At 57.7% G+C, this 115,343-nt stretch carries 100 protein-coding genes and 1 tRNA gene (2 of these 101 running past the window's edge); 48 read left to right on the plus strand and 53 right to left on the minus strand.

Going from position 1 to position 115,343, the window contains the following annotated elements; genetic code table 11:
• The 4 genes from ACN0WX_RS03890 to ACN0WX_RS03905 all read right to left on the minus strand — a co-directional run.
• Positions 1-581, minus strand: partial view of a PH domain-containing protein gene (locus ACN0WX_RS03890; RefSeq protein WP_417620955.1) — the 5' portion only. Its footprint begins 934 nt before the window's first position; the window shows 581 of its 1,515 coding nt (coding positions 1-581); it begins with the start codon at positions 579-581; its stop codon lies beyond the left edge, outside the window.
• Positions 578-1,123, minus strand: coding sequence for a PH domain-containing protein (locus ACN0WX_RS03895; RefSeq protein WP_417620956.1), 546 nt, complete (start codon positions 1,121-1,123; stop codon positions 578-580). The genes ACN0WX_RS03890 and ACN0WX_RS03895 overlap by 4 nt, the downstream gene beginning before the upstream one ends.
• A 69-nt stretch (positions 1,124-1,192) precedes the next feature.
• The gene (locus ACN0WX_RS03900) at positions 1,193-2,197 is read right to left on the minus strand and encodes an NAD(P)H-dependent flavin oxidoreductase (RefSeq protein ID WP_417620957.1); all 1,005 of its coding nucleotides are present in this window, start codon (positions 2,195-2,197) and stop codon (positions 1,193-1,195) included.
• Positions 2,198-2,252: 55 nt separating this feature from the next.
• Positions 2,253-3,521, minus strand: a complete 1,269-nt coding sequence (locus ACN0WX_RS03905) for an aspartate kinase (RefSeq protein WP_417620958.1) — start codon at positions 3,519-3,521, stop codon at positions 2,253-2,255.
• A 68-nt stretch (positions 3,522-3,589) separates the two neighbouring features.
• On the opposite strand from ACN0WX_RS03905, the gene ubiG reads away from it, so the two are divergent.
• Both ubiG and ACN0WX_RS03915 read left to right on the plus strand, forming a co-directional pair.
• On the plus strand, positions 3,590-4,324 hold the full coding sequence (gene ubiG, locus ACN0WX_RS03910; RefSeq protein WP_417620959.1) for a bifunctional 2-polyprenyl-6-hydroxyphenol methylase/3-demethylubiquinol 3-O-methyltransferase UbiG: 735 nt from the start codon (positions 3,590-3,592) through the stop codon (positions 4,322-4,324).
• Complete coding sequence (locus tag ACN0WX_RS03915) at positions 4,321-4,761, plus strand: GNAT family N-acetyltransferase (RefSeq protein WP_417620960.1); 441 nt, start codon at positions 4,321-4,323, stop codon at positions 4,759-4,761. Before ubiG ends, ACN0WX_RS03915 begins: the two co-directional genes overlap by 4 nt.
• A 72-nt stretch (positions 4,762-4,833) precedes the next feature.
• Here ACN0WX_RS03915 and ACN0WX_RS03920 read toward each other — a convergent pair whose 3' ends face one another.
• The 5 genes from ACN0WX_RS03920 to ACN0WX_RS03940 form a co-directional block, all read right to left on the minus strand.
• The gene (locus ACN0WX_RS03920) at positions 4,834-5,505 is read right to left on the minus strand and encodes a glutathione S-transferase family protein (protein ID WP_417620961.1); all 672 of its coding nucleotides are present in this window, start codon (positions 5,503-5,505) and stop codon (positions 4,834-4,836) included.
• Positions 5,506-5,592: 87 nt separating this feature from the next.
• On the minus strand, positions 5,593-6,030 hold the full coding sequence (locus ACN0WX_RS03925) for a hypothetical protein (protein WP_417620962.1): 438 nt from the start codon (positions 6,028-6,030) through the stop codon (positions 5,593-5,595).
• Between the two features lie 104 nt (positions 6,031-6,134).
• Positions 6,135-10,661 (minus strand): glutamate synthase large subunit, encoded by a 4,527-nt coding sequence (gene gltB, locus ACN0WX_RS03930; protein WP_417620963.1) that lies wholly within the window; start codon positions 10,659-10,661, stop codon positions 6,135-6,137.
• 54 nt (positions 10,662-10,715) lie between these two features.
• A complete protein-coding gene (locus ACN0WX_RS03935; protein ID WP_417620964.1) occupies positions 10,716-11,480 on the minus strand; it encodes a DUF2059 domain-containing protein in 765 nt (254 codons plus the stop codon).
• 5 nt (positions 11,481-11,485) lie between these two features.
• The gene (locus tag ACN0WX_RS03940) at positions 11,486-12,940 is read right to left on the minus strand and encodes an NAD(P)-dependent oxidoreductase (RefSeq protein ID WP_417620965.1); all 1,455 of its coding nucleotides are present in this window, start codon (positions 12,938-12,940) and stop codon (positions 11,486-11,488) included.
• Positions 12,941-13,209: 269 nt separating this feature from the next.
• On the opposite strand from ACN0WX_RS03940, the gene ACN0WX_RS03945 reads away from it, so the two are divergent.
• Positions 13,210-14,004, plus strand: coding sequence for an undecaprenyl-diphosphate phosphatase (locus ACN0WX_RS03945; protein ID WP_417620966.1), 795 nt, complete (start codon positions 13,210-13,212; stop codon positions 14,002-14,004).
• Between the two features lie 7 nt (positions 14,005-14,011).
• Here ACN0WX_RS03945 and ACN0WX_RS03950 read toward each other — a convergent pair whose 3' ends face one another.
• On the minus strand, positions 14,012-14,965 hold the full coding sequence (locus ACN0WX_RS03950; protein WP_417620967.1) for a complex I NDUFA9 subunit family protein: 954 nt from the start codon (positions 14,963-14,965) through the stop codon (positions 14,012-14,014).
• 239 nt (positions 14,966-15,204) lie between these two features.
• Between ACN0WX_RS03950 and ACN0WX_RS03955 the strand changes: the two genes are divergently transcribed.
• From ACN0WX_RS03955 to ACN0WX_RS03990, 8 genes are all read left to right on the plus strand, one after another.
• Positions 15,205-15,291: transfer RNA gene (locus ACN0WX_RS03955), tRNA-Leu, on the plus strand.
• Between the two features lie 166 nt (positions 15,292-15,457).
• Positions 15,458-16,681, plus strand: coding sequence for a tyrosine-type recombinase/integrase (locus ACN0WX_RS03960; RefSeq protein WP_417620968.1), 1,224 nt, complete (start codon positions 15,458-15,460; stop codon positions 16,679-16,681).
• A 41-nt stretch (positions 16,682-16,722) separates the two neighbouring features.
• Entirely contained in the window at positions 16,723-17,445 is a 723-nt protein-coding gene (locus ACN0WX_RS03965; protein ID WP_417620969.1) for a hypothetical protein, read from the plus strand.
• Between the two features lie 106 nt (positions 17,446-17,551).
• On the plus strand, positions 17,552-17,719 hold the full coding sequence (locus tag ACN0WX_RS03970; protein ID WP_417620970.1) for a helix-turn-helix domain-containing protein: 168 nt from the start codon (positions 17,552-17,554) through the stop codon (positions 17,717-17,719).
• Positions 17,720-17,724: 5 nt separating this feature from the next.
• Positions 17,725-18,204 carry a helix-turn-helix domain-containing protein gene (locus ACN0WX_RS03975; RefSeq protein WP_417620971.1) on the plus strand — a complete coding sequence of 160 codons (480 nt, stop codon included), beginning with the start codon at positions 17,725-17,727 and terminating at the stop codon, positions 18,202-18,204.
• A gap of 174 nt (positions 18,205-18,378) precedes the next feature.
• Positions 18,379-19,302, plus strand: a complete 924-nt coding sequence (locus ACN0WX_RS03980; protein WP_417620972.1) for a site-specific integrase — start codon at positions 18,379-18,381, stop codon at positions 19,300-19,302.
• Positions 19,303-19,422: 120 nt separating this feature from the next.
• Positions 19,423-21,552, plus strand: a complete 2,130-nt coding sequence (locus ACN0WX_RS03985; protein WP_417620973.1) for a site-specific DNA-methyltransferase — start codon at positions 19,423-19,425, stop codon at positions 21,550-21,552.
• 3 nt (positions 21,553-21,555) lie between these two features.
• Entirely contained in the window at positions 21,556-24,150 is a 2,595-nt protein-coding gene (locus ACN0WX_RS03990) for a DEAD/DEAH box helicase (protein ID WP_417620974.1), read from the plus strand.
• 386 nt (positions 24,151-24,536) lie between these two features.
• On the opposite strand, the gene ACN0WX_RS03995 is transcribed toward ACN0WX_RS03990, so the two are convergent.
• Genes ACN0WX_RS03995 through ACN0WX_RS04005 form a run of 3 tightly spaced genes read right to left on the minus strand, consistent with a single transcriptional unit; the run spans position 24,537 to position 28,847 of the window.
• Complete coding sequence (locus tag ACN0WX_RS03995) at positions 24,537-25,868, minus strand: DUF1552 domain-containing protein (protein ID WP_417620975.1); 1,332 nt, start codon at positions 25,866-25,868, stop codon at positions 24,537-24,539.
• Complete coding sequence (locus ACN0WX_RS04000; RefSeq protein WP_417620976.1) at positions 25,865-27,619, minus strand: DUF1592 domain-containing protein; 1,755 nt, start codon at positions 27,617-27,619, stop codon at positions 25,865-25,867. The genes ACN0WX_RS03995 and ACN0WX_RS04000 overlap by 4 nt, the downstream gene beginning before the upstream one ends.
• Complete coding sequence (locus ACN0WX_RS04005) at positions 27,612-28,847, minus strand: hypothetical protein (RefSeq protein ID WP_417620977.1); 1,236 nt, start codon at positions 28,845-28,847, stop codon at positions 27,612-27,614. The genes ACN0WX_RS04000 and ACN0WX_RS04005 overlap by 8 nt, the downstream gene beginning before the upstream one ends.
• 186 nt (positions 28,848-29,033) lie before the next feature.
• Here ACN0WX_RS04005 and ACN0WX_RS04010 point away from each other — a divergent pair, with 186 nt between their 5' ends.
• From ACN0WX_RS04010 to ACN0WX_RS04030, 5 genes are all read left to right on the plus strand, one after another.
• Positions 29,034-29,615: a TetR/AcrR family transcriptional regulator gene (locus ACN0WX_RS04010; RefSeq protein WP_417620978.1), complete on the plus strand. Its 582-nt coding sequence runs from the start codon at positions 29,034-29,036 to the stop codon at positions 29,613-29,615.
• A 17-nt stretch (positions 29,616-29,632) separates the two neighbouring features.
• Positions 29,633-30,916, plus strand: coding sequence for a c-type cytochrome (locus ACN0WX_RS04015; protein WP_417620979.1), 1,284 nt, complete (start codon positions 29,633-29,635; stop codon positions 30,914-30,916).
• A gap of 182 nt (positions 30,917-31,098) precedes the next feature.
• Positions 31,099-32,697: a toll/interleukin-1 receptor domain-containing protein gene (locus tag ACN0WX_RS04020; RefSeq protein ID WP_417620980.1), complete on the plus strand. Its 1,599-nt coding sequence runs from the start codon at positions 31,099-31,101 to the stop codon at positions 32,695-32,697.
• Positions 32,694-33,449, plus strand: a complete 756-nt coding sequence (locus tag ACN0WX_RS04025) for a hypothetical protein (protein ID WP_417620981.1) — start codon at positions 32,694-32,696, stop codon at positions 33,447-33,449. Before ACN0WX_RS04020 ends, ACN0WX_RS04025 begins: the two co-directional genes overlap by 4 nt.
• Before the next feature lie 12 nt (positions 33,450-33,461).
• The gene (locus ACN0WX_RS04030) at positions 33,462-34,949 is read left to right on the plus strand and encodes a tetratricopeptide repeat-containing protein (RefSeq protein WP_417620982.1); all 1,488 of its coding nucleotides are present in this window, start codon (positions 33,462-33,464) and stop codon (positions 34,947-34,949) included.
• A 10-nt stretch (positions 34,950-34,959) separates the two neighbouring features.
• On the opposite strand, the gene ACN0WX_RS04035 is transcribed toward ACN0WX_RS04030, so the two are convergent.
• The 4 genes from ACN0WX_RS04035 to ACN0WX_RS04050 all read right to left on the minus strand — a co-directional run bounded on the left by ACN0WX_RS04035 (position 34,960) and on the right by ACN0WX_RS04050 (position 38,726).
• A complete protein-coding gene (locus tag ACN0WX_RS04035; protein ID WP_417620983.1) occupies positions 34,960-35,613 on the minus strand; it encodes a Crp/Fnr family transcriptional regulator in 654 nt (217 codons plus the stop codon).
• 156 nt (positions 35,614-35,769) lie between these two features.
• On the minus strand, positions 35,770-36,615 hold the full coding sequence (locus ACN0WX_RS04040; RefSeq protein ID WP_417620984.1) for an SAM-dependent methyltransferase: 846 nt from the start codon (positions 36,613-36,615) through the stop codon (positions 35,770-35,772).
• 3 nt (positions 36,616-36,618) lie between these two features.
• Positions 36,619-37,929 carry an FAD-dependent oxidoreductase gene (locus ACN0WX_RS04045; RefSeq protein ID WP_417620985.1) on the minus strand — a complete coding sequence of 437 codons (1,311 nt, stop codon included), beginning with the start codon at positions 37,927-37,929 and terminating at the stop codon, positions 36,619-36,621.
• Entirely contained in the window at positions 37,929-38,726 is a 798-nt protein-coding gene (locus ACN0WX_RS04050) for a thioesterase family protein (protein WP_417620986.1), read from the minus strand. Before ACN0WX_RS04050 ends, ACN0WX_RS04045 begins: the two co-directional genes overlap by 1 nt.
• 123 nt (positions 38,727-38,849) lie before the next feature.
• Here ACN0WX_RS04050 and ACN0WX_RS04055 point away from each other — a divergent pair, with 123 nt between their 5' ends.
• The gene (locus ACN0WX_RS04055) at positions 38,850-39,149 is read left to right on the plus strand and encodes an integration host factor subunit alpha (RefSeq protein ID WP_417620987.1); all 300 of its coding nucleotides are present in this window, start codon (positions 38,850-38,852) and stop codon (positions 39,147-39,149) included.
• A 28-nt stretch (positions 39,150-39,177) separates the two neighbouring features.
• Positions 39,178-39,564 (plus strand): MerR family transcriptional regulator, encoded by a 387-nt coding sequence (locus ACN0WX_RS04060; RefSeq protein WP_417620988.1) that lies wholly within the window; start codon positions 39,178-39,180, stop codon positions 39,562-39,564.
• 27 nt (positions 39,565-39,591) lie between these two features.
• On the opposite strand, the gene ACN0WX_RS04065 is transcribed toward ACN0WX_RS04060, so the two are convergent.
• Genes ACN0WX_RS04065 through ACN0WX_RS04075 form a run of 3 tightly spaced genes read right to left on the minus strand, consistent with a single transcriptional unit; the run spans position 39,592 to position 43,436 of the window.
• The gene (locus tag ACN0WX_RS04065) at positions 39,592-40,134 is read right to left on the minus strand and encodes a SixA phosphatase family protein (protein ID WP_417620989.1); all 543 of its coding nucleotides are present in this window, start codon (positions 40,132-40,134) and stop codon (positions 39,592-39,594) included.
• Positions 40,131-42,866: an ATP-dependent DNA helicase gene (locus tag ACN0WX_RS04070; protein ID WP_417620990.1), complete on the minus strand. Its 2,736-nt coding sequence runs from the start codon at positions 42,864-42,866 to the stop codon at positions 40,131-40,133. Before ACN0WX_RS04070 ends, ACN0WX_RS04065 begins: the two co-directional genes overlap by 4 nt.
• The gene (locus ACN0WX_RS04075; RefSeq protein WP_417620991.1) at positions 42,867-43,436 is read right to left on the minus strand and encodes an NnrU family protein; all 570 of its coding nucleotides are present in this window, start codon (positions 43,434-43,436) and stop codon (positions 42,867-42,869) included.
• An 86-nt stretch (positions 43,437-43,522) separates the two neighbouring features.
• Here ACN0WX_RS04075 and ACN0WX_RS04080 point away from each other — a divergent pair, with 86 nt between their 5' ends.
• The 3 genes from ACN0WX_RS04080 to ACN0WX_RS04090 are packed head-to-tail and all read left to right on the plus strand — an operon-like array spanning position 43,523 to position 46,168.
• Entirely contained in the window at positions 43,523-45,106 is a 1,584-nt protein-coding gene (locus tag ACN0WX_RS04080) for a lysine--tRNA ligase (RefSeq protein WP_417620992.1), read from the plus strand.
• A complete protein-coding gene (locus ACN0WX_RS04085; protein WP_417620993.1) occupies positions 45,106-45,585 on the plus strand; it encodes an asparaginase domain-containing protein in 480 nt (159 codons plus the stop codon). The genes ACN0WX_RS04080 and ACN0WX_RS04085 overlap by 1 nt, the downstream gene beginning before the upstream one ends.
• Positions 45,586-45,625: 40 nt before the next feature.
• Entirely contained in the window at positions 45,626-46,168 is a 543-nt protein-coding gene (locus ACN0WX_RS04090) for a DUF1003 domain-containing protein (protein WP_417620994.1), read from the plus strand.
• Between the two features lie 17 nt (positions 46,169-46,185).
• Here the strand turns inward: ACN0WX_RS04090 and ACN0WX_RS04095 are convergent, their stop codons facing one another.
• The 11 genes from ACN0WX_RS04095 to aroQ all read right to left on the minus strand — a co-directional run bounded on the left by ACN0WX_RS04095 (position 46,186) and on the right by aroQ (position 60,169).
• The gene (locus ACN0WX_RS04095) at positions 46,186-47,253 is read right to left on the minus strand and encodes a fatty acid desaturase family protein (RefSeq protein WP_417620995.1); all 1,068 of its coding nucleotides are present in this window, start codon (positions 47,251-47,253) and stop codon (positions 46,186-46,188) included.
• A 65-nt stretch (positions 47,254-47,318) separates the two neighbouring features.
• On the minus strand, positions 47,319-48,479 hold the full coding sequence (argE, locus tag ACN0WX_RS04100) for an acetylornithine deacetylase (RefSeq protein ID WP_417620996.1): 1,161 nt from the start codon (positions 48,477-48,479) through the stop codon (positions 47,319-47,321).
• A 199-nt stretch (positions 48,480-48,678) separates the two neighbouring features.
• Complete coding sequence (locus ACN0WX_RS04105; protein ID WP_417620997.1) at positions 48,679-50,511, minus strand: DUF885 domain-containing protein; 1,833 nt, start codon at positions 50,509-50,511, stop codon at positions 48,679-48,681.
• 133 nt (positions 50,512-50,644) lie between these two features.
• Positions 50,645-51,337 carry a prolyl hydroxylase family protein gene (locus tag ACN0WX_RS04110; protein ID WP_417620998.1) on the minus strand — a complete coding sequence of 231 codons (693 nt, stop codon included), beginning with the start codon at positions 51,335-51,337 and terminating at the stop codon, positions 50,645-50,647.
• A 10-nt stretch (positions 51,338-51,347) separates the two neighbouring features.
• Positions 51,348-52,628 (minus strand): amidohydrolase family protein, encoded by a 1,281-nt coding sequence (locus ACN0WX_RS04115; protein WP_417620999.1) that lies wholly within the window; start codon positions 52,626-52,628, stop codon positions 51,348-51,350.
• 140 nt (positions 52,629-52,768) lie between these two features.
• Entirely contained in the window at positions 52,769-53,692 is a 924-nt protein-coding gene (locus tag ACN0WX_RS04120) for a tyrosine-protein phosphatase (protein WP_417621000.1), read from the minus strand.
• Between the two features lie 11 nt (positions 53,693-53,703).
• Positions 53,704-56,361, minus strand: coding sequence for a TonB-dependent receptor (locus ACN0WX_RS04125; protein WP_417621001.1), 2,658 nt, complete (start codon positions 56,359-56,361; stop codon positions 53,704-53,706).
• Positions 56,362-56,565: 204 nt separating this feature from the next.
• Positions 56,566-57,561 (minus strand): RcnB family protein, encoded by a 996-nt coding sequence (locus ACN0WX_RS04130; RefSeq protein WP_417621002.1) that lies wholly within the window; start codon positions 57,559-57,561, stop codon positions 56,566-56,568.
• A gap of 291 nt (positions 57,562-57,852) precedes the next feature.
• Positions 57,853-59,208, minus strand: coding sequence for an acetyl-CoA carboxylase biotin carboxylase subunit (gene accC, locus ACN0WX_RS04135; RefSeq protein ID WP_417621003.1), 1,356 nt, complete (start codon positions 59,206-59,208; stop codon positions 57,853-57,855).
• A 10-nt stretch (positions 59,209-59,218) separates the two neighbouring features.
• Positions 59,219-59,692, minus strand: coding sequence for an acetyl-CoA carboxylase biotin carboxyl carrier protein (gene accB, locus ACN0WX_RS04140; protein WP_417621004.1), 474 nt, complete (start codon positions 59,690-59,692; stop codon positions 59,219-59,221).
• A gap of 39 nt (positions 59,693-59,731) precedes the next feature.
• Positions 59,732-60,169, minus strand: a complete 438-nt coding sequence (gene aroQ, locus ACN0WX_RS04145) for a type II 3-dehydroquinate dehydratase (RefSeq protein WP_417621005.1) — start codon at positions 60,167-60,169, stop codon at positions 59,732-59,734.
• A 99-nt stretch (positions 60,170-60,268) separates the two neighbouring features.
• Here aroQ and thiS point away from each other — a divergent pair, with 99 nt between their 5' ends.
• The 7 genes from thiS to ACN0WX_RS04180 all read left to right on the plus strand — a co-directional run bounded on the left by thiS (position 60,269) and on the right by ACN0WX_RS04180 (position 66,999).
• On the plus strand, positions 60,269-61,249 hold the full coding sequence (gene thiS / locus ACN0WX_RS04150) for a sulfur carrier protein ThiS (RefSeq protein WP_417621007.1): 981 nt from the start codon (positions 60,269-60,271) through the stop codon (positions 61,247-61,249).
• A 325-nt stretch (positions 61,250-61,574) separates the two neighbouring features.
• Positions 61,575-61,928 carry a UrcA family protein gene (locus ACN0WX_RS04155; RefSeq protein ID WP_417621008.1) on the plus strand — a complete coding sequence of 118 codons (354 nt, stop codon included), beginning with the start codon at positions 61,575-61,577 and terminating at the stop codon, positions 61,926-61,928.
• Positions 61,929-62,297: 369 nt separating this feature from the next.
• Positions 62,298-62,648: a DUF1153 domain-containing protein gene (locus tag ACN0WX_RS04160; protein ID WP_417621009.1), complete on the plus strand. Its 351-nt coding sequence runs from the start codon at positions 62,298-62,300 to the stop codon at positions 62,646-62,648.
• Between the two features lie 15 nt (positions 62,649-62,663).
• Positions 62,664-63,815, plus strand: a complete 1,152-nt coding sequence (locus ACN0WX_RS04165; protein WP_417621010.1) for an EAL domain-containing protein — start codon at positions 62,664-62,666, stop codon at positions 63,813-63,815.
• A gap of 154 nt (positions 63,816-63,969) precedes the next feature.
• Positions 63,970-65,511 carry a WS/DGAT/MGAT family O-acyltransferase gene (locus ACN0WX_RS04170; protein ID WP_417621011.1) on the plus strand — a complete coding sequence of 514 codons (1,542 nt, stop codon included), beginning with the start codon at positions 63,970-63,972 and terminating at the stop codon, positions 65,509-65,511.
• Between the two features lie 89 nt (positions 65,512-65,600).
• Entirely contained in the window at positions 65,601-66,515 is a 915-nt protein-coding gene (locus ACN0WX_RS04175) for an SDR family NAD(P)-dependent oxidoreductase (protein ID WP_417621012.1), read from the plus strand.
• A gap of 25 nt (positions 66,516-66,540) precedes the next feature.
• Positions 66,541-66,999 (plus strand): MaoC family dehydratase, encoded by a 459-nt coding sequence (locus tag ACN0WX_RS04180; protein WP_417621013.1) that lies wholly within the window; start codon positions 66,541-66,543, stop codon positions 66,997-66,999.
• Between the two features lie 77 nt (positions 67,000-67,076).
• On the opposite strand, the gene ACN0WX_RS04185 is transcribed toward ACN0WX_RS04180, so the two are convergent.
• The 3 genes from ACN0WX_RS04185 to ACN0WX_RS04195 all read right to left on the minus strand — a co-directional run bounded on the left by ACN0WX_RS04185 (position 67,077) and on the right by ACN0WX_RS04195 (position 70,892).
• Positions 67,077-68,087, minus strand: a complete 1,011-nt coding sequence (locus ACN0WX_RS04185) for a FecR family protein (protein WP_417621014.1) — start codon at positions 68,085-68,087, stop codon at positions 67,077-67,079.
• A gap of 13 nt (positions 68,088-68,100) precedes the next feature.
• Positions 68,101-68,583, minus strand: a complete 483-nt coding sequence (locus tag ACN0WX_RS04190) for a hypothetical protein (protein ID WP_417621015.1) — start codon at positions 68,581-68,583, stop codon at positions 68,101-68,103.
• 65 nt (positions 68,584-68,648) lie between these two features.
• Positions 68,649-70,892: a CHASE2 domain-containing protein gene (locus ACN0WX_RS04195; RefSeq protein WP_417621016.1), complete on the minus strand. Its 2,244-nt coding sequence runs from the start codon at positions 70,890-70,892 to the stop codon at positions 68,649-68,651.
• A 499-nt stretch (positions 70,893-71,391) separates the two neighbouring features.
• Between ACN0WX_RS04195 and ACN0WX_RS04200 the strand changes: the two genes are divergently transcribed.
• The 5 genes from ACN0WX_RS04200 (at position 71,392) to ACN0WX_RS04220 (ending at position 76,188) form a co-directional block, all read left to right on the plus strand.
• Positions 71,392-72,606 (plus strand): acyl-CoA dehydrogenase family protein, encoded by a 1,215-nt coding sequence (locus tag ACN0WX_RS04200; RefSeq protein ID WP_417621017.1) that lies wholly within the window; start codon positions 71,392-71,394, stop codon positions 72,604-72,606.
• 15 nt (positions 72,607-72,621) lie between these two features.
• A complete protein-coding gene (locus ACN0WX_RS04205; RefSeq protein ID WP_417621018.1) occupies positions 72,622-73,746 on the plus strand; it encodes an acyl-CoA dehydrogenase family protein in 1,125 nt (374 codons plus the stop codon).
• A gap of 71 nt (positions 73,747-73,817) precedes the next feature.
• Positions 73,818-74,576, plus strand: a complete 759-nt coding sequence (locus ACN0WX_RS04210; protein ID WP_417621019.1) for a crotonase/enoyl-CoA hydratase family protein — start codon at positions 73,818-73,820, stop codon at positions 74,574-74,576.
• A gap of 9 nt (positions 74,577-74,585) precedes the next feature.
• Positions 74,586-75,563 (plus strand): alpha/beta fold hydrolase, encoded by a 978-nt coding sequence (locus tag ACN0WX_RS04215; protein WP_417621020.1) that lies wholly within the window; start codon positions 74,586-74,588, stop codon positions 75,561-75,563.
• Positions 75,564-75,738: 175 nt separating this feature from the next.
• A complete protein-coding gene (locus tag ACN0WX_RS04220) occupies positions 75,739-76,188 on the plus strand; it encodes an RcnB family protein (protein WP_417621021.1) in 450 nt (149 codons plus the stop codon).
• Between the two features lie 62 nt (positions 76,189-76,250).
• On the opposite strand, the gene ACN0WX_RS04225 is transcribed toward ACN0WX_RS04220, so the two are convergent.
• The 5 genes from ACN0WX_RS04225 to ACN0WX_RS04245 all read right to left on the minus strand — a co-directional run bounded on the left by ACN0WX_RS04225 (position 76,251) and on the right by ACN0WX_RS04245 (position 82,382).
• Positions 76,251-77,228, minus strand: a complete 978-nt coding sequence (locus ACN0WX_RS04225) for an NAD(P)H-dependent flavin oxidoreductase (protein WP_417621022.1) — start codon at positions 77,226-77,228, stop codon at positions 76,251-76,253.
• 71 nt (positions 77,229-77,299) lie between these two features.
• Positions 77,300-78,343 (minus strand): acyl-CoA dehydrogenase family protein, encoded by a 1,044-nt coding sequence (locus tag ACN0WX_RS04230; RefSeq protein ID WP_417621023.1) that lies wholly within the window; start codon positions 78,341-78,343, stop codon positions 77,300-77,302.
• Complete coding sequence (locus ACN0WX_RS04235) at positions 78,343-79,497, minus strand: acyl-CoA dehydrogenase family protein (protein ID WP_417621024.1); 1,155 nt, start codon at positions 79,495-79,497, stop codon at positions 78,343-78,345. Before ACN0WX_RS04235 ends, ACN0WX_RS04230 begins: the two co-directional genes overlap by 1 nt.
• Before the next feature lie 12 nt (positions 79,498-79,509).
• On the minus strand, positions 79,510-81,471 hold the full coding sequence (locus tag ACN0WX_RS04240) for an alkyl/aryl-sulfatase (RefSeq protein WP_417621025.1): 1,962 nt from the start codon (positions 81,469-81,471) through the stop codon (positions 79,510-79,512).
• A 113-nt stretch (positions 81,472-81,584) separates the two neighbouring features.
• Positions 81,585-82,382, minus strand: a complete 798-nt coding sequence (locus tag ACN0WX_RS04245; RefSeq protein ID WP_417621026.1) for an enoyl-CoA hydratase-related protein — start codon at positions 82,380-82,382, stop codon at positions 81,585-81,587.
• A gap of 102 nt (positions 82,383-82,484) precedes the next feature.
• On the opposite strand from ACN0WX_RS04245, the gene gspH reads away from it, so the two are divergent.
• Positions 82,485-82,964, plus strand: a complete 480-nt coding sequence (gspH, locus tag ACN0WX_RS04250) for a type II secretion system minor pseudopilin GspH (protein WP_417621027.1) — start codon at positions 82,485-82,487, stop codon at positions 82,962-82,964.
• Entirely contained in the window at positions 82,961-83,389 is a 429-nt protein-coding gene (gspI, locus tag ACN0WX_RS04255; protein ID WP_417621028.1) for a type II secretion system minor pseudopilin GspI, read from the plus strand. Before gspH ends, gspI begins: the two co-directional genes overlap by 4 nt.
• On the opposite strand, the gene purU is transcribed toward gspI, so the two are convergent.
• Positions 83,386-84,246 carry a formyltetrahydrofolate deformylase gene (gene purU / locus ACN0WX_RS04260; RefSeq protein ID WP_417621029.1) on the minus strand — a complete coding sequence of 287 codons (861 nt, stop codon included), beginning with the start codon at positions 84,244-84,246 and terminating at the stop codon, positions 83,386-83,388. The genes gspI and purU overlap by 4 nt on opposite strands.
• Before the next feature lie 127 nt (positions 84,247-84,373).
• Here purU and ACN0WX_RS04265 point away from each other — a divergent pair, with 127 nt between their 5' ends.
• From ACN0WX_RS04265 to ACN0WX_RS04300, 8 genes are all read left to right on the plus strand, one after another.
• Complete coding sequence (locus ACN0WX_RS04265; protein WP_417621030.1) at positions 84,374-85,123, plus strand: 6-phosphogluconolactonase; 750 nt, start codon at positions 84,374-84,376, stop codon at positions 85,121-85,123.
• 125 nt (positions 85,124-85,248) lie between these two features.
• Complete coding sequence (locus ACN0WX_RS04270) at positions 85,249-86,784, plus strand: acyl-CoA synthetase (protein ID WP_417621031.1); 1,536 nt, start codon at positions 85,249-85,251, stop codon at positions 86,782-86,784.
• Positions 86,785-86,797: 13 nt separating this feature from the next.
• Entirely contained in the window at positions 86,798-88,096 is a 1,299-nt protein-coding gene (locus tag ACN0WX_RS04275; RefSeq protein ID WP_417621032.1) for a cytochrome P450, read from the plus strand.
• A 75-nt stretch (positions 88,097-88,171) separates the two neighbouring features.
• Entirely contained in the window at positions 88,172-89,602 is a 1,431-nt protein-coding gene (locus ACN0WX_RS04280) for an aldehyde dehydrogenase family protein (RefSeq protein WP_417621033.1), read from the plus strand.
• A gap of 156 nt (positions 89,603-89,758) precedes the next feature.
• Complete coding sequence (locus tag ACN0WX_RS04285; RefSeq protein WP_417621034.1) at positions 89,759-90,931, plus strand: acetyl-CoA C-acetyltransferase; 1,173 nt, start codon at positions 89,759-89,761, stop codon at positions 90,929-90,931.
• A gap of 113 nt (positions 90,932-91,044) precedes the next feature.
• Positions 91,045-91,827: an SDR family NAD(P)-dependent oxidoreductase gene (locus ACN0WX_RS04290; RefSeq protein ID WP_417621035.1), complete on the plus strand. Its 783-nt coding sequence runs from the start codon at positions 91,045-91,047 to the stop codon at positions 91,825-91,827.
• Between the two features lie 61 nt (positions 91,828-91,888).
• Positions 91,889-92,761, plus strand: coding sequence for a crotonase/enoyl-CoA hydratase family protein (locus tag ACN0WX_RS04295; RefSeq protein ID WP_417621036.1), 873 nt, complete (start codon positions 91,889-91,891; stop codon positions 92,759-92,761).
• A 35-nt stretch (positions 92,762-92,796) separates the two neighbouring features.
• Positions 92,797-93,426, plus strand: coding sequence for a TetR family transcriptional regulator (locus ACN0WX_RS04300; RefSeq protein WP_417621037.1), 630 nt, complete (start codon positions 92,797-92,799; stop codon positions 93,424-93,426).
• Between the two features lie 7 nt (positions 93,427-93,433).
• On the opposite strand, the gene yghU is transcribed toward ACN0WX_RS04300, so the two are convergent.
• From yghU to ACN0WX_RS04320, 4 genes are all read right to left on the minus strand, one after another.
• A complete protein-coding gene (gene yghU, locus ACN0WX_RS04305; RefSeq protein ID WP_417621038.1) occupies positions 93,434-94,324 on the minus strand; it encodes a glutathione-dependent disulfide-bond oxidoreductase in 891 nt (296 codons plus the stop codon).
• A 122-nt stretch (positions 94,325-94,446) separates the two neighbouring features.
• The gene (locus tag ACN0WX_RS04310) at positions 94,447-95,664 is read right to left on the minus strand and encodes an acyl-CoA dehydrogenase family protein (protein WP_417621039.1); all 1,218 of its coding nucleotides are present in this window, start codon (positions 95,662-95,664) and stop codon (positions 94,447-94,449) included.
• Positions 95,665-95,676: 12 nt separating this feature from the next.
• The gene (locus tag ACN0WX_RS04315) at positions 95,677-96,789 is read right to left on the minus strand and encodes an acyl-CoA dehydrogenase family protein (RefSeq protein ID WP_417621040.1); all 1,113 of its coding nucleotides are present in this window, start codon (positions 96,787-96,789) and stop codon (positions 95,677-95,679) included.
• A gap of 29 nt (positions 96,790-96,818) precedes the next feature.
• A complete protein-coding gene (locus ACN0WX_RS04320) occupies positions 96,819-98,030 on the minus strand; it encodes a CaiB/BaiF CoA transferase family protein (protein ID WP_417621041.1) in 1,212 nt (403 codons plus the stop codon).
• Positions 98,031-98,122: 92 nt separating this feature from the next.
• Between ACN0WX_RS04320 and ACN0WX_RS04325 the strand changes: the two genes are divergently transcribed.
• The gene (locus ACN0WX_RS04325) at positions 98,123-99,646 is read left to right on the plus strand and encodes a hypothetical protein (RefSeq protein WP_417621042.1); all 1,524 of its coding nucleotides are present in this window, start codon (positions 98,123-98,125) and stop codon (positions 99,644-99,646) included.
• On the opposite strand, the gene ACN0WX_RS04330 is transcribed toward ACN0WX_RS04325, so the two are convergent.
• The gene (locus ACN0WX_RS04330) at positions 99,636-100,670 is read right to left on the minus strand and encodes a PLP-dependent cysteine synthase family protein (protein ID WP_417621043.1); all 1,035 of its coding nucleotides are present in this window, start codon (positions 100,668-100,670) and stop codon (positions 99,636-99,638) included. The genes ACN0WX_RS04325 and ACN0WX_RS04330 overlap by 11 nt on opposite strands.
• Positions 100,671-100,777: 107 nt before the next feature.
• Here ACN0WX_RS04330 and ACN0WX_RS04335 point away from each other — a divergent pair, with 107 nt between their 5' ends.
• Positions 100,778-101,248: an Lrp/AsnC family transcriptional regulator gene (locus tag ACN0WX_RS04335; RefSeq protein WP_417621044.1), complete on the plus strand. Its 471-nt coding sequence runs from the start codon at positions 100,778-100,780 to the stop codon at positions 101,246-101,248.
• A 745-nt stretch (positions 101,249-101,993) separates the two neighbouring features.
• Here ACN0WX_RS04335 and ACN0WX_RS04340 read toward each other — a convergent pair.
• The 3 genes from ACN0WX_RS04340 to hppD all read right to left on the minus strand — a co-directional run bounded on the left by ACN0WX_RS04340 (position 101,994) and on the right by hppD (position 104,781).
• Positions 101,994-103,004 carry a fumarylacetoacetate hydrolase family protein gene (locus ACN0WX_RS04340; RefSeq protein WP_417621045.1) on the minus strand — a complete coding sequence of 337 codons (1,011 nt, stop codon included), beginning with the start codon at positions 103,002-103,004 and terminating at the stop codon, positions 101,994-101,996.
• A 128-nt stretch (positions 103,005-103,132) separates the two neighbouring features.
• Positions 103,133-103,681, minus strand: a complete 549-nt coding sequence (locus ACN0WX_RS04345; RefSeq protein ID WP_417621046.1) for a VOC family protein — start codon at positions 103,679-103,681, stop codon at positions 103,133-103,135.
• Entirely contained in the window at positions 103,681-104,781 is a 1,101-nt protein-coding gene (gene hppD / locus ACN0WX_RS04350; protein WP_417621047.1) for a 4-hydroxyphenylpyruvate dioxygenase, read from the minus strand. The genes ACN0WX_RS04345 and hppD overlap by 1 nt, the downstream gene beginning before the upstream one ends.
• Before the next feature lie 146 nt (positions 104,782-104,927).
• On the opposite strand from hppD, the gene ACN0WX_RS04355 reads away from it, so the two are divergent.
• Entirely contained in the window at positions 104,928-106,190 is a 1,263-nt protein-coding gene (locus ACN0WX_RS04355) for an ACS family MFS transporter (RefSeq protein ID WP_417621048.1), read from the plus strand.
• Between the two features lie 205 nt (positions 106,191-106,395).
• Positions 106,396-107,493, plus strand: coding sequence for an Acg family FMN-binding oxidoreductase (locus ACN0WX_RS04360; RefSeq protein WP_417621049.1), 1,098 nt, complete (start codon positions 106,396-106,398; stop codon positions 107,491-107,493).
• Between the two features lie 126 nt (positions 107,494-107,619).
• Here the strand turns inward: ACN0WX_RS04360 and ACN0WX_RS04365 are convergent, their stop codons facing one another.
• From ACN0WX_RS04365 to ACN0WX_RS04385, 5 genes are all read right to left on the minus strand, one after another.
• Positions 107,620-111,096, minus strand: a complete 3,477-nt coding sequence (locus ACN0WX_RS04365) for an error-prone DNA polymerase (RefSeq protein ID WP_417621050.1) — start codon at positions 111,094-111,096, stop codon at positions 107,620-107,622.
• A 142-nt stretch (positions 111,097-111,238) separates the two neighbouring features.
• On the minus strand, positions 111,239-112,825 hold the full coding sequence (locus ACN0WX_RS04370; RefSeq protein WP_417621203.1) for a Y-family DNA polymerase: 1,587 nt from the start codon (positions 112,823-112,825) through the stop codon (positions 111,239-111,241).
• Positions 112,761-113,693 (minus strand): ImuA family protein, encoded by a 933-nt coding sequence (locus ACN0WX_RS04375; RefSeq protein ID WP_417621051.1) that lies wholly within the window; start codon positions 113,691-113,693, stop codon positions 112,761-112,763. Before ACN0WX_RS04375 ends, ACN0WX_RS04370 begins: the two co-directional genes overlap by 65 nt.
• 227 nt (positions 113,694-113,920) lie before the next feature.
• Entirely contained in the window at positions 113,921-114,043 is a 123-nt protein-coding gene (locus ACN0WX_RS04380; protein WP_417621052.1) for a hypothetical protein, read from the minus strand.
• Positions 114,044-114,083: 40 nt separating this feature from the next.
• Positions 114,084-114,578, minus strand: a complete 495-nt coding sequence (locus ACN0WX_RS04385) for a Dps family protein (protein WP_417621053.1) — start codon at positions 114,576-114,578, stop codon at positions 114,084-114,086.
• 240 nt (positions 114,579-114,818) lie between these two features.
• Between ACN0WX_RS04385 and ACN0WX_RS04390 the strand changes: the two genes are divergently transcribed.
• Positions 114,819-115,343, plus strand: the 5' portion of a protein-coding gene (locus ACN0WX_RS04390) for a type 1 glutamine amidotransferase domain-containing protein (RefSeq protein ID WP_417621054.1). The gene runs 42 nt beyond the window's last position; only the first 525 of its 567 coding nucleotides appear in the window; its start codon is at positions 114,819-114,821; its stop codon lies off the right edge, out of view.

Here is a 115,343-nt window from a genome sequence, read left to right on the forward strand (position 1 = left end):
AAGTTGAACAGTCCTGCGATCAATATCCGGCGGTTGTCCATCGCAAAGAGCGGTGGTGGCTCCGCTATTGTGACGTCGTTATTGTCGCCAGTCCGATCTGCTCGCAATCCGGCTTTATAGTCACGGATCACGTCGCGCAGTTGTTCCGCGTCGGGTCGCGCCAGTGCGTCGAGTTGACCGTCGTCGCCACCGCCGGATCCGGTTTCAAGCTTGACCGTGGCGAGGCCAAGCAGGCGGCTGACCAGCTTTTGTTCGAGGCTGACATCCTGTATTCGGTCGAAGGGAATGGACCGGTTGTTGCGGTTGAGCAGGCCGCTTTTGATGCGGATTTCCTGCGGCGTAATCTGATAGGTGAAGCGCGACCAGATTAGCGCGGTTACGCAGACGACCAGGGTGACCAGAGCCAGAGCGGCGAGGCCGGTGTAGAGGATATTCTGATCGAACAGGCTGAAATGCAGGACAATGATCGCGACGATATTCTGGCCCAGCATCGACACCGATTTCAATATTATGCTGAGCGGGTGCAGCCGCCGGAACGGGGCGGTATCATGCGTTTTCAGGCCTGTCGCTGCGGCCTTCATATCATGTCTTGGCGGATATGACTCTTGATCGTCTCGCGCATATCTTCGGCATCCGCCGTGGCAAGGCCGGGGAGGGTCACGATGCTGTTATGCGTCCCGGCGGTGTGGACGATCAGGGTCGAGAGGCCGAAGATTCGTTGCAGGGGCCCCTGCGCGACATCGATATGCTGAATCCGGTTGAACGGCACGATCGTATCTTTCCGCCAGAGAAAGCCGCGCAGCACCCGCAATTGTTCGTCGCCCATGTCATAGCCCCAGCGGCGATAGATGCGGTCGGGCAGGATGAAAACCAGCGCGACTGCTATCAGCGCGGCCGGCGTCAGGATCATGCCGGGCTGAATACCGACCTGTATCCACAGCAATATCTCCGCGGCCAGTGCCAGTATCAACAGGATCAGCGCGCGCAGAATCAGGTTGATCCGGATCAGGCTTTTTTGCGGTGGATGGAGCGGTGTCAGGCCCTGATTATAGCGCGATAACGCGCCTGTTTCGATCCCGCCAAACCGGTCTGAATTGGAAGGATTGGAAACATGTTCGGTCATGGATCAGCTATGGCGGACCTGTGTTACCAAGGCAAGACAGATCATGCCAGCTCCCTGACCGGATGCGGGCTAGCGGGCTAGCGCCGCTTCGGCTTGCTCGACCAAAGATTTGATAATTTCGGCCACGGATTCCTCCGTCTTGACCATGCCGACCGACTGTCCGGCCATGACACTTCCATATTCGATATCGCCATCTATGACCGCTTTTCGTAACGCTCCAGCCCAAAAATGTTCAATTTGCAGCTGTGCTTCACCCATTTCAATCTCGCCGGCGTCGAGCAGCTTGGCGACCTCGATCTGCTTGCGGGTAAATTCTTCGGTGCCCTTGTTCTTCAGCGCACGGACCGGGATCACCGGCAGGCGGGGATCGACCTGTACAGACGTTATCGCATCACGGGCATTGCCGCGGATGAAGGCTTTCTTGAAATCCGGATGGGCAATGGATTCGTGGGCGCAGACAAAGCGGGTGCCGAGCTGGACGCCGCTGGCCCCCATTTCGAGATAGGCCGCGATCATCTCGCCCGTGCCGATCCCGCCAGCGACGAAGACGGGTAGCTGATCGGCGATTTCGGGCAATATTTCCTGTGCCAGCACCGAGGTGGAAACCGGGCCGATATGACCGCCCGCTTCCATGCCCTCAATGACAATGGCATCGACACCCGAGCGGATGAATTTTTTCGCCAGCGCCATGGCCGGGGCGAAACAGATCACCTTGGCGCCGGTTTCCTTGATCGCCTCGAGGCTGCCCTTGGGCGGCAGTCCGCCGGCGAGCACGACATGGCTGACCTGATGCTTGCCGCAAATCGCGATCAGTTCCATCAGATCGGGATGCATGGTGATCAGATTGACGCCAAACGGCTTGTCGGTGCGCTTCTTGGTCTCGGCAATTTCGGTGTCGAGCAGGTCCGGCGTCATCGCGCCGCAGGCAATCACACCAAAGCCGCCGGCGTTGGAAATCGCGCTGACCAGGTTGCGCTCCGATACCCAGGACATCGCCCCGCACATGATCGCGGTCTCGCAGCCGAGAAAATCGGTGCCGCGTTGCATGAGCTGGTCGAGTTTGGATTGGGTCATTTTGATACTTTCAGTCACGCGTTCAGAGAGGGCAGGGACGGCCAGACGGGACGGTTCAGGCCGCATCCTCTGCGTCCAGGCCATAAGCCGTGTGCAGCACGCGCAGTGCCAGCTCGGTATAATCTTCCTCGATCAGCACGCTGACCTTGATTTCCGAGGTGGTGATCGCCTGGATATTGACACCGCGCTCGGCCAGTGCCCGGAACATGGTCGCGGCAATGCCGGCATGGCTTTTCATGCCGACGCCGACGACCGATATTTTTGCCACATTCGTGTCCGGAATGAGGCGATTATAGCCAATCGCCTCCTGCGCGCCTTCGAGAACCTGCATCGCCCGGTCGAGATCGACGCCGGGCACGGTGAAAGTCACATCGGTTTCGCCTTTTTCGCGACCGACGTTCTGAATGATCATGTCGACATTGATCGCGGCGTCGGCGAGCGGGGCAAAAATATTGGCCACTGCGCCCGGCTTGTCGGGCACGCGAGTCAGGGTGATCTTCGATTCGTTCTTGTCATGGGCGATGCCGGTGATCAGCTGTCCCTCCATATCCTCTTCCTCCATTTCCTCTTCGCCGACAATCATCGTGCCGGGCAGGTCATCTGCGGTCCAGTTGGTATTTTCGTCGGTGAAGGAGGAGAGCACCTGGATGCGCACACCTTCCTTCATCGCCAGCCCGACCGAGCGGGTCTGCAATACTTTCGCACCAACGCTGGCCAGTTCGAGCATTTCCTCGAAGGTCACTTTCTTGAGCTTCCGCGCCCGCGTCACGATGCGTGGGTCGGTGGTGTAGACGCCATCGACATCGGTATAGATATCGCAGCGGTCTGCCTTGACCGCAGCGGCTATGGCAACGGCGCTGGTATCGGACCCGCCGCGGCCCAATGTGGTGATCCGGCCATCCTCGCTGATCCCCTGGAAGCCGGGGATAATCGCGATTTCACCGGCTGCCATGGCGGTGATCAGCTTTTCGGCGTCGATCGTGTCGATCCGCGCCTTGCTGTGGGCTTCCAGCGTACGGACGGGCATTTGCCAGCCGAGCCAGCTGCGCGCCTTGGCACCGAGAGACTGCAGCGCGATCGCCAGCAGACCGGACGTGACCTGCTCGCCAGAGGATACGACCACGTCATATTCCGCGGGATCATAGAGCGAACTGGCTTCACGGCAAAAATTGACCAGCCGATCGGTATCACCGGCCATCGCGGATACGACCACCGCCACTTCATGACCGGCATCGGCCTGCTGCTTGACGATCTGTGCAACCCGGCGGATGCGTTCGATTCCGGCCATGGAGGTGCCGCCAAATTTCATCACTATGCGTGCCATGATGCTGTCGGAAAAACTTTCGATAAAAAGGGCCTGAACAGGATTGAAAAGCCTGATAAAGAGGGGGCATGACAAAGGCAAGTAGCAGCACGATCAAGCCCGAAGAAGCCGCACATTTTGGTGCCCTGGCAGCAGACTGGTGGGACCCCAAGGGCTCATCGGCCATGTTGCATCGCCTGAATCCGGTTCGGCTTGCCTATATCCGTGACGCGATTGATCTGCATTTTCATTGCGATAGCAGCCTGTTGAAGCCGCTTTCGGGCAAAACCGCGCTTGATGTTGGTTGCGGGGCGGGCCTGTTGTGCGAACCGCTGGCCAGGCTGGGCGCCAATGTGACCGGCCTGGACGCGGCAGCGGAGAATATCGCTGTGGCGCAGGCACATGCTGGGCCGCAAGGGCTGCAAATCGATTATCGCAACGAAGCAATCGAGGATTTTGGCGGCAAAGATTTTGATCTGGTGACATCGCTCGAGGTGCTCGAACATGTCGATGATCCGCAGGGCTTCGTCGATGGGCTCGCTGCCAGCATGGCTGACGACGGGCTGATGATCATCTCGACCCCCAATCGCACCGCGCTTTCCAACCTGCTGCTGGTCGAGCTGGCCGAGCGGATCGGGCAAATTCCGCGCGGGACCCATCATCATGACCAGTTCATCACCCCGGACGAGCTGGAGGGACTGCTGAACAACGCCGGTCTCGAAGTCATTGATACCACCGGTCTCTCCCACAGTCCGACAAAGGGTTTTGTGCTGTCCGACAATTTGTCGCTCAACTATCTGATGACGATAGTGAGGACCTCGTGACCATTATCCGGCCCTATGTCGTTGGCGACAAATATGCCTGCCTTGCGCTGTTTGACAGCAATGTCCCGGATTTCTTCGATCCGACAGAGCGGGATTTATTTGTCGAGTTTCTCGACCAGCCGGCTGGTCATTATTTCTGCATCGATCAGGATGGTCAAATTGTCGGTTGCGGCGGCTTTGCCAGAGAGGCGCGCGGGCAGGCGCGCTTTACCTGGGGCATGGTCGATCAGGCGCGTCACGGTGATGGTCTTGGGCGACTGCTGACCGAGCATCGGCTGCAGGAAATTGCCAAAGCCGGCGACTATAGCGAAGCCGACCTGTCCACCACGCCCAGAATCGCTCCCTTTTTCGAAAAATTCGGATTTGTGGAAACTGGTCGGGAAAAAGACGGCTTTGCACCCGGCATGGACAAGGTGCGGATGATCAAGCCGCTCTAACTGTTTTCCCGAGCAGCCCTCGGATCAAGTTCGGAATGGATGCTGCGGAACGCTATCGCATTGCGTGGTGCGTCAAAAATCAACTTTTTCATAATGGGCCGGCGGTGCAATTACTTCCATGCGCTCGGACAGCAATGGCCGGAATGAGGGGCGTGATTTGAACATGCTGTACCAGGCCTTCGTCTGTTCATGCCCGGCCCAGTCAATCGCACCGAGATAATCGGCGACGGAAATCTGGGCCGCCGCTGCAAGGTCGGCGAGACTCATCGTTGCCCCGGCCAGCCAGCTGCGGTGATCGATCAGATAATCAATATAGTCGAGATGCACATTCGCACGGCGCATCGCTTCGCGCAGAATTTTGGCATCCGGCGGTTCGCGCCGGACCAGCCTTTTGTGCATGCGTTCGTGCAGCATCGGACCGGTCACATCGCCGAAAAATTGTTCGTCGAACCATGCCACCAGACGCCGGATTTCCGCCCGGTTCACTGCCGTGCCATTGATCATCGGGGTCTTCTCGACCGTTTCCTCGATATATTCGCAAATGGCGACGCTATCGACCAGATGAAAATTGCGCTCACTATGCTGCATCACCGGTGTCCGGCCGGTCGGGTTCATCGACAGAAATTCGTCGCGCTGGTCCCACGGTGATTCGCGGATCAGCTCATAGCCGACCGATTTCTCGCCCAGCAGCAAGCGGACTTTGCGCGAAAACGGACAAAGAGGAAATTGGTACAACTGCCACATGATGTTGGTGTTAGTCCTGAATATGGTTTTGTGGAAGAGCTTTGATTGAGGATGGCGACAATGTCGTGCAGTGCGAACTACGCATTGCTATTCTGTCTGTTCCATCCGGCGTTTCATCCGTTCGCCAATGGTTCGCAGCTGGGGGAGCAGCGCGCCGAATTCCGACGCCATGATTCCCATCATCGCGGTTCCCTGGCGCATCTTGTCCTCCGCATTGCGATCAAAATCCGGATCGTCGCGCCGCGCCAAATCTCCCAGCGTGGCATTGGGATCAATCGCCGCAAAATCATCATCTCGGCGCAGCTCTGGCGGGATCGCTTTTCCCATAACGCCTGCAAATTGGCCGATGGGAAGGTCCATCATCGTCATCATGAAGCCGGACATCATCGAGACCATATTGTTCTGAAACGTCGGGTCATTGAGTTTCCGGATCACCTCTCCTTCTTCCCCATGGTCCTGTGCGAGCGCTGGGCCAGCGAAACCAAGGGCTAAGGAAGCAAGGGGCAAAACCAAAAAATTGCGCATGATAAACTCCGTCCGTTGTTCATTGCGCTCGGTTTAGATTAACACTGCTGAGCCCGATCTGAACCAGGATGGCATTGATGTAAACAAGTGCAACAAGCGCCAGACTATTCCGCTGCTTCGATCACTTTCTTGTCCGAAAGCGGATGTTCAATCCGGTTCACCATCTCTTTTGGACAGACCTGCCAGAAGCGATCCCGCCAGCGATCCCAGTCGCGCAGGATCGCTTCGGACCATTTACTGTCCGTGGTCTTGTGGTGCCGCTCGATCAAAGCCAGCAGATGCGCTTCCCAATAAGCACTGTCGAGCCGCTGCCAGACGATGTTCTCGCCATTGGCCTGTTTTTCGAAATCGCCTTCGGTGTCGAGAATGAAGGCCATGCCGCCGGTCATGCCGGCGCCGAAATTGCTGCCCACCGAGCCGAGGATGACGGCATTGCCGCCGGTCATATATTCGCAGCCATTGGCGCCGCAGCCCTCGACCACGACATCGGCGCCGCTGTTGCGCACGGCGAACCGCTCGCCCGCCTGTCCGGCTGCGTATAGCTGCCCGGCGGTGGCACCGTAGAGCACGGTATTGCCGATGATGGTATTGGCCTTGCTGTCGAGCGGGGAACTGACCATCGGGCGGATGACGATCTTGCCGCCACACAGGCCCTTGCCGACATAGTCATTGGCATCGCCGAATATTTCCAGCGTGATCCCCTGGCAGAGAAAGGCGCCGAGTGACTGGCCGGCGGACCCGCGCAGACGGATATGGACATGATCCTCATTCAAAGTGCTCATGCCGTATTTCGCCGTGATCTCGGCGGAGAAACGGGTACCAACGGCGCGGTGGGTGTTGCGCACTGTATAGGTCAGTTGCATTTTTTCCCGCCGCTCGAACACCGGCCGGGCATCGTCGATCATCTCCGCGTCGAGACTGTCCGGCACTTCGTTGCGCGGCGTGTCGATATGGAAGCTGCGCTGGTCATCCCGTGCATCGACCTTGGCAAGGATCGGGTTAAGGTCGAGATCATCCAGATGTTCTGCGCCGCGGCTCACCTGTCGCAGAAGCTCGGTGCGTCCGATAATCTCGTTGAGCGAGCGATAGCCCAGGCGTGCCAGTATCTCGCGCACTTCTTCCGCCATATAGGTCATCAGATTGATTACCTTTTCGGGCGTACCGGTAAATTTCTCGCGCAGGCGTTCGTCCTGCACGCAGATACCCACCGGGCAGGTGTTACTGTGGCACTGCCGTACCATGATGCAGCCCATGGCGACGAGACTGAGCGTGCCAATGCCGAATTCCTCGGCACCGAGTATTGCGGCGATGACAATGTCCCGGCCGGTCTTGAGACCGCCATCGGTACGCAATTTAACCCGGTGGCGCAGACCGTTGAGGGTAAGCACCTGATTGGCTTCCGAGAGTCCCATTTCCCAGGGGGTACCGGCAAATTTGATCGAGGTCTGCGGGGCTGCTCCGGTGCCGCCGGTATTGCCGGAGATCAGGATGATATCGGCATGGGCCTTGGCCACGCCCGCTGCAATCGTCCCGATCCCTGCCGACGAAACGAGTTTCACGCAAACCTGCGCGCGCGGATTGATCTGCTTGAGATCATAGATCAGCTGGGCGAGATCCTCGATCGAGTAGATATCGTGATGCGGCGGCGGCGAGATGAGCGTCACGCCGGGCGTCGAATGGCGTAATTTCGCGATAAATTCGGTGACCTTGAAACCCGGGAGCTGACCGCCTTCACCAGGCTTGGCGCCCTGGGCGACCTTGATTTCAATTTCCTCGCAGGCGCCGAGATATTCCGAGTTCACGCCAAAGCGGCCGGAAGCCACCTGCTTGATCGGGCTTGAGGCATTGTCGCCATTTTCATAAGGCTTGTAGCGGCGCTTTTCTTCGCCGCCCTCGCCCGACACGGATTTCGCTCCGATCCGGTTCATTGCAATAGCGAGCGTCTCGTGCGCCTCGGGGCTGAGCGCGCCGAGCGACATGCCCGGCGTGTTGAAACGCTTGCGGACTTCCGTGATCGCCTCGACCTCGTCGATTGGCACCGGCACCGGTGCATAGTTGAACTCCATCAGGTCGCGCAGATAAATTGGTTCCAGCTCGCGCACAGCTTGCGAAAATTGGAGATAGGTGGAATAGCTGTCATGCGCGACCGCCGATTGCAGAAGATGCATCAAATGGGCGCTATAGGCATGGGCTTCGCCGCCATCGCGCTGCTTGTAGAAACCTCCGACCGGCAAGCGCACGACGGCCGGTTCAAAGGCTTCCTCATGCTTTTCCTGCGCGTTGATGAACAGCGAGGCATAGCCCTCGCCGGATATTTTGCTCGGCATGCCGGGGAACAGGTCGTTGCATAATGCCCGTGACAGGCCGACGGCTTCAAAATTATAGCCGCCGCGATAGCTGGAAATAACCGCAATACCCATTTTCGACAGGATCTTGAGCAAGCCATCATCGACTGCTTTTTTGTGCCGTTCGAGACAGGCATCCAGCGTCAGGTCACCAAATAAACCACGGCTGTGGCGGTCGGCGATGGCCGCTTCTGCCAGATAGGCATTGACCGTGGTCGCACCGACGCCGATCAGCACGGCGTAGCAATGGGTGTCGAGACATTCGGCCGCCCGGACATTGATTGAGGCATAGGACCGCAGCCCCTTGCGGACGAGATGCGTGTGCACGGCGGCGGTCGCAATAACCATCGGGATTGCCATCCGGTCTTCGTCAATATCCTCGTCGGTGAGGAATATCTCGGTCTTGCCGGCCCGGACCGCCTGCTCCGCTTCCGCCCGAATCCTGGCCAGCGCGTCGCGCAGCTCGATCGCGGCGCCGGTGGTGCTCATGGTGCAGTCGATCCCGGCGACGGCATCCCCAAAGCCCAGTTTCAGCCGCTCCCACAGAGCGCAGCTGAGCACCGGACTTTCCAGCACCATGACATCCTCATTCTGGCTGTCCTGCTCGAGGATATTGGCCAGATTGGAAAAGCGCGTGCGCAGACTCATCACATGGCGTTCGCGCAGGCTGTCGATCGGCGGATTGGTGACCTGGGAAAAATTCTGGCGGAAAAAATGGCTGACCTGGCGCGACTTCAGGCTGATCACGGCAAGCGGTGTATCATCTCCCATTGAGCCGACCGCTTCCTTGGCGTCCTCGACCATCGGCGCGAGGATCATTTCCATATCCTCCAGCGTATGGCCCGCAGCGGTCTGGCGGCGGATCAATTCTTCCTTGGAAAAGCCCATGCCGGATAGTTCCGGTGCCGGGGGCAGGTCGTCGACGGTCTGGAATCCCTTGACCAGATCGGCATAGGGTTCCTCGGAGGCAATCCGGTCCTTGAGTTCGCGGTCCTTGAACAGGACGCCTTCGTCAAGGTCGACCGCGATCATCTGGCCGGGGCCGAGGCGGCCCTTCTCGACAATCTGGCTTTCCGGCACAACAACCATGCCCGATTCAGAACCGATGATCAGCAAATTATCGGCCGTGCGCGAATAGCGCAGTGGACGCAGGGCGTTGCGATCAACCCCGGCGACGGCCCAGTGGCCGTCGGTCATCGCCAGCGCAGCAGGGCCGTCCCACGGCTCCATCACGCTGGCCATATATTCATACATCGCCTGGTGCGCCGGATCGATATCCGGATCATTCTGCCAGGCTTGCGGGACCAGCATGATTTTGGCGGTCGGCGCATCGCGGCCGGACCGGCAGATGGTTTCGAACACCGCATCGAGCGCCGCCGTGTCAGACGAGCCTGCCGGGATCACCGGCTTGATGTCCTCGCTGTGATCACCGAAGGCAAGGCTCGCCATCTTGATCTCGTGGCTCTTCATCCAGTTCTTGTTGCCGCGAATGGTATTGATTTCGCCATTATGGGCCAGGCAGCGGAATGGCTGCGCCAGCCACCATTGGGGAAAGGTGTTGGTCGAATAGCGCTGGTGGAAAATCGCTACGCGGCTTTCGAACCGGTCGTCGTTCAGGTCAGGATAGAAAACCGACAGGGATTCGGCGAGAAACAGACCCTTGTAGATGATCGAGCGGCAGGACAGGCTACAGATATAGAAATCCTGAATCTGCGCCGCGATCACCTTTTTCTCGATCCGGCGGCGGATGAGGTAGAGATTCTTCTCGAATTCGCGGGCGTCCTGCCGGTCCGGCATTGGTCCGGCGATCATGATCTGCTCGATCTCGGGGCGGGTGTTCTGCGCTTTCGGACCGATCACCGACACATCCACCGGCACCTGACGCCAGCCGTAAATCGTATAGCCGGACTCGATGATTTCGGCCTCGACAATAGTGCGGCAGCTTTCCTGCGCGTTGAGGTCGGTGCGCGGCAGAAAGATCATGCCGACGGCCAGCCGGTTGGGGCGGACCTTGTGGCCGCTGTCGGCAATCGCATCGTCGAAGAATCGCTCGGGCAGATCGACGTGCAGGCCGGCCCCGTCCCCGGTCTTGCCATCGGCATCGACCGCGCCCCGGTGCCAGACCGCTTTCAGCGCATCAATGGCCGAGGACACGACCCGCCGCGACGGCTTTCCGTCGGTTGCGGCAACCAAGCCGACGCCGCAGGCATCGGTTTCATATTCCGGCCGGTACATGCCTTCGCGCGCGAGGCGTTCATGTTCGGGGGTGGGAAATTGCAGGGTCATCGATATTCTCTCTTCAGCCGGTTCTCGGCGCTGACTTGCGCAGGTTCCAGCGTGTTATTCACTCAAGTCCATGCCGGTAAACTCTTCCAGAACCCTGATCGTGAGGTTCTCCAGTTCGGCGTCATGATCCGGGTTGTCTTCGTTGGTCCACTCCGCTTCGATCATCAGTGACTTCGGCTTCAGGGCTTCGATCTTGGCAAATGCCGATGTTGCGGAAAATTGCATCAGGACCGATCGGTCCGCCAACTCCATTGCAGAAACAGATTGCGCCGCACTATTCTGATTCATCGCCTCCAGATCCTTGTCACTCACCTGACTGTCGCTATCGGCGATGGATTTCCGGATGATTTGTGACAGGTCCATATTTGATTCCATTATCGCGTTGATGCGGGAGTAGGCGGGGCTGGAATACCATTCTGTTGCAACGGCTATTTCTTCCGCGGTCATTTTTTCGGCATAGAGCCTCGCAAGGCGCTCGATCAGCGCAGGCATGGTTTCTTCTGTTTGCCGGATTGCAACGGGGACGAATGTATCGACCATTGCGACAGTCACGCCGGGAAATTCCTGTTCGAGTTCCTGAAAGTCTGCATCTTGTGAAAAGCCCTGCAGAATCTGGTCGTGCATCACCTGCTTTGCTGCCGCGCTCAGCTTGACCCCGCCGACCGACAGGCTGGCCATATTATAGGCTGCTTCAAAATGGCTTGATGCAATGGAATGCGTGGCTGAGGCAGCGGCTTCCGCCGTAGTGGTCTGGGCCCAGGCCATTTGTCCCGAAAGGGAAGTGATAGCCAGGAACAGGAATACAAAGGTTGGTTTCACCCGCCTCATGCCGCAACCCTTTCTGCCATCTTTTTCTCCTTCAGAAACCGGTGCATATGCTCGGTCACATCGCGGCCGTCCCTGATGCCCCAGACGACCAGGCTGGCGCCGCGGACAATGTCACCGGCGGCAAACACGCCTTCCAGATTGGTCATCATCGACTTGTGGTCGACGCGTAATGTGCCCCAGCGCGTGACCGACAGGTCGGGCGAATCAAACAGTCGGGGCAGGTCTTCCGCGTCAAAGCCGAGCGCCTTGATCACAAGGTCCGCTTCGACGGTAAAATCGCTGTCCGGTTCCACTTCGGGGGAGCGGCGGCCGCTGGCATCGGGCGCGCCGAGCCGCATTCTGTTCGCCCGGACCGCGGTGACATGATCGGTGCCCTCGACCGCTTTGGGAGCGGACAGCCAGACAAATTCGACACCCTCTTCCTCGGCATTGCGCACTTCATTCTGCGAACCGGGCATATTGGCGCGGTCGCGGCGGTAGAGACATTTTACCGACTTGGCGCCCTGTCGGATCGAGGTGCGGACGCAGTCCATCGCGGTATCGCCGCCGCCGATGACGACGACATTCTTGCCCTTGGCGTTGAATCTCCCATTGTCGAAATCCGGCACATCGTCACCGAAGCTCTTGCGGTTGGAGGCGATCAGGAAATCGAGCGCTTCCTCGACCCCCGGCGCACCAACGCCCGGCATCTGGATTGCGCGCGCCTGATAGACACCGGTCGCGATCAGGATCGCGTCATGCCTGTCGCGCAATTTTTCGAGCGTCGCATCCCGGCCTACCTCGAAATTCTCATGGAACTGGATACCGCCGTCCTTCAGCCGCTGCACCCGCCGCATGATCACATGTTTTTCCAGCTTGAAGCCGGGAATACCATAAGTCAGCAGCCCGCCGGCGCGGTCGTGGCGGTCATAGACATGCACATCATAGCCGGCGACGCGCAGATATTCGGCGGCGGTCAGGCCGGCTGGTCCGGCACCGATGATGCCGACCGACTGGCCCTTGGGGCGACCCGGCTGCAGCGGTTCGACCCAGCCTTCTTCCCAGGCGGTGTCGGTGATATATTTTTCGACCGAGCCGATGGTGACCGCGCCATGGCCGGAAAATTCGATCACGCAATTGCCTTCGCACAAGCGGTCCTGCGGGCAGATGCGGCCACAGATTTCCGGCATGGTCGAGGTCAGGTTCGACATTTCATAGGCTTCGCGCAACCGGCCCTCGGCGGTCAGGCGCAGCCAGTCGGGGATATGATTGTGCAACGGGCAATGGACCGAACAATAAGGCACGCCGCATTGCGAGCAGCGTGCCGCCTGTTCCGCTGCCTTTTCCGGTGCATATTTGTCGGCGATTTCCTGAAAATCTTCGGCGCGCAGTCTCGCTTCACGCTTTTCGGGATAGGCCTGACCGTCCTCGACAAATTTCAGCATTTCCAGTTTCTGCGGGCGTTTTGCCATGCCAGATGCTCGTTTCCTGCAAGTGAAGATTATCAGCTACCGCCCTCCTGTGCGGGGCGGGCAAGAAGAAATAGCCAAAAAGGGGTCGGGAGTCACGCACAAATTCGATTATAGGACAGCTATTATGACCTACTATTGGGTGGCGCCTCATCAAGCGCCATTGATGCCGGGCGGCTGCGGAATTATATGTTCCGTATCGGACCTATATTTCTTCGCGACATCCCCAATCCGAAACGCTATTGCGCGTCAAACCAACATATGGAACGCCCATGACTTTCATTCAAATGCTGCTCCTCGCGATTGTGCAGGGCGTCACCGAATTTCTGCCGATTTCCTCTTCGGGCCATCTGATCCTCTTGCCGGTGTTCACCGGCTATGCCGATCAGGGGCCGATGATTGACATTGCCGTGCATGTCGGTTCGCTGCTCGCGATCATCACCTATTTCTTCAAGGATGTCTGGACGCTGGGTCGCGGCGGACTTGCGTCAATAGGTCTCGGACATGCTCCGGCTGAACGCCGCCTGTTCTGGTGGATCATCATCGGCACAATCCCGGCGGTCATTGTCGGCCTTTTCCTGAAGACTGGCGGCTATCTTGACGGATTCCGCAGCACCACCCTGGTGGGCGTCAACCTGATCGTCTATGGCGTCTTGCTTGGCATAGCGGACCGGTTGGGGCGGCAGGTCAAGACATTCGAGAATTTGACGCTGAAAGACGGTATCATTGTTGGGCTCGCCCAGGCGCTGGCGCTGATCCCGGGCACCAGCCGTTCGGGCGTAACGATGACAGCAGCCCGTTTCCTTGGCTATAGCCGGGTGGAAGCGGCGCGCTTTTCTTTTCTGCTGTCGATACCGGCAGTGGCCGGGGCCGGGGTATTGATCATTCCTGATCTGATGGGGGCCAGCACCGAGCTGCTCCAGGAAGCGCTTATAACCGGCACGATGACCTTTCTTGCGGCGCTGGCGACCATGGCCTTTCTGATGCAATTTTTGCGCAAGGCGTCGATGATGGTTTTTGTTGTCTACCGGGTGGCAATGGGCATTGCACTGCTCGCCTTATTCTAGCTCGTTTTTAGCTGGCTTTGGCGCGCGCACCAAATCGACCGTGCGCGGTATATTTCTCCATCCATCCGCTGGTCACCGCAGCGATCGGGGTCGGTGCGACACCAAAAGCGTTCAGGCCCTTGGCACCTGACGAAACGACATTATCTTTCTGCAGCATCATATATTGATCCGCAGTGATCGGCGCCCCCGGGAGCGGTCCGAGTATAGTGGCCATGATCTTGGCGGCGAAAGCCGGAACCTCGACAAATACCGGATCGCGACCGGTCATCGACGCGATGCGCCGGTTGAGGACGCCCATGCTGACCACCTCAGGCCCGCCCAGTTCGAATGTCTGGCCGGCATAAAGTTCCGGATGGCTCAGCGCTTCGGCGGCTGCATCGGCGACATCTCCGACAAAAATGGGCTGGAATTTGGTGGCGCTACCGATGATCGGAACAATCGGCAGAAACTGGATCATTGCGGCAAAGCGGTTGATGAATTGATCTTCCCGGCCAAAAACAATCGAGGGTCTGAAAATAATCGCGTTCGGGAAAGCCTTTAAAACCGCCTGCTCGCCTTCACCCTTGCTCCGGCCATAGCGTGACTCAGATGCGGTATCCGCGCCAATTGCCGACATGTGCAACAAAGACCGACATCCCGCTGCCGCGGCTGCCTCGGCAATATTCCGCGCGCCGGCGACATGGATGCGCTCGAAATCGCCCTTCAGGATGCCGACCAGATTGACCACCGCATCGCAGCCATGAACCGCGCGGGCAATGCTGTCCGCCTTGGTCACGTCAGCACTGACAAGTTGCGTCTGGCCGAGATTGCCCAATGGTTTGATATGCATGGCATTCTTGATATTGCGCTCGGCGATGCGCAGCCGCGCGCCGCGAGCCAGCAGGGATTGCGCGATATAGCGACCAAGAAAGCCGCCGCCGCCAAATATGCAAATCAATTTTCCGTCGAGATCCATGTCCATTTTCCACCCATGCGTTGGTTTCTGCTTCGCCTCTGCCCCAGCGCGGCGGACGACGCAACAGCGGATTGTCCGTACAGACTAGCATATTTTGGTCAACAGCGCCGCGCTTTTGCGCGAGGTTCACGATGACGGCCAGCGATGACGCGCCATGGCCCATATGAATCATTGACAGCGGAACCACGAACCGGCTAATCGCCCGCCTCTATCAGGCAGCATTGACTTGAACGCTGCTTGCATGGGCCCAGATGGCGGAATTGGTAGACGCGCTAGCTTCAGGTGCTAGTATTCGCAAGGATGTGGAGGTTCGAGTCCTCTTCTGGGCACCAGATATACGTTCGCAAGTGTTCGTCAAAGCTTGCAAAACCCCTGTAAAACTGCTAAAAATTCTCCTTAAATGACCGTTGACGTCCGCCCGTGTTCGTGTGCAATCACGATCTTTTGGGGGCCACGTTGGGGGCCATTGGTATTTGAACCAATAGGAGTGGCCCCCAGATGGCGTTAACGGATACAGCGATTAAAGCAGCTAAACATGGCCCGAAACCCATCAAGCTTTTTGATGAAAGAGGGCTGTTCTTGCTGCTTCAGCCTAGTGGCGGAAAGCTTTGGCGGCTCAAATATCGAATATTGGGTAAGGAAAAGAAGCTTTCGTTGGGCGTCTATCCAGATGTTACATTGAAAGAGGCCCGGAAAAGGCGCGACGAAGCAAGGACGTTGCTGGCAAACGGAGCGGACCCTGCAAGCGTCAAGCTTGAACAGGCAAGGTCAGCCAAACGAAATGCAGCGAACACGTTTAAGGCAATTGCCGACGAATTTATCGACAAATCGGCAAAAGAAGGCCGTGCGGCTGTTACGATCAAGAAAACGCGCTGGCTGTTGTCGCTGCTTGAAAACGATATTGGAAATCGACCGATAATCGACATCACACCAGCCGACTTGCTCGAATGTCTCCAAAAGGTTGAAGCTAAAGGACATTTGGAAACAGCACGCCGTATGAGATCGTTTGCTGGCAGGGTTTTCAGATATGCGGTGGCGACATCACGCGCGACCGCCGATCCTTCCAATCTGCTGAGAGGCGCATTGGTGGCACCCAAAGTGACGCACCATAGCGCGATAATAGAGCGAAAGGCCGTTGGCGAATTGTTGCGCGCCATCGATGGTTATCAAGGCCAGCCTCTGACATGCATCGCGCTAAAATTGACCCCCCATGTGTTTGTGCGTCCGGGTGAATTGCGACGCGCGGAATGGCAAGAATTTGATTTGGAAAAGGCAATCTGGACGATACCGGCCGAAAAAATGAAGATGCGCGACCCGCATGTTGTTCCACTTTCATTGCAGGCATTGGAATTGCTGGAATCCGCGAAAGTCATTAGCGAAGGGCAAAAATATGTTTTTTCCTCGCTCTATCCGGGTAATCGTCCGATGTCAGAAAATACAATCAATGCATCTCTTCGGCGGCTCGGGTATTCGGGCAAAGAAATGACAGCGCATGGATTTCGCTCAATGGCGAGCACATTGTTGAACGAATGCGGGAAATGGAGCGCGGACGCTATCGAGCGGGCCTTGGCCCATAAGGATGGCAATGCAACGCGCGGCGCATACCATCGCGGTAAGCATTGGGATGAGCGTGTTCAAATGGCGCAATGGTGGAGCGACTATCTAAAAACTCTGCGGGACGGCGGCGAGGTTGTACAATTTCCGAGTGTAACTCACAATTGAAACGACTGGCTTTCTAGTCGACAATTTAATATCAATATCTGGTGAACTCTGAACAACGCCAACAGATACGATTAATTCTCGCTGATGCTTTGTTGCGTGCCGAAAAGGATATCCGGGAAAAAGTCCGTCATCTTCACACTGATCATGCGGCGAAAGGCTGTTTGAATAGCGGCGCTACCCTCAAGCGACACGTCGAGATTTTTGATACTGTCGGTCAAAGTTATGTGTCTAGCACGCTGGACGCAATTGCGGATGTATCGATGGAAATCGAAGCTTTTGCTATATACGAAGAAGGCCATATGCAGCTTTCGACTATGATGATGCGAAACCTGAAAGACGACAAGATTTACGGGGTTTGCACAGCGGGAAATCCCAATTCCGCCGTCGCTAGCGCTATCAACCTTCAATTTTTATCGGTCGAGGGCCATTTGAAGCGCTTGAAAGATTTGCGGCGGTTTAGTTTCACTAGACCCGAACCAATTGAGATGGCGCGCTATGGTCTATCTGAAAAACGGTCGGCTTTGATTCCGAAAAACGAAGTGACAAAAAACAAGGGTGGTAGGCCAGCCGCCGAGCACTGGGATGAAATGTGGGCTACGATTGCCACGTTGCTTTACGAAGGCGACCTCAATCCAAAGCGACAAGCCGATATCGAAAAGGCCATGATGGATTGGTTGGAAAGTAACGGACATTCAGCGGCAGATAGTACTGTTCGAAAACGCGCGCGGTTGCTTTGGCAACGGCTGGACGTGGCTGAAAACTAGTTTCCGCTCCTTATCGCCTCTTATCGGCGGTAAACTATTCACGACGTCCGTAGAAACTGACTCCAGAACCCGCTTGAACGTGAGCGGTCAAACTGGAGAAAAGGTTATGGAACCCGTTACAATCTCAATTACCGGCGCGGCGAAAGCTTTGGGCTTGGGCCGCACATCAATTTATGTGCTTATCAAGGAAGGTCGGCTGGAAACGGTCAAATTTGGACGGCGGCATTTGATCAAGACCGCATCCATTCGTCACCTGATCGATAGCCAAGAGTAATTCCTATGCCCGGCAAGCGGATCAATCCGCGCCTTGCCAAGTTGCATCGCTCCTATTCTGTTGAAGAGGCGGCGCAAACGCTTCGTGTGCACAAAGGCTCAGTTCGGAACTGGATTAAGGCAGGATTGCCGACTGTGCACGAAACTCGGCCGATCTTGATACTAGGCAGTGAATTGCGCGACTGGTTGGAAAAGCGGCGCAAGGCTGCAAAGCGCCCATGCCCGCCCGGAACAATTTATTGCTTCAAATGCCGTGAACCACGTCCGCCAGCATTAGGCATGGTGGAATATGTGCCGATGAATGCCAAATCCGGCAATCTGAAGGCCATGTGCGCTGATTGCGAAACCTTCATGCACCGGCGGACTGCGCTGGCTTCAATCGAGGCCGTGATGCCAAATTTAGACGTTCAAATAAGGGAAGCACCGGCAAGCCTAATAGAGCGGACAGAACCTTCCCTAAATTGTGACAAAATGACGGAGCAATAAACCATGGCAAAGCACAACGCAGCAAACACCCGGATCAAGCGGGAATATTTCCAATATTTGAAAGAGGCGATGCGCCGGGATGAAAGCTCAATCGATACGGTTGCCAAGGCGCTTTCGCGCTTTGAAGAAGTCAACGGGCACAAAGACTTTCGCAAATTCCATAAGCAACAGGCGATGGCGTTCAAAAAGAAACTGGACACCCAAAATTCAGTGCAAACAGGTAAGCCTTTAAGCCGCGCTACCGTTCATTCTACGCTTTCGGCACTCAAAGCCTTTTTTATCTGGCTTGCTGGCCAGCCGGGTTACAAATCGAAACTGGCATATGATGATGCGCAATATTTCAATCTCTCGGACAAGGATGTCCGCATTGCCAAGGCCAGCCGTCAAAAGCCTGTTCCGACATTGGAGCAAATCCATCATGTTCTTGCGTCTATGCCAGCCGATAGCGACATCGAACTACGCAACCGCGCCCTGATAGCCTTAGCAATTCTTACCGGTGCGCGCGACGGTGCGCTGTCGTCGTTGCGGTTGAAACATATCGATCTCGCTGAAGGTGTTGTGCACCAAGACGCCCGAGATGTCCGCACAAAGGCATCCAAATCTTTTTCGACCTGGTTCTTCCCGGTTGGCGGCGATGCGCTGGAAATCGTAACCGGCTGGTGCGAGCATTTGCGCGATACGCTGCTTTGGGGGGAAGATGACCCGCTATTCCCCAAAACCGAAATTGGCTTGGGGCCGGAAGGCGGCTTTGTTCCTGTCGGCCTCAGTCGCCAAGGTTGGAAAAGCGCGGGGCCAATCCGAGATATTTTTAAGGCCGCGTTCGAAGCGGCTGGCTTGCCCTATTTCAATCCACACAGTTTTCGCCATACACTCGTTCAGCTTGGCGAACGGATTTGCACCACGGTGGAAGAATTTAAATCATGGTCACAGAATCTTGGCCACGAGCAGGTTTCAACGACATTAACCAGCTATGGCAGCGTGCCACCGCACAAACAGGCGGAATTGATCCGTCAACTTGGCAAACCTAAGGAAACGAGCAAGGACGACGAGCTAGCGAATAAAATTGCCGAACTCATGAGAGCACACAATAAAGACTGACACGAGTTAATGCCGCTTGGAACCCAGCCGAACATGATGCTAGGCACCATTCCTGATAAGGGAGTTTCAAAGCGTGCGGCAATCAAAGGTTAGTTTTGGTTTGAATTATGAAAGTAGCGAATGTCGCGTCTAACTGATCTGATTACCAAGGCGAAGGCCAAGGATGCCGATCTGGGGCGGGAGCTGGAGCGCGAGTTCAAGGCGCTATCTTCGCGCCGGTCGTTTGGGTTGAATTTTGAGCGGCACCGCCCGGAGAATGTTGAGCTTCCCGGTCGCCCGATCCGCAAGGGCGACAAGGTACGCATCCTGCCCGAACGCGGATCGACCAAGAAGGGCGATCAGCGGCTATGGAAGGTAACGAGCTTTGCGGGCAAGGGGGATGAGCGTATGGCCAGCCTGTCTCTGCTTTACACCGATGAGCCTGAGCAAGCCGAAGCGTCAGTTGCCGATCTGGTCGTAGTCGCCGAGTTTCGGGACTACATCTATCCCGGTCTTGTCAGCACCGGGAAGGTCGAGCGGGGCGAAGACAAGCCGTTTCACACGGTAATCAATGGCGAGAATTTTCACGCGCTGGAGGCGTTGACCTTCACCCATCGTGGCAAGGTGGATGTGATATATATCGACCCGCCATACAACAGCGGCGCGAAGGATTGGAAATACAACAACCGCTTTGTTGAAGGCGACGATCAGTATCGCCATTCCAAGTGGTTGGCGATGATGGAGCGTCGCCTCTTCGTAGCGCGGGAACTTCTGAACCGGGAATGTTCGGTGCTTATCGTAACCATAGACGAGAAGGAGTTCCTGCGGTTGGGATTGCTGCTGGAGCAGACTTTTCCTGACGCTAATATTCAGATGGTATCGAGTGTCATTAACCCAAAAGGGGCCACTAGGGCTTCAGAGTTCGGGCGGACTGACGAATATCTTTTCTTTGTAATGTTTGGGTCGGCCTCACCATCACCAACGCAGCTGGGCACTGAGTGGAAAGTCACAAACGACCGCCGCGCATCGAAGCTACGATGGGCAGAACTGTTAAGGTCTGGGTCGAACACCAAACGCGAAGACAGCCCTAATCAATTTTATCCAATTTTCGTTCTGAATGGCGAAGAAGGACCAGAATTTCATTCGGTCGGTGAGGCTAACTTCTCAGACGATTGGCATGAAGTTTCGCCCCCTGAAGGCTGCGAAGCTGTGTGGCCAATTCGGTCGGATCAGAGTGAAGGAAATTGGCAGAATAGCGCGGAGAGTCTTAGGGCCTTGATCAAGAAAGGGTATGCCAAACTGGGGAAATGGCGCGGTTCGTCTACTGCTGTCACTTACTTGAAAAAGGGCGAGCAGAAGAAGGTGGAGGCTGGAGTGTTCCCGATTATTGGCCACAGGCAAGATAATTCGATCATTGTAGATGATGCCGCCTATCAGCCTACGTTTATTCCGGGCACTCAATGGCGGATACCATCCCACAACGCAGAGCAGGGAGGCACGAACCTCCTAAAAAACTTCATTCCATCTCGAAAATTCCCATTCCCCAAGTCGCTGTATGCCGTTGAAGACACGCTACGCTTCTTCGTTTCTAAAAAGCTCAATGCAAAGGTCTTAGACTTTTTCTCAGGCTCCGGAACAACTGCCCACGCGGTCATGCGCTTAAACAAGCAGGATGGCGGAAGGCGACAATGCATCTCGGTGACAAACAATGAAGTTGGTGCAGATGAGCAAGCGAAGCTCCGCAAGGATGGGCTGCGCCCCGGCGATCTCTCTTGGGAGCAATGGGGTATTTGCGATTACATTACCAAGCCCCGCATCAATGCTGCGATCACAGGCCAAACCCCGGACGGCCAGCTTGTCAAAGGCGATTACAAATTTACAGACGAGTTTCCGATGGCCGATGGCTTTGAGGAAAATGCTGAGTTCTTCACGCTGACCTACGAAACGCCGGTTGCAGTCAGCCATAACCGTGCCTTCGAGCGCATCGCCCCGCTGCTGTGGATGCGCGCTGGGAGCGAGGGAAGCCGGATCGACAAACTGCCGACAAACGGCTGGGGCGTAGTCGATTGCTATGGCCTGCTGACCGATCTGGATCAGGCGGCACCCTTTGCCGAAGCGATCCACGGCAAGGACAGCATTCGCATCGCCTATATTGTCACCGATGATGAGCGGCGCTTCCAATCGGTCGTGCGGCAATTGCCCGAAACGGTCGAGCCGGTGCGGCTGTATGAATCCTATCTCACCAATTTTCGCTTTTCGATGGGGCGCTAGACCATGAAGTTCACGCTCAAGGATTATCAGGACGAAGCCGTGGCAGAAGTGCTTGACCGGCTGAAAAAGGCGCGCAAGCGCTGGCACGAAGACAAGGACTCGCACGCCTTTTCACTCACAGCCACGACCGGAGCGGGCAAGACCGTGATGGCAGCGGCTGTGTTCGAGTCGTTGTTCTACGGCAATGACGATCACGAGTTCGAAGCCGATCCGGGTGCGGTCGTGATCTGGTTCAGCGATGATCCGTCATTGAATGAGCAATCCAAGTGGCGGCTTTTTCAGGCGGCCGACAAGCTCACGGTTTCCGATCTGGTGACAGTCGAAAACACCTTCAGCCGGGAACGGTTCGATCCGGGGAAGGTCTATTTCCTCAACACGCAAAAACTGGGCAAGAAAAGTTTGCTGGTGCGCGGGCACGATCCTGATGATGAGGGGCTGGAAAAGACCGATTCGGGTGAGCGGTTGATGCCCGATCTGCGATCCCACACGATCTGGGACACGATCCAGAACACTATAGAAGATCCAGAATTGACGCTCTATCTGGTGCTAGACGAAGCGCATCGTGGGATGCGCGAGGGCGGTAATAGTGGTGTGCAAGGCAAGCCCACCATCGTAAAGCAGCTTATCAATGGCACCGGTGCCGTTCCTGGCATTCCGATTGTCTGGGGCATTTCCGCGACCGTGCAGCGGTTTAATGATGCCATGCAGGGGATGACGGGGCGCAGCACCCTGCCCAATGTTGAGGTAGATTCCAAAAAGGTTCAGGATAGCGGTCTGATTAAGGACACGATCAAGTTAGACGTGCCCGATGAAACGGGCGACTTCACGACCGTGCTATTGCGACGGGGGACCGAGCGGTTGCGTGCCATGTCGAAGGCATGGGCCGATTACGGCGCGGATCAGGGGCAAGGCGAAACGGTCCAGCCGTTGATGGTGCTTCAGGTGCCAAACAATCCCGATCCCAATGATATTGGGCGCTGGCTCGATACGATCTTCGAGACGTGGCCGGACTTGCCGCTAGACTGCGTTGCCAACGTGCTTGGAGAACACCGGACGGAGCTGTTTGGCAGTCACTCGGTGCCTTACATCGAACCGGAGCGGGTGCAGGAACGCGATGACGTGCGCATCCTGATAGCCAAGGACGCGATCAGCACCGGCTGGGACTGCCCGCGCGCCGAAGTGATGGTGTCCTTTAGGGCTGCGAGCGACCGGACGCATATCACTCAGCTGCTGGGCCGGATGGTACGCTCACCGCTGGCGCGGCGCATTCCGGGCAATGACCAGCTTAACGCGGTCGATTGCCTGTTGCCCAAGTTCGACAAGGTTGCGGTCGAAGCTGTTGCCAATGCCATCATGTCTGGCGGCGATGCTGAAGGTGACACTCCGCTGACGCGGGTGCTGATCCAGCCGGTCGACCTGTTGCCCAATCCTGCGATCCCGCAAGTGGTCTGGGACAAGTTCGTTTCCCTGCCTTCCCAATCCTTGCCAAAGAAGACCGCTCGCCCAGTCAAGCGGCTTACTGCTTTGGCCCACGAGCTGGCGCAGGACAGTCTTTTGCCCGATGCGGGCAAAGCCGCTCACAAGGCGTTGCACAAGGTTCTGGACGGGCTGCGCAGCGATTTGGCTGGCGACATTGCCAAGGCACGCAAGGACGTGATCACTGTCGAAGGTAAGACCCTGACAGCCGACATTGCTAGTGGGGGGACAAGTTTTGATGACTTCGTGGAGGCGGCCGACTACGCGGTTATCGAAGACGCGTATCGGCGGGCCGGACGGATCATCAGTCCCGATCTGGCCACAAGCTACAGCGAGCATCTGGCAAAGCAGAATGATAACGCAGAGGACGAAGAAGAGGCATTGATTGATGCCCATACCGACATTGCGGCTCTAGGGCTGATCGATGCGGTGAAAGTGCGGCTGGAGCAGGCGGCGGAAGCCTTGGCCAATGAATGGTTGAGCAAGTATCAGGCTGCTATCGCAAAGCTAAGTGATAAGCGCCAAGAAGCCTATCGGGAGATTAGTGAGCTAAGCGCCATGCCGTTTGATGTGCGGCTGGCGAAACCCGGCTCGCGGCTCCAGCCGTCCAAGGTGCTTGAAGGTGGGCAAGAAACCGATCTGCCCCGGTTCAAGTCACACTTGCTTTGCGATGATGCGAGTTTGTTCCCGGACCTTTTGAACGAGTGGGAAACCAAGGTTCAATCCGTCGAGATGGAGATACAGGGCCGTGTCGGCTGGTATCGAAACCCGCCGCGCACCAGTCAGGACTCGCTTGGCATTGTTTACGACTATGCTGGCAACACCGAGATTATGCGCCCCGACTTCCTCTTCTTTAGCGAACATGGGCCAGAAGGCATTGTGGTCGACATTATTGACCCGCACGGGGAGCATCTGGCTGACAGCCTGCCAAAGTTGCGGGGGCTTGCCGATTACACGGAAAAGCACGGAGCGCACTTTGGCCGCATTGAAGCGGTTGCCAAGGTCGATGGCAGCTACCGAGTGCTTGACCTAAAGACTGCGGATGTGAGGGAGCTGGTGCGCCGCGTGACTAGCGCGAAAGAAGCCTATCTCGATGCGTTGAGTGTCGTCTACGGAGGTTAGATGGGGGCCATATTGGGGGCCAACTTCAAAATCAAATTTAGATAAGTAATGTATATCAATAACTTATTTGATAAAATCGAGTCCTCTTCTGGCACCATTGGATAATGCTCCTGCGGTGTAAGCAGAGTTAATGCATCAATCCAGAATATCTAAATTTAGAAGCTTGCTGCCATTGGAAAATCGGACCCATTGACGATCCGGGGTGCCATCTGAGTCCCCGACTGTCGTGCAGATATCATCGCCGTTGACCATAAGATTGGCCGTTGCGGTTTCCTTGCATGCGAATGGCGGTGGCTGGGGTCTGGCTTTGGCAAAACCGAGTGATTGCAAGAGCAATCTGATGCTGCGCTCCGGTCGCCCCGATTTCAGGCTGACATGCTGCCGGATCAGACCATGAGCTCGCTGATGGTGCGGTTTGTCTCCATGGAAAGCAGTCCCCATTTGTCCACCTGCACGCCCATGGCCTGCTGCATGGTCAGGCCGATGCGGGCGATCGAATCGCCCTTGCCGTCGAGGTGGAAGCCGGTGCGTATCCTGCCACCGGCATTGCCCGCGACCATCGCGGGAATACCCTCGACCGCATGGGCCTTGGCGATCGAACAGTCCGAGTGGGCGAGGATCAGGCAATTGTCGAGCAACGTGCCGTCGCCTTCCGGTATCTTCGAGATTTCATCGAGAAATTCTTTCCAGGCGACCATGCTCTGGGTGGCGAAATAGGCGCATTGCTTCTGATAGCCCAGGGCGGGATCGTCCTTTTCCTCGTGGGTCAGCGTATGGTGGGTGGTGGTTTCGCCCTTGCGGCGCAAATTGGACGCCGTATCGGACAGCAGGACGTTGAACACCCTGGTCTGGTTAGTCTGCAGGGCCTTGGCAAGCAGTTCGGCCATCAGCCGATGATTGGCCATGACCGTTTCCATGTCTTCGCCCTCGACATCGGCACCCGGATTCGCAGGTCTGGCAAAGTCTTTCACCGGAGCGGGGGGCTGCAGCTGCAAGTCCAGCTGCTGCTCGATCTGGCGGATGGAGGTAAAATATTCCTCGAGCCTGTGCCGGTCTTTTGCGCCGACATTGGCCATCAGCTTCTGCCGGTCGTCCTTGATCACCGAAAGCACGCTGCGCCGCGCCATCACCCGTGCATCCGGCTCGAAGCTCATGGCATTGGGATCCTGGAAGGCCTCGCCGAACAGGCGGCGATAGAGAGCGAGCGACGAGGTTTCGCTGGGATTGGGCGAGTTGGCGGCGCGGTAGGAATAGGACCGCTGGACGCCGGAAGCGCTAAGCTCGAGCGAACGAAAGCGGGTGCCCGCGGCAATTTTCTGGCCGATCAGCACATCGAGAGTCGGGGCCTGGACATTTTCATTGGGCACGGGGATGCCGGTGCGCAGGCCGAGACAGCCGGTGATATGCGGCTTATTGGGAACGCCGTCGAGCTTGACATCGAAACCGCTGAGGATGGCGAGCTGGTCGCGATAGGGTTCGAGCGGTGCGAGATCTTCGGGCATCAGATATTCGCTGCCGGTTGCCCCGGGTATCCATTTTTGCGGGATGAAGCCGCATCCCCAGATCCATGTGCCAAAACGGACCGGTATGCGTTCGCCGGTGGCAGCCAGAGCCTCGCCGTTGCTGTCGAGGAACATGTCGAGCAGCGGCAGCCCGACACCGATGCCAGCGCCTGCTATCGTGCCGCGCAAAACCGATCTGCGTGAGAATTTGGTCATGATGCCTCTCCGTTCTGGCCTGTGGGTTTTTTCGTCTTCCCGCTCTTGGTCTTCATCGTCATGTTTTGGGGCTGCGCAGGTGCACGCCGGGCACGGGTGATGGCGAAGAAATTCTCGCTCATCGCAATTTCCCGCATCAGCGCGGGTACGCGATAACCATTGTCCTCGAACGCAGCGATCAGCCAGTCGAGATAATAGCGCTCGTCCCAGGTGATGTCGCGGCCCACCGCATTATTGTACAGCCGCTCGACCACACAGCGCGGTGTTTCGGGATGATCGCGCAACGCCTCGGCGAGGCCGTCTGTTGTATCAAACGCGGTACCGTCCAGCGAACCGGTCGTATCAATTGGGGCGCCATTTTCCGAAGTGCGAAATATACCGATGCCGTCGTAGTTTTCCATGGTCAGCCCCAGCGGATCCATCACCTTGTGACAGCCCGCACAGCTGGGTTCGGTGGAATGCATTTTCAGCCGGTCGCGCGCGGTTACCATCTTGGCATTGGTATTTTCCTCGACCGCCGCAAAATTCACATTGGCTGGCGGGTCGGGCACATTCTGGCAGAGGAACACCTGCCGCACGCCATAACCCCTGAGCGTCGGCGATGATCGGCCCGGATGCGAGTGCAGTGCCAGAAACGAAATATGGGACTGAATGCCGGCACGATTGGCGTCCTTGTCGAAAGTGACCTGCTCCCAATCCCCGCGGGTCGGCACCGGCGCCCGGTAAATGACGCCGAGATTGCGGGTCAGATAGGTTTGCCTTGTGGTGAACAGATCACGATAGTCGCCTTCCTTCTCGAGCAGATGATCGACGATTGTCTTGAGTGTCTGTTCCTGTGCCTCACCAGCAACATCGCTGTTGTAGGCGGGAAAAATGGCGCTATCCTTGGACAATTCCCCGAAACGGTCAAATTGCAGCATGTCGGTAAAAAAGGCGCGCACGGCCCGTTCGAATCCGGGAGAGGCCATAAGCCGGTCAACTTGCCGTCCCAAACCCCGGTCATTGTCCAGATCGCCTTCTCTGGCAGCCCGCAGTAGCTCGGCATCGGGTGAGCTGTTGGTCAGGAAAAAGCTGAGGCGCGTTGCCTTGGAATATGCGTCCAGTTCATCCACAGCACCGTTCTGGCCCGGCTGTATCGTTTCTATACGGAACAGAAAATCGGGTGCGACCAGCATCGTGTACAGGCTGAGCCCGAGCCCTTCGTAAAAATCGCCAAGCCGGTCATAGGATTGCCTGGCCAGGCCGACATATTTTGCCAGTTCCTCCGGTCGGAGTGGACGGCGGAATAGCATCTCGCCCTTGCCGGCAAGAAAGCTGCGGGCGCATTTTTCGTCAAAGTCCGCAGCTTTGGCGGGGCCGCAATCGATAAATTCGGCGCGCCTTTTCTTGCCCAGTACCGCCGCGACAATGCCCTGCGCCGCCGCTTCATATTGTTCGACGGCAAAGGCAGAAATTCCAGCCCTGCCGGTACCGATCGCAATCAGGCCCTGTTCGCGCACGGGCTTTTCGAATCGGGCATTGATCGGAATATCACTCGCAAATATGTCGGCGACGCTCGCTCGATATTGTTCCTCGGTCAGGCGGCGGAGCATGGGGGGACCGCCAACCGGGTCGGGTTCACCCGAATCACCAATCAGCAGAAGCGCAAAGCCGACCAATATTGCCAGCAGGACTGCGGGAACGAGCCATGTTCTCGACGGTCCATCGAAATAGGGAAGGTCAAGGCCAGGGAATTTCTTCAATCTATTCATCACGCACCAGCTTTTCGTTCGCGCTGCTCGTGTCGACATCCACCACAAATGCCGGTCGCGCCTCGAAGCGATATTGGGTAGAAATGGAAGTATATTTGCCGCTCTTTGTGTCGGGATGGCCGTCGGCCAGTCGATGGAGCGCCTGATAGACGCCCTGGCACGTATATCCCAGAACACGGGCCGCGCCGTTGGATGACTGCAGTCTCAATCCGGCAGGGGCGGGATTGCCATTGCCATCCGTTCCGTCGCGAAACCCGAAATGCAGATCATACATGGCGTCGACCGGCGTATATCCCGCCAATATGCCTTTCAGCAGGCCCTCCTTCGAAAGCGTCGCCCTGATTCGCGCATCGCGCAGCGGACGTTTCAGGCGGATGCTGTTGGTGACGTGCCGGAACTGCACGTCAACCGGTTCCGTGGTGAGCACGCCGTCCTTGATCCTGCCCGTGGTTGTCGCCCGATAGGCCGGGTCCTGATCCATCGCATAAGTGGCATATTCCAGCGGCTCGCGCGTCGGACTGAGCTGAATGGGATCGGCGTTGGCGTAAATCCCGACCCTGACCATATCATCATTGCGCAAGTCGTCGACATCTTCCAGCGTCACCACCATGCCCCAGGCACCGGTAAGCATCTCGATCTCAAACTGGTTGGACGGACCGTCCGGTCGATAGGAGGGGCTGCAACCGACGGCGCGGAAAAACTGATTGTCGATGCCCTTGACCCCGTTTTTTCCGTTAAAGTCCAGCAAGCCGGCGGACGCATCCTTTTTCGAACGCGAAACCTTTCCGTCGAGATCAATGCCGGCGACCAGAATGTCGGGATTGTCAAAAGTCCGGAAATGGGAGTCCGGCGGGGCAAGTTCGGGATGGACGCAATAGTTGCGGCCGTCAGGGCTGGCAGAAATGGCTCTGCCGCCGGCTTCCTTGCGCTCGCCATAGGCTTCATCGGTTTCCCCCGGACGGCGCTGTCCTTCGGCCGACAGGGCGAAAATTTCGGCGACATTTTTCGACAGGCCATTGGGACAGGCCTCGCTGTCGCTGGCATCATTGCCATGTGCCCAGCCGAACGATGTGAAGACGAAACCGGCTTTGTCGCCGATCAGAAAACTGCCGGCTGGTGCGGTGGCTGTTTCATTGTCCGAGACGGCAAAAGCGAAGCCCGCGACAATCAGCGCAGCGGTTCCGCCAATCGCCAGGATCTTTTGATATCCCGGAATTTTCCCCAACATCAACCTCTCCCACTTGCCTGGCCGGTTGCACGGCTAAAGGCATGATCGTCCCGGACATTCGATTCGCCCGGTTTAAAACTTTCACCCCTGTTACTAACAGGGTTGCAAGAAACAGCAAGCCGTAATAGTAAAGGTGCGAACAAGGTCTGACAGGGACCTCCCATTGCTATAGTTGCGAGAGTGTCCATGCCGCGTCCCCTTTCTGCCACCGATGATGACATAATGGAGGCCGCGCAGAAGGTTCTGGCGCTGCGCGGGTCAAACGGGTTCAGCGTTTCCGAAGTGGCGCGCGAACTTTCGCTTTCCAGAACTGCAATAACCTTGCGTTTCAAAAGTGCGCAAAATCTGAAGCAGCAGGTGCTTCGTCGCAATGCCGAGCTGTTCAAGGGGAAGCTCGGCAATCTGAAGCTGGAAAAAGGTGCCGCGGGGCTGATCGAAATTGCCGAACTCATTGGCGGCATGACCAACGGGCGACAGAATTTCTCCGACTATATGGCCCGATATGCTTCCAACGTGAATGATCCGGATGCGATGGAAATCGAGCAGCAGCGCGGCCAGATATTGCGGGAAGCCATTCTTGCGGTCATGCCCGAAACGACGCTCCCGCCGGAAGACGCTGCCGATGCATTCATGGCGCATCTCACCGGGTCGCTGATGAACTGGCAGGGGAGATCCACTATCTCCGCGAGCAGCTTTTTGCGGGAACGGACGATAAAATGGCTGCGCCTTGTCGGCATATCCGGTGAGCAAATCGGGATCACAAAATGACAGGCCAGGGAACGGGAATGCAAGAGCCGGCAAAAGGCCGTCGCCGGAATCGCCTAGGCTGGATTGCCCTGCTTCTCCTCCTCGCGGGCGGCGGGGTTGCCGCTTTTCTGTTCCGGCCAACACCCCAGGCCCCTGCGCCCGAACTGGCCAGCCTGGACGCGACGGTGGACAAGGGGCGCTATCTGGCAAAAATCGGCAATTGCGCAGCGTGCCACACGGCAGCCGGCGATGCCCCTTATGCCGGTGGCCACCAGTTCCAGACCCCTTTTGGCAAACTCTATTCCACCAATATCACATCCGATGCACAGCATGGCATTGGTGGCTGGAGCTTCGCGCAATTTTACAATGCCATGAAATATGGTGAAAGGGCCGACGGCGATCATCTCTACCCGGCCTTTCCCTATTCATCCTTCGCCAGGATGAGTGACGCCGATATCGCGTCTATCTATCTTTACATGAAGACGGTGAAAGCCTCTCCCAGACCCAATCAAGACAATGCTCTCGACTTTCCTTTCAACAACCGTTTCCTGCTCTATTTCTGGAAAAAACTGTTCCACGACAGCGCCGTCCATACCGCCGATCCGCAAAAATCACCGGCATGGAACCGGGGGAAATATCTGGTCGAGGGCGTCGCCCACTGCGGCGCCTGTCACACGCCGCGCAATTTCATGGGGGCGACGAAATCACACCGGGCGCTGGAAGGCGGCGCCTATGTCGACAAGGTCGCGAGCGGCGAACACAAGCTCTGGGCCGCACCGGATATCACGCCCGGCCCCCATGGTCTGGCTGCCTGGAACGAGAAGGACATTGTCAACTATCTCACGACCGGCAAAAACAGGCATGCCATTGTCCATGGCCCGATGAATGGCGTTGTTGCATCGACCGCCGGCCTCGAACCGGACGATGCCGCGGCCATTGCAGAATATCTGAAAGGAAAATCGCCCGGTGCTCGCCGGATTGACTGGCCATCCTTCGGCGGTCGCGCTGCCAGGGGCGAGATTGTCTATACCGTTCACTGCGGCACCTGCCATCTGCCCGATGGCGAGGGTGACAAGATACTTGGCGTCTCGCTGGCTGGCAATGCGCTGGTGCAGGCTGCAGAACCCGCATCACTGATCAACGTCATTCTCTATGGACCGGATCTGCCTCCGCCGCCGTTCGATTCAAACCGCACGGTGATGAAGCCCTTTGGCAAGCGCCTGTCGGATGAGGATATCGCGGCGCTGGCCACCTATTTGCGCGGCAGTTTCGGCAATATCGCCAGCGCTGTTTCTCCCGATCAGGTCAGGCAGCAGAGATAGGCATATTGGTCGAAGGCGGGTTCGAAGCTCCGCATCGCCGAAACGGATTGCAGCGGCGGCTGACAATGCTGGATGCTCAGCTTTTATGGCAATGGTCGTTGAGCCTCTTGTGATCGGCCGCGCACAATCAATATTTGATATCAAATACAATCTGTGATTAATCTCACTGTGAAGGGGCGTGGATGAAACTGGGGCCTTCCAGAGTGGACGAAACCGCGGCTGATCGCTTTCGGGCGTTTGTCAGTTACAGCCATGCTGACGCCCGGATCGCCCGCAAATTGCACCGGAAAATCGAAGCCTATCGTCTGCCGGCTCGCGTCAGGTCAGGCGGCGACGGCGCCGCAAATGATCGGACCGACGGACGGCTGGGCAGGATTTTCCGGGATCGCGAGGACTTGTCAGCAGCGCAGGATTTGTCCGAGGCGGTAAAAGCGGCCTTGTCGACATCGCAGGCGCTGATCGTGCTCTGTTCGCCCGACGCCCGGACATCGCCCTGGGTCGGACAGGAAATCTCCCTATTCCGGGCGCTCCATCCCGATCGCCCGATTCTGGCCGCGCTTGTTCGCGGAGAGCCGGAAGAATCCTTTCCCGATCTTCTGTTGCAGGATGGTGCGGAGCCGCTGGCGGCGGACCTGCGCAAGGAGGGTGATGGCTGGCGGCTGGGTTTTCTGAAGATTGTTGCGGGCATTGCCGGTGTCCCGCTCGACGCGCTGGTCCAGCGCGATGCTGCCCGCCGTGTCCGTCGCGTGATGGCGGTCACGGGTGGCGCGCTGGTCGCGCTGCTAGCAATGATCGGGATGACAATATTTGCAATCCAGTCGCGCAACGAAGCGCAGCACCAGCAGGCCGAGGCCGAAGGGCTGGTGGAATATATGCTGACCGATTTGCGCGCAGAGTTAAAGGGTGTCGGTCGGCTCGATGTGATGACTGATGTCAACGAGCGCGCGATGGATTATTATGAAGATCAGGGCGACCTGACCGACATGCCCGCCGAAAGCCTGGAGCGGCGCGCGCGAATATTGCACGCAATGGGCGAGGATGACGAGAAGCGCGGCGATCTGGGCAAGGCGCTCGCGAAATTTACGCAAGCGCATCGGGTGACGGAGGCTTTGCTGGCGCGGGATCCGAATAATCCGGACCGGATTTTTGCTCATGCGCAGAGTGAATATTGGGTCGGCAGAGTCTATGAGCTACGCAGCCAGTGGAAATCGGCATTTCCGAGATATAGTGCTTATGCGAATGCAGCGGAAAAATTGATCGCCATAGATTCTGACAATCCCGATTTCTTGATGGAAAGAGGCTGGAGCTATTTAAATCTTGGCATTCTGGAATTCCAATCCCGATCGGGCAACAATCATGGGCGGCGCAATTTTGAACAAGCGATAGCCTGGATGGCAAGGGCGGCAGATAAAAAACCAAATGATTCCGAAATTTTGAAGGAGATCGGGAATGCCTATGCCTGGCTCGCCGATGGATATTTTCTGAAGGATGATTTGAATCGCTATTTGACCGCTCGACAGAAAGAACTGGAAACGAAAGAGCACTGGTTGGCTGTCGATAGCAAAAGCACTGCGGCTCAGTACGCCGTGGCAAAAGCCAAGTTTGCGATAGCCATAGGCCGCCGAAAACTCGGCAATGAAGGAGAAGCGAGGCAGCTTCTAAATGACGCGAATAATATTCTGTCAAAGCTCGTAGCCGTCGATCCGGCCAACAAGGATTGGGCTGAAATGGCGAGGAAGATTGAATATCATCAAACAAGAAACAGGGAGATTGAGCTGTGACAAGTTTACCATTGAAAGCCGTTTTTTCGTGGGAAGAATATAAAGCCGCAAAAAAGGATAAAAGCGGACAACCCACGTTGCTCAATCCCCCCACAGACGTCATGGATCCAAAACTCGGGCAAGCCGATTTCAAGGAGCGCCCTGCTTATGTATATCTCTACCGGATTGTATTTGGCGGAGATGGTCAATGGGGTGTCGAGCATATGTTGCACTATGAAGGATCGCAGTCAGTAAAGCCTGAAGACCGACCCCGCATAAATCATGGAGATGTCCCCAATATCGTTCAAGGATTGCTTGATCGAACCTTGCCTTCCCGTAATCCGTCAAATGATCTGGGAGCAAATTTTAAGCATGAAGGCAAACATTGGAATCGACTATGCTATCTTGCTTTTGTCATCGATCATCCAAACTGGTCATTTTGTGATTTGGACAGTAGTCCCCAACTCCCGCCCGCTGTTTTTCGCAGATATATCGGGAACAAGCCGACGGGGAAGAATATGAGTTTTTTTGATGGAGCAGTTGTCCCCATTTTGGTTGGCGGCGAGGAACGCAAACTTTTTTACTGCATCAATCATTTTCGAAATAAAGACGGGAAATGGCCACCAATGCCGGACCGCCCTCACTTCAAAGAATCCTTCAAATATGATCTCTACACAAAATTTGATTTCGGCTCCGGCAATCCAGCCATTCTTATCTTCGACCCAGGCGGAGACAATAAAGGGCCGCCAGTTCCACCGCCGGATCTTCCGTAAGCATCATTGGCTTTGACCTCGCTCCCTCAAATCCTCTCTCTCGCCCGTGCCGGCAATCCGGTGCGGGCATGGGCTTTGTTCCGCTCTTCCGGCTGGGATGAACGGACCGATGATCCGAAGGCGCTCACGCTAAAAGGCCGCCTGCTCAAAGATCAGGCAAAGGCATCCGTGGGGGCTGACCGGGCCCGGCTCTATGGAGAGGCGGCAGAGGCCTATGCAGCCGCCGCCGGACTCGAGCGCGCCTCCTATCCGCTTATCAATGCTGCGACATTGGCTTTGCTTGGCGGAAAACGCGATCGCTCGATGCAATTGGCGCGTGATGTAGTGGATATGCTCGAGGCCGATCCGGAAGAAGCGGAGACGGTCTATTGGCGCGCCGCCACGCGGGCGGAGGCCTTGCTGCTGCTCGGCGATGAAACCGGTGCCCGCGCGGCGCTGGCCGAGGGAATATCGAAACTGCCTTATGCCTGGGAAGATCATGCCGCGACCATCGGCCAGTTTGAACTGATCCTTGCAGAGCAGGGCAAGGACGACGCGTGGCTTGATCGGCACCGTCCGCCACCCAGCCTCTATTTCAGCGGCATCATCGGGCTGGATGAAACCGATCCCAACATTGTCCGTGACATTGACGCGATCATCGGGCGGGAAAAGCCGGGTTTTGGCTTTGGCGCGCTGGCGGCCGGAGCGGATATCCTGATTGCCGAGGCGCTGCACAAGGCGGGTGCGGAACTTCATATCACCTTGCCTTATCCGGTGGATCGCTTTCGCGCATTGTCGGTCGCGCCTTTTGGCGATCATTGGCTCGCCCGCTTTGATGCGCTGGTCGAGGCGGCGGTCAGGCTGGATGTGCTGACCGAATTGCCCGATGAGCAAGAGCGGTCGCTTGCGGTCGCCGTGGAGCTGGCCGATCTGGTTGCCATGGGCCAGTGCGTCCGCAATGCCGGAGTGTTGAAGAGCCGGCCCAAGGCGCTCACGATCACCGGCAGGGGCGATGAACCGCGCCACCAGCATCTGGTCTGGGCCGATACCGACCATGATCAACAGGCCATATCCGTTGCCCGCAAGGTGGATCATCGCTCGATCAACGAGCGTACCAGCGCAGAGACCAAGGCGATTGCCGCGATCCTCTGGGTGGACAATCTGGACCAGGATGCGCTGTCGAAGCTTCCTGATGGCGCTCGCGCTTTTCAGCCTGCTGGCGACGCCCATTATAGAATTTCAACCGATCTGGCGGAACTGATATCGACCAGCCAGTCGTTGTTGCAGCATGATGCGGACAGCCGGATCAGCTTGCTCATCGATATCTTGGACCCAAATCAGCCCGCAGCCTCCTTGCTGGAACAGGCCAGCGATATGGCGCGTGCGTCAAACGGGGGAGCGGTGCTGACCGATTGTAAATCCGCCATGGTGCTGATGCTGCAATCCGGCGAGCAGGCGATTGAGGAAATAGGCGAATTGCAAACCGCTTATGGTCCGCTTCCCTTGTGGTCACTTGCCTAAGCGACGCGGTTCAGACGACCAGTTCTTCGAGCAAGCTTTTTGATATGATTTCGAGCTGCTCGTCATCGCGCCGGATAATCCCGCGCCGTTCCAGTGCATTGATTGCCCGCGATCCGGTTTCGCGCGTGGTCTGGGCGGTCAGTGCCAGCGCGGCAATCACCGGCGGTGGCGATATTCTGCCGTCATCCCCCGCTTCGTGGAGCAATTCGGCATAGATGCGACCATTGGCGGTCAGGGTTATGCGCGCCGCCATCCGGTCGAGCACCGCATTATATTGCCGGCCCAATATTTTCGACAGACCGCTACCGATCCGGGCCTCTTCCTGCAGCAGGGCGGTCATTTTCGCGGTCGTTATTTCGAGGACCGACAGCCGGTTCTGCACGACGACATCGGAAATCACGAGCCGCTCGTGCGGGAAAGCGCCGAATAATTCACCGGGGCCGTGCGCGGCGAGCAATTTGGTCTGGCCATCGATGCCGATGATCTGCAGCTGGGCCCGTCCTTCCAGAACGAGCCATAATTTGGCCCCCACATCACCCTGATGGGCCAATATATCTTTGTGATGATAGGTGACGAACGCCATGGCATCGCTGAGCTTTCCGGCTTCGGCCGGGGAACAGGCAAAAAAGGATTCAAGAGCGGCGAGGCGATCAGCAATGTCCATTCCAATCCGTTCCCCCAATATTATTGCCCACCAGCGGACATTAGTATCCGATCCCTGGGATGAACAGATTAGTTTTTAAAGCATGGCGGACGCAAGGCGGAATGGTGATAATTTTCAAGCGGGCTAGCTTTGCTTGTCGGTCAGTCTCGCTTTCGTTCAGCCACGACGGGTCCTCGTGCCGCTAATAACATAATAGCGCAAAATCGATCGGTCATAGGCCCATTTCAGAAACCGGCTGGTGACCGTATATTTGACCAGCGCTGTCCAGCCCAGCTTTGTGCGGCCGCGCTCGGCAGGCTGTTTATGTCGAAGCGCTTGAATATAGGCCGCGAAGGCGGGCATCACCTGTTCGCTGATATCCAGAATATGGATTTCACCAAAGCCGGCTTCCCGCAGCTGCCGTCGATATCGGTCCTGGCGCACGATATTGGCCTCCGCGATATGAGCGCGCTTCAGCATCCAGCGCAGCAGCCGATGGGCAAGGGGCCCCATCTGGGGGTGATCCGATAGCATGAAATCAGTCAGTGCCAACCGACCGGCCGGAACCAGATGCTGTTGGGCCGTTGCGAAAAACGCGGCACGATCCGGAAAATGATAGGCGCAATCCAGCGCAAGAATATGGCTGGGATGGTTGGTGCCCAATGTCGCGGACCAGATATCGGGGTCGTTGATGTCGCCTTCTACGATCGTGGTGGCGGCTCCGGGGAAACCTGCTTCGGTCAATTTTTCCCTGGCATGGGCGGTCTGGCTGCGGGACAGGTTGGCCCCATGAACCTGTGCCACGCGGAAATGCTCCAGCCAGAGCAGCAACTGGTCGCCGCAACCAAAGCCGGCGTCGAAAATCACTGACTGGCGATCCAGCCCGGCCTGTTCGCCGAGCAACAATGCGAGGGCGCGACAAGCGTCCGAATAGTCGATCGCTGTTTTCCAATATCCGAGATTCCCCCAGGACTGGCCTTCCCGATTCAGCGCCAGTTCGGCAAGATTGTGGAATTCGGACATTGCTCAGCGCTCAGCAGCTGCGCCGACTTTCCAGGGGATCGCTGCCCCCAGCTGCTCCGCAACGGCGACCGAAGAATCTACCGCAGCCTCGAGCAGGGGAATTTTTTCCGCCATGTACGAGCCGCAAAGCCATAGTCTGTTGCCAGTCTGATTTTGGCTCTCGCGCAAGGCGATGACCGCCTGACGGCTATTCCGGGTGACCGTCGGCCGAGTGAAATTGACTCTGGCCAGTTCGCGATTGGGGGCAATCCTGCGTAGCGGGTTCCATGTCTGGAAGACGGTTTCCTGTCCCGACAGGCGCGCAATTGTCTTGGACAGGTCAACCGATACTTCGGCCCGCTTGCCGCCCCGAGGGACGTGATAGCTGACCGGCGAAATATCTTTTCCCGCTGCCGGGAGAATAGCCTGATCGGTGTGCACGCTCATGCTCGACGATTCGAAGGGGATGCGGTTGAGCAGCATTTTGCGATCGTCAAAGCCGGATATCATGGCAGCGGCTTGCTGTGCCTGGGCGGCGACCACAACCTGATCAAAGCGCTGCTCCCTGCCCTTGCTCGTTACTATCCGAAGCAGCTCTCCTTCCGGTTCAATAAGGGCAACCGGGCTCCCGGTCTGCAGGTCCACATCGGCCAACATCCGCGGGACAATATCATCCACCCCTTTGGCGGCACTCATGACCCCGATTTCATGGACGCCGCAGGTCAGATATTCCAGCATGAGGTCGGCTGGATAGTCGCGCACCGCCTGATAGTCGCAGGTGCAGGTCACCGACATTATCGGCAACAGAATAGTATCGACAAAGGCCTGGCCTGCATTCGATTGGTTCAGATATTCCCCGAAACTCAATGCAGCAAGGTCCGACCGGACGCTATCCTGCATTGCGCGGGCAAAAAATCGGCGACTCTGCAGGCCAATGATCCACGCTTTGGGACTGAGCATATTGAGTCCCTTTAGGTAGGAGAATTGCCCCGTGCCCCATTTGATGTTGCCATAATGAAGGATGATGCGGCCAGCCTCGTCAGCGAATATGCCGGCATGGTCGCTCGTCAATATCTCGACCCCGAGATGATCATAGAGCGCAAGCAGATTGTCATAATAGCCGTGGCAGAAAATGCGCAGCGGAATATCGATCCGGCGGGTAATGCCATTGCTGACATAATCAATGCTGTGCGCGCCCATTCCGGCGCGCGACTGGCTTTCAAAAACCGTAACCTGATATTTGTCCTTCAGCAAATAGGCCGCAGACAGACCGGCAATTCCAGTGCCGATGACGGCGAGCCTGGGCTTTTCTCGGTTGGTCGCGCCCAGGGCCATCAGGCGTAATAAGCCACGCTTTGCATCGCGGTTGCCATCAATTCGCGGCGGCTGTTCCAGATGCTCATATATTGGCTGCTCGCGCCATGATCGGCATGGTGCGTATGGGAATCGATGAGCCACCAGCCGTCTTCGGTTGCAAGGTCCTCCGCAATGATATTGATCTGCCAGTTCATCGAACTGACCATCGCGTTCTGGTCGAGCAGCCCCATGACCGAAGGCGGCAGACTGTCGCACATACAGAGGATTTCAGCCACGGGATCAAGGCCCGCGCGCTGTTTCAGCCGCATCCAGCGGGTCAGCCGGTTGGTCTTGGTGCTGGTGTCGATTCGTTTGCCGACATATTCCATGTTCGAAGTGAAAAACTGCGGCGGACCGCTGTGCAGATCTTTTGTGCCGGGGAGCGGAGGAAAATCCGGTGCGTCAATGTCGAATGTCTTCACTGCAGTGGCGCGGGGTGCGGCAAAAATGAAATTGCAGTGGAGCCCAAGGCCCTTGTCGCCAAAAATCTCCGACTGGACAAAAGCGGTATTCTTGCCGCGACGCAGCATCGCGGTTTCTGCTGTCAATGTTCCGAACAAGGGGCCGGTAAAGGCAATTTGTGCCGACCGCAGGGGGGGCAGATCATTCTCGATATGGCTCGCTGCATGATAGGCAAGCGCGCCGGACAGGCCTCCGAAAGCGGTGCGGCCCTGGGTCCAGCTTTGCGGCAGGGCAACCGGATGGTCCGGGCCACCGGGTCCACATTGATCAAGGAGTTCGGAAAGAGCGACAGGATGAGGATGTTTATTGGTCATCTCTTCCGCTTATCGGGCTAATCAGCTGAAATCCACTGGTAAGTTCGCGGTCAACATTTACATAAGCCACGATTTGATTTATACCTTTGTTGAGTTTTCAATCTCTTAGTGGAAGATATTGTGATGAGCTATACAAACACCCTGACTCGCGCCGATTTGGCCGATACGATGAACCGTCAGGTGGGCCTGTCACGTGCCGATAGTGCGGTCATGGTGGAGTCGATTCTCGATCATATGATTGCGGCTCTGGTGGATGGTGAAAATGTCAAGATTTCGGGGTTCGGAACCTTCGTGCTGCGCGACAAGGGCGAACGCACCGGACGCAATCCCAAGACCGGTATCGAAGTCCCGATAGCGCCGCGTCGGGTGCTGACATTCCGGGCCAGCCAAACGATGCGTGACAGGATTATTGCCGCAGGTTAATGGACCCGGCGAACCCGGAGAGTAGAGTATGAGCAAGGAACAAGGGGCCTTCCGGACCATAGGAGAGCTGTCGAAAGAGCTTAGCATCAAGCCTCATATATTGCGCTATTGGGAAGATCAGTTTGCGATGCTGACCCCGCTCAAACGCGCCGGGTCCCGACGCCATTATCGTCCCGAAGATGTGGTGATGGTCAAGACGATCAATCGACTGCTCAACGAAGAAGGCTATACGATCAAGGGCGCGCGCAAATTTCTGGCATCGCGTGGCAAGGGTCCGAAAATGGTCGAGGATGTCCCGCAACTGGCTACCGCTGGAGTGCCAATGGAAGCAAATGGTCGGGAAATTAACAATCTGATTCTGGCCGAGTTGAAAACGATCCGTGACCGGCTGTCGCATGCGCTTGATGACGCTTAGTCTTCTGACGGGTTCTCCGCACCAGGCCTAATCATAATTGGGGCCCAGTTCGGGGTCGAGATCACGAGGTCGGGTGAAGCGGTCCAGCGCGCCGCATTTTTCCGTGATGCCAGCCCAGCTATCGATAGCGAGCGTCATTTCGGCCAGTGCGGCTGTTGGATATTTCGTTTCAACTTCGTTACGGGCGGGTGAACTTCCGTCGTCGGGGACGAGATCGAAAATAAGATCTTCCAGCCCTGGATTGTGGCCCACCATCAGGATATGACCCGCATCTGCATTGGCGCCCCGCAATACATCGAGCAAGGTGGCCGAAGAAGCGAGGTAGATTTTGCGGTCCCAGGTCGGCTCCATCGCCAGACCGCTTGCTTCCTCCACATGTTCAAGCGTTTCGATGACCCGCACGGCGGGAGAGGCAAGAATCTGATCGAAGGTCAGGCCATTGCGCCGGATGAAATTCCCCATCACCGCCGCCGCGCGTTTGCCTTTCTTGTTGAGTGGCCGGTCAAAATCGCGATCGACCGGGTCGTCCCAGCTGGATTTGGCGTGACGCAGGAGTGTGAGTTTTTTCATTGCCGATTGTCATGCATCAAACTTGTTTCAGTTGGAAGACTGGATTCCATCATTTCCGATTTGGCCCTGGCGATCTCCGCCAGCGCCTGATCGAGCGGCATGCGTTCGACCGGGGTCCCTTCGGGGAAGGCGGAAAGTAGGCGCGAGGGGAAGGCAGACGAAAGTATCACAAAATGACCATGGTCATCGGCACGGCGGATGATCCGGCCAAAAGCCTGTGCCAGTCGGGCGCGAATGATCCGGTCGTCATAGGCGCTGCCGCCGCCAGCCAGCTTGCGGGCCTTGTGGAGGATATCGGGGCGCGGCCAGGGGACGGATTCCATCACTACGAGACGCAGGCTCTGGCCAGGCACATCGACACCATCGCGCAATGCATCGGTACCGAGCAGGCTGGCCTTGGGATCGTCGCGGAAAATGTCGACCAACGTGCCGGTATCAATGGGATCGACGTGTTGGGCATATATGGGTAGCCCTGCTTGCGCCATCCGGTCGGCGATCCGGGCGTAGACAGTGCGCAGGCGCCTGATGGCGGTGAACAGGCCAAGCGTGCCGCCGCCAGACGCTTCGATCAGCTGGGCATAGGCGCCCGCGAGCCCCGCCATGTCGCCGCGCTTCACATCGGTAACGATGATGACTTTTGCCTGATTGGGATAGTCGAACGGACTGGCGACTTCAAATTCCTGGGGTGCATGTTCGAGATGCACCGCGCCGCTGCGCGCCCGGGCGGTCTCCCAGCCACCGCCGCCTTTCAACGTGGCCGAGGTGATCATCATGCCATGCGCGGGTTTGGTGACGACCTCGGTCACCGGAATGGTCGGATCGAGCCAGTGGCGGCAAATTCCGACGTCATATTCGCGGCCTTCGTAACGGTCGATCATCAGCCAGTCGACGAAATCGGGATCGGCCGGACCGCCGATGCGGGACAGTAGCGAGAGCCAGCCGGACAATGTGTCGCAGCGCCAGCCGAGGCTCGACAATGCGCCTTCCATCCGCGCACGGGCCTGGGCATCCATCCAGTCAGGCCCTTCCTCGATCAGATGTTCGATCCGCTGGCCAAGCCGGACCAGCGGTTTGAGCAGGGCATCCATCGCCTCTGCCGCATTGGCCACCGCGTCGATCATCGGGCCCTCGACATCCGTCAGTTCGGTTTCCAGCCCATAGCCGGCATCGGCGCTCTGGCTCTCGTCACGGGCAAAGACCATGGCGCGGACCTCGTGGAGCAGTGCCTCAATCGGACCAAAAGGTTCCCCTTCGCCGATCCGCTGGAGCCAGCCGTCCCCGGGCATCGCCTCCGCCGCATGACGGGCGCTTTCAATCGCACGGCTGCCTTCCTCGTCATAGGAAGCGACATCGGCGAGGCGCGCGGCGAGGCCACGGCGGCGGCCGCGATTTTTCGACTCCGGTCCGATCACCCAGCGCCGGATTTCAATCGCTTCCTGACCGGACAGGCGTGCGGCAAACATCGAATCGGCAGCATCAAACAGATGGTGGCCTTCGTCAAAGATCAGCCTTGTGGGCCGGTTTTGCTGCTCGCGTCCCCGCGCCGCGTTGACCATGACCAGCGCGTGATTGGCGATGACGATATCGGCCTGCTGGCTCGCGCGCGCCGCTTTCTCGATGAAACATTTGCGATAATGCGGGCAGCCGGCATAGACGCATTCGCCGCGCCGGTCTGTCAGCGCCGTGGCGCCATTGCGGCGGAACAGGGTGGTCAGCCAGCCGGGCAGATCGCCGCCGATCATGTCGCCATCCTTGCTATAGGCGGCCCAGCGTGCAACCAGATGCGCCAATATTGCCGCGCGTCCTGCAAACCCGCCCTGCAGCGCATCCTCCAGATTGAGCAGGCAGAGATAATTTTCCCTTCCCTTTCTCACAACGACTTTCCGGCGAAACGTCGCTTCGTCCGGATAGATACGCCGGGTTTCCCGGTCGAGCTGGCGTTGCAGCGCCTTGGTGAAGGTCGAAATCCAGACCGCGCCGCCGGCCTGGCGGGACCATAAGGAAGCAGGTGCCAGATAGCCCAGCGTCTTGCCAATTCCGGTGCCCGCCTCGGCCAGCAACATATTGGGCGTGCCCTTGATCTTGCGCGGATTGAATATCTGGGCAACAGCGGCGGCATAATTTTTCTGGCCCTGACGTTCCTCGGAGCCTTCACCGGTGAGAGCATCGAGCGTGGCGAGCGTCTCGTCCCGATCCATGGTGATCGACTGGGGAGCCGGACGTGGCACCTCTTCTTCCCATTCTGACAGTTTGGAGAACAGCCAGCGTTCGGTCTCGACGGGTTTTTCCAGCTTGCGCCCCACTTCTGCTGCCCAGGGCCAGCGTAATCGATAGAGTGCTTGCGCGCTGCTCCAGGCACCCTCGCGCTCTTTCCAATAAGGGGCCTCCAGTCCTTCCAACAGCAGGCTCGCCGCTTGCCGGTAGAGAGCCGCGATATCGGCTTCCTGTTCCGGCGGGGTCAGGCCGAGTGTCTTGGCGAGGCCAGCCGGTGTCGGGACGATGAACTGGGCCGGATGGATGAAGGCGAATAGTTCTAGCAGGTCCAGCCCCGAGAGATCGGGATAGCCCAGCCGCTGCCCCAGAAGCGGAGCATTGAGCAGGATATGCGGCGTTTCCGCCACACGACCAATCGCCTCGCCCTTGCCGATCGCACGGGTTTCGCCATCGCTGCTGCAAATCCAGATGCCGCTATGGCTGGCGTGAAGCGCGGGATAGGGGAGCGGCTTGGTCATTTAGCCAGCGACAACCGGCACGCCAGCGATCCACGGATGGATGAACAGCAGAATTATGTAAAGAACAGCCGTGATAGCCACGCTCAACAATTCGCGGCCAATGCTCGCGACCTTGGCGGGTTTCACCCATGCGCCTTCGTTGCGCGATATGGTGAAGATCGAGATCAGCGCCCACAGGCCAAGCCCGCCGAACAATAGCAGCGACTTGTTGTCACCATTGGCGAGCAGATGGCCGACCGCCCAGACCAGAACACCGGTCAGCATCGGATGGCGGATCCACTGCCGGATTCGCGAGGCCCCTTGCGCCGCGCCGAGCAGCAGGATTGCGACGAACATCAGCGCCATATTGGCATGGCGGCCCCATGCGGGCGGGTCATAGACGAATTCTGCGGGAGTCGCGCGCCAGCCGAAGATCATCAGGGCCAGCGAAACCAGCAACAAAAGGGCGACCAGGCCCTTGTGCGGGCCTTCGCCGACAGCGCTCTGAATCGCGGCGCGCAGTGCCGGGGTGACCGACTTCATCAAATGTACCAGGCTCCACAGCAGAACCCCCGTGATCAGCATTGCCATGTTCAATCTCCCGCTTTTGTTGCGTTCTACCTTGCCATATAGGCTAAGGCTACTATTTGCGCAGCATTGACTGAGAAGGACAAATTGTGACCGATTATCGTGAAGCAGCAGAAAATTCCAAAGCGTGGCCGTTCGAGGAAGCCCGCAAGCTGCTCAAACGCTATCGCGGCGAGCGCGGAGCCCCTGCGCCAAAGCCCGGCGGCGAGCCGATGCTGTTTGAAACCGGCTATGGTCCCTCCGGCCTGCCGCATATCGGCACGTTCAACGAAGTCTTGCGGACCACGATGGTGCGCCACGCCTATGAAACGCTGACCGGCAACCCGACCCGGCTGATCGCCTTCAGCGATGACATGGACGGTTTCCGCAAGGTCCCGACCAATGTTCCGCATCAGGACATGCTCGCGGAGCATCTCCACAAGCCGCTCACCCAGGTGCCCGACCCGTTCGAGAAATATGAGAGTTTCGCCGCGCATAACAACGCGATGTTGCGCGAGTTTCTTGACCGTTTCGGTTTTGATTACGAGTTCATGTCGTCGACCGAGCAATATCAGAGCGGCGTCTTCGACCCGACCCTGAAACTGGTGCTGGCACGCTATCAGCAGATCATGGACATCATGCTGCCGACGCTTGGCAAGGAACGACAGGCGACCTATTCGCCGATCCTCCCGATCAGCCCCAAGACCGGGCATGTGCTGCAGGTGCCGGTAGAGGTGCTCGATCCGGAGGCCGGGACCGTGCGCTTCGAGGATGATGGCGAGATGATCGAGCATAATATCCTCTCCGGCGGCGCCAAGCTGCAATGGAAGGTCGACTGGGCGATGCGCTGGACCGCGCTTGGCGTCGACTATGAAATGTATGGCAAGGACCTGACTGACAGTGGCGTCCAGTCGGGCAAGATTGCCAAAGTATTGGGCGCGCGCAAGCCGGAAGGGCTGATCTACGAAATGTTTCTCGACGAAAAGGGCGAGAAGATTTCCAAGTCCAAAGGCAATGGCCTCAGCCTCGAGGAATGGCTGCGCTATGGTTCCGAAAACAGCCTCGCTTTCTACATCTTTCGCGAGCCCAAATCCGCTAAGCAACTGCACCTGGGTGTCATACCCAAGGCGGTCGACGAATATTTCCAGTCGCGCGCCCTCTGGCATGAACAGACCCCGGAAAAGCGGCTCGGTAATGCGGTTCATCATGTCCACAATGGCGATGTGCCGAAAGACACGATTCCGGTGACCTTTGGTTTGCTGCTCAATCTGGTCGGTGTGATGGGCGATGCCGATCGCGAACAGATCTGGGGCTATTTGCGCCAATATGCGCCGGATGCGACGCCGGAACGCTATCCCGATCTGGACGAGCTGATCGGCAATGCCATGGCCTATCACAGGGACTTCATTGCCCCGACGTTGCACCGGCGCAAACCGGAAGGCGTCGAAGTCGCGGCGCTGGAGCGGCTGGATAGTGAACTGGGCGCACTGGCCGAGGATGCCGCAGCAGAGGACATTCAGAATATCGTCTATGCGATCGGCAAGGAAGGCGGTTTCGACAATCTGCGCGACTGGTTCAAGGCGCTGTACGAAACGTTGCTCGGTTCGTCGCAGGGACCGCGCATGGGCAGCTTCATTGCCCTCTATGGCGTGCAGAATACCCGCAAGCTGATCGCCGAAGCGCTGGCGTTGTAATGATCGATATTTTCACGACCGGCGGGACGATCGACAAGGTCTATTTCGATGCCCTGTCGGAATATCAGATCGGCGCGACGGCGCTGCCCGACATGCTGCAGGAGAATAACGTCTTTGTCGCGCACCGGGTGACGCAGTTGATGCGCAAGGACAGTCTCGAACTGACCGACGCCGACCGGGCGGCGATCCATAAGGCGGTTGCTGCCAGCGATGCCGACCAGATCCTTGTGACCCATGGCACCGATACGATGGTCGACACGGCGCGGGTGCTTTCCGACATTAGCGGCAAGACGATCGTGCTGACCGGCGCGATGCAGCCGGCGTCGCTGCGGATCAGCGATGCCCAGTTCAACGTCGGCTTTGCTCTCGCTGCGACCCAGACGCTGCCCCACGGTGTCTATATCGCAATGAATGGCGAAGTCTTCGATCCGGCGAAAACGCACAAGGATCGTGCGGCACATCGATTCATCAGTGACTAGGATCATTTAACGCACATAGTGGCAGCGACGGGGAGTTGAGATGGCAAAGCGTACGGTCGAAGAACTCAGCGAGCAACTGCTCAACAAGCCGCTGGCGGCGCTGTCATCCGAAGAACGGGGCGTGCTGGAAGCGATTGTCTCGCGGGAGATTGTTGCGGATGATGCCGGCATATTGGCGGACGAGCGGACCAGCTTCGGCGAACGCCTGTCTGATCGTGTCGCAGCGGTCGGTGGGTCCTGGGCCTTCATCATCGCCTTTGTGCTCGTCCTGTTCGGCTGGATGCTGCTGAACTCGAGAATCCTGACCCGGTTCGATGCCGCCTTTGATCCCTATCCCTTCATCTTTCTCAATCTGATATTGTCGACGCTCGCCGCGATCCAGGCACCGATCATCATGATGAGCCAGAACCGCGCGGCGAACAAGGACCGGATTGCCGCGGCGCATGATTATGAAGTCAATCTGCGGGCGGAAATCGACATCATCCGCCTGCACGAGAAAATGGACCTGCTGATGCTCGAGAAGATTACCGGCCTTGAAGCCGATCTGGTCGAGATCAAGGCGGCGGTGAAGCCTGCCCGCTGATTCTCATTCTCCTGTCGCTAGACCGGGACCGCGACCGGCCGGGTAACCGTCCGCAAGACTTCGCCATAGCTATCTGCGATCGTCATTCGAGGGCCATAGCCCTTGGCGATGAGCAGGTCATGCGCCGTGGCAAGATTATAGCAGGGTATGCCCATGAACAGATGATGCTCGCTGTGATAATTGACCCAATAAGGGGCGAGGGTCATGCGCATGAGCATATTTGCACGGGTCGTCCGGGCATGGCTGAACGGATCATCGCCGCCGGTCGTGGTGCAGGCATGTTCGGCGATATTGCGGATACGCAGGATCAGCTGGAAGGTGGTTGCCAGCGCGACCGTCCAGATCAGGAACGGAATGATGCCGAGCGTGGCGAGGCTGACCAGCAGCACCGCCAGCTGGATGAGCAGGAACCGCCCGACCGTCCGTGTGGTCTTTTTCGCGCCATCCAGATCAATCACCGGAGCGGCGACACCTGCAGCGCCATTGCGGTTGAGCGGAGTGCCCGCTGAAGTGTCGCGCTTGGCCGGTGCCGCAGTGTCAGTCGCGCCCGACAGCATTGCCTGGAGGCCTTTCCATGCCACGGCAAACTGGCTGCTGCGCTGCTTGAAAAATGTCTGGCCGGTGAGGTCGCGGACAATCTTGCGCCGCATGCTTGCCGGTGTCGTCGGGAAAGCCGCAGACAGGCCGAGATCGGGGTCCTCCGGCTGCTGGGTGAAGCGATGGTGGGTCAGATGATAGGCCCGGTAGCTGTGCAGGTCGCTGCCGGTGGCTGCGCCGGTGATCCACTGGCCGACGAAATTGTTGGTCTTGCGCTTCGGGTGGAGCAAGCCATGTGCGCCTTCGTGCATCAGGATCGACAAGCCCAGTTGCCGCCCACCGACCAGCACCAGCGCCAGCGGGGTCGCGACCATTCCGGCCAGCCAGTGCCATTGCCAGAGCAGCGCCGTTCCGCCAGTGACCAGCGCCACCATCAACCATGCGTGGAGCGATAGCCAGAGGCCGTGCCAGCGCGAAACGCGCGTCAGCGCCTTCCACTCTTCTGGCGTAAAAATTTCATTCGGTTTGGCGGCTTTTACAGCGGGCATGATGTGATCCTTTTCCCACTCTATATAGCCATTTTCTGCGGGTTTTACAAATTTCCCAGCTGACGCTACGGCTTCAAAGCTTCCGCCAGCCGGTCCATGAACCGGGCGCCCTGTTCGAACTGATCGAGCGCCAGATATTCATCCGGCTGGTGCGCCTGTTCGATTGATCCCGGACCACAGATTACAGTGGCAAAACCTGCCTGCTGGAACTGGCCAGCCTCGGCGGCATAAGAGACAACCCCTGCCCGACCATTGTCTCCGGTCAGGCGGCGGACAAAATCTTCTGCTTCCTGTGAACCGGCTGGTGCCATTGGCGGGGCGTTGGACAATTGCGTGATGGTCACGCCGGTTTCGGGGAAGGCTTGCTTCATCTCGCCATCAAGCGTCGCGATTTTTTCCTTGAACGGCGCGAGCACAGCATCCGGGTCGATATCGGGCGGGCAGCGCAGATCAAAGGTGAATGTGGCGCGGCGCGCCAGAATATTGGCCGCGGTGCCCCCTTTCATCCGACCGATGGTCAGCGTCGCATGAGGCGGGATGAAGGGCGATTCCGGATCGCCCTGTTCCCACAGGCGGCGTGCCAGTTCGGCAAGGTCGTGCATCAGCTCGACCGCTACCATATTGGCGGAAATGCCGAGATGGGGCAGGCTGCTATGCGCTTCGTGCCCGAGCACTTCGACTTCGTGGACGGTGATCCCCTTGTGTCCGGTGATCACCTTCATCATCGTCGGCTCGCCGATAATCGCCAGTGCCGGTTTCGGCAGCTTTGCCGCCATTTCCTCGATCATCGCCGGCGCACCGAGGCAGCCGATTTCCTCGTCATAGCTGAACGCGAGATGGACCGGCTTTGCGCCATGTTTGAACAAGGGCACGGCCGCCAGAGCAAGCGCGATAAACCCCTTCATATCGCAGGTCCCGCGCCCGTGGAGCAGGCCATTTTTCTCCGTCACCGTCCACGGATCGCTGTGCCAGTCCTGTCCGTCGACCGGGACGACATCGCTGTGGCCGGACAGGATGATCCCGCCCTCAACCTCGGGGCCGACGGTCGCGTAAAGATTGGCCTTGGAAGCATCATCATTGACGACGCGGGTGGACTGAACACCGTGCTCGGTCAGATAATCCTCTACCCATGCAATCAGTTCGAGATTGCTGTTCCGCGAGGTGGTGTCGAAGCCGATCAGCTTGGCGAGAATATCGCGGGCGGAGGGGACAGGGGCGTTGGTCATGGGGCTCCGAACTTTACAAACTTTACAGTGTTAAAAGAAAGAAAGTGGACCGACCCCAAATTTGCGAAAAATGGCTGGTTTTGAGGGAAAAGAATTTTGGCTTGGTCATAGCGAGCGCTTATCACAATAAGCGCAATGTAGGACAGGGAATTTTGGTTAGCCCCTCCTCTGAGGAGGAGGGGCTAATGGATATGAAATGCTAAACTTGCGAAGCAATCCAGTCGCGGATCTTCGTTTCCAGCACCGTCATCGGTAGCGCGCCAGTGTTGAGCACCTGATTGTGGAATTCGCGCGGGTCGAACTTGTCGCCGAGCCTGTCCTCGGCTTCTTTCTTGAGCCGCTGGATGGTCAATGCACCGATCTTGTAGGCCAGCGCCTGCGACGGGATGGCGATATAGCGTTCGACTTCGGCGGTCGCATCGGTTTTGCCCATGCTGCTGTTGTCGAGCATATACTGGATTGCCTGATCGCGGGTCCAGCCCTTGCTGTGCAGGCCGGTGTCGACGACCAGCCGCATCGCGCGGAGCATTTCATCGTCGAGATGACCGAAGCGCTGATAGGGGTCGTTATAGAGTCCCATCGGAAAGCCGAGCTTCTCGGAATAGAGCGCCCAGCCTTCGACAAAGGCGGTATTGCCACCGAAGCGCATGAAGTTTGGCAGATCGGTATTTTCCTGGGCCAGCGAAATCTGGAAGTGATGGCCCGGGGCACCTTCGTGCAGGTAAAGCGTGGTGATGCCCGAGATGCTGCGCGACGGCAGGTCATAGGCGTTGAAATAGAAGACGCCGGGACGCGAGCCGTCGGGCGTGCCGCTCTGATAGGAGCCGCCGGCCTGGAATTTTTCGACCGATTCGTCATAGGGGCGAATTTCGAGCGGCGATTTTGGCAGGACCTTGAACTGGGTGCCAATCTTCTCGTCGACTTTCTTGCCGATGTCATAATAGGCTTGGGTCAGGCCTTCGCGGGATTCCGGGTGGAATTTGGGATCGGTGCGGAGATATTCGAAAAATTCGGACAATGTTCCGTCATAACCGACCTCGTCCTTGATCTCTTCCATGCCGGTCTTGATCCGGGTCACTTCGCTGAGGCCGAGATTGTGGATATAGTCGGCCTTGAGCGGCAGGGTTGTCGTATTCTCGATCAGATTTTCATATAGAACCGCGCCGCCCTTCATGCCCGACAGGCCGACTTCGTCACGCGCGACTGCGAGATATTCGTCTTTCAGGAAATCATGCATCCGCTGATAGCCGGCAAAAATTTCCGTGGTGGCCGCGGCATATTCCTTGGTCAGGCGGGCCTTGTCGGCATCGCTGAAATCGTCCGGGAAATTTTTGGTCGGCGCCATGAACGGGCTGTTTTCCAGACCGAGGCCGATCTGGGTGGCGAGCTGTTCGATGACATTATTGATCGTCAGCTTGGTTTCGACGACGCCGCTTTCCATGCCTTCGCGGAAACGACCGATCGAACGATCACTGATCACAACGAATTGCTTGTGGCGTTTCAGATTATCTTCGTAATTTTTCACCGTCTTGAACGGCGCCGCGCCTTTGCCGGAGGCAAAATCGGGATAGAAAGTGTGGAAGCCGCTGAAATGATTGACCGGGCGGACGACGGTCAATGCCATGATTTCGTCGGAATAGCCCTTGAGCGCTTGTTCCTTGTCGCGCTTGAAGACGTCATAGGCGATCTTGTCGGTGGCGCTGAGCTTGGTGCGGTCGAGTTTCAGCAGCGCCGCAAGCTCGGCGGTTTCGGCGGCTTTTTCCTTCGCGAAATATTCGTCGCTGATATAGTCGCCGAGCTGGTCGGCATAGCGTTCATCGCCGCGGAACAGGGCGCCGATCGGATTACGCTTGAGATTTTCTTCGTCGCTTTTGGCAAATAGCGCTTTCAGCTTTTTGCCTTCGGTCATCTCCGCTTCTTCGTGATGTTCCATCGCCGCTGCGCTGGTTGCGGCCAGCGGCTGGGCCGTCGCGACGCTGCCGATAGCGAGCAGGCTGGTGCCGATGAGAAGGGCGAGAGATTTCTTGATCATATTCCGTTCCTGTCCAATAACTGTTATGTTTAGCTAACACGGTAAAGTATCACCCGCAACGACTTCGCCGAACCTGAAATGTCGTTTGTCGAAACCGGACGTTGGTTGGTCGTAGAAGCAGGCGTCGTCGGGGTCAGGGCTTTCCCCACTGGTTGAGTCGGAACCATTTGGTGATGATATATTTGGTTCCTTCCTCAACCGGTGTTCCGGCGTGCAGCGTGTCGATATTGGGCGTCCCGTCGGGGCGCATATTATTCCAGATGAGCAGCATGCCCCGGCGCGGCTCGACTTCATATTGCAACTGCGGAAAAGCGGTGGCGCCGCCTTTCTCCGGTTCGTTGAGATAGGCCATCGCCGTCCACGTGCGCTGGCCGCCATTGGGGCCTTCAAACTGCCAATATTTCTCGCTTTCGTGAAAATAGTCGTGATGATCTTTGAATTGCTGCCCCGGCCGATAGCGCTGGCCCTGCAGGATTTCACTATGCGTTTGCGGCAGGCCCATCAGGTCGCAAATCGACTGGTCGATGCGGCGGATATCGGGGTCGGCGGGGTCGACATTGCAGCTGTAGCTGGTGCGATAGCCCTCGCGCTCAGTGCCTTCATAGAGGGTCGAGGGCTGGCTATCATTGTCGATCATCCGGATCAGCAGGTCGCAATCGGCCGCGCTGAGGAAATTCTGATGGACATAAAGCTGTACGAACGGGCTTTCCAGCCACTGCACCCGGGGATGGGCGTTGAGCGTTTCGGTTACCTTGCGACCAAGATCGGCGATCCGCCGCGGACTGGCATAACGTTCGACCTGCTTTTTGGAAAAGACCCGGGCCATGCGCAGCGGCCTAGTCGATGATGCGGCCGCGGACCATCACCCAGTCGATCTTTTCGAGCACCCGCACATCGTCCAGCGGATTGCCGTCAAAGGCGATCAGATCGGCGGAATAGCCAACCGCGATGCGGCCGATTTCATTCTCCATGTCGAGCGTCCTGGCGGCCAATGTGGTTGCGCTGGCGAGTGCTTCGCGCGGGGTCAGGCCGGCATCGACCATGAGCTGGAATTCCTCTGCGTTGCGGCCATGGTCAAAGACGCCGGCATCAGTACCAAAGACAATCGGTACGCCCAGCCGCTTTGCTGAGGTGACGGCCTTGCCGATAGTGTTCAGCGTCATCCGGATCTTCTCCTCGACTACGGGTGTATAGACGCCCTTGCCAAGGCCTTCGCTGACCCCCTTGAAGGCCATCAGGGTCGGGACCATTGCGGTGCCATGGGCTTTCATGACCTTCAGCGCAGCTTCATCCGCGAACGTGCCATGTTCGATAGTATCAATGCCAGCCCGCGCTGCCGCCTCGATCCCGCGCGCGCCGTGCGCATGGGCCATGACCTTCAATCCCAGCGAATGGGCGGTGTCGGCAATGGATTGCATTTCCGCATCGGTAAAATGCGCTTCGAGCCCGCGTCCCTGTTGCGAGAGAACTCCGCCAGTCGCTGTAATCTTGATGACATCGGAGCCAGCGCGCGAGGCCTTGCGCACTTTCTCGGCGCATTCGACGACACCGGTGCAGCTATAGCCGCTGGCGAGCAGGTTGTTGACGGGTTCGGTGAAGCCGGTGGTGTCGCCATGTCCGCCGACGATAGCCAGAGCAGGACCTGCGGCAATGATCCGCGGGCCGGCTATGATGCCTTCCGCCGTACCGCGGCGTAGCGAGAAGGCGCTATATTGCGAGGAGCCGGCTTCGCGCACGGTGGTAAAACCCGCCCTGGCGGTGACCAGCGCATTTTTTGCTCCGACCACAACGCCCCATTCGGCGGGTTCGGTCGCTTCTTTCCAAAAATCACCGCCCGGGTCGCCGGTTAGGTGGACGTGCAGGTCGATCAGCCCCGGCATGACGGTTTTTTCGCTGAGGTCGATGATTATGGCGTCAGCATCGGTCACGGGGCCGGATCCACGCCGGATTTCGGCAATCTTGCCATCCCGCACGATGATGGTTGCGGGGCCGCTGGGCGCGGCGGCGGCATCGGTCAGCAGATTGCCGACGCGAATGATCTGGTCCTGAGCGATGGCGGCTGCCGGCAGCATCCCTGTTGCCAGGGCCGAAAGCATAAGGCCGAGTGCGCGGATCATCTTGTTTCTCCTGTTAACCGGACAACACTTCTGCTTGGTGAAGCGTCAGGTTGCAACAGGAAAGGGCGGTGCGGTGGCCGAAATTTCAGCCTTGAGCAGCCACCGGGCTTTCCCCCGGTAGCTGCCCCGCCTGGCATTTCCTAATTAACGAGCAGATTCGATTGCATGTTTTCGCGCATTGTCGGCGTGACTCCCAATTCCTGTTCGATGAACCGGTCGACCGAGCCATGGCGCAGTTCAATCGCTGCAAATGCGGTTTCAAGATAATAGGGATCAGAAGCCAGGAGCGGCCTGACGATTTCCGGCGGCAATTTGGCAAGAAAAGCATAAGCGCTATTGGATGCCTTTTCCTCGTCCAGTTCTTTCACGAAATCCTGTTTTGTTACCCGTTCGGTGAGAGAATAATCATACAGGATTGTTTCCCTGGGGACGCCGAGCGCCGTCAACAGCAAGGCCGCTCCCAATCCGGCGCGATCCTTACCCGCGGAACAGTTAAAGGCGAGCGGCACTTCATTCCGGGCCAGAAAACCGAACATCGCCTTATAGGAAGCAGCATGTTCAAACGGCAATAGCTTGTAGAAACCGGCCATGGCCTCCCGCACTTTGGCAGGCGTCAGTTGCGGATCACGGAATATCGCGGCAATCTGGCCGGGATTCATCGCATAGTCGCGCGTCCAGTAATTCACGCTCGACAATTCAATCCATCGCGAAGGGGCTTCGGTCCGTTCTTCGTTGGTCCGGAAGTCGCAAACGGTTTCCACGCCCAGCGCGTCCAGCTTTGCCAGATCATTGGGCGTGAGTTTGGATGGATCGCCGGACCGGAACAAGGTCCGCCACCGGACGTGACGGCCATCGGCGGTTTCATAGCCACCAAGATCGCGAAAATTCACGCCGCCTTCGAGATCGAGAACGCGGCGGGGATCAATATATGTTGCCGTGTCGCGAGCAGCATTATCGGAAATGGTGGCGGCTGCCGCCACGGTGCTGGATGGCGTCGTCGCGCCGCTATTGACGGCACAGGATGCCAGCAACAGCGCGGTTGAGGCCAGGAATAGGTTACGCATGATTTGTTCCTTCAGTAAGAAAAGCGGATACCGAACAGATAGCGCGAGCCGATCTGCTCGACCTCGGTCGGGCGGGAACTATCACCATCATAGGCGATGTAGAGAGCATCGGTAAGATTCGCGGCATCGGCAAAAACCGTCAGATTTTCGTTGATCGCATAGCGAAGGGACAGATCGAGATTTTCATAGCCCTTGCGAAATTCGCCACTGCCCAGGCCGCCGAGCGTGTCGAGCCAGTCGGAGCGCCACTGATAGCTGACCCGCGCCGAAAGCCCGTATTTCTCGTAGTAGAGCGAGGCATTGGCGATGGTATCGGACAGGCCCTGAAAGGCGATATCCTTTGTCTGCAGGCCGCCCACCGTCTGGGTGTCAAACTGGCCGTCAAGGAAGGTCACATTGCCCTGAAAACCGAAGCCGTCAAGCGGCGACGGCAGGAAAGTGAACTGCTGCTGGTAATTGAACTCAACCCCATAGAGACGGCCATTTTCACCATTGAAGGTCGAGGTCAGCAGATAGTTGGAACGGTCAACGCCCCCTGAATTATACAAGTCGCTGCCGACCGGCTGCTGGCTCTGGTAAAAGGGATTTTCGACCCAGCGATGGAAAGCGGCGACCGAAAGGATGCCCTTGCCCGGCAGATAATATTCCAGGCTGCCATCGACTCCCCAGGTATATTCTGATTGCAAGCCGGGGTTGCCGCCGGCGATCGTGCCCGGCGATGCGGTATCGTTGATCGACGCGCCCACCCGGATCGCGCCATAAGCGGGTCGGGAGACGCCGCGCTGACCGCTCAGCCGGGCGACAAAATTCTCGCTCAGGTCAAAGCGCGCGTTGATACTCGGAAAAATATCCGTGTCGCTGCGGTTGACGGCAAGCGGCGTTGCCACGCCGCCGCTGACCACCGTACCGGCATTGTCGAGTTCATAATGTTCGACCCGTGCGCCGGCAACAATCAATGCGCTGCCGAGATCGAGCGTTGCCATCGCATAGCCGGTGAGCAGCTTCTCATCCTGCGCATAGCGATCCGTGGCCGGGACGTTCCGCGAAGGATCAAATTGGCCAGCCGCCTGCAACAGGGGCAGCAACGAGTCGATATCCCGCCGCATGGCGACATTGTCGACATAGTTTAGCGCAAAGCCGAGCGGGAACTGGGTGTCCCACGGTTTGTCGGTGACATAGCTGTTGACGTCAAAGGGCTGGCCAACGACGCCGCCCAGAGCACCGGGAAAAGCGACATTGGCAAACGAGAAATTATTGCCCCTGATTTTGCGATCGGCATAGAGACCGCCAGCCGCGAAGGTGACATTGCCCATTTCCTTCGAGAAATCGAGCTTGGCTGTGTAACTGTCGGACACGGTTTCCTGAATGGCCGCGATGAAGATCGTGCCGGGTATGCTCAGCAGCGTCTGCGGCGACCCATCGAGCAGCGCGCCGCGCGACAAATTGGCGGCTGCATCGGCAACCGTCTGGTACAGGGTGACAATCGGAAATTTCGGATCGCTGCGATCATAGGTGATCGAGGGGGAATTCACACCCGAAGTGCTCGACTGGATGAGCGGCAAATAGCTTGAATTTTCGGTGCGGGTATAGTTGAACTTGCCGGCAATTTTCAGGCCGTCATCGCCTTCATATTCACCGCCGAGCAGGTTGACGAAATTGCGATTGCGATATTCGCCGAAGTTGAAGCTGCCGCGAAACGGCACACCGACAAGATCCCCGCTATCGAGATTGCGAGACCCGCTTGCCGCGCGGTCGAGGCGCAGTTCATATTGGTTGCGCTGCTCATTGTCGCTGAATTCGGTGAAGATGGTTGTGCCGAACAGGCGAACACCATCCGAAGGCCGGAATTCTACGCCAGCGAACAGGCCGTTATTCCAGCGTTCAATCTCATATTGGCGAATATCAAATTCGGTTGGTCCGAATGTGGTGTCCGCAGCATCGGACTGTTCGTCATAGCTGCCCACTTCGCGGTTGTCGGTAATCTGTTTGCGGCGATAATGGGAACCACCGGCAACGATGCCGAAGCGATCATCCGACCAGCTGACCCGGAGCGAGCCTTGCCGCTGCTCGCCGCCGCCCTGATCCATGAAACCATAGCCGAGATCGCCGGACACGTGAAAGCCGGATTGATCGAAGGGCGAATAGCTTCTCAGGTCGATATTGGCGACGATGGCTTCTGCCGTGAGATCGGGCGTCAGCGACTTGTTGATCACCAGCGAGGACAGGAGAACTGCGGGTACCGCGTCAAAACGATAAGCACGGGTATCCCCGCCCTCGTCCACGCCGATCATCGGAATTCCGTCAATCGAAACCGAGGTCCAGCGGTTCGGGGCACCGCGGACCTGAATATAGCGTTCCTGACCCTGATCGCGCTGGACCGCAACGGCAGGAAGCCGTGACAGGGCCGCGGCGCTATTTTGATCGGGGAAACGCCCAACGGAATCAGCCGCGGCAACGTCGATCAGATTTGGGGCCCGCCGCTTGGCTTCAACCGACGCTTCCTGAGCCGCGACAATCGAACCGGTGACAATGATGAAATTGTCTTCCCCTGTCTCTTCTTCGCCGGAAACTTGCGCCATTGCCAAGCTGGGCGCAGCCAATGTCAGCAGCAAGCTGGTCGCGCTGACAGAACTTCGGATGATATGTTTAACGCGTTGTTTCGATTTCATTTTTTGGCCCCTGTGACGAAAGAGGCCACTGCTTAGTTTTTATATGTTTCCTTATGACGTGATGCAGATTGCGAATGCATTGCACGAAAGAGACTCATTTAAGAATGGACCGGTTTCGGCGGGCCACGGCGAACGTCCAAAGCCGAGCATTAAAAAACCCGCTGCCTTTGCGGGCAGCGGGTCTTTCTCTTACGCTATTCCGTCTTACCAGAAGAAGTCGTAAATCACGTCAATGACTTCGCCGGTGTACATGTCGACCAGCAGGACGTCGTCATAATAGCGGATCCACCGGGTTCCGGCATAGGCGGTTGGCAAGCGATAGCGCCAGGGGTCGTTGATCCAGTAGCGCGAGCTGTAAAAGGCGGACCCGAGATAGACCCCGATGCTCCAGCGGTTGTAGCTGTGCGACCGATAGGGTGAATAATAGCGGCCCAGCCGGTAATAGCTGCGGTGGGTGTTGCGATAGCGCTGCCAGTCGTAACGCCGGTCGTTGCGCCAGCTGCGGTTCCAGTTGCGGTTGTTGCGGCTGTAATTGCGGTTATCCCGATAGCGCCGGTTATCCCGATAGCTTCGATTGTCCCGATAGCGCCGGTCGATCCGGCCATCGCGGTCGCGGTCTACCCGCCGGTCCACGCGGTTGTTATTGTTCCGATCATAGCGCCGGTCGATTTGCCCGTCACGATTGCGATCGAAACGCCGGTCAACCCGGCCGTCACGGTTGCGGTCACCGCGGCGGATATCCTGACGCCGGTCCGCGCGATTGGGAGCGCGCCGGTCGGCCCGCTGGTTGCGCTGTGTCGCGAGATTGACATTACGATCCGAACGATCCGGACGCGCCGCCGATCGGGTGGCGCGCTCGGCACTATTGTTATTGTTGGTAAAATCGCGATCGACCCTGTCGACCCGGCGATTTTGCCGGGCTTCGGCACGATCTCCTCTGGTTTCGAGGCGGTTTTGCTGGCTCAGCCGTGCCCGTCCGCGGTTGTTGTCATTGTCGGCACGCTGGATCCGCTGGCGATTGCCGCTGCGGTTGGCACGGCGTTCGCTGCGACCATCGCGCTGCAGAGCGGCGTCGCCGGTCAGGTCCATCTGAACCATAGCAGGCGTGCTGTTGAGATCGGGCGCAATCGCTGCGGCGGATGCGGCGGCGGGTGTCAACATCGTGGCCGCCATCAGGCCGGTGACAAAAAATATACGCATGGCTTGCTCCTGTTGCTGGCGACTCCATTTGCCGCATCTGTGCAACAGGTGATAGTTTATTAACCCTGTCGGACTCCTGAACTGACCTGTTATGTTCAGGAAAGGTGGATTGAACCTGAACAAAGCTCCTGTTCATTCCATCCCCACGCAGGCGGGGATCCATCTCGTGCATGTGAAAGCGTGATTGATTTTGACCATTTGGGGCGAGCGAAGCCATCAAACACAACCATGGTGATTTATGAGAGATTGGAAGATGGGCCCCCGCCTTCGCGGGGGAACAGTTCCACCATTCTAATCCTTCAGATTATCCTTCTCCAGCCACTCTTCCAGCCATTTGATCGTATATTCGCCGGACTGGAATTCCTCGTCATAGACCAGTTTCTGGTGAAGCGGGATTGTCGTCTGGACGCCTTCGATGACAAATTCGTCGAGCGCGCGGGCGAGGCGCATCATGCAGCCGTCGCGCGTGCGGCCATAGACGATCAGCTTGGCGATCATGCTGTCATAATAAGGCGGGATCGAATAGCCGGCGTAAAGACCGCTGTCGACGCGGACGTGCATACCGCCGGGCGCGTGATAGCTGGTGACCTTGCCGGGCGAGGGGGCCCAGGTTTTCGGATTCTCGGCATTGATCCGGCATTCGATCGCATGGCCGCTGAACACCAGATCTTCCTGTTTCACCGAAAGATCGCGGCCGTCAGCAATGCGAATCTGTTCGCGCACCAGATCGAAGCCGGTGATCATTTCTGTCACCGGATGTTCGACCTGCAGACGGGTGTTCATCTCGATGAAGTAGAATTCTTCATTCTCGTAGAGAAATTCGATCGTGCCGGCGCCGCGATAGCCCATGCCCTTCATCGCATCGACGCAGACCTTGCCCATGGCTTCGCGCTGTTCCGCGCTGATCACCGGTGAGGGGGCTTCCTCGAGGACTTTCTGGTGGCGACGCTGCAGCGAACAGTCGCGTTCGCCCAGGTGAATCGCATTGCCGCGGCCGTCGCCAAATACCTGAAATTCGATATGGCGCGGATCACCGAGATATTTTTCAATATAGACGGTCGCATCACCGAAGGCCGCCTTGGCTTCGGTTCCGGCCTGTTTCATCTGGGTCTCCAGCTCGGCCTCGCTGTTGACCACTTTCATGCCGCGACCGCCGCCGCCAGAAGCCGCCTTGATGATCACCGGATAGCCGACATCCTTTGCGACCTGTTTGGCCACCTCGATATCGCTGACCGCGCCATCGGAACCGGGGACCAGCGGGATACCGAGATCGCCGGCGGTTTTCTTCGCCGCGACCTTGTCGCCCATGATCTTGATATGCTCGGGCTTGGGGCCAATCCATTTGATGTCATGCGCTTCGACAACTTCGGCAAAATGGGCGTTTTCGGAGAGAAAGCCATAGCCCGGATGAATGGCGTCCGCGCCGCTGATTTCGGCGGCTGAGATGATCGCCGGGATCGAAAGATAGCTGTCGGCGGCCGGTGGCGGGCCAATGCAGACCGCCTGATCGGCGAGCCGGACATGCATGGCATCGGCATCGGCGGTGCTGTGCACGGCGACGGTTTCAATGCCCAGTTCTTTTGCCGCGCGCAAAATCCGCAGCGCGATTTCCCCGCGATTGGCAATCAGGATTTTTTCAATGGTCACGCAGCGAACCTCAAGCGATTACGACCAGGGGCTGGTCAAATTCGACGGGCTGGCCATTTTCAACCAGGATCGCCTTGACCGTGCCAGCGGTTTCGGCGGTGATCGGGTTCATCACCTTCATCGCTTCGACGATCAGCAAGGTATCGCCGACAGCGACCTTGTCGCCGACGCTGATGAAAGCCGCCGCACCGGGTTCGGCAGCGAGATAGGCGGTGCCGACCATCGGTGATTTCTGCGCGCCCGCATGGTCATCGGCCGGGGCCGGTGCGGGTTCGGCTGCTACAGCCGCCGCTGGTGCAGGTGGAGGGGGCGCCGCAACTGGTGCAGAGACGAATGTCCCGCCACCACGTGCGACTTTTATCTTGCGGTCGCCATCTTCCACTTCAATTTCGCTGAGACCGGCCTTGTCGAGTATCGCTGCCAGATCACGGACCAGCTTGATATCCACATTCATGCCTTCGCCCGGTTCTTTTTTAGCAGGCATTGCATTTCCTTCTGATGATAAGATTGAATTGATTGAACATTATAATTTTGTTGCGGCCTGAAGGGCGAGTTCGTAGCCGAGAACACCAAAGCCGCAAATCGTTCCTTTTGCAACCGGTGCTATGAAACTCTTGTGGCGAAATTCTTCGCGCGCCGCAGGGTTGGAGATATGCACTTCGATCACCGGAATGCCGATCGCCTTGATCGCGTCGTGCAGGGCCAGCGAACTATGAGTGAGCGCACCGGCGTTTAATATGACCGCAGCGGCATTGTCGGCGGCCGCTTCGTGCAGCCAGTCGACCAGATGGCCTTCGTGATTGCTTTGCCGGATATCGACATCATAGCCCAGCGCCTGTGCCTGGTCTTCGAGCCGGCCAGCGATATCGTCGAGTGTATCGGATCCGTAAATTTCCGGTTCGCGCATGCCCAGCAGATTCAGATTGGGACCGTTCAGCACAAATATCGTCTTGGCTGCCAATATATTGCTCCTTCCCAAAGGCTTTTGGTTGCGACAGGTGTCACCTCTTTATATGGCTCGAATCTGAAAAGCGAGATCAAAGACATGGAAGTTATCGAAATGGCCGAAATTCAGATCCGGTTAAATGGCGAGGATCACCGGCTCGCATCTGGCAAGTCGATCGCCGATCTGGTCCGCTCGCTTGATCTGGATCCGGCCAAGGTCGCGGTAGAGCGCAATCGTGATATCGTGACGCGGTCGACACTGGAGGACGTCATCGTCGAACAGGGTGATGAGCTGGAAATCGTACATTTCGTGGGCGGTGGGTCGAGCGACGACAGCTGGACGGTCGCCGGACGGACATTCCGGTCACGGCTGATTGTCGGGACTGGCAAATATAAGGATTTTGAACAAAATGCCGCGGCGGTGGAAGCATCCGGCGCCGAGATTGTCACGGTTGCGGTCCGCCGGGTCAATGTCATGGATCGCAATCAGCCGGTGCTGATGGACTATATTGATCCCAAGAAAATCACCTATCTTCCGAACACTGCCGGCTGCTTCAATGCCGATGATGCCATTCGTACCTTGCGGCTGGCGCGCGAAGCCGGCGGCTGGGATCTGGTCAAGCTGGAAGTGCTGGGCGAGGCGAAGACATTATATCCCAATATGCGCGAAACGCTTGAGGCGACCGAAGTGCTGGCTAAGGAAGGTTTTAAGCCAATGGTCTATTGTGTCGACGATCCGATCGCGGCGCAGCAGCTGGAAGATGCCGGCGCGGTGGCGATCATGCCGCTGGGCGCGCCGATCGGATCCGGTCTCGGTATCCAGAACCGGGTGACGATCCGGCTGATTGTCGAAGGCGCCAATGTGCCGGTGCTGGTCGATGCCGGGGTCGGGACCGCGAGCGACGCGGCGGTTGCGATGGAGCTGGGCTGCGACGGTGTGCTGATGAACACGGCAATTGCGGAAGCGAAGGAGCCGGTCCGAATGGCGCGGGCGATGAAGCTTGCGGTCGAGGCAGGGCGCGAGGCCTATCTGTCCGGAAGGATGGGACGCCGGATGTATGCTGATCCGTCCAGTCCGCTCTCCGGGCTGATTTAGTGTCCTAATACAGCATGATTCGGTGTCATCCGTAACTATCTGAATCGTAACAAAAGTTACATGATGATAGATTTGTCGAACAGCGATTGTCGTTGGTCGAAGTGGAGAGCCGTTTGCCGAACATAGTCGCGCTTTATCGAAGTTCGGATGCTCGTCCAGGATCGTTCCCCTATCCAAGATGGTGAGGCGGGAGCATATCCCCCAGTCTCTCCAGAAAGCCTTTCCCCGGCCCGACGGACATTTTGCTCCCGTGCTCATCCTGAGTGGGTAGCGCCGGCCCCTTTTTTTCCGGCATCGCCCCAAGCATATTTGGAGGAGTGAAAAAATGTCGAATTCAGTATTTACCAAAGCCCTTTGTGCCGCTGCCGCTGTTGCAGTCACCGCAACCGGATTTTCGGCCAGTGCCAATGCGCAGAACCGGACGGTTCGGACGGCTGAGGTCAGCTATGCCGATCTCGATCTGAACAGCGAAGATGGTCAATCCACACTGCAGGGTCGCTTGAAAGGCGCCGTCCGCAAGGTTTGTGGCAGCTATGATTCGAAAAGCCTGGTCGACACGAAGGATCACGGCGTCTGCATGGAGCAGGCAAATGCCTCGGCCCAGCGCGCCAAGGTGACGATTATGGCTGCGGCCAATTCGGGCAAGCCTGTTGAAACCGCGCTGGTGATCAGCAACTGAAGCAAATTCCAAGAGCCGCAGTCCCCCAACAAGCGGCCGCACTTTGGCCAAACCAGCCTTGAAAACCCCGGTGTCCCTTACACCGGGGTTTCTTTTTATATAAGCAGCCTCATTATATACAAATAATATCTTCCCTTAATTTCCAATCTATTGTTCAATTTACTTGTTAAATACAAATAATGATAAAATATATAGATATTATACAATAAGATAGCGGGATAATCTAAGTATTTCTATCCTATTAACCAGATATCACAACCGGATGTTAATGTTCATCTGGCCAATGTGTAAAGCGTTGTAACGTAAGTAACGTGTTTTGTTGCCCCTGCGTGATGCATTTGCGGGAAACCGCAGGTTCTGGGAGGTTGTATGGAAACTGGTCGGCATAGAAAACCAATGCGTGTTATTGGTCCCTTCGGCGAAGCGCTGAGCCTCGCCGATTTGCCCAAGAATAATACGACCAGATGGGTAATTCGGCGCAAGGCCGAAGTGGTTGCTGCCGTTAACGGTGGTTTGCTGAGCCTTGAGGAGGCTTGTGCCCGCTATGATCTCTCGGTTGAAGAGTTTTTGTCTTGGCAAGAATCTATTCATAAATCCGGTTTGCCCGGGTTGCGGATTAGCTATCTTTCCAAATATCGGACAGAAGGTCGGGCAATGAGGGACACGCCCGAACAACAAGGGTCGCATTCACTCGAAGATCCGCATGCGGATCCTCGTTAATCGAAAGCCCCTACCATGCAAAAAAAACGGGTCCTCGTCATTGACGAAGAGAGCGCGTTTACGCGTCTGTTGCAAGACGACCTTGAGCAACGTGAAATTTCTGTCGCCTGTGTTTATTCGCCCGGCGATGAAAATGGCGTAACAGCCTTTGCGCCGACCGCGGTGGTCGCCGACAAAAATTTGTTAACCACCAAAACCGACAGCTTTATGCGCACGTTCGACAAGTTCGATCGCAAATTGCCGCTGGTTCTGATGACGGGAACAAATGCCACCACGCCACAACCCATCGATCCTTCGATGAAAGCGGCCAATTCGCAGATTGTTGCCACCATACCCAAGCCGTTCGAACCCAATGCGCTGGCGTCGCTGATTGATCGCTATGCGCAGGTCAGTCAGCAAACCATCCTCGATTCCGAATATATCAAGGCGCTTGTTGCCAGTGACCGTTTGATCGACAATCTTGTGGTCGAATTTCAATCCAAGCATGCACTGGCCGATGGCAGTCTTGTGGGATATGAGGCCCTGTCGCGGCTGAAAACCAGACGGGCGATCAGTCCGGCGACCATTTTTTCGGCCGCGACCGAAATGTCGCTGGAAATAGAGGCGACGCTGAACGTCGTTGATCAGGTGATAAAATTGTCTGACGCGTTGCGCGGTCGGCGTAAAAAAATACCGGTATCGTTCAACTGCAGTGCGATTTTGCTAACCCAGGTTGAATTTGTCGATGCGCTCCGGACTCGCCTGCAATCGTCGCGCAACCTCCGTGGATCAGTCATCATGGAGATTACCGAAGAGAATCGGGTTGCCAATATCAAGGTTGTCGCTGAAATCTGTCAGATGCTGTCCCGTTACGGACTGACCGTTTCGATTGATGACTATGGTACCGGGCATAGCAATCTTGACCGGATCGCCGAGATTCCGTTTGGTGAGCTGAAACTGGACAAGGAAATTTTCTGGGCCTTCTGTAATGATCGCGTGCCGATCACAGTTCTGGGATCGATCATTGATTTTTGCCATTTGCGGGGCGCCAAGACAGTGGTTGAGGGGATTGAAACGCCCTTTCATCTGGAGAAAGCGCGGTTACTTGGCGCCGACCAGGGGCAGGGGTTTTACTGGGGCCACGCCGTTCCGCCGCAATATCTGGTCAAGCAATGGAGCAGTCCGTAACTGCACCATGGCAAGCGCCCTTACTGGTCGCAGCCGACCTGCCCATATTATGCCCTGCACCTGGTCCCGCTGTCGGCGGCTTGTTAAACCGATTCGCTTATTGCGATAATTTCAATTATGTTGAGTGTAATATAAGCAGGTCGAGGGGATTGCCGTGAAACAGCTGAGCGCGCTGGATGCGATGTTTGCCTATACGGAGACGGCGAATACGCCGATGCATATCGGGCAGTTGCTGATTTACGATCCCTCGACGGCACCTGGCGGGAAGGTCGGGTTCAAGGATATCCTGCGCTATATCGAAGGGCGTCTCGACGGCGCGCGGATTTTCCGGCAGAAGCTGGTGCGGGTGCCGCTTGATCTCGATCATCCCTATTGGGTCGATGACGCAAATTTCGATCTCGAGTTTCACGTTCGCCATATCGCTCTGCCAAAGCCCGGCGACTGGCGGCAATTGTGCATCCAGGCGGCGCGTATCTATGCCCGACCATTGGATATGAACAAGCCGCTATGGGAATATACGGTGATCGAGGGCCTCGACAATGTCGAGGGCGTGCCAAAGGGCAGTTTCGCGGTTCTCCACAAGATGCACCACGCCGCGATTGACGGCCAGTCTGGATTGCAGATGACGCTGGCGCTCCACGATCTGGACGCTGAGATGACACCCCGCACCTTCGACATGCAGTTCGAGCCGGAAGCGGATCCCAGTCCGATCGCGCTGCTTGCCAAAGCGCAGTTCAACAATATTGCCAACCCGGTTCGGGGTCTGCAGAATCTGCAGAAGCTTTTGCCGATGCCGAAGCGGCTGCTCGACGTACAGCGCGAATATCGTCAGCGGGATGATGCCAAGGGCAGCATTCCCAAAACGCGATTCAACAAGAAGCTGAGTCCGCACCGGGTGTTTGACGGACGCGAATTTGCCTTGTCCGATATCAAGAAAATCCGCGAGGGCTTCCCCGGTGCGACCGTGAACGACGTGATGATCGCGGTGGTAAGCGGATCGATGCGCGCCTATTTGAAAGCCAAGGATGACCTGCCGGAAAAGACGCTGAAAATTGGTGCGCCGGTGTCCGTACGGACGGACGATGACAAGGATTCTGCCGGCAATCATGTGACGATGATGCAAGTCGGTGTAGGCACTCATCTTGCCGATGCCGGCGAGCGACTGAAATTCATCATGGCGGAGACCAGACGATCCAAGGCAATGACCCAGGCATTGGGGGCGAAGACATTGATGGAATTGTCGGGAGCAATGCCCGCCGGCCTGACCGCAGCGGGTACCAAGATGATGGTCCGCGCAGGACTGGTCGAACGGCTCAATCCGGCAGTGAATACCGTGGTCACCAATGTTCCGGGACCAATGGTGCCAATGTATTTCGCCGGTGCCAAGCTGGTCAAATCTTTTGGCATGGGCATATTGGCCGAGGGGCAGGGCTTATTCCATGTTGTGACCAGCTATAATGGCAATATCATTCTGACTTTTCTGGCGGACCGCAACATCATGCCCGACCCCGAATTTTATGCGACCTGTGTTTCGCGGAGCTTTGCCGATCTGATGGCGGCTGCGAGGAAAGAGACAGCGGCGGCCGCGAAAAAGGCAAAGGCAAAGAAGGCCAGACAACCGAAGAAACCAAAAAAGCGCGTGGCTTCCTCTGCCGCTACGGCAGGCCGGGTCCGAACGAAAACGAGTATAAAATAGCGGCCTTGCCGCTTGACTCACCGGACCTGATTGCGCATCGCGTCGGTTAATCATCCAGTTTTAATCATCCAATTAAAGAAGGACCTACCATGAGCACTGTAGAATTTAATGACCGCGTCGCAATCGTTACCGGAGCCGGCGCTGGCCTGGGACGCGAACATGCCAAGGAACTGGCGCGGCGCGGTGTGAAGGTTGTCGTCAACGATTTTGGCGGCGCGCGCGACGGCACCGGTGGATCGGCAACGGTCGCCGAACAGGTGGTCGCTGAAATCGAAGCCGAAGGCGGCGTCGCCATGGCAGCCGGCTGCAGTGTCACCGATATGCCGGCTGTAGAAAAAATGGTCGCCGATACGATTGCCAAATGGGGTCATGTCGACATACTCGTTAACAATGCCGGTGTCCTGCGCGACAAGAGCTTCCACAAAATGACCATGGAAGATTTTGCTTTCGTTATGGATGTTCACCTGATGGGCAGCGCCAATTGCACCAAGGCGGTCTGGGAACATATGCGCGAACGCCAATATGGCCGGATCGTGATGACCACTTCGTCCACTGGCCTCTATGGCAATTTCGGCCAGGTCAACTATGGCGCCGCGAAGCTGGCTCTGGTTGGCATGATGAACAGCCTGCACCAGGAAGGCGCGGGCAAGGGCATCCACACCAACTGTATTTCTCCTGTCGCAGCGACCCGCATGACCGAAGATATCATGCCGGAAGAAGCGCTGAAAATGCTGGTCCCGGAAGCGGTGACCCCTGCGGTAGTCTATCTGTGCAGCGACGGCGCGCCGTCGAAGACCATATTGACGGCGGGTGCCGGCGGTTTTGCTGCAGCGAAAATTTTCGAAACCGAAGGCATCTGGTTGCCTGAAGACCAGCGCAACGCCGAAGCGATTGCCGAGAATATCGACCAGATTCTCGATGAAACCGGCATGCAGGAATATGCCAATGGCGGCGGTCAGGGCGGCAAATTCTTCCGCCGGATGCAGGAAGTCATGAAGGGTTAAAAGACCCCCGAAGAGGAGAAGAAATATGCCTATGATTAAACCAAGCGAACTGGAAAGCTGGAAGGGCAAGGAAGTCGGTGTGTCCGACTGGGTTGAAGTCGGCCAGGACCGGATCAACACCTTTGCCGATTGTACGGAAGACCATCAGTTCATCCATATCGATGAAGAAAAAGCCAAGGCGACACCATTTGGCGGCACCATTGCTCATGGTCTGCTGACGCTCTCGCTGCTGCCCAAATTATCTGCCGGGACAACATTGGGTCTCGAAGGCACGATGATGGGCATCAACTATGGTTTCGACAAGGTCCGCTTCCTAAATCCGGTCCGCGCCGGATCGAAGGTTCGTGGACGTCACACTCTGGTCGATGCGGTCGAAAAGCAGCCGGGCCGCTGGTTGCTGACCTATAATGTTGTCGTCGAGATTGACGGCATCGAAACGCCGGCTCTGATTGCGACTTCGCTGGTGATGATCGTGGTCGGCTGAACCGGAAGAACGATATAGCAAAAGGGCCCCGGATGGAATTCCGGGGCCCTTTTTTTGTCTGTTATGGATCGACCATCCTAGGGGCTGACGGGCTCATCCTGATTGTTATTTCCACCGCTCGTAACTGCGACAGCGGCCAGTCCTGCGGCAGCCAGTCCGCCCAATACACCGGCAAGAGCGCCGCCGCCGATGCCGCCGATGCCGCCAGCAGCACCAGCTCCAGCACCAGCTCCGCCACCTCCGGCGCCGCCAGCACCAGTTCCGCCGCCGGCACTGCTTCCCGTACTTTGCGTTGCGGTTGAATTATTGGCCGTATTGCTATTTTGGTTCGAAGATTGCTGGTTGCTCGACGGTGAGGCCGAATTTGGCTGAGTTCTTAGCATGTTATCAAAACCGCTAAATGCATTGTTGGACAGCTGAAAAGGGGCGGAAGGTACTGCGCCCAAGGCGGGCACAAATACGGCCGATCCAGGTTGTGTGAGCGTGACCGTTTTCCCGCCGGCGGTGACATCAATAATGCCTGTTTTCTCACCGAGTTGCGCATTGGGGCCCGGCCCGCGAAGAACGATAAGCGATGCCGTCTGAGGGTCAACATTGGTTCCCATTCCAAGGCCTTGCTGCAGCCGGCCAATACTGATTGCATCTTCGCCGACTGCCAGTTCCACTATCGTACCTCTGATTCCGATAGAGGCAGCCGGTGTGTTAATGGAGTTGCGCCCGCCGCGTGCCGCTTTGCCCGACATAAACCGCAACGTGCCCTTGACCAGGGATGTTCCGACCGAACTTTTTTTGGTTTTCGGATCATAGACAAAACGGTTGACGGTGAGCCGGGCACTCGGACCAACGGTCAAAGAGGATCGGTCGAGCAATGTAATCTGCAGAGCACTCGATGCTGCGGTGGTAACAACATTGCGCATCTTGACCGGCTGACGGATGCGTGCGGTTTGCGCGTTCGCGTTTGCGGTCTGTTGAACTTTTACATTATTGCGGACCGCGGAATTCAGGCCCACGGTTTGGGCCAAGACTGGCGATGTGGTTACGGCGACGCCAGCCAGAATAGCCAGATATTTGTTACGAAAAAACTTCATGTCTAATATCCCCTTATTGATCGTGCAGATTGTTCATCTGGGAAGGTGCGAGCTGACAGAATGACTGAATGCGCTCAACGGTTGGTTGATCCAATTCAGGGATTTGCATTTTCGCGACCTCGAAATGTCCGGCCTGCAAATCGTCCAGTCGACACAGGGCAATCGCATATTCGATTCTCGCGGGTTGGGATTCGGGGTCGGTGATCAGATAACGCTCCAATGTAGTCGCCGCACCGCTAAGGTCTTTCGCGTCAATTTGGCGTTGCGCCAGTTGCAACGCGCTCTGCTCGGTAGTCGATTCCATGATCTCGGTATCAAGAAGCGCCATCTCTGCCTGGGCTTCTGGCGTATCTGGAACATCTGGAGCCGCTATTTCGCTCTCCGTGATTTGAGCGACTGCGGCGCCACCAATTGGCAAAAAGCCGGAAAATAAAATTGCATAAAGGCCGCACCGCAAACCGGCTGTGCCATCTCTGTTGAGATATCGAAGTCGCATGATAAATTAGTCTCCCTTTTTCAAAAAAAAGCCCCCCTGTTCGAGGCGAATTTACTACTTTCTTACTACTTTTCACTCGCTGCAAAAACACCGTCCCAATCGCTGCCCGGATCCTCTGACTGGAAGGCGACTATACGATCGAGGTAAATTTGATAGGTTTTGGTCAATCTATATTCGGCTGCCCGCTCGCTGTTCTGGCTGTGCAGCGTCAAGGCATCGCTCCACCGCCGGTCGCGATAGGCCTCAAGCATCTCGTTGTGCGTTTTGGCAAATTTCTGGAACTGGGGATCGGCGGCCAGTTCTTCATCACCCAATAGCACATATAGCGTTTCTGGTGCCGACCGACCGACTACGCGCACGCGATCGAGTTCCAGCGTTGCAAATTCGGGGATTGCCGCCTGAAGGCTGCTTCCTATCGCAATTTCCACACCGAAATATTTGGTCATGCCTTCGATACGGGATGCCAGATTTACCGTGTCTCCAATCAGCGAATAGGACAGGCGCTGCTCTGACCCCATATTACCCACACAGCACGGCCCGGAATTGAGGCCGATGCCGATGCTGACGTCCCCCGGCCAGGGCTCTTCGCTCTGCTGCTGCATCTCGGCGTTCAGTTTTTTCAGCCGACGGGACATGTCCAGCGCGCCGCGAGCAGCGTTTTCATGCTGGTTGGCATCGTCCAGCGGTGCGTTCCAGAAGGCCAATATGGCATCACCGATATATTTGTCGATCGTCGCTTTCCGGTCGAGTAATATGTTCGTCATTGGTGTGAGGAAGGCGATCAGGAACTGGATGATTTCATTCGGCTGCAGCTTTTCGGAGAGCGCGGTAAAGCTTCTGATATCGCAAAACAGAACGGTCATTTCCCGTTCTTCTCCACCCAGTTCCAGCTGGCCGGGATCGTCGGCAATCCGGCTCACCAGTTCCGGCGCGAGATATCGGTCAAACGCGCTGTGAATATGGGCGCGCTGGCGCTCTTCGCGGTAGAAAACCACCACGGTTACCAGCAGATAGGCGATAATCATCGCGAGCGCCGGCCAGGTCGGATTCAGCAGATATTGATATTCGCTGAAGGCGAACCAGCTGCCGCCGAACATCGCCGCCAATAGTGTTCCGCCGAGCGCGGCACCCCAGGCCGCGCCGAGCGTTGGCAGCAGCAGGATCAGGCCAATCCCGAATATCAAGATCAGCGCGCGCTCCAGGCCCACGGCCCAGTCGGGGCGCGAGAGAAATTTCTTCAGGATCATCTGCTCGGCCGCTTGCGCGTGAATCATGACCCCCAATTCGCGATCGTTGAGCGGTGTCGACCGCAAATCCCGCAAGCCAATAGCGCTGGTACCGACAAATACGATCTGCCCTTCAAACAGGTCCTGCAACTCCGCTTCACTGGTTTCCCCGGACAAAAGCTTCCATGCCGGGATGATGCGTTCCGGTGCCGGTTTGGTATAGTGCATCCAGATTTCGCCCGCTTCGTTGGTCGGAACCTCGGTATCGGCTATCCGGATGCTGACGACATTGCCGGGCTCTCCGCCCTCGCGGCTGCCATCGGTGGTGTTGACGAGAACAGATTCGGATCCAAGCGCAACGCGCAGCGCATCAAGCGACAGCGATGGCAGAACCCGATCATTCTGGATCGCGATCAGCGGCGCCCGGCGGATAACGGAATCCGAATCCGGAGCTATGGACAGCGAGCCATTACCGATCGCCGGTGCCATCAGCTTGTCCAGCGGCATGACGGCATTGGTATAATGGGGCGCGGATTTCGGTAGCGAGCCAGCCACCACCAAACCTGCTTTCGGTTCTGCCTGCTGCTTGGCTGGTCCGTTGGTCAGGAAAAATCCGGCAACCGTATTGGTCACGCCAAAGATGCTCGCCAACTGGTCGTCATTGTCGGGAAGGGCATTCAAAACCCTGGCGGCGTCCGGGTCGCTTTTCGCATAGCGTTCGGCCAGCGCGTGCGGAGAGGTGCGGTCGGTCTCCGAAAACACGACGTCGAAGGCGATAGCGGCGGCGCCAGCACGGCCCAGGGCCAGCGTCATGCGGGCAATATCGGTTCGCGGCCACGGCCATTGTCCCTGACGCGCGATGGTCTCATCATCAATATCCAATATCCGCACCGCGGCGTCCTCATATGGGCGCGGCGACAGCCGTTGATAATTGTCAAAGACCAACAGCGAAAGGCGATCAATTGTTGGCGAAATTACGGGAACATTAGCCGTCTGCAAATAAGCGATACCAAAAATAACAACCATGCCGGTGATGACGGCCCAGCTGGCTCGTCGCCACCATTTCTGGATTTTTGCGATCACCCTCAGTTTCCGGCGTCGATCATGACGGGCTGGTTTTGCACCGTAGCGAAATCTGGCGGCAAGGCCGCTACATAATCATCTGAATTATATCTTGCAGCATATCCGATGACGCAATTTTTATTGTCAAAATTATCCGTCATAGAATTGCGCGTAGGTTCCAGATTTATGCCTGGAGAGCAGGCGTAACAAAATTAACCATGGCTGGCAATGCGACTATCAGTTATTTTATTGCGTTATATGGATTTTATAGCAGTGATCACAGCTAAACCTCCGCCATTTCCAGACATTTTGTCCCAGTTTTCGAGGCAGAAAATGAAACTCTCTGCACCGCTGGGCCGATCCTTTCAGTCCTGGCCTCATCGATCGCCGCAATTTAGCAGATTCGGACCATTGCCTTTTGCGATTTAATCGTTCAGTTAATCTTTCGGTGATTCAAGCAATATCGTCGCAAACGGGACAGAGCCACTGGCCCTATGGATAAGAAAACGGAGCAAGACCCATGGCGGATAAACCGAGCGCAGCCGAACTAAAGGAATATGCAGAAGCAGCCGATGCCTGGTTCAAGGAAAATACCGTCCGTGATCCGGGGTTCATGCTGCCGCTGACTTTCATGGAAGTGTCGACCGACCAGCAGTTTGACTTTCTTCAGCAATGGCAGCGCAAGGTCTATGAAGCGGGCTATCTTGGCGCAAGCTGGCCCAAGGAATATGGCGGCGGCGGGCTGCACAGTGAATTTCAGCGGGTGGCGACCCGGGCGATGAAGAAATATGACGCGCCGATCATGCTCAACGCGATCGGCAACGGCTGGGCCGGACCGCTGATCCTCGATCTCGGTACCGAGGAGCAGAAGCAGAAATATATCAAACCGATGCTCAGCGCCGAGGATATCTGGTGCCAGGGTTTTTCCGAACCGGAAAACGGGTCCGATCTCGGCAACGCGCAATTGAAAGCCGTGAAAGAGGGTGACGAATATGTTCTCAACGGCTCGAAAATCTGGACCTCGCTGGGCGATCGCGCAAAATATATGATCCTGCTCGCGCGCACCGATTTCGATGCGCCGAACAAATATGCAGGGCTGAGTTTCTTCCTCAACCCGATGAAGATCGACGGCATCACCACCAGCCGGATCAAGAAACTGACCGGCGAATATGGCTTCGTCCAGACCTTCTTCACCGACGCCCGTATTTCCGCCGACTGCCTGTTCGGCGGCGAAGGCAATGGCTGGTCGATGGCGATGAAGACGCTGGAATATGAGCGCGGCGCGAAGGTCAAGCCGGTCGGCGGCTTTTTCGTCAAGGAACTGGACGTGATGGAAATTGTCGAATTGGCGAAAAATTCAGTCCGCAATGGCAAGCCGTTGCTCGACGACCCGGTGATGCGCGACAAGATGACGCAATATATGATCGATATCCAGGCGCTGAATCTGAACAACACTCGCCGCCGGATGCCGCAGTTGATGCAGGACAAGCCGATGGGCCTGCCACTGATGAACAAGCTAGCGCGCACCGAACTGATCCGCGAGCTGACCGAATTCTCGCTGGCCTTTCAGGGCACCAGGGCGGGCTATTATGTCGGCGACGAAAACGCCGTCGATGACGGCTATTGGCACCGCAGCTATCTCAACAGTTTCTCGGCCACCATCGGTGGCGGGACATCCGAGATCCAGCGCAATATTGTCGCGGAGCATGCGCTCGGCCTTCCCAAAACACGCTGATTGGAAAACAGAAACATGGATAATCTAGGCACAATCGGCACGACCGAAGAGCAAATTGAACTGATGGACGTGGCGACCAATTTCTGTCGCGACAAAAGCCCGGTCGAAAAGGCGCGCGCGCTGATCGATGATGAACTGGGATATGACCCTGCTGTCTGGCGTGAAATTGGCGAGCTTGGCTGGCTGGCGATTGCCATCCCCGAAGCCCATGACGGGGTCGGCCTGTCAATGGCCGAGGTCGTCCCGATTGCCGAGCAGATGGGCCGCAATCTCATGAGTACACCTTTTGGTTCAACGACGCTGGCAGCCCAGGCTTTGCTGGCCGGCGGCAGCGAAGACCAGCAGGCGGCATGGCTCCCGAAAATTGCAGCCGGGGCTGCGGCCACGCTGGCTCTGCGGGAAGATAATGGCGACTGGGACCTTGCCAATATCAACGCTACCGGCGTTGTGGATGGGGACACGATCATCCTGTCCGGCAAGAAACAGCTGGTGCTCTGGGCGGACAGCGCGGAACTGATCATCGCCTCGGTGAAGATTGATGGCGACGTGCGTTTTGCCCTGATCGAGCGTTCGGCGCTTGCTGGTGGCGCGCTGCGCCGCGAAACGATTATTGACGAGACCGCGCGCAGCTATGAAGTCACGCTGGACGGGGTAACCCTGCCAGCCGGTGCGCTGTTCGATACATCCCGAACCCGCGAGACGCTGGAGAAAATCGAACTCGCCGCTGGCCTGATCCACGCTGCGGAAATGACCGGCGGCGCCCAGGCGGTGATCGATTATACGCTGGAATATCTCAAGACCCGTAAGCAGTTCGGCAAGATTATCGGTAGCTATCAGGCGCTGAAACACCCGACGGTGAATAATTATGTCGAATATGAAAAGGCGCGGACACATCTCTATAGCGCCGCGCACAGCTGGGGCGAACAGGGTCGCGGCGAGGTTGCGGTGCTTATGGCTGCGGCGCAGGCGCACAGCAGCTATGCGACCGCTGCCGACCGTTCGATCCAGTTCCATGGCGGCTTTGGATTTACCCATGATTGCGATGCGCAATTGCACCGGCGCAAGGCGATCATGGGCGCTGCCCTGATTGGTGATGCGGCTTATCAACGCTCGAAACTGGCTCGGTTGTTGTTTGACTGAATAGTTTCAGTGCACCGGACTCCTGCGGAGTCAGGACACCCATCCAAAAGAGATATAATAGGAGATTGAATATGTCAGAAGTGCTCACCGATATTCAGGACGGTTTCATCATCGTCACGATCAACCGTCCCGATGCCAAAAACGCGATGACCAAGGCAGTAGCGGAAGGCATTCGCGCGGCGATGGAGCAGCTCGACAATGACAACAGCCTAAACGCGGGCATCCTGACGGGTGCGGGTGGCACCTTCTGTTCGGGCATGGACCTCAAAGGCTTTTTGCGCGGCGAGACGCCATCGGTCAAAGGCTATGGCTTTGGCGGGATCACCGAAAAGGGCCCGGAAAAGCCATTGATCGCGGCCGTCGAGGGCTATGCGCTGGCAGGCGGTCTCGAACTCGCGCTGGCTTGTGATTTGTGCGTCGCCAACGTGAACGCGAAATTCGGTATTCCCGAAACCAAGCGCAGCCTGGTCGCGGCTGCGGGTGGCGTCCTCAAGCTGCAGCAACTGGTTGGCAAGCGTGTCGCCATGGAATGGGCCTTGACCGGTGATTTCTTCAGCGCCCAGCGCGCCTATGAAGTGGGCTTTGTCAACCGAGTGACCGAAGGCGCGGCGCTGGACGCGGCGATCGAACTGGCGACAAGGGTCGCTGCCAATGGCCCGTTGGCGCTCAAGGCGAGCAAGAGGATCATCAACGAAAGCTATGACTGGACCAGCGAAGAGGCATGGAAGAAACAGGCGGAAATTATCGCACCGGTCTTCACGTCGGCGGATGCGCGCGAAGGATCATTGGCCTTCGCCGAGAAGCGCAAACCAAACTGGCAAGGTAAGTAATCACATCCCATGAGTGAAAAAATGACGAGTGCCAGCCCGGATATCGCGGATATATGGGCTGGCGATCAGGATCTGCCGGAATGGTTCATCAAAGCGATGGCTGCGCCGCGCGAGGAATCCTTCGTCGAGGTCGATGGGCACAAGGTCCATTATTTCCGCTGGGGCCAGCGTGGCAAGCCGTCACTGCTGATGACCCATGGCTTCCTCGCCCACGCGCGCTGCTTTGCCTTTATCGCACCGTTTCTGGCCGGGGATTATGACATTATCTCCTATGATCTGGCGGGCATGGGCGATAGCGAGATGATCCCCGACTGCGATGGCAGCAGGCGCGCCGAGCAGATGGTGGCGATCGCAGAGACGTTGGATCTGTTCGCCGGACCGGTGAAGCCGAAGATTATCGCGCACAGCTTCGGTTCCGGAGTCGCGCTGGGAGCGATGGAACTGGCCGGGGAGCGGTTCGGCGGCTTGATTATCTGCGATCTGATGATATTGCGGCCCGAACGGCTGAAAGCGCATTTTGAAGCCGGCGGCGGTCCACCCGGTTCGGGGCGTTCGGACCGGCCCAACAAGATTTATCCCGATTATGAAACCGCGCGCGGGCGTTTTATTCTGTCGCCGCCGCAACATGTGCAGCAGCCGTTTCTGTTGGACTATATGGCCTATCATTCGCTGCGCCGGATCGACGAGGGCGAGACGCACGGCTGGGCATGGAAATTCGATCCGATGGTTTTCCACCGCAATGCTGATGTGCAGGAAAGCTGGATGGATTTGCCGCAGCGCATCGTCGACCTGCCGCACCGGCTGGCGATGATCTATGGCGAAAACAGCCAGTTGTTCGATGGCGACAGCGCGGATTATATTCGCGAACTCGGCGGCAGCCATATTCCGATGATCGCCGTACCCGAGGCGGAACATCATCTGATGCTCGATCAGCCGCTGGCACTAGTGACGGCGCTACGCTCGGTACTGGCGCTGTGGGCGGAATGATTGCGCCTGCCAGGGCCTGAGCGGCAGGCCATTTGCTGATCGCCAGATGAACCGACCCCGGTTTCTGCGACAAACCAGTACAAAAAACTTCGAATCTGACAAATGCCTGCGACAGGTTTCCCCTATTTCTACCTGTGACGCCGCAGTTGGCGCCAGATAGAAAAGGGAATTGAATATGAAAAAGTTTCTGATGGCTATGGCAGTGACAACCATGGCGGTGTCACCGATGGTTACCGCTCAGGCCCAGGCTGCTCCGCACAGCAGCGTCGAAAGGTCCGACTATAAGACGGTCCAGAAATCGACGCAGCGGACAGTCCGGAAATCTGTCGCAAACAAGCAAGGCAAGCGGGTTGTGACAAGGACCGTCACGGTGCATAAACCGGCACCCGTGCGCTACGGTAAAACGCATTACGCGGTAAACCAGCACCAGACACATTGGGCCAAGGGTCAGCGGTTCGACCGGCGCTATGCGACCCATTACCGGGTGATTCACAATCCGCGTGCCTATCGGCTTGCCAATGCGCCGCGTGGCTACCAGTGGGTCCGGTCGGGCAATGATGCGATACTCATTGGTGTGACCAGCGGAATTATCGGTGCTGTGATCGGCAATGCAATTTACCGGTAAAAATCATCAACCCGCATTTTGACAAGGGCCCCCGGAAGCGATTCCGGGGGCTTCTTTCCAGATCAGGCTGCCAGAAACCCTTCGAGGCGACCGCGGATAATCTCTTCTGCTTCCGCCATGATCCGGTCGATCAGTTCCTGACAGGTCGGGATATCGTTGATCAGGCCGGCGACCATGCCGCAGCTCCAGGCGCCGATGTCCATGTCGCCTTCTTTCATGATCTTGGGATAGACGCCCGCAACCTGCTCGATAATATCGGTGAACTGCAGGTCGGCGCCTTTCTCCTTCTCGATTTCGAGCAGACGTTCGACCGCAGGATTGTTCAGCACCCGCTCGGTGTTCCGCAACGGCCGCATGACCAATCTTGTGTCGAGTTCGCTGGCCGCGACAATTGCATCCTTCACATTCTGGTGCACCGGAGCTTCCTTGGTCGCAATGAAGCGGGTGCCCATGTTCATGCCTTCCGCGCCCATTGCCAGCGAGGCGACGAGGCTGCGGCCATCGGCCTGACCACCGGAGGATACGAACGGAATGTCGAGTTCGTCGGCAGCGCGGGGCAGCAGGATCATGTTTGGAATATCGTCTTCGCCGGGATGACCACCGCATTCGAAGCCGTCGACCGACACCGCGTCACAGCCGATGCTCTGGGCCTTCAGCGCATGGCGGACAGCGGTGCATTTGTGGATTACCTTGATGCCCGCATCGTGCAGCGCGGGGAGTACCTGTACCGGATTGTTGCCGGCGGTTTCGACGGCCTTCACGCCGCCGTCGATAATCGCCTTGACCATGCCTTCATAATCCGGCGAATTGACCACCGGCAGGAAGGTCAGGTTCACGCCGAATGGCTTGTCGGTCAAATCGCGGCATTTGGCAATTTCGTCGGCCAGCGCGGCCGCGGACGGCTGGGTCAGCGCGGTAATGATGCCGAGACCGCCAGCGTTGGACACGGCAGCGGCCAGTTCGGCAAACCCCACATAATGCATGCCGCCCTGGATGATCGGATGCTCGATGCCGAAAAGTTCGGTAATACGTGTCTTCATGGGATGTGCTCCTGTCGTTGGAAGGATTGGAAGCATGTTCGCTCCATCCGGGAATCTTTTTAATCGCGCGATTAACTAGCAACCCGCTGGTCGCCCGTCCAGTCGCCTGTGGTCACGCCTTTCCAAATCTGGTCGGGCGATGTTTTGGCCAGCTCTGCACCCAGCCGCTGCGACCAGTGATGTTCGTTGCCCAGCGCGTCGCGCCAGGCCCACAGCCGTCGGGTATAATGGTGCAGGTCATATTCCTGCGTATAGCCCATCGCGCCGTGCACCTGATGGAAGGGTACGGTGACCGCTTCGACGCTATGGCCGATCTGGACCTTGGCAATGACCGCTTCGTGCCAGGCCTGTTCCGGATCATCGCGGTGACGGGCGATGGCGCTGGCCGCCTGCGTCGCGGCCATGGTGGCTGCGGCGCATTCGGCAGCGGCAGTGGCGAGCTGGTGCTGGATCGCCTGAAACTTGGACAGCGGTCGGCCAAATTGTTCGCGCTGCGACACATAGTCGATCGACAGGCCCAGTGCTGTTTCCATCGCCGCTGCCATCTGCACCGCGCGGACGGTCAGGATCAGCGCTTCCACGGCACGGCGGGACAATTTGGTTTTGGCTGACTGTTCCGCAACATGGCCGGAAAAAACAAATTGCGTCATGCCGTCCGGGGAAAGCGCCTCTTCGGGAGAGCGGACCGCGGCGCGATTGTCGAACAGGGATATTTCGTGATGTGCCTCGTCGAACAGGACAATCTTGTCGGCGTGCATGCCAAAGGGAATGTCGGCGCTCGGCGTATGGCCGCTGAGCGCGAAGCTGGCGCTGCCATCCGCCGGTGCCAGTCCCGCCCGGTCGAGCATCCAGTTGGCGATCAGCGTCTCGGCAAAGGGCACCGGTGATGCCGCCTGCGCCGAAGCCCAGATCGCCCCGAATGTCTCGTCATAATCGGCGCCAAAGCCGCCATTGGCTTCGCTCACCCAGGCGAGCGACAGGCCATTTTCCGTTAGCGCGTCCCACAGCGCCTGTGGATATTCGCCGGCCTCTGCCTTGTGCGGAACCTCCCGGTCGCACAGGTCGGTGTATATTTTTGCCGCGGTTTCCGCGATCATGCCTTCGGTATTGATCATCAGCGCAGCCCCAATTGTCTTGCGGTGATGCCACGCATCACCTCGGTTGTCCCGCCGCGCAAGGTATTGGGCGGAGAGCGCAGCACGCCGATATTCATGATCCGCCGCATCTCCGGACTCCAGTCCTCGGCCGGCAGATCGTTGAGCATCGCGCGCACCTGCATCGTCAGGTCATTTTCCAGCCGGTTGCCGAGATCCTTGACCAGTGCCGCTTCGGTTTCGGGCGACACGCCCTGTTTCAGCAGATTGGCAATGCCCCAGGACATGCCTTTCAATGTCCGCAGACTGGCGATCAGCTTGCCGAGCCGGGCATGGCTATCCGATCCCATCCTGCCGCTTAACTGCCACAGCGCGGTTTCCAGCGTGATATAGCTGGACAGGAACCGTTCCGGTCCCGACCGTTCCATCGCCAGTTCGCCGGTCACCTGTTTCCAGCCGCCGCCTTCCTCGCCGAGCAGACAGTCGTCCGGGACAATCACATCCTCGAAATAGACCTCGTTGAAATGGGCGTCGCCGGACAGATCGACAATTGGCTTTACGGTGACGCCGGGCAGGCTGAGATCGATTAGGATCTGGGACAGGCCGACATGGCGGTTGCGGCCATCGGCTGGCGAGGTGCGCAGCAGCGCGACCATATAATGGCAAATCTGCGCGCCGGAGGACCAGATTTTCTGACCGTTGATTTTCCAGCCGTCGCTGACTTTTTCGGCTTTGGTTTTGACATTGGCGAGATCGGAGCCCGCGCCGGGTTCGCTGAGACCAATGGCGAAATAACATTCACCTGCGGCGATGCGCGGCAATATGTCCAGCTTCTGCTCTTCGGTGCCATGGGCGAGCAGCATCGGTGCGTGCTGGCGGTCGGCGATCCAGTGGGCGCCAACGGGCGCGCCGGCCCGCAAGGTTTCTTCGGTGACGATATAGCGTTCGAGCGCGCTCTTGTCGTGGCCGCCATATTGGCTCGACCAGGTCAGGCCGATCCAGCCGCGCTGGCCCATTTTCTTCGAAAATTCCGGGTCGGCGGAAGACATCCAGCATTCCGGTTCCGGCCGGTAATTACCGGCTGCGCGTTCTTCTCTCAGGAAGGCCTGCAGTTCGGCGCGCAACTCTTCCAGCACCGGCTCCGGCTGGACAACGGGGAAATTAAATCGCTGCATCGCTTCGGCCTCTCACGGTGTGACAATATCAAATTGCGGATTGACCGCATCAAGCGCGCTGAACAGGGCTGCCATCAGGGCGGCATTGCCGCTGATGATCATGTGTTTGTTTTCGATCAGCTCGGGTGGCGTGACTTTGCGCATCAGCAATTGGGTAAACAGGGCCCGGCTGATCGTGATCTGGGTATCCGATCCCTCTGCGGTGACGGCATAATCCTCGCCGCGCGGGAACATCACGCTCTTGCCGAGGTCGATGGTCACCGCCTCTTTCCGGTCCGGGAACCAGAAACGGATGATGCCGCCATCGCCCTGCATTTTTGCCGGGTTGAATCGCGTTGCCATGGCGTCGAACAGGTCGACCGCCGGGATGCTGCCGAGCACTTTTTCATTGGCGGTGCTGATCGAGTCCCTGACATTATTGCCCTCGCGCAATTCCTTGGCACCAACCAGATAGATGTTGCGCCACGTTCCCGCCTCGGCTTGAAAGCCCAATTGCTCGTAGGTTGAAGCCAGCCAGCTTCTGGCCGCCTGACTGGCGGGATCGGCAAATACGAGATGGTTGAAAACCGTTGCTGCCCAGCGGTAGTCGCCCGCGTCAAAGGCCTTTTGTCCGACGATCAGCGCCTTGTCCGCGCCGCCCATTGCCGCGACATATTTTTTCGACGCTTCCACCGGAGGCAGGGCATGATAGTTGGCCGGAACCGCATCCCACCAGCCGAAATAGCGCTGGTAGACTGCCTTGCTGTTGTGGTTGAGCGTGCCATAATAGTCGCGCACGCCAAAGTCGGTTCTGGCGAAATCCGGCTCGCCGATATTCTCGGCTATCTCGTCCATGGTGGCGCCCTGATTGGCCTGCCGCATCGTCTGGTCATGGACATAGCGATAGATGCCGCGCTGGTTTTTGAGCGCCGTCCCGACATTGGCGGATCCCCATGTCGGCCAGTGGTGGGACGCCAGCATGACGTCCGATTTTGCACCATATTTGGCGAGCATGGCATCGATCACCTTGCTCCATTTCAGCGTGTCTCGAACCAGCGCGCCGCGCGGGGTCAGGACATTGTGGAAGGTGCGGGTGGCGACTTCTGCGGTGTGCAGCGCCTTATATTCGGGCAGGTAGAACACCAGCTCGGCCGGGGCTTCGGTTTCGCCGGCATCCATGAAGTCAAAGCTGATGCCGTCTATCGTCAGGGTCTCGCCGGTCTTGCTGATCGAGCGGGTCGGCGGGATGAGGGCGACATTGCCGCTCGACAGTTTCTGGCCCAGACCGCCACCGACATGGCCCGTGATGCCGACCGGCAGTGCCGTGCCAAACTGATATTGCACACGACGGTTCATCGCGGTCCCGGCCACGACACTTTCGCCAATCGCTTCGGCGAGAAAGCCGTGCGGCGCGATTACCTGTATTTTGCCGGCCTGAATGGCTTCGGTCGATGCGACACCGGCAACGCCGCCGAAATGGTCGCCGTGGCTGTGGGTGAAGATCACCGCCACCACCGGGCGTTCGCCGAGCGTCTCGTTGGCAAGAGCGAGTCCTGCCTTGGCCGGGGCCGGCGTGGTCAGCGGGTCGACGATGATCCAGCCGGTCTTGCCCGCGATCAGGGTCATTTGCGCGAGATCATAGCCGCGAATCTGGTAGATGCCGGGAACCACCTCGAACAGGCCGTGGATGGCGTTCAGCTTGCCTTGCCGCCAGAGCGAGGGATTGACGGTGTCCGGCGCGTCCCCCTGCATGAAGTCGAACTGGCGGGCATCCCATGCGACGGAACCATCTTCGTTAAGAATCTGGTCGTCCGCAATTCTGGCGAGAAATCCGCGATTGGCATTTTCGAAATCCGTCTGGTCGGCGATGGGAAGGCTTGCTGCGACTTTGGCATTGGCTGCCCTGGTCGCTTCAGTTGCAACACCTTGCGGAGGAGCGGCCAATATGGGAGCCGCCGACAACAGGGCCGCGATCAGAATTGCGGATTTTTTCATTCTCTCTCTCTCCTTCTTGTTCCCCTGCGCAGGCAGGGGCCCATCTCCCGGAACCTTCTATCGCGCGATCAGGAGATGGACTCCCGCCTTCGCGGGAGAACAGCGCCCTGAAGTTACGCCCCCTTGAACACAGGCTTTCTTTTCTCGAGTATCGCGTCAATCGCTTCGCGATGGTCGTCGAGCTGTTGCAGCACGCCCTGGAACAGCGCCGCCTGATCGAGATTCTCCTTCAATGTCACGCTCTGCGCGGTGCGCACCAGTTCCTTGGTTTTGCGGATTGCCAGCGGCGGTAGAGCGATGACCATTTCGGCCAGTTCATAGGCGCGCGCCAGCAGCGTTTCGCTCGGGACGACTTCGGACACCAGGCCATAGTTGAGCGCCTTGCCGGCGTCGATAAATTCGCCGGTAAACAACATCTGGTTTGCCCGTGCCTGTCCGATAATCCGCGGCAGCAGCCAGGCACCGCCATCACCCGGGATGAGCCCGACCCGCAGGAAGCTTTCAGCAAAGATCGCATCTTCGCCCGCGATCCGGATATCGCACATGGTGGTCAGGTCATTGCCCGCGCCGATCGCGTGGCCGTTGACCGCCGCGATCACCGGCACGGAGATTTGGGAGAAGGCCAGAGGAATGCGCTGGATCCCAGTTTTATACCAGTTTTCGATTTCCACCGGGCTCATATTCTGGTCGGCGGTCATGGCCTTGATTTCGTGCAGATTGCCGCCAGCGGAAAAGCTCTTGCCATTGGCGGCGAGCACGACACAGCTGATACCGGTATCGGCATCGGCCCTGCCAATTGCGTCGACCAGTGCTTCGCAGAGATCCTTGGACAGGGCGTTGCGGCTCTCCGGCTTGTTCAATGTGATCGTGACGACCCGGTCATTCTTTTCATAGAGTATGACATCACTCATCTAAAATTCCTTTGCCCTGCTTTTTCTGATTATGCCTCTTTCATTGCAGGGCATAGCGGATTCTGCAAGACTCACTCCGGCCAACTCGCTAAATGATCACGGATGATCCGAAAGAATAGCCCGACAGCACATCAAGACACATCGGGTTTCACCCTGGTGGAATTGATGGTCGTCCTGCTGATCATCGGCCTGATGGCTTCGGTTGTCGTCTTTTCTTTCCCGAGCGGGAGCAGCGCGCTGGAAGAAGATGCCCAGCGCTTTGCCGCGCGCACAGCGGCGCTGCGCGACAATGCGATATTGCAATCGCGGCCGATGGCGGTCCAGGTCACGCCCTCCGGCTATAGTTTTCTGGAACGACGCAAGGGCAGCTGGTCGGTGATCGAGGACAAGCCGTTTGTCTCGACCGACTGGTCCCGGGGCATCAGCGCCGCGCTTGGCGAAGATGGTACGATGATGATCAGTTTTGAAAGCACGGGCCTGCCGAGCGATCAGGCAGAACTTGTATTGCAGGGTGAAGCGCAAAGCCGCCGGGTGTTGATTGCCCCGATGGGCGATGTGCAGCTCGCCGGAGCAGCACCATGATCCGATTGCGGACCAAAACGGCGATAAAGTCGGGCGAACGCGGCTTCACGCTGATCGAAATGCTGGTTGCGCTGTCGGTCTTCAGTCTTGCCGCCCTCGCGCTGATCCGGCTCCAGGCCTTCACGACAAGCAATGCCGCCGAACTTGAACTGCGCGTGGTCGCGCAATCTGTGGTTCGCAACCGGGCGGTTGAAATCCTGACCGATCCGCGCCCGCCGTCTCTGGGGGAACAAAGCGGCGCTGTCGAAAATGGCGGCTGGCAATGGCAATGGACGCAGGATGCCAAGCTGACCGAAGATCAGCAGTTCATCCAGGTCGACATCACCGCGCGGGAGGAAGGAAGCGGTGCGCCTGCGTCGCTTACCATCCTGCGACCATCGGGTCTGTTGCTCGATGAGCCACTAGTGGAATCACCGGCGAACTAGCGGAAAACAACCGTTCGGTGGCCATTCAGCAAAATCCGCCGTTCGCCAGCCCATTTCACCGCCTTGGCTAGAACCTGTGCTTCGATATCGCGACCGATACGGATCATGTCCTCGACGCTGGCCCGGTGATCGACGCGCTCGACCGCCTGTTCGATAATTGGCCCCTCGTCGAGATCTTCGCTGACAAAATGGGCGGTGGCGCCGATCAGCTTGACCCCTCGTTCATGCGCGCGGTGATAGGGTTTCGCCCCCTTGAATCCGGGCAGGAAGCTGTGGTGGATGTTGATACAGCGCCCGGCCAGCTCGGCACTCATTCGGTCCGACAATATCTGCATATAGCGGGCGAGGACAAGATAGTCGGCGCTGTTCTGATCCATCAGATCGAGTATCGCCTGTTCCTGTTCGGCGCGATTGTCATCGGAAACCGGCAAATGGTGGAACGGCAGGTCATGCCATTCGGTCAGTGGGCGCAGATTCTCGTGATTGCCGACGACCGCTGCAATGTTGACCGGCAGGCTGCCGGTCTTCCAGCGATGGAGCAAGTCGTTCAGGCAATGGCTGCCCTTGGACACGGCGATCACGATATTGGGTTTTTCCGCGCTGCTGACCAATTGCCAGCGCAAGGCAAATTGCTCGGCAACCGCGCTGAAGCCGCTTTTCAGTTCGCTCAGGTGGGCAGGGAATTTTTCACCTGCGCCCTTGAACTCGACCCGCATGAAAAACCGGTCCCGCGCCAGGTCGGCATATTGCTGGCTATCCAGAATGAAGCCATCCAGATTCGCGAGAAAGCCGGTTACCGCTGCCACCAGGCCGACGCGATCCTGCGCCGTGAGGGTCAAAATATAAGTGTCAGTCATTAGTGCCAGAGCCTCTTTCCCTTGCCTCTGGCGGAAATATGCCCGGTTGAAAAGCCGGATTTCCCCTTGTGTGGATATTTGCAGGGTTTAGAAGCGCGTTTAACAAGAGACATATCTGGATGTGGTGATGAGCAAACTCGAAGATGCATTAGAAAATTTCGACCTGGATGATCTTCCCGAAGAGGAGGAATCGATGCTCGAATGGTGGGATTTTGATGATCACGCCGAGATGGTTGATGCCGTCGTCGGCGATATCCAGTTCATTATCGAAAGCGCGCTTGATGCGCGCGGCGATGCCTTGCTGGCTTTGCCCGCGAGCGACGAAGCGATGCCGCTGCTCGAGGCTTTGGCCGAGAAGCCGATCAAATGGAAATATGTCACGATCATCCCGACCGACGACTGGCTGGTGCCGCTTGATGATCCGCGCAGCCATGTTAAAAAACTGGCACAATTGTTCCTGACGCGCGGCGCGCGGGTATTGCCGCTGGCACCCGATCAGGACGATTATCAAATCGCCGGTGCGGCTGCCGATGCGCGGCTGCAAGACGGCAAATGGCCCCCTGATCTCGTCTGGCTCGGCATGGGTGCCGACGGCAGCACTGCCGGGATCATGGAAAGCGCTGACATGGAAGAAGCGCTCGACGGCCCGCCTGAAAAGCGCGCCGTTGGCTTGCTCCCTGACGGTGGCGACACGCCGCTGGTAACCCTTACCAAGGCCGCAATCTGTGAAGCCCGGACCGTGATCGTCCAGCTCAAAGGGGCTGCAAGCCAGTCACTGCTGGAAATGGAAATCGAACAGGGTGCGACCAGCATGGCTCCGATTGGCCGGATCTTTGCCGATTTGGCCGTGCCAGTGGATATCTATGTAGAGAATTAGGGGTGTTACGGCGCGATGTCGTCGATTTCTCCGACGCTCCATTGATTTAACTGCGTGATTAAACCATGGTGCTGCAATTGCGAATCGCCAGATAAGGCGATCGGCCAATTGGAGAACGCCAGCCTATGCATCCTTCCGTTCATGCCCGGGAAAATCCCGACAAGCCCGCTGTCATCATGGCCGGATCCGGTGAAATCATCACTTATGGTGAACTGGACAAGCGCTCGAACCAGATTGCCCAGCTCTATCGATCGCGCGGCCTGGAGATTGGCGACACCGTTGCCATCTGTATGGAAAATCATCCGCAATTCTTCCCGGTCACCTGGGGATCACAACGTTCCGGTCTGATCCAGGTCGCCATCTCCAACCGGCTGACCGCTGACGAGATCAGCTATATTTTGAAAGACTCCGGTGCCAAATTGCTGGTCGGCAGCAAACAGATGCTTCCAGTTATCGATCAGTTGCGGGCCGCGAATCCCGATGTTGCGCAACTGGTCTTTGGCGCAGGCGACGAACGGAATATGGAAGCGATATTGGAGTCGATGCCATTCACCCCGATTGCCGACGAGAGGGCCGGGGTCGATATGCTCTATTCGTCGGGAACGACCGGCAGGCCCAAGGGCGTCAGATTGCCCTTGCCCGAAGATGAAGATATTGCCGGGCCCAATGGCATTGCCATGCTCGCCGAGATGCTTTTCGGCTTTCACAAGGACTGTGTCTATCTCTCTCCCGCGCCGCTTTATCATGCGGCTCCGCTCCGCTGGAACATCGCGGTGCAGGCGCTCGGCGGTACCAGCGTTGTCATGGAGAAATTCGATCCGGAACGGGCTTTGCAGCTGATCGAGCAATATAAATGCGATGTTGGCCAGTGGGTACCGACGCATTTCGTCCGGCTGTTGAAATTGCCGCAAGAAATCCGTGCCAAATATGATGTGTCGTCGATCAAGAGCGCGGTGCACGCTGCCGCTCCCGTCCCGGTTCCGATCAAGGAAGCGATGATTGATTGGTGGGGGCCGGTGCTGAACGAATATTATGCCGGAACCGAAGGCAATGGGTTTGTATTTTGCAACAGCGAGGGCTGGCTGGCGCACAAGGGATCGGTGGGACAGCCGATCAATTGCCAGATTCACATCTGCGATGAACGTGGCGAAGAAGTAGCGATTGGCGAAGAGGGCCAGATCTATTTCGAGAGCGGTTCGAAATTCCAGTATCACAATGATCCGGAGAAGACCAAGGCGGCGACCCATGAAAAGGGCTGGACGTCGCTGGGCGATGTCGGGAAGCTCGACGACGACGGTTTTCTCTACCTGACCGACCGCAAGAGTTTCATGATCATTTCCGGCGGGGTGAATATCTACCCGCAGGAAATCGAGAATCTGCTCGTGACCCATGAAAAGGTCGCCGATGCCGCGGTGATCGGTGCGCCGGATGACGATATGGGTGAAAAGGTCGTCGCGGTGGTGCAGCCGATGGACATGGCTGATGCGGGAGCGGAATTGGCGCAGGAACTGGAGGCTTATTTGCGCCAGTCACTTTCCGGCGTCAAAATTCCCCGTCAGATCGACTTTCGTGCAGAACTGCCGCGCCATGCCACGGGCAAGCTCTACAAGCGGCTGCTGCGCGACGAATATTGGGGCAAGACCGACAGTAAAATCATCTGAAGGAGATTTGATCATGGCAACCGAAGCAGTCCCGACCCTTCCGCCGGAAATGGCAAGCGCAGTCATTGATCCCAAAAGCTATGCCGAATGGGACGGGTTGCTCGACCGGTTCGACTGGTTGCGCGACAATATGCCGGTCGCACGGATCGTGGCCGAAGATGGCAGTTTTGATCCGTTCTGGCTGATTACCCGCTATGAAGATGTGATGCGCATTTCGAAGGACAACCAGACCTTCCTCAACAACCCCCGGCCGGTCGTCCTTTCGACCAGGGATGCCATAGAATTTTCGCTGAAGGTGACCGGCAGCAAAATGCTGGTCGATTCCCTGGTCGTGTTTGATGCGCCGGTTCACCCCAAATACCGGCGGCTGACCCAGGACTGGTTCATGCCGAAAAATCTGAAAATGCTGGAAGCGGAGATACAATCGCTGGCCAAGGCCACTGTCGACCGGCTGGTCGAGGCGGGTGGAGAGGCGGATTTCGTACCACTGGTTTCCGCGCCCTATCCGTTGCACGTCGTCATGCAGATTCTCGGTGTGCCGGAAGAGGACGAACAGAAAATGCTCTTCCTGACCCAGAAGATGTTCGGCGGTCAGGACGAGGATTTGTCGGGCACCGGAATGAAGGACATGACCCCGGAGCAAATCACCCAGATTGTCGCCGGTGCCGTTGCCGAATTCGAACGCTATTTCGCCGCTCTGGCAGCGGACCGCCGCGCCAATCCGACGGACGATGTCGCAAGCGTGATTGCCAATGCCAAGGTAGACGGGGAGCCGCTCAACGACCGCGATATGGCGGGCTATTATATCATCGTCGCCAGCGCCGGCCATGATACGACATCGGCCTCGACCGCGGGCGCGATGATGGCGCTGGCGCAGGACCCGGAGCAATTTGCGCGGGTCAAGGCCGACCGCAGCCTGCTGCCCGGCATTGTCGAGGAGGCGATCCGCTGGACCACACCCGTGCAGCATTTCATGCGTACAGCCGCCGAAGACACGGAAATCGGCGGGCAGAAAATCGCCAAGGATGACTGGCTGATGATCAACTATGTCGCGGCCAATCATGATCCGGCGCAATTTGACAACCCGCGGAAATTCGACGCTGCGCGTTCGCCCAACCGGCATCTGGCCTTTGGCGCCGGTGCTCATCAATGTCTCGGTCTGCATCTGGCGCGGCTGGAAATGCGCATCCTGTTCAACGAATTGCTCGACCGGATCGAGACACTGGAATTGGCAGGAGAACCCAAGCGGGCCAAGTCGACCTTTGTCGGCGGGCTTAAAAGCTTGCCGATCCGCTATAGTCTATCGACATGAACGGCGGGCAGGGCCTTGTAATGCAGTATAAGCGACTCAAATAGAATCGAACGGTAAATCCCATAGGAGAGCATCATGGTTACCCAATATAAAAATTTGATCAACGGCGAGATGGTCGGCACCAAGGACGTGCTGGACGTCGTCAACCCGGCCAATGAAGAAGTGATTGGCCAGGTGCCGGCTTGCGGAGCCGCTGAACTGGATCAGGCGGTTGCCGCAGCCCGGGCTGCTTTCAAGAGCTGGTCGAAAAAACCGATCGAGGAACGCCGGCAGGTGGTGCAGGCAATTTCGGCAATCATAAAGGAGAATGCTGACGAGCTTTTCCGTCTGCTCACCGCCGAACAGGGCAAGCCACATGCCCAGGCGCAGGGTGAGATTATCGGCGCATCGATGATGGCGGGAGCCCAGTCCACGCTTGATCTGGACGATGAGATCAACGAGGACAGCGATGAACGGCTGAGCCGTACCCGCCGTGTCCCGGTGGGTGTGGTTGGCGGCATCGTGCCATGGAATTTCCCGGTCATGATGGCGGTACAGAAAATCGCTCCGGCGCTGCTGTCAGGCTGTACAATTGTCCTGAAACCTTCCCCCTTCACGCCGCTCACCACCTTGCGGCTGGCGGAACTGATCAAGGATGCCGCACCGCCCGGAGTGGTTAATATCATCACCGGCGAAGACAGCCTTGGGCCGTTGATCACGTCGCATCCCGATATCGACAAGATCACCTTCACCGGATCGACCGCGACCGGCAAGAAGATCATGGAAGGCGCGTCCAAGGATCTCAAGCGGATCACGCTGGAACTGGGCGGCAATGATGCCTCGATCGTCCTGCCCGACGCCAATGTCGAGAAGGTTGCCGAGCAATTGTTCTGGTCGAGCTTCACCAATGCCGGACAAATCTGCGTTGCCGCGAAACGCATCTATATCCATGAGGATATTTATGATGAGCTCAGCGCTGCGATCGCCGAATATGCCAGGAATGTGAAGGTCGGTGACGGCTCGCAACAGGGCACCGCAGTCGGCCCGATCCAGAACAAGAAGCAATATGAGCGGGTGCTGGAACTGATCCAGGACGCCAAGGACCATGGGTATAAATTCCTTGTCGGTGGCGACGCCAAGGACGAAGGCATTCCTGGCTATTATGTACCGATCACGATCCTCGACAACCCGCCGGAAGATGCGCGGATTGTTGCCGAAGAACAATTTGGTCCGGTCATGCCGCTGATGAAGTTCAGCACCACGGACGAAGCGATCAGCCGCGCCAATGCTAGCGAATATGGTCTCGCTGGCGCGGTCTGGACCGCCGATCCCGACGAAGGCGTGCGGGTGGCCGAACAGCTTGAAACCGGCACCGTGTGGGTCAATGAATTTCTCCACCTGTCACCTTTCGCGCCTTTTGGCGGGCACAAGCAGTCCGGATTTGGCGCTGAATATGGCAAGGAAGGCTTGCTCGAATTCACCTATCCTCAGGTGATCACGGTCAAGAAAGACAATGTGCCTGCCTGACCGCCGATGATGTGAATTGATCAAGCCGGTTATCGCTCTAGTGATGGCCGGCTTTTTCATTTGACGCTAGCGCCTCTGCGGTTTAACCGAACAGTTAAATTTCCGAATCTCAATCAATTAAACATGCGACTCTAAACCAATCAAAGGAATAAGATTATGGCAGAAGCCTATATTGTTGACGCGGTTCGTACCGCTGGAGGCCGTCGTGGTGGCCGTTTGGCGGGCATTCATCCGGTAGATCTGGGTGCTGCCACGCTCAATGCTATTGTCGACCGCAACGATTTCGATCCCGCCGCGATTGGCGACGTGATCACGGGCTGCGTCTCGCAGGGTGGCGAGCAATCTGGCGATGTTGGCCGCAATGCGGTTCTGGCATCGAAGCTGCCAGACAGCATTCCGTCGGTTTCGATCGACCGCCAGTGCGGTTCTTCGCAACAGTCGATCCATTTTGCGGCGCAGGGTGTGATGTCCGGTACGCAGGATATGGTTCTGGCGCACGGCATTGAAAGCATGACCCGCGTGCCCATGGGGTCGACGTTCAAGCTGTTCAAGGATGCGGGACTCGGCACCAACAAGTCTGAGGGCCTCGAAAAAGCTTATCCCGGCGTTCAGTTCAGCCAGTTCATGGGCGCCGAAATGCTGGTCAAGAAGCACGGCTTCACCCGGGACGATCTTGATCAATATGCTCTTGAAAGTCACCAAAAGGCGATCAAGGCAGCCGAATCCGGCGCATTTGACAATGAAATTGTCGGCGTGAAAATCGAGACACCGGAAGGCGAAGATATTCACAAGGTTGACGAAGGCATTCGTTTCGACGCGACGATAGAAAGCATTGGCAGCGTGAAGCTGCTGCAGGAAGGTGGTGCCATTACCGCCGCCAATGCCAGCCAGATTTGCGATGGATCGAGCGCAGTTCTGGTCTGTTCGGAACAGGCGCTGAAAGATCATGGCCTGACACCGCGCGCGCGGATCGTGAACCTGACGGTCACTGCCGGCGATCCGGTGATCATGCTGGAAGAGCCCTTGTTCGCAACCGACCGCGCCTTGCAGCGTGCCGGCATGAAGATCGGCGATATCGATCTGTACGAAGTGAACGAGGCTTTTGCCCCGGTGCCGCTCGCCTGGCTGAAGCATGTCGGTGCGGATCGCAGCCAGATTAACGTCAACGGCGGCGCAATTGCTCTGGGTCACCCGCTCGGTGCATCCGGTACCAAATTGATGGCGACACTGCTTAACGCGATGGAGGCCCGTGGATCGAAATATGGTTTGCAGACGATGTGCGAAGGCGGTGGACAGGCGAACGTCACGATCATCGAGCGCCTCGGCTAATGTAAATTATCGTCTTCCTGAACTTGTTTCAGGACCTCTTGCCGCATGGTGCGGATTCACCAGGGATCCTGAAACAAGTTCAGGATGACGAACAATAGAAGAAAGACAAGAACATGGAACTCAATAGCAATATCTCGGCCGTCGTCACCGGTGGCGCTTCGGGACTCGGTGCAGCAACCGCGCGCCGTCTGGCAGCCAAGGGCGTCAAGGTCGCCCTGTTTGATCTCAACGAGGAAAAGGGCGAAGCGCTGGCCGCGGAACTGGGCGGTGTATTTTGCAAGGTCAACGTGACCGAAGATGAAAGCGTCGATGCCGGCTTTGAAAAGGCCCGCGCCGCCAATGGTCAGGAACGTGTTCTGGTCAACTGTGCCGGTATCGGCAACGCCATCAAGACCGCCAGCCGGTCCAAGGAAGATGGTTCGATCAAGCATTTTCCGATGGATGCCTTCAACTTCGTCATTCAGGTGAATCTTGTCGGCACCTTCCGCTGCATCGCCAAATCGGCAGCGGGCATGATGAGCCTTGATCCGATGGAAGACGGTGACCGCGGTGCGATGGTCAACACCGCATCGGTGGCCGCAGAAGACGGCCAGATTGGTCAGGCGGCCTATTCCGCTTCCAAGGGCGGCGTTGTCGGTATGACCCTGCCGATCGCCCGTGACCTGTCCCGCGAAGGCATTCGCGTGAACACCATCCTGCCAGGCATTTTTGATACGCCGCTGCTCGCTGGTGCGCCGCAAAATGTCCGGGATGCGCTGGGCGCGATGGTGCCGCATCCGCCGCGCCTGGGCGTGCCGGACGAATATGCCGCGCTCGCGATGTGCATGATCGAAACCCAATATTTCAATGGCGAAGATGTCCGCCTCGATGGCGCCATCCGGATGGCACCACGCTAGCCAAGACAAATCAGGGGCCGCGAGAAACTCGCGGCCCTTTTTGTATCTGATGGAGAAACCGGTGACCGACTACACGCAAATCCTCTATGATGTGGCCGATAATATCGCGACCATCACGATCAATCGCCCGGAAAAGATGAACGCCTTTACCGGGACGATGATCCAGGAAATGACCGACGCCTTTGACCGGATTGACGCCGACGATGATGTGCGGGCTGTGGTGGTCACCGGAGCCGGGGACCGCGCCTTTTGTGCAGGAGCCGATCTGACTCCGGAAACTGGCGGAGGGCCGTTTGCCAGCGATGAACCGGTGGAGGATTATTCCGATCCCCGCGTCCGTGACGGTGGTGGTTTGCTGATCCTGCGCATCTACCAGTGTCTGAAACCAGTGATCGGTGCGATAAATGGTGCCGCAGTGGGCGTTGGCGCGACCATGCTGTTGCCGATGGATATGCGACTGGCGAGCGAGACTGCGCGTTTTGGTTTTGTCTTTGCCCGGCGCGGCATTGCCCCTGATGGCGCGGCAAGCTGGTTCCTGCCAAATCTGGTGGGGCGTGCACAGGCTCTGGAATGGTGCCTGACCGGCCGTATTTTCGACGCGCAGGAAGCGCTCAAGGGGGGGCTGGTGAGATCCCTCCACAAACCGGAAGAATTGCTCCGCGCTGCTTATGCTCTGGCGCGCGAGATTGTGGATAATACCGCGCCGGTATCGGTGGCTGTAACCCGGCAGATGCTGTGGCAACTGCCAGCCGCCGATCACCCGATGGAAGCGCATAAGGTCGATAGCCGGATCATTTATAATCGGGCGCATTCTGCCGATGCGAAAGAGGGCATCGCGAGTTTTCTGGAAAAGCGCAAACCTGAATATCCGGATAAAGTGTCGAGCGACTTGCCAGACAGCTTCCCATGGTGGAAAGAACCTGTCTATAAATGACAAAAATGTGACGTAGTGCGTATTGGGGAAATGTGATGGGGATCGAGAAATTGCCGGCAAAAGAGAGTGAAGCCGGGGCACGAGACAAGCTGATCGAGACCGCGAGCCAGATCATGCGCGATGGTGACACGATCGATATCTCATTCAGTGAGCTATCGGTGCTGTCCGGGCTCAACAGCGCATTGGTCAAATATTATTTCGGCAACAAGGACGGGTTGCTTGAGGCGATTCTCGAGCGGGATATGGACAATATCCTTGAACAGGTCGGCCTGTTGATCAAAAAGGACATGCCGCCGGAAGACAAGCTGCGCCATCATATTGGCGCGGTGATCGACACTTATTTCGAATTTCCCTATCTCAACCGCCTGACCATGCGCCTGATTCGTGACCTGCCGCCGGAAGGCGCGCGGAACATTGCGGACAAATATCTCAAACCATTGTCCGAGGCCTATAATATTTTTGTCGGAGAGGGAATCAAGTCGGGCGTGTTTCGCGACATGGACCCCGATCTGTTTTACTCCGCCGTGACCGGCGCCGCTGACCGCTTCTTTACCGGCAAGCTGGTGTGGAAATATTGCTATGGCCGGGATGATTTTGACGAACGGATGCGTGACGCCTATCGCGAGCAGACGGTCGACCTGATCATGGCCGGGATTTTGAAGTAACAGGCGTTTATTCGGCCGCTTCGCTGTCCGGTTCCAGCTGGTTCTGCGTGCGCAGTTCGAAATCGCTCGCGTCATGGCGTTCGCGCAGCTGGCCTTCGAGATCGCCCCAGGCGCGGTTGACCATCTTGCCGCGCTTCACGGCTGGGCGTTGGGCGATCATCTCGGTCCAGCGATTCATATTTTTATAGGAGGCCGTGTCGAGAAATTCGGCGGCCTCGTAGACGACATTCTTGACCAGCGCGCCATACCAGGGCCAGATTGCGATATCGGCGATGCTATATTCGTCGCCTGCCATATATTCATTCTCCGCGAGGTGACGGTCGAGCACGTCGAGCTGTCGTTTAACCTCCATCGCAAAGCGGTCGATGCAATATTCGATCTTTACTGGCGCATAGGCGTAGAAATGGCCAAAGCCACCGCCGAGATAGGGGGCGCTTCCCATTTGCCAGAATAGCCAGTTGAGCGCTTCCGTGCGCTTGTTGTGATCGCCGGGGAGAAATGCACCGAATTTTTCGGCGAGATAGAGCAGTATTGAACCGGATTCGAAAAGCCGTGTCGGTTTATCCGTGCTGTAATCCATCAACGCCGGGATCTTGCTGTTCGGATTGATGTCGACAAAGCCGCTGCCGAATTGATCGCCTTCGCGGATATTGATCAGCCAGGCGTCATATTCCGCGCCTTTATGGCCGAGCGCGAGAAGCTCCTCAAGCATCACCGTGACTTTTACACCATTGGGTGTCGCCATCGAATATAGCTGCAGAGGATGTTTGCCCACCGGAAGCGCATGTTCCTTGGTAGCGCCGGCGATCGGACGATTGATATTGGCAAATTGGCCACCATTTTCCTTGTCCCATTTCCAGACCTTGGGCGGGGTGTAATCGGGCAGGTCCGTGGTCATCGGTAGGCTCCTTATCTTTGCGTTGGACAGCAGATAACAGTTGCCGCGATTGCAATCACGCAAGTTTTTCTGCGTTCGCTCAAAGCGGATTTATGACCGCCGTCTAATCTCCGGGCGGGATGCTATCGGATATCGTGACGCTCCTGGTTCATTTCGGCGAAGCTTTTATCCTTGTCGACGCGGACATCCTGCGGCAGGCCGAGTACCCGCTCGGCAATGATATTCTTGAGAATCTCGTCCGTGCCGCCCGCAATTCTCAGCCCCGGTGCCCACATGAAGCTTTCCTGGAAGATCGCCTCGGCCGGGGCTTCATCCTTGTCCAGGATCAGGCCGTAATGATCCTGCATTTCTATGGCGCTGTTGCAGATGTCCTGCAGGTGGTTGGCGTTGATGATCTTGCCGATGCTGTTTTCCGGTCCGGGTGTTTCACCCCGTGACAAGGCTGTCTGGGTACGGAATTTGGTCAGCTTGTAGCCCTGTGCCGCGACATACCAGTCGGCCAGCTTCTCGCGGAACGCCTGATCGGAAATGGTTCCGGCAGACCGGGCATAATCCATGATTTCCTTCCAGTCCGGTCCGGGTGACCCACCCACCGCCAGCCGCTCGTTCATCAAGGTGACCAGTGCCACTTTCCAGCCCATGCCGGGCTCGCCCAGACGGTCGCTGTCCGGGATGCGGACATCGGTGAAATAGACTTCGTTAAATTCGCTGCCGCCCGAAGCCTGATGGATTGGCCGTACATCGACGCCCTGCTGCTTCATATCGACGATGAACATCGTGAGACCCTTGTGCTTGGGCACATTGGGATCGGTGCGGACCAGCAAAATGCCATAATCGGAATAATGGGCTCCGGAAGTCCACACTTTTTGACCGTTTATGACCCATTCGTCACCATCCTTAATCGCCTTGGTCTTGAGACCGGCGACATCGGAACCGGCGGCCGGTTCGGAGAACAGCTGGCACCAGATTTCTTCACCCATCAGCGCTTTCTGGACATAGCGTTTCTTGTGCGCGTCCGAGCCAAAGGCGATCACCGTCGGGATGCACATGCCGAGGCCAATCGCGAACGGGCCGGTGGGCGCGTCGAATTTGGCTTCTTCCTGTCCCCAGATCACCTGCTGCATCACGGTGCCGCCGCGACCGCCCATTTCCTTGGGCCAGGTGATCTGCGCGAAGCCGCCTTCCGCCTTGGTCTTCTGCCAGGCCTTGGCGCGGGCAAGAAAATCCTCGCGGCCACCGGCGCGCAGCGCACCGGGCGTTTTCGGTTTCAGATGCTGTGAAAGGAAGGCCCGCGCTTCGCCGCGAAATTCTGCTTCTTCAGGGGTGTCGTTGAAATCCATGTTCAATTCCTCTCAATCATTTTTTGCTTCGAGCGCGCTGACTAGCTTCTCTTTCCAGACCGCCGGGCTGCCCGCCTGTACGGCCAGCAATTTGGCGCGGCGGTAGAAGAGATGGCAATCGACCTCCCAGGTGAAGCCCATGCCGCCGTGCGTCTGGATATTCTCCTTGGAGGCAAACCAGAAAGCTTCCGATGCAGCGACCCGCGCCGCTGCTGCTGCCTCGGGCAGTTCCGCCGCGTCGCTGGACAAGGCCCATGCGCCATAATAGGCGTTGGAGCGCGCCACTTCGTTCTTCACATACATGTCGGCAAGCTTGTGCTTGATCGCCTGATAGCCACCAATCGCACGGCCGAAAGCCTGACGTTCCTTGGCATAGGCATTGGCCATTTCCAGACAGCGGGCGGCTCCGCCCAATTGTTCAAAGGCGATCAGCACGGCCGCCCGGTCATTGATCTGGTCGAGCAGCGCCATGCCATGGCCCTGTTCGCCCAGCAGCTCAGCCGCTGCTCCGTCAAAGCTGATTGTCGCATGACTGCGCGTGGGCTCGAGGGTTTTGATCGATTGGCGCGACACACCATCCTGATTGAGATCGACAATGACGAGGCTCTCGCCGCTGCCATCCTTGACGAGGACGACCGCATGGGTTGCGATATCGCCATCGGTGACCGGGATTTTTTTGCCGGAAATCTTGCCGCCCGACAGCCGCGTGGCAGTTTTTCCTGCCTCTATTGCGCCGGGGCCTTCGCTGACCGCGAGGCAGCCGATGACGCTACCGTCGGCAACCTTGGGCAGCAGTTGCGATTTTTGCTCTTCGCTACCCGCCAGTTTCAGCGCTTCGGCAAAGAAATAGGCTGATGAACCGAATGGAACCGGTGCCAGGGTCCGGCCCAGCTCCTCGGCTATCACGCAAAGTTCCAGCATGCCGAGGCCAAGTCCGCCATATTCTTCGGGGATTGCCGCACCGAGCCAGCCCATTTCGACGATTTGCTTCCAGACGGTTTCATTGTGGCTTTTGCCCTCGTCATCAAGCACTTCGCGCACCTGCGCCATCGTGCATTGTGCCTCGAGAAACTTGCGCGCTTCATCGCGGAGAAATTTTTGATCGTCAGAAAAATCAAAATTCATGGTTCAAACCTCGTCCTGTTTTATCATTGTCATTCGTCATTGGCCGGCATGCCGAGCGCGCCGCGTATTTCGTCATTGTCGGCACCCAGTGTCGGCGGATCGGCGTAGACATTGGCCGGGCTGGCGGAATAGAGAATCGGATGTTTGATCGACCGATATTTCCCCGTTTTCTCGCTTTCCCGCTCTTCCCAGAATCCAACCTGTTTGAGATGCGGGTCTTCCAGAACATCTGCCATCCTATTGTAGCGCATCGCCGGAATATTATGCTCGTCGAGCAGCGCCAGCCACTCATCCGAGGTTTTGGTCGAGGCGATTTCCTCGATCAAGCCGTAGAGCGCGGTGATATTTTTCGTGCGTTCGGCATAGGTCGCGAAGCGCGGTTCCTCGAACACGCCGGGTTTGCCGCCCAGTTCGAAGAATTTCTCCCACTGCGCATCATTATAGGGAACCAGCCCGATATAGCCGTCCTTGGTCGGATAGGGCTTGCGATTCTTGTTGATCGATCTTGTATAGGCAAGCTTGCCATTGCCGGGCAGGTAGGTTTCACCCCAGAGATTCTCGACCATGTTGAACCAGGTGAAAGCTTCGAACATCGGTACCTGGACAAACTGGCCCTCGCCGGTTTTTTCCTTGTGATACAGGGCGGCAAGCGTTGCATTGACCGCGAACAGCCCGATGGTCTTGTCCGCCACCAGCGACGGCACGTAGAGCGGCCGGCCGCTGTCGCCGCGCATTTCGAACAGCGAGGCGAAGCCGGAAGCGCCCTGGATCAGATCATCATAGGCCTGGCGGTGGGAATATTCCCCGCCCTGGCCGAATCCGGCGCAATGGACATAGACGATGCCCGGATTGATAGCCTTGACGCTTTCATAATCCAGACCAAGGCGTTCCATGCCTGCCAGACGGACATTGTGGAAAAACACATCGGCATGTTTCAGCAATTCCAGAATGACCGCCTTGTCATTCTCTTTCTTGCCGTTGAGGGTGATCGATTTCTTGTTGCGGTTGAGCGATGCAAAAATCGGACCGAGATCACCGGTCGGACTGTCGCCGGCATGGCGCATCATGTCGCCGGCAAATTTTCCGTCGCCATTTTCGATCTTGATGACATCTGCGCCCATGTCGGCGAAATTTACTGTCGCGAAAGGCCCGAGCACCACAGTCGACATATCGACAATTTTCAACCCTTTCAGTGGACCTGTTGGTTCGGTTTCCCATTTCAGTTCCGGCCAGCCGCCCATCAACAAATCTCCATTTTAGCTAGTGCATGATTCCGTCATGCTGTTATCATGTTTAATCGATTGATGAACTGTTTATTTTGAGGGAATTAACAATGGTATTGGCAGATCCCAAGGCACCGGTGCTGGTCGGTGTCGGTGAGGCAAGCGGTCAGAAGCTGAAGCAGGTGCAGGGGCTTGAATGGCCCTCGACGGTTGATCTGGCCTCTGCGGCGATCGGCCAGGCGCTGGCTGACAGCGGAGCCGCAGACAAATTGGCGCGCTCGATCGACTGTCTGCTATCGATTCGCCTGTTCCATGACAGCGGCCTGCCACATGATTGCGGTTCGCCGGAAAATCATCCCGAAGCCGTGGCAATGGCGGCGGGCCTCAATCCCGCCACTTTGCTCTACGGTGATGTCGGTGGCCAGAGCCCGCAAAAGCATCTCAACAAGCTCGCCTGTCAGGTTCATGATGGTGAATATAAGGCGGTGGTCCTGTCCAGCGCGGAAAATGTCGGGACGGTCAAGCGCGCCCGGCGCAGCGGCCACAAGCTCGACTGGAGCCAGCCGGCGACCCGCGAGATGACCGATCTCAAGACCGACCAGGACAAGATGCTCACCGCCTATGAATGGCGCCAGGGCCTGATCAACATGCCGATGGCCTATGGGATTGTCGAAAATGCCCGGCGCGCACGGCTGGGGATGGATCGCGACAGCTATGCGCAGAGCATGGCCGAGCTTTGGGAGGCCTTTGCCGGTGTATCGCTGACGCGCGAACATGCACAATTTGCCCGGAAATGGACGGCAGAAGAATTGCTCGCCGACGACCATGGCAATTACCGGCTCAACGATCCCTATCGCCGCTGGATGGTGGCGCAGGATGCGGTCGAACTGGGCGCGGCGGTGATCCTGACCACGGCCGGCCATGCAGCGGAACTGGGCATTGCTGAAGACAGGATGATCTATCTGCACAGCGGCGCCGACGCGAGCGTGCCGCTGATGAGCCACCAGGCGGACCTGTCGATTTCTCCGGCGATGGAAGTGGCTTTCCCGAAGGCGCTGGAACTGGCCGAAGTGAGCGCTGAGGATCTCGGCCCGATTGATATTTACAGCTGCTTCCCCGTCGCCGTGTCGCTGGCAATGGACGCGCTCGGTTCACCGGACCGTTCGCTGTCTTCCTACACGCTCACCGGCGGGCTGAGCTTTTTCGGTGGACCGGGCAACAGCTATAGCGCACACGGCATGGTCGCTCTGGTCGAGGCATTGCGCAAGGATGGCAGCAAGCCGGGCATGATCTCGGCCAATGGCGGCGTGATCAACAAGGAATCGGTCGGCATCTATGCCGCGCAACCGGTCGCGGGCGGCTGGTCACCCGACCGGATCGCCGCGCCGGTGCGGATTCCGAAACCGGACCATGTCAAACCGGACCATTATTTCACCGGCAAGGCAGTGATCAAAAGCTATGCCATGCCTTATGGCAAGGCCAGTCGCGGCGCGGCGAGCCTGTGGCTGCAGGACGAGCAGGGTCTGCCCGCCATCGGCGTCCTGCCCGTTGCGCCGGAAGATACCGACCTGATCGGGCTGGCGGTCGATGTGACGGCCGTGGATGAGCGCAATATCGCCAAGCTCAGCGGATGATCTGCATATCGAGCAATTCGACCTGCGGCGTCAGATAGGAATCGCGGCAGGGCTCGTCCTTCGCCAGGTCGGTTGACAGATATTTGCTGTTGCTGTCGGCGAAGATCGTCGCGACCGCCTTGCGCGTGCCGTCGGCATAGGCCGGTTGCTGCAGCGCGACGCGGATCGCGGCGACCAGATTGATGCCGCTTGAAATGCCGACGCCGAGGCCGAATTCCTTGCCGAGCTTCTGCGCCATCAGGATCGCGTCGCCGTCATGCACGCCGATCACCGCGTCCAGTTCGGACAGGTCGAGGATGTCGGGGATGAATTCATCGGACAGGCCCTGTACCCGGTGCTGGCCGCATTTGTGGCCGACCGACAGGGTCGGCGATTCGATCGGTTCGACCGGATGGACACGGATGCTCGCGTCGCGGCCCTTCAGATAGCGGCCCATGCCCATGACCGTTCCGCCGGTGCCGACACCAGCAACAAAGCCGCCCAGCTTTCCGCCGTCTGCGGCAACCTGCTGCCAGAGCTCGGGGCCGGTGCCTTCGGCATGTTCGTCGGCATTGACCGGGTTGGAGAATTGGCGGGGCATATAGGCGCCCTGCGCGCCCAGTTCCTCGGCAGCAGCCATGCAGCCGAGAAAGCCGCCTTCCTCGCGCGAGATAAGGCGCACATCGGCGCCATAGATGGCAAGAATGGCGCGCCGTTCGGCGCTGACCCAGTCGGGCATGAAGATGGTGACGGGATGGCCAAGCGCGCAACCAATCGCGGCAAAGGAAATGCCGCTATTGCCGCTGGTGGCCTCGACAATGGTCTGGCCGGGCAGCAGATCGCCGCGCCGCATCGCATCCTGCAGGATCGCCAGCGCCATCCGGTCCTTGATGCTGCCGGACAGGTTGTACATTTCCGCCTTGGCGTAAATCGTGACGTTCTGTTCCTCGCTGCGCGCGAGGATCTTGATCGCGGGCGTATTGCCGATCAGCGCCGCAAGCGACTGCAGCTTGTCTTCCTGTACCCGGCCTACAAAATCCAGCATTGTAATTTCCCCTGTCATCATCTGCATCCGCATATGAAGCCAGCCATGCGGGAAATCCTTGTCAATTATTGGTGATATCGTTCCAATAACGTGATAATAATCTATTTATGATCAAAGAATCAAAAAATATTGATGATAATGACCGGAATATCCTGAAAGCCTTGCAGCGCGATGCCAGCCTGTCGCTGGAAAATCTCGCGGCGCAGCTCAGCCTCTCGACCAATGCCTGCTGGCGGCGGATCAAGCGGATGGAGGCGGACGGGATCATCGCCCGCCGGGTGGTGATTGTCGAGCCGGAAGCGGTCGGTTTCGGCATGACCGTCTTTGTCGCCGTGCGGACCAATGACCATAGCGACCAATGGCTGGAGAAATTCGCGGCTGCCGCCTCGGCGGTCGAGGAAGTGGTCGAACTCTACCGGATGGCCGGCGACGTGGACTATCTGCTCAAGCTGCTGGTCCGCGATGTCGCCGACTATGACCGGGTGTATAAGAAACTGATCAAGGCGGTGCCCTTGTCCGATGTATCGGCGAGCTTTGCGATGGAGCGGATCAAATATGAGACGGCGGTGCCGGTTTGAGGCAATAGGTGAGTGGCATTAGGTGGGGGGGCAAGCTGGTAAAAGCCTAGTATCCGCATTTGGCGCGAAAGCTTGCGATATTTGTATTGTATCGGGCAAAAAACAAGATATCCAAGCGCAATGTTTTTCAACCGGATCAAGTGCGATAATATTATCGTTCGGACACGGCTACTGTCGTTTTTCGCGATATGTTGGCTGCCTTTTTTGATATTCTGGGTGATCGGCTATTACAATTTGGGAAACAATTTTTTTAATCTCAGTCACCTGCTGAACGAGAGAGAACTCTTGTTCAATCCAGTTTTTTCGATACTTGTGCTCTTAGTCATGTTCACAATTTGTTTGGTCTCCTCGATCGATCTTATACTATCTAGGCCATGTTTTCTGGGTATTGTGGATAGTGATCTAATTTTTATGGGAAGAAAACGGATACCTCTAGCCGAAATCGAAATCGACCAAATCAAACTCGTTGGCCGCTTCAAAAATATCGTGGCCATTCCTCGATTAGGGGGTAAAAAAGCGCTGCATGTCCCTTTGTTGAAAACGGACTGCAGCAAGGGGCAGTCGATCAACGTGATCAAGGCCGGAATACTGCAAGCATTTCAAAGGACAACTCTATCTGAGCTGTAGTTGCTAAGGACTGCTCAGGGGAAACTACATACATTAAATGTAGTCCATTTTTCGGCCATCCGGAGCATGTTCGATGATAATCATTATCCTCCGTAACACCTGCAGAGAGCTAACCAGGTCAAACCGCCACAACATCCTGCCGGATCGCGCCAAAGATCGAGTGCCCGTCCGCATCCAGCATCTGGATTTTCACCGTATCACCCGCGCTCATGAATGGTGTCTTGGGCGCGCCGTCGTTGATCGTCTCGATCATCCGGATTTCTGCGATGCAGCTGTATCCGAGGCCGCCTTCTGAAACCGGCTTGCCGGGGTCGCCATCGGGGCCCTGGTTGGACACGGTGCCGGAACCGATGATCGTGCCTGCTGACAGGGGACGGGTCTTTGCGGCATGGGCGACCAGATCGGCGAGGCTGAAGGTTGCGTCCTTGCCGGCATTGGCGCGGCCGAAGGGTTCGCGGTTATAGTCGACCTGCAGCGGCAGATGGATGACCGAGTCTTTCCACGCATCGCCCAGTTCATCGGGAGTCACGCAAACCGGTGAGAAAGCCGATGGCGGTTTCGACTGGAAAAAGCCGAAGCCCTTGGCCAGCTCGCCGGGGATCAGGCCGCGCAGGGACACATCGTTGCACAGCATGACCAGCTTGATATGACCAGCGGCATCGGCAGCACTGACGCCCGGTGGCACATCGTCGGTGATGACCGCGATCTCGCCTTCCATGTCGCAGCCCCATTTGGGATCACCTAGCGGGATATCGTCTCGCGGGCCGAGGAATGCGTCCGAGCCGCCCTGATACATCAGCGGATCGCTGTAGAAACTTTCCGGCACCTCCGCGCCGCGGGCTTTGCGGACCAGTTCGACATGATTGATATAGGCGCTGCCATCGGCCCATTGATAGGCGCGGGGCAGGGGCGATTCGGCCAGCCGCTCGTGAAAGCGCTCGCAGGGCACGGTCTCATGTTCGACATCGCGGTAAAGCGCTTCCAGTTTCGGCGCGCATTGCTCCCAGTCGTCCAGCGCCGCCTGCAGGGTCGGGGCGATATTACTCGCTTCGCAGCAGCGGGTGAGGTCCTTGGAGACCACGACAAGGCGGCCGTCACGGGTGTCATTTTTCAGGGTAGCGAGTTTCATGTGCGTTCCTCGGTCTGTCTGCCGTTCGTCTCGAGTCCTTCGTCAAGCTCAGAATTCGAGAGACCGGTGCGTGTGGGCTCTGTGTCTCGACTACGCTCGACACGAACGGAAATAAAGTCGCTTGTGATTCAATATTCGTCGCGCGCTTTTGCGTGCAGCCACGCGGCATGTTGTGGCGCTTTCTTGGTGCGGCTCCATTCCTCGAGCATGTCGGGCGCGACCCGGCGCAGCTCGGCCATTTCTTCGTCCGTGCCGATATCGCAGGTCAGCTCGAGCCGATGGCCGTTGGGATCGAAGAAATAGATCGACTTGAAAATCCCGTGATGGGTAGGGCCGATGACTTCAAGCCCTTCCGCCTCCGCATTGGCCTTTGCCGCCATCAGCTCTTCAAGCGAACCAAGTTTGAAAGCGATATGCTGGACCCAGGCTGGCGTATTCTGGTCGCGGTCCATATCCGGCTGCTCGGGCAGCTCGAAAAAGGCGAGAATATTGCCGCCGCCAGCGTCGAGAAAAACATGCATATAGGGGTCATATGCGCCGGTCGAGGGGACTTCATTCTCGGCAAAAGCGAGCTGGAAATCCATGCCCATCACACGCTTGTAAAAATCGACCGTCTCTTTGGCGTCCTTGCAGCGATAGGCGACATGGTGGATGCCCTGGATCTTGGGTGCGGTCATTATGCTGGCTCCTCTACTTTCAGCACACCCCGCGACACCTGATCGCGTTCGATGCTCTCGAACAGGGCCTTGAAATTGCCCTCGCCAAAACCATCATCGCCCTTTCTCTGGATAAATTCAAAGAAAACCGGACCGACCTGCGCTTCTGCAAAAATTTGCAGCAGGAGACGGGGTTCGCCGCCCTCTGTTGTGCCATCAAGCAATATGCCGCGCATCTTGAGCGCATCGACACTCTCGCCATGGCCGGGAAGGCGTTCGTCCAGCATGTCATAATAAGTGTCGGGCGGCGCGGTCATGAAAGGCACGCCCAGTTTCTTGAGCCGGTCCCAGCAGGCGACCAGATCGTCACAGATCAATGCGATATGCTGGATGCCCTCGCCGTTGAATTCGCGCAGGAATTCCTCGATCTGGCCCTTGCCGCCTTCCCCTTCCTCGTTGAGCGGGATGCGGATCTTGCCATCAGGTGCGGTCAGCGCCTTGGAGGTCAGGCCGGTATATTCGCCCTTGATGTCGAAGAAGCGGATTTCGCGGAAGTTGAACAGGGTCTCGTAATAGTCTGCCCAATATTTCATCCGGCCGCCGTAGACATTATGGGTCAGGTGATCGATGATGTTGAAGCCCGCGCCCACCGGATGGCGATCAACGCCGGGCAGATATTCGAAGTCGATATCGTAGATGGAGAGATTCTCTCCCCGTTCGCCGCCCTCATAGCGGTCGACCAGATAGAGAATCGCGCCGCCGATGCCGCGGATTGCCGGGATGCGCAATTCCATCGGTCCGGTTTCGACATGCACGGGCTCGGCACCTTTTTCGAGCAGATAGGCATAGGCCTGCCGTGCATCCTTCACCCGGAAAGCCATGCCGCAGGCGGAGGGGCCGTGCTCGCGGGCGAAATACCAGGCCGCCGATTTCGGTTCATAGTTGATGATCAGATTGATTCCGCCCTGCCGCCACAGATGCACGTCTTTCGACCGGTGCCGGGCAATCTCGGTAAAGCCCATGACCGCGAAGACCGGTTCGAGCACGCCGCGCTCGGGCGCGCAAAATTCGACAAATTCAAAGCCGTCCAGGCCAACGGGATTTTCAAACAGATCAGCCACGATAATTTCCTTGAGATAAAGCGGGGTCCAGGTGCAATATAGTTGCAAATGAAACTATAGCGAATTTGCTCAAGATGTGCAAGGGACAAGATACTCACTTTGTCGAGAATGAATGAGACAAGGAGCAGCATTGGGAGAGGAAAATAATGCAAAAACGCCACCAGCTGGTATTCATGGCCTTTCTGGCCATTTTCATCTGCTATATCGACCGGGTTTCGATTTCGGTCGCGATCATACCGATGGTCGAAACCTATGGCTGGGACCTGACGACGCAGGGCTTGGTATTGTCGAGCTTCTTTGTCGGCTATCTGTTGTTGCAGATCATCGGCGGCAAGCTCGCCGACCGCTATGGCGGCAAGGTCGTTCTCGGTTTTGGCGTTTTGCTATGGTCATTCTTCACCCTCATCACGCCGCCAGCCGCCGCCTTCGGGCTGGTGGTGCTGATCGTCGTCCGAATCTTGATGGGTATGGGCGAAGCGGTTACCTTTCCGGCGATATTTGCGCAATATTCGCGCTGGATCCCCCTGAAGGAACGGGCCCGGTCGGTCGCTTTTTCCAATAGTGGCCTTCCTCTCGGCACGGTATTCGCGCTTTTGGTAACGCCGGTGATTGTCGCAAAGCTTGGCTGGGAATGGGTATTTTACCTGTTCGGCATTGCCGGCTTTGCATGGTGTATCGTCTGGCAGTTTCTGATTGCGCCCAGTCCGCGCAAACAAGCCGGTATCAGTCCGGAGGAACTTGCGATCATCGAGGCTGGCGCTATTTCAGATGAGGCCACTCCGCCGACGCCGTGGCGTGCCTTGCTCACCAATATGCCGGTATGGGCGATTATCGTCGCCCATTTTTGCAACAACTGGTCACTCTATGTTTTGCTCGCCTGGCTGCCGACATTCGTCAACAAGGGGCTCGGCGTCGACTATGCGTCCGTCGGTCTGTTTGCCATGATGCCGCATATTGCTGCGTTCATTTTCCTGAACGTGGCCGGCAATGTCGCCGACCGGCTGGTCAAGGGCGGCATGTCGGTCACCCGTGTCCGCAAGCTGATGATGACGATCGCTTTTGGCGGGATAGGAACATCGCTAGTCCTTGTCGGGCTGGTGGAGGATGCCGTGACCGCCATTGCGATCATGACCGCTGGCAGCGCGCTGGGCGCGTTCGCGGTTCCCGGATTTTTCATCAATCATATGGATATTGCTCCGCAGCATAGCGGTACGTTGATGGGCATCACCAATACGGCGGGAACAATTCCTGGTATTATCGGTGTGTCGGTGAGTGGCTGGATATTGCAGACCACCGGATCATGGGCGATCCTGTTTCTGGTCGCTGCCGGTGTGACCTTTTTCGGTCTGATATTCTATCTGTTGTTCGGCAGCGGCGAGCGTCAGTTCGAGGATGTTCCCGCTCAGTGAACATCCCCGGATTGCGGTAATATCCTGACGTTGCGTGGATGACCGCAAGGATGATTTGCGGTTCGTCCGGTTTTCGAACGCAGAGCGACGAGGCGCGTCACACGCTCGGGGTTTATCCGTCTAAGTACGTATTGCTGCCTATCGGTCATAATCTTACCATTCTCAGGGGATTTGTCCGTATGATCTGGATGGAGGAGTAGCCTAGATGAACCGGCGGAACTTTTTGATAGGTGGCGGTTCGTTGATAGCCGCAGGGGGAGTTGCCGCCGCCATTGGCGTCAAACAGACGGGATCAATGCAGGACTATGAAAAGGCTGCCGCAAATTTGCGCGAACCGCTGGCGCTACAGCCTGATGATCACGAACTGATTCGTTACGCCACGCTGGCCGCCAGCGGTCACAATACCCAGCCCTGGAAATTTCGTGTGCAGAAAAGCAGCATCGAGATTCTTCCGGACTATTCCCGGCGAACGGTGGTGGTTGACCCCGATGACCATCATCTGTTCGCAAGCCTTGGCTGTGCTGCCGAGAACCTCATGATTTCCGGTGCGGCCACTGGCCGCGCGAGCGCGCTTCGAATGGATCCGGCTGAAAATGGCAAAGTCGTGGTGGATATGGTAGCCGGGCGGCTGGATCGCTCAGCCTTGTTTGATGCGATTCCGAAACGGCAATCGACAAGGACGAACTATGATGGCCGGTCCGTTAGCATGGCGAAGCTGCGGTTACTGGATGCTGCGGCGCAAGTGGATGGGGTAAACGTGATCCTGCTAACCGATAGACCCCAGATCAATCTTGTCCGCGATCTCGTAATTGCCGGCAATAGCGCGCAAATGGCGGATGCAGATTTTGTTGATGAGCTGAAGCAATGGATCCGTTTCAACCCCCGGGACGCGATGGCTGTGCGCGATGGCCTTTTTGGCGCGTGTAGCGGCAATCCAAGCGCGCCTGGCTGGTTGGGCCGCCCGCTATTTGATCTGTCTTTCACGACACAGAGCGAGAATGACAAATATGCCGGGCAGATTGATGGTTCGGCCGGTATTGCGGTGTTTGTCGCAGAGAAGAATGATCCGGAACATTGGGTGCAAGCGGGCCGATCCAGTCAACGGTTTGCGCTTCAAGCAACTGCCCTTGGGCTGAAACTAGCCTATATCAATCAACCCACCGAAGTGTCCAAATTGCGCCCCGATCTGGCCGCTTTGGTCGGGATGCAAGGATACCGGCCCAATATCGTTATGCGCTTTGGCCATGGACAGACCATGCCCATGTCACTGCGCCGGCCGGTGAGTGCAGTGCTGATAAATTAGGCCGGATGCCAGCTTCAAAAGAGGTCCACATCGTGAAGACGCTGGCCGCATATTCTTTGCGGACCGGTATCGCGCACGCCATTACCAATGCGTTTGATTTGCACAGGGGTTGAGGATCGACAAGAGTCAGTGAAAATCCCGCGACTTCGGCAATATCCGGACATTGCGCGGATGACCATGGCGCGGATAGGCGGGCCGCGGCCGGGTGACATCGCGCGCTGAACGCGCCGCTTGCCGGTCCTCGTTGCGATAGACCGGCCGGTTGACCTCGTCGGCGCGGGCCATCGGCATGTCGGGCCGGTCGCGGGCGGTTATCTCGTCGAGCATGAAGGTATAATCCTCGACCCGGCTGGTCATCAAATGGGTCACGCCCTCGGCGCTCCGCTGGACCTCTCCGGTGGCGAGCATCAGCCGGGCGGCCATCACCGGACGGCGCATTTTCTCGAACCGGCTGGCCCAGAGCAGCAGGTTGGATATCCCGCTTTCATCCTCCAGCGTGATGAACACCGCATTGCCCTTGCCGGGCCGCTGGCGGATCAGGACGACGCCGGCGACCTTGGCCTGTGATCCATTTTTGGCCCGCGCAATTTCTGCGCAGCTGAGCACCCCCATGGCGCGGAACCGCTCGCGCAGAAATTCCATCGGATGGCCTTTCAGCGACAGCCGCACACTCTGATAGTCGGCAACGACATGCTCGCCTTTGCTCATCGCGGGCAGATGTACCTCCTGTTCCTCGCCCAGCTCCCTGGCCTGCGCGGCTTCGAACAAGGGCAGCGTGTTGACCGGGGTGCGGCGGACTTCCCATAGCGCCTGCCGCCGGTCGAGGCCCAGCGACCGGCAGGCATCGGCATCGGCGAGCAGGCGCAGGGCGCGGGCCGGGAGCTTGGCCTTGCGGGCCAGTTCCTCGACATTGCGGAACGGGCGCTTGGCGATGATCTGTTCGGCCCATGCTTCGCGGAAACCGTCGATCTGGCGGAAACCGATGCGGAGGGAGATGTCCCCCTCCCGCTTGCGGGAGGGGCTAGGGGTAGGATTATCTGGCATTTCGGGCCCACCCCCGACCCCTCCCGCAAGCGGGAGGGGAGAGTTTCTCTCCAACCCGTTATCCCAGCCACTATGGTTCACATCCGGCTCCTGCACCATCACCCCGTGCTCGCGAGCATCGCGAACAATCTGCGCAGGCGCATAAAAGCCCATCGGCTGCGAGTTGAGCAAAGCCGCCGCGAAGACCGCCGGATGATGGCATTTGATCCAGCTCGACACATAGACCAGCCGGGCAAAGCTGATTGCATGGCTTTCCGGAAAGCCATAGCTGCCAAAGCCCTGGATCTGCTTGTAGCAGCGCTCGGCAAAATCCCGTTCATAACCTTTGGCGACCATGCCTTCGATCATCTTCGCCTCGAAATGATGGATCGTGCCGACATTGCGAAAGGTCGCCATTGCCCGGCGCAGCTTGTTGGCATCGCCAGAGGAGAAATTGGCGGCGACAATTGCCAGCTTCATCGCCTGTTCCTGAAACAGTGGCACGCCAAAGGTCCGGCCGAGTACCGATTTCAGTTCATCCGGATCATGTTGCGGCGCGGGCGAGGGCAGAGTGACCTTCTCCACGCCGCTGCGCCGCCGCAAATAGGGATGCACCATTTCCCCCTCGATCGGCCCGGGCCGGACAATCGCCACCTGGATCACCAGATCGTAAAAGACCCGCGGTTTCAGCCGCGGCAGCATGTTGATCTGGGCCCGGCTCTCGACCTGGAACACGCCGATACTGTCACCCTTGCACAGCATGTCATAGGTCGCCGGGTCCTCGTGCGGGATATTCTGCAGATCATGGTCCCCGGCTCCGATGTCGCGCATGATGTCAAACGCCTTGCGGATGCAGGTGAGCATGCCGAGCGCCAAAATATCGACCTTCATCAGGCCGAGCGCATCAATATCATCCTTGTCCCACTCGATGAACGTGCGGTCGTCCATCGCGGCATTGTGGATCGGCACGGTCTCGTCGAGCCGGTCCTGAGTCAGCACGAAACCGCCGACATGCTGCGACAGGTGGCGAGGAAATTGCAGAATCTGCTGAACCAGATCGCCCAGCCGCCGGATTTCCGGATTGTCCGGATCAAGGCCGGTCTCGGCAAAACGCTGGTCGGGCGCCTTGCCTCCATGGCTGCCCCAGACGGTACTGGAGAGGCGGCTGGTAATATCCTCCGACAGGCCGAGCGCCTTGCCGACCTCGCGGATAGCGCTGCGCGAGCGGTAATGGACGACTGTTGCGGCAATCCCGGCGCGGTGGCGGCCATAGCGCTCGTAAATATACTGGATCACCTCCTCGCGCCGTTCATGCTCGAAATCGACGTCGATATCCGGTGGTTCGCGGCGTTCCTCGGAAATGAAGCGCGAGAAGAGCAGGTCATGTTTCATCGGATCGGCCGAGGTGATGCCGAGCAGATAACAGACCGCGCTATTCGCTGCCGATCCGCGGCCCTGACAGAGTATCTCCTGATCCTGGGCAAATTTGACGATATCGTGGACGGTCAGAAAATAGGGCGCATAGTCCATTTTGGCGATCAGCCGCAGTTCCTCTCCGACCTTTGCGCGCAACCGTTCGGGAAGACTTGCACCATGCCGGGCATGGGCGGCGGACCAGGTCAGATGTTCGAGCCAGTCCTGCGGGGTCCAGCCTTCGGGTACCGGTTCGTCGGGATAATGATAGCTCAGCTCATCGAGCGTGAAAGCGACCAGGTCGAGCAACTTCTGTGTCTCCGCGATGGCTTCTGGATAATCGCGAAACAGGCGCGCCATTTCTGCCGGGGGTTTGAGAAATCGTTCGGCATTGGCGGCGAGCAGCCGGCCCGCCTTGGCGATCGTGGTCTTCTCGGCAATGCAGGTCAATATGTCGTGGAGCGGCCGCTGCTGCGGCGTCGCATAGAGCGGGTCATTGGTGGCGAGAAGGGGGAGGCCGGTTGTTTGGGACAGGCCGTGCAGTTTCTCCAGATGGCGCTTGTCGGGACCCGAGCGCGGCATGGTCGCACCGAGCCAGATATGGGGGGTGAGAGAGTGGAGTTCGTTAATAAGCCCCTCCCTTTCAAGGGAGGGGGAAGGGGTGGGATATGAGGAAGCTGGCTCGATGCCCGCTTCTGAATTTTGCGAGTGGGGACAGGCCCCACCCCAACCCCTCCCCTGAAGGGGAGGGGCTAATATAATCAAAGCCCAATCCGCGCTGCACCACTCCAGCAGATCCGCCGCATATAAAAAACATTCCCCCTTTTCCGCCCGCAAATTCCCGGTCGAGAGCAACCGTGTCAGTCGGCCCCAGCCGCGCCGGTTGCGGGGGTAGACAATCACCTCCGGCGTATCATCGGCAAAGACCAGCCGCGATCCGACGATCAGCTTGAGGTCCGGCAGCACCAGCCCTTCTTCCGCCGCATCCTCGCGGGTCCGGCGCAGCGCCGCATGCGCCCGCACGACCCCGGCGACGCTGTTGCGGTCGGCAATCCCGATCCCGGTCATGCCCAGCGCCATTGCCTGCATCACCATATCGGCGGGGGAGGAGGCGCCGCGCAGAAAGCTGTAATGGGTGGAAGCGCAAAGTTCGGCGAATATCGTCATTGCGAGGAGACGCGTCCGTTCGTGTCGAGCGAAGTCGAGACACCCCTAACGGCCTCTCGACTTCGGCAGGAACTGCCGAAGTTTATCCTGAGCCTGTCGAAGGGCTCGAGGCGAACGGATTTAAGGCAACAGATATTCTCCATCAAGCAAACAGCCCGTGCACATACCAGTCCGGGTTCACCTTCTCCTCGCCATACAGCCCGTGGCGGAACAGCCAGTAGCGCCGCCCGCGGGCATCCTCGACGCGGTAATAGTCGCGGGTCAGGCCGCCCTTGCCGGGTTGCTGCCCGTCGGTGCGCTGCCACCATTCCGAGGTGATCCGCTCCGGTCCTTCGTAGCGGATCACCTGATGGGCCTTGCGCCGCCAGGTGAAGCGATGCGGCGGGCCGTCGGGGACCTCGGCGATCACCTGCACCCGCTGCGGCGGATCGAACATGTGCAGCGGGCGCAATGGGGGGTTGCTTTCTTGCTCGCTCACGCTCGCGAACGGTGCCGGCCCGCTCCCCCTCCCGACCACCCAGTGCGACTGTACCCTGTTGGGTGGTCGGGAGGGGGAGCGGGCTGGTGCCGCATCAAAACCAAGCGCGGGCAGGGCGAGCAGGCCCTGTTCGGGGATATGGCTGTCGGCGGGGGCAAATTTCTGCACCCGGTCGCGGCCCAGCCTTGTGCTGAGCTGGCTGAGCAGAGCGACTTCGTCGCCCTGCCGGTCCTCGCCGCCCTCGAGCCTTAATTGTTGCGGTGCCAGCGGTTCTGCCGCGACGATGCTCAGCCGGATCAGGTCATAGCCGAAGCCGGGATTCAGCGGATCATTGAGCGCCTCGATCCGTTCGCGCAGCAGCCGCCGGAACAGCGCGCCATCGCGGGTCGGCGCGCCGGTCTCCAGACCGAGCCGCGCGACATCGCCATCGCAGCGGAACAGCATCATCCGGATCATCCGCGCGCCCTGACCGCGCTCGTTGAGCCGTTCGGACGCTTCGGCAAACAGTTCCGACAGGCAGGCGAGGGCGGCATCAATATGGGTCAAAGGCTCGGCAAAGCGACGCTCGGTCACCACATTGCCCAGCCGGCGCAGCGGATCGATCGGCCGGTCCTCGGCGCCCAATATCCGGTCGAGCCGCAAGGTAAGCTCCATCCCGAACCGCGCTGCCAGATTGGCGCGCGGGCGTTCGGCCAGATCGCCGATATGATAAAGCCCGGCCCGTTCCAGCGCCTGATGGATTTTCGCGTCCATATCCAGTGCGCTCACCGGCAACTGGGCCTCTGCCCCTTCCTTCAGGCCATGCCGGGCCAGCGCCAGCGCCCCGTCGGCGGTTCCGGCGAGGGCCCAGCAGGTGCCATGGCCCGCTGCATCCAGCCGGTCCTCGGCATCCTGCGCCAGCGCGGTCTCGCTGGCGAAAAAATGCGCTGCGCCCGTGATATCGAGAATCAGCGCACAAGGCGGCTTGACCGCCACCATCGGCGTGTAACGTTCGCAGGCCTCGGCCAGCCGTGACAGCAGTGCCGCGTCGGCCAGCGGATCATGGTCAAAGGCGCGCAGGTCCGGCACCCGCGCCCGTGCATCGGCGAGCTTCATGCCCGGCCCCAGCCCTAGCGCTACCGCCTGCCGGTCGGCCGCCATGATCACCATTGCGCCGCGAATTTTTGCGATCAGCGCAAAGGGATGGTCAGGCGGCCCGTGTGCCCTGATGATCCGCTCGGACGGCAGCCAGGGCAGGACCAGCGCCAGCATGCGGCGCGCGCCTTTTGTCCGGTTGGCCGCTCTGCTGCTCGCGGAAAAGCTGATCGTCACGGTTCCACTCCAGTCGGGCGCTGAGCCCGTAAAGACCGCTGCGATGGCGCAGCAGATTGATATCAAAGGCGCTATGGCCCGGAGCATTGGCCTCCAGCGCGAGGGACGGCGCGGCGGCCACCTGCCAGCGGCTGAAGGCTGATGTCGGCAGGGGGTTTTCCGCATCGCTGCCGGAGCGCAGGATCAGGCCGAGCACGCCCGATTTTTGCGCCGAAAGAGAAAGCCGTCTGGTCGCGGTCAGGTCGAGGCCCCGGGGTTTCTTCCCCGCCAGTTCGACAATCACCGCCGCCATTGCCAAAGAGCGCATGCCGTCGGCCGCCGCGCGCAGCACCGCGATGCTGTCCGGTGCATCGACATGGACCATGGCAGACGGGTCCAGCCCCAGCTCCGCCAGTCCCGGTGGATAGAGCCGACCCTGCCGCCGGGTCTCGCCGCTTTCGCTGATCCACAATATGGGCCGTTCTTCTCCCTTGTCCGGCAGCCGGCTCCTGTGCGCCAGCAGCAATGCCATGGCCGCAGCGCTGGTCCGGTCGTCCCGGCTTGCCGCATGCAGCTCATGTAAAGCCGCGCGGGGCAGGCCATCGGCCCCGGCATTGCCGCGCAGAGCCGCATCAATTCGTTCCACGCCCAGGGTGAAGTACGACGGTGCGTCGTCGTCAGCGGCTGTCCGTGTACCAGATGCTGCCAATATCTTCGCGAGCCGCGCCCGCAAGACAGAAGGTTTCGCCGGTGGCAAACCGGGCACAGAAGAGGGGTTGGCCGGTAAAGGCCCGAAAGCCCGTCCCGAATCCGAATCATTATTGTTCATGGTTTGTTCTAGACTAGCGAAGAACGGAACCGGGTCAAGCAGACTTGTGATTTGACAGAGTTGGATTTTGCATATCGCATCCGGGTCCGGTGCGATGCTGGCTGCGCCTGCGGTCCACGGATTACGGGCAGCGATTACGGCAAAAGCTGAAGGGCGATAGCCAAAAAAAGGCCGCCCCTGCTCAAGGCAGGAGCGGCAAGGGGCACCTGGTAAATTTTAAAATAGGTTCAGAACAGGCCCGCTACTGCGGCTAGCGCGATCGCTGCCAATATCGTCGAAAGGCCGAGCACCAGGGGCATATAGCGAGTGGTGAAGCCCTGCCGGGCGTTGGTTTTGTTCAATTGAGTCATGGGATTTTCCTGTTATTTTTCTGGTTTGATCCGGGACGGCTTACAAGTTGGCCGAGAGCATCCAAGACGCTTCTTCCAGGGCACCAATCCGCGCCGTCAGCAGATCTGCGGTGAAAACATCATCCGCATCCTCGGCGGTTTTGACAAATTCGCGCATCTGGTCTGCGACCGCGAGATTATCTTCCGTCAGCTGCTTGAGCATGGCTTTGGCATCGCCCCAGTCGACCTGATCGTCGATCACGCTATTTTTGACATAGGTCGAAAGGCCGACCGGTGTTTTCGCGCCCAGGGCCCGGATTCGTTCGGCAATAGTATCGATCGAGGCGGCGAGGTCTTCATATTGGGCTTCGGTCAGCTTGTGGACGCTGACGAACAAGGGACCGGTGACGTTCCAGTGGACCGATTGGGTCTTTTGATAGAGCACATAGGTCGAGGCCAAGGCGTCGCCAAGCTTCTCGGCCATTTTGGCGCGGTCGGTTTTTTTAATGTCGCTTTTCATTTCGCGAAGCTCTGCAGATTTAATCGTTGTCGTCATGATTTGGTCTTCCTTCTTTTGTGGTGCGCTCGACGAACTGGCGGAGCGCGATACCTGTCCCAATTACGCGTCGATTGTCATTTGGTTCCGTATTGATTTTCGTGAACCAACGAGATTGATTCCATCGACCATCAGTGAACCGGCACAGAAGGAAAGGGCCGGAAATCCTCCATTTTTTCGGAACCGATCCGCGCCCGGCTGCGTTGACTGGGTAGAAACTTAAATGAAAGGAAGTCGGAAATGACGAATATTTCAAACGCAAAAATAGCTATTCTCGCGACCAACGGTTTTGAAAAATCGGAGCTTTTTGAACCCAGAAAACAGCTGATGGAAGCGGGCGCGAAAGTCACCATCATATCGCTGGAATCCGGATCAATCAAAAGCTGGGACCAGAAGGACTGGGGCGAAAGCATCGGCGTCGACATGATCGTGGACAATGCCAGCGAAAGCGATTTTGACGCGCTGGTTCTGCCCGGCGGGCAAATGAACCCCGACATCTTGCGCGCAGAAGACAAGGCGGTCGATTTTGTGAAGGCCTTTTTCGACGCCGGCAAACCGATTGCGGCAATTTGTCATGCGCCCTGGTTGCTGATTGAGGCGGATTTGGTGCAGGACCGCAATGTCACCGGCTATAAGTCGATCAAGACAGATTTGATCAACGCCGGTGCCCGGTTTGAAGATAGCGAAGTGGTGGTCGACAACGGTCTGATTACATCGCGCCATCCCGGTGATCTCGATGCGTTCAGCGCCAAGATTATCGAGGAG

Origin of the sequence: Parasphingorhabdus sp. (assembly GCF_048269915.1) — a bacterium.
Classification (GTDB): Bacteria; Pseudomonadota; Alphaproteobacteria; order Sphingomonadales; family Sphingomonadaceae; genus Parasphingorhabdus.

Coding starts and splice junctions, on each gene's coding strand:
- ACN0WX_RS03895 (WP_417620956.1), bottom strand. CDS start 1,123: ATGACCGAACATGTTTCCAATCCTTCCAATTCAGACCGGTTTGGCGGG.
- ACN0WX_RS03900 (WP_417620957.1), bottom strand. CDS start 2,197: ATGACCCAATCCAAACTCGACCAGCTCATGCAACGCGGCACCGATTTT.
- ACN0WX_RS03905 (WP_417620958.1), bottom strand. CDS start 3,521: ATGGCACGCATAGTGATGAAATTTGGCGGCACCTCCATGGCCGGAATC.
- ubiG (WP_417620959.1), top strand. CDS start 3,590: ATGACAAAGGCAAGTAGCAGCACGATCAAGCCCGAAGAAGCCGCACAT.
- ACN0WX_RS03920 (WP_417620961.1), bottom strand. CDS start 5,505: ATGTGGCAGTTGTACCAATTTCCTCTTTGTCCGTTTTCGCGCAAAGTC.
- ACN0WX_RS03925 (WP_417620962.1), bottom strand. CDS start 6,030: ATGCGCAATTTTTTGGTTTTGCCCCTTGCTTCCTTAGCCCTTGGTTTC.
- gltB (WP_417620963.1), bottom strand. CDS start 10,661: ATGACCCTGCAATTTCCCACCCCCGAACATGAACGCCTCGCGCGCGAA.
- ACN0WX_RS03940 (WP_417620965.1), bottom strand. CDS start 12,940: ATGGCAAAACGCCCGCAGAAACTGGAAATGCTGAAATTTGTCGAGGAC.
- ACN0WX_RS03945 (WP_417620966.1), top strand. CDS start 13,210: ATGACTTTCATTCAAATGCTGCTCCTCGCGATTGTGCAGGGCGTCACC.
- ACN0WX_RS03950 (WP_417620967.1), bottom strand. CDS start 14,965: ATGGACATGGATCTCGACGGAAAATTGATTTGCATATTTGGCGGCGGC.
- ACN0WX_RS03960 (WP_417620968.1), top strand. CDS start 15,458: ATGGCGTTAACGGATACAGCGATTAAAGCAGCTAAACATGGCCCGAAA.
- ACN0WX_RS03970 (WP_417620970.1), top strand. CDS start 17,552: ATGGAACCCGTTACAATCTCAATTACCGGCGCGGCGAAAGCTTTGGGC.
- ACN0WX_RS03975 (WP_417620971.1), top strand. CDS start 17,725: ATGCCCGGCAAGCGGATCAATCCGCGCCTTGCCAAGTTGCATCGCTCC.
- ACN0WX_RS03980 (WP_417620972.1), top strand. CDS start 18,379: ATGGCGTTCAAAAAGAAACTGGACACCCAAAATTCAGTGCAAACAGGT.
- ACN0WX_RS03985 (WP_417620973.1), top strand. CDS start 19,423: ATGTCGCGTCTAACTGATCTGATTACCAAGGCGAAGGCCAAGGATGCC.
- ACN0WX_RS03990 (WP_417620974.1), top strand. CDS start 21,556: ATGAAGTTCACGCTCAAGGATTATCAGGACGAAGCCGTGGCAGAAGTG.
- ACN0WX_RS03995 (WP_417620975.1), bottom strand. CDS start 25,868: ATGACCAAATTCTCACGCAGATCGGTTTTGCGCGGCACGATAGCAGGC.
- ACN0WX_RS04000 (WP_417620976.1), bottom strand. CDS start 27,619: ATGAATAGATTGAAGAAATTCCCTGGCCTTGACCTTCCCTATTTCGAT.
- ACN0WX_RS04005 (WP_417620977.1), bottom strand. CDS start 28,847: ATGTTGGGGAAAATTCCGGGATATCAAAAGATCCTGGCGATTGGCGGA.
- ACN0WX_RS04010 (WP_417620978.1), top strand. CDS start 29,034: ATGCCGCGTCCCCTTTCTGCCACCGATGATGACATAATGGAGGCCGCG.
- ACN0WX_RS04015 (WP_417620979.1), top strand. CDS start 29,633: ATGCAAGAGCCGGCAAAAGGCCGTCGCCGGAATCGCCTAGGCTGGATT.
- ACN0WX_RS04020 (WP_417620980.1), top strand. CDS start 31,099: ATGAAACTGGGGCCTTCCAGAGTGGACGAAACCGCGGCTGATCGCTTT.
- ACN0WX_RS04035 (WP_417620983.1), bottom strand. CDS start 35,613: ATGGACATTGCTGATCGCCTCGCCGCTCTTGAATCCTTTTTTGCCTGT.
- ACN0WX_RS04040 (WP_417620984.1), bottom strand. CDS start 36,615: ATGTCCGAATTCCACAATCTTGCCGAACTGGCGCTGAATCGGGAAGGC.
- ACN0WX_RS04045 (WP_417620985.1), bottom strand. CDS start 37,929: ATGGCCCTGGGCGCGACCAACCGAGAAAAGCCCAGGCTCGCCGTCATC.
- ACN0WX_RS04050 (WP_417620986.1), bottom strand. CDS start 38,726: ATGACCAATAAACATCCTCATCCTGTCGCTCTTTCCGAACTCCTTGAT.
- ACN0WX_RS04055 (WP_417620987.1), top strand. CDS start 38,850: ATGAGCTATACAAACACCCTGACTCGCGCCGATTTGGCCGATACGATG.
- ACN0WX_RS04060 (WP_417620988.1), top strand. CDS start 39,178: ATGAGCAAGGAACAAGGGGCCTTCCGGACCATAGGAGAGCTGTCGAAA.
- ACN0WX_RS04065 (WP_417620989.1), bottom strand. CDS start 40,134: ATGAAAAAACTCACACTCCTGCGTCACGCCAAATCCAGCTGGGACGAC.
- ACN0WX_RS04070 (WP_417620990.1), bottom strand. CDS start 42,866: ATGACCAAGCCGCTCCCCTATCCCGCGCTTCACGCCAGCCATAGCGGC.
- ACN0WX_RS04075 (WP_417620991.1), bottom strand. CDS start 43,436: ATGGCAATGCTGATCACGGGGGTTCTGCTGTGGAGCCTGGTACATTTG.
- ACN0WX_RS04085 (WP_417620993.1), top strand. CDS start 45,106: ATGATCGATATTTTCACGACCGGCGGGACGATCGACAAGGTCTATTTC.
- ACN0WX_RS04090 (WP_417620994.1), top strand. CDS start 45,626: ATGGCAAAGCGTACGGTCGAAGAACTCAGCGAGCAACTGCTCAACAAG.
- ACN0WX_RS04095 (WP_417620995.1), bottom strand. CDS start 47,253: ATGCCCGCTGTAAAAGCCGCCAAACCGAATGAAATTTTTACGCCAGAA.
- argE (WP_417620996.1), bottom strand. CDS start 48,479: ATGACCAACGCCCCTGTCCCCTCCGCCCGCGATATTCTCGCCAAGCTG.
- ACN0WX_RS04105 (WP_417620997.1), bottom strand. CDS start 50,511: ATGATCAAGAAATCTCTCGCCCTTCTCATCGGCACCAGCCTGCTCGCT.
- ACN0WX_RS04110 (WP_417620998.1), bottom strand. CDS start 51,337: ATGGCCCGGGTCTTTTCCAAAAAGCAGGTCGAACGTTATGCCAGTCCG.
- ACN0WX_RS04115 (WP_417620999.1), bottom strand. CDS start 52,628: ATGATCCGCGCACTCGGCCTTATGCTTTCGGCCCTGGCAACAGGGATG.
- ACN0WX_RS04120 (WP_417621000.1), bottom strand. CDS start 53,692: ATGCGTAACCTATTCCTGGCCTCAACCGCGCTGTTGCTGGCATCCTGT.
- ACN0WX_RS04125 (WP_417621001.1), bottom strand. CDS start 56,361: ATGAAATCGAAACAACGCGTTAAACATATCATCCGAAGTTCTGTCAGC.
- ACN0WX_RS04130 (WP_417621002.1), bottom strand. CDS start 57,561: ATGCGTATATTTTTTGTCACCGGCCTGATGGCGGCCACGATGTTGACA.
- accB (WP_417621004.1), bottom strand. CDS start 59,692: ATGCCTGCTAAAAAAGAACCGGGCGAAGGCATGAATGTGGATATCAAG.
- thiS (WP_417621007.1), top strand. CDS start 60,269: ATGGCCGAAATTCAGATCCGGTTAAATGGCGAGGATCACCGGCTCGCA.
- ACN0WX_RS04155 (WP_417621008.1), top strand. CDS start 61,575: ATGTCGAATTCAGTATTTACCAAAGCCCTTTGTGCCGCTGCCGCTGTT.
- ACN0WX_RS04160 (WP_417621009.1), top strand. CDS start 62,298: ATGGAAACTGGTCGGCATAGAAAACCAATGCGTGTTATTGGTCCCTTC.
- ACN0WX_RS04165 (WP_417621010.1), top strand. CDS start 62,664: ATGCAAAAAAAACGGGTCCTCGTCATTGACGAAGAGAGCGCGTTTACG.
- ACN0WX_RS04175 (WP_417621012.1), top strand. CDS start 65,601: ATGAGCACTGTAGAATTTAATGACCGCGTCGCAATCGTTACCGGAGCC.
- ACN0WX_RS04180 (WP_417621013.1), top strand. CDS start 66,541: ATGCCTATGATTAAACCAAGCGAACTGGAAAGCTGGAAGGGCAAGGAA.
- ACN0WX_RS04185 (WP_417621014.1), bottom strand. CDS start 68,087: ATGAAGTTTTTTCGTAACAAATATCTGGCTATTCTGGCTGGCGTCGCC.
- ACN0WX_RS04190 (WP_417621015.1), bottom strand. CDS start 68,583: ATGCGACTTCGATATCTCAACAGAGATGGCACAGCCGGTTTGCGGTGC.
- ACN0WX_RS04200 (WP_417621017.1), top strand. CDS start 71,392: ATGGCGGATAAACCGAGCGCAGCCGAACTAAAGGAATATGCAGAAGCA.
- ACN0WX_RS04205 (WP_417621018.1), top strand. CDS start 72,622: ATGGATAATCTAGGCACAATCGGCACGACCGAAGAGCAAATTGAACTG.
- ACN0WX_RS04210 (WP_417621019.1), top strand. CDS start 73,818: ATGTCAGAAGTGCTCACCGATATTCAGGACGGTTTCATCATCGTCACG.
- ACN0WX_RS04215 (WP_417621020.1), top strand. CDS start 74,586: ATGAGTGAAAAAATGACGAGTGCCAGCCCGGATATCGCGGATATATGG.
- ACN0WX_RS04220 (WP_417621021.1), top strand. CDS start 75,739: ATGAAAAAGTTTCTGATGGCTATGGCAGTGACAACCATGGCGGTGTCA.
- ACN0WX_RS04225 (WP_417621022.1), bottom strand. CDS start 77,228: ATGAAGACACGTATTACCGAACTTTTCGGCATCGAGCATCCGATCATC.
- ACN0WX_RS04230 (WP_417621023.1), bottom strand. CDS start 78,343: ATGATCAATACCGAAGGCATGATCGCGGAAACCGCGGCAAAAATATAC.
- ACN0WX_RS04235 (WP_417621024.1), bottom strand. CDS start 79,497: ATGCAGCGATTTAATTTCCCCGTTGTCCAGCCGGAGCCGGTGCTGGAA.
- ACN0WX_RS04240 (WP_417621025.1), bottom strand. CDS start 81,471: ATGAAAAAATCCGCAATTCTGATCGCGGCCCTGTTGTCGGCGGCTCCC.
- ACN0WX_RS04245 (WP_417621026.1), bottom strand. CDS start 82,382: ATGAGTGATGTCATACTCTATGAAAAGAATGACCGGGTCGTCACGATC.
- gspH (WP_417621027.1), top strand. CDS start 82,485: ATGATCCGAAAGAATAGCCCGACAGCACATCAAGACACATCGGGTTTC.
- gspI (WP_417621028.1), top strand. CDS start 82,961: ATGATCCGATTGCGGACCAAAACGGCGATAAAGTCGGGCGAACGCGGC.
- purU (WP_417621029.1), bottom strand. CDS start 84,246: ATGACTGACACTTATATTTTGACCCTCACGGCGCAGGATCGCGTCGGC.
- ACN0WX_RS04265 (WP_417621030.1), top strand. CDS start 84,374: ATGAGCAAACTCGAAGATGCATTAGAAAATTTCGACCTGGATGATCTT.
- ACN0WX_RS04270 (WP_417621031.1), top strand. CDS start 85,249: ATGCATCCTTCCGTTCATGCCCGGGAAAATCCCGACAAGCCCGCTGTC.
- ACN0WX_RS04275 (WP_417621032.1), top strand. CDS start 86,798: ATGGCAACCGAAGCAGTCCCGACCCTTCCGCCGGAAATGGCAAGCGCA.
- ACN0WX_RS04280 (WP_417621033.1), top strand. CDS start 88,172: ATGGTTACCCAATATAAAAATTTGATCAACGGCGAGATGGTCGGCACC.
- ACN0WX_RS04285 (WP_417621034.1), top strand. CDS start 89,759: ATGGCAGAAGCCTATATTGTTGACGCGGTTCGTACCGCTGGAGGCCGT.
- ACN0WX_RS04290 (WP_417621035.1), top strand. CDS start 91,045: ATGGAACTCAATAGCAATATCTCGGCCGTCGTCACCGGTGGCGCTTCG.
- ACN0WX_RS04300 (WP_417621037.1), top strand. CDS start 92,797: ATGGGGATCGAGAAATTGCCGGCAAAAGAGAGTGAAGCCGGGGCACGA.
- yghU (WP_417621038.1), bottom strand. CDS start 94,324: ATGACCACGGACCTGCCCGATTACACCCCGCCCAAGGTCTGGAAATGG.
- ACN0WX_RS04310 (WP_417621039.1), bottom strand. CDS start 95,664: ATGGATTTCAACGACACCCCTGAAGAAGCAGAATTTCGCGGCGAAGCG.
- ACN0WX_RS04315 (WP_417621040.1), bottom strand. CDS start 96,789: ATGAATTTTGATTTTTCTGACGATCAAAAATTTCTCCGCGATGAAGCG.
- ACN0WX_RS04320 (WP_417621041.1), bottom strand. CDS start 98,030: ATGGGCGGCTGGCCGGAACTGAAATGGGAAACCGAACCAACAGGTCCA.
- ACN0WX_RS04325 (WP_417621042.1), top strand. CDS start 98,123: ATGGTATTGGCAGATCCCAAGGCACCGGTGCTGGTCGGTGTCGGTGAG.
- ACN0WX_RS04330 (WP_417621043.1), bottom strand. CDS start 100,670: ATGCTGGATTTTGTAGGCCGGGTACAGGAAGACAAGCTGCAGTCGCTT.
- ACN0WX_RS04335 (WP_417621044.1), top strand. CDS start 100,778: ATGATCAAAGAATCAAAAAATATTGATGATAATGACCGGAATATCCTG.
- ACN0WX_RS04340 (WP_417621045.1), bottom strand. CDS start 103,004: ATGAAACTCGCTACCCTGAAAAATGACACCCGTGACGGCCGCCTTGTC.
- ACN0WX_RS04345 (WP_417621046.1), bottom strand. CDS start 103,681: ATGACCGCACCCAAGATCCAGGGCATCCACCATGTCGCCTATCGCTGC.
- ACN0WX_RS04355 (WP_417621048.1), top strand. CDS start 104,928: ATGCAAAAACGCCACCAGCTGGTATTCATGGCCTTTCTGGCCATTTTC.
- ACN0WX_RS04360 (WP_417621049.1), top strand. CDS start 106,396: ATGAACCGGCGGAACTTTTTGATAGGTGGCGGTTCGTTGATAGCCGCA.
- ACN0WX_RS04365 (WP_417621050.1), bottom strand. CDS start 111,096: ATGACGATATTCGCCGAACTTTGCGCTTCCACCCATTACAGCTTTCTG.
- ACN0WX_RS04370 (WP_417621203.1), bottom strand. CDS start 112,825: ATGCTGGCGCTGGTCCTGCCCTGGCTGCCGTCCGAGCGGATCATCAGG.
- ACN0WX_RS04375 (WP_417621051.1), bottom strand. CDS start 113,693: ATGAACAATAATGATTCGGATTCGGGACGGGCTTTCGGGCCTTTACCG.
- ACN0WX_RS04380 (WP_417621052.1), bottom strand. CDS start 114,043: ATGACTCAATTGAACAAAACCAACGCCCGGCAGGGCTTCACCACTCGC.
- ACN0WX_RS04385 (WP_417621053.1), bottom strand. CDS start 114,578: ATGACGACAACGATTAAATCTGCAGAGCTTCGCGAAATGAAAAGCGAC.